This window comes from Vibrio ulleungensis (assembly GCF_016900875.1).
Classification (GTDB): Bacteria; Pseudomonadota; Gammaproteobacteria; order Enterobacterales; family Vibrionaceae; genus Vibrio; species Vibrio ulleungensis.
In genome coordinates this window covers 967,958-1,082,719 of the sequence record NZ_JAFEUM010000001.1, presented here as the reverse complement: position 1 = coordinate 1,082,719, position 114,762 = coordinate 967,958, and the positions used below count along the sequence as shown (strand labels likewise).

The window sequence follows — 114,762 nt, the reverse complement described above, 5'->3', positions numbered from 1 at the left end:
AGCTCTTCAGATGAACCTTCGCCTTGTAGATATTGTTTAGCTATAGAGCATTTTAATGCTCTGCTGTATTTGGACATAAAAAGACCCCCAATAATTGGTGTCCAACTATTGGGGGTCAGTTCAAATTGCTGGTTTTTTTTAATTCTCAAATGCACTTAAAATTAAAGTACTTTGATCGCTTCTGCTTGAGGACCTTTTTGGCCTTGCGCGATTTGGAATTCAACTTTTTGACCTTCGATAAGGGTCTTGAAGCCGTCTCCAGTGATTGCACTAAAGTGAGCAAAAACGTCTGGACCGTTTTCTTGCTGAATAAAACCAAAACCTTTTGTTTCGTTGAACCACTTAACGGTACCAGTCACAGTGTTTGACATTGTGTATTCCTGTATTACTTGTAAAATTCGATGCGTGTTCTTAATGAACTACTTTTAGCCTAAACAAAACATATTGCGATTTAATGACAAACGAAAGTGTATAACCAACGCACAACGTTAAACGGTAATAGTTTTTTTGAGCCGATAAACATCATAACGTAAAGTTGTGGCTTTTAAATCAAAATCTTGCACTTTTTCGCGAAAAATCAGTATTAACCATACAATTTGTAGTCATGTCTCATTTGTGGTTGCAACTTTTGTCGTATGTTTCATTAATAGTTGACTTATATCGACTTTATTCCATTTCACTGGCTGAATAATGTGCAAAAAAATAGTGCATCTAGTGCACTATTTTTGGTCATCTGCCGAATTATGACTCCGCCTGTTGTTCATCTAGATGGCGTTGATAGTAATCTTGTAATTCGTATCGTTCATCTTCCGAAAATTCACAGTAGCCAACTCGGCTTTCGCCTTCACTGATGCGAATGAATTTGCCTTCTTGCTCAACACAGTACATCGCCGCTGGGTCGGTAAGTGGCTCCCAGCTCTCTACAGTGTATTCCGTTTCCGTGGTGGTACATCCAACAGCAAGCACCGCCGCAAATACGGCAGTCATGTATGCTTTATTCATTACAATCTCCTAGAGCAAGTTGAATTTAACGTTACCAGTGTAATGAATGGTTGTACGCAAGTGCAATCACTTTGTTAGCGTGATAGTGTTGCCCGGTTAAAATTACCAGAGAAAACATCGTGAGACATCTACGTACAGCCACCCATCCTGATATTGAACATTTAGATCAATGTGTTATTAAACAGCGCACGGCGACGCGCGCCATCTGCATTGATGGTGAGTCTATTTTGCTGATGCACACGGAGCGATACGATGATTACACCTTGCCAGGGGGCGGCGTCGATGAAGGTGAAGATTTACTGAATGCTTTAGTCCGCGAGTTAGAAGAGGAGACAGGGGCGAACAATATTCGCAGAATCAAGCCATTTGGGCTCTACGAAGAATTTCGACCTTGGTATAAAGACGATGCGGATGTGATGCATATGATCTCTTACTGTTACTCCTGTCATGTTGACAAGGAACTGGGAGAGAATCGTTTAGAGGGCTATGAAAAAACAAATGGGATGGTGCCGAGATGGGTCAATATTCATGATGCCATCGCTCACAATCAAAATACGATCGCAAACAGCGCTAAAAAAGGTTTGAGCATAGAAAGAGAAACCTATTTATTAGAGCTAATTGCCAAAGAGTTGCTGTAAGGTTACCTAATTAGTGAAATAGAGACTGAATGTAATCGCTCTCTTCATCGGTGACCAACTCTTGCCGCTGTGATTGTGTTTTACGTTGGATTTCATTTTGAATTTGATTCATTTGCTCCAACGACAACATTGAAATCATTGATTTCAGTTCGTCAAACTGTTGTGTATTCATAATATTGACCGTTCTTATTGGTGACTAAGTGTACTATAGACACCCTAAATAAGACCTCTGTCACATAAATGTCATGGTTATGTCAATTAGCTGGCTAGAACGATTTTTTGACTTATTGCGCGTTAATCGCATCTTTAAACCGCTGTTGAGTCTCTGGGTCAGCCTTTTGATACCAAAAATGGAGCATTTCTTCTGCGGTTGTTGGTGTGCTTTGACTATGCTCTGAGGTTGTAGTTGTGATAACACCGGTCCATAAGGCAACCCCTTCACCTTGATTGTAAGTCTGTATTTCGGAGATAAAGTCACGACCAATTTGCATACCATGGTGGACCAACTTATCTTGTTTGGCCTCAATCACCTCTCCTTCGCTCGTCACCAATTGCCATTGTGGCTGGTCATTAAACGCTTCTGCTTGTCTGCTTGTGGTAAAACTAGGTACCTCAATACTGAGCTCAGTCTGAGCGCTACTAAATGTACCTATAACCGGTTGACTGGTAAATAGCTCTTTATCATTACCACGTGTAAAACTCTGCTTTACACGAAATACGAGTTGGTGCTGGCCATCAGCGAGTGTGGTGGCCGATGTTGAAGAAAAGAAGCCCCCATCAATGATTGGTTTTTCTTCATTGACCACAAGTAACTCCACATTAGATGGGATATTTATAACCACGTCTGCCATCGTCATGCTGCTCACAATCGAGAGGGCGAAGAGTGGAATGAGGGGTGATAGGCGCATGTGCATTTCCTAGGCTTCTGGTTCAGAGGGCGTTATGGGCGCCGTATTAATGGCAGAGGTCAAACTATACATTTCAGGGAGCATACGATAGATCAAGTGCATCTGCTGCAATATTAACGATACAGACAGGTTAGCTGGAAGCTCATCGTCAATGGGCAGAGTCGCTGGATACGTCCCACTAAAGCTCGTCAGAGGCAACTGATCGTTAATGTGCTGTGCGATCCTGTCTAAATGCATACGAATTGTCGCGTGTGCATCCAAAATGGCTTTGTGCAAAGATTCGTCATCGAGCCGCTGTCTGTGTGAACCCAATGTAGAAATATAGCTTAATAAAGCATGGTTCAAGGTCAATAAGCGAAAATAGTGCTCTTTAGACTGCTGGTACTTTTCAGGTTCCATCATCATGTTACTTATGGCGGTACTCAATTGAGCATCAGCAAAATGGGCTTCACGACGTGCGATTCGATAGGCTAACCCGTCTTCTTTTCCTAATCGATACTGTGCAATCGTTTGATCTAAATAGGCTTTATTAGACAAGAAAGCTTTAGCGGTGGTATTAGGTAAGCGCTTTGCTTGCCAGTCAGGAAGTATGAATATCACCGCTAATGTCGCTAAACTGCCGCCAATAAGGGTGTCGATCAGTCTGGGAAGGATAACCCCGTAGCCTTCTCCTAGTTGGGCAAAGCAAAACAGCACTAAAACCGTAATGAATGCTGTGGCGTATCCATAATTATTAAGCCTAAAGCTAAAAAACAGTACCGCACTGATGGTGATGACCATCATTTGACCTAGCTGGGTAGGAAGCAGTGTAAGCAACAGCCCACCCACCAATAGACCTGCTAATGTGCCAATTAAACGAGAGCGCAGTTTTTGTTTTGTCGCACTGAAGTTTGGTTGACACACAAACAACGTGGTGAGCAAAATCCAGTAACCATGAGAAATGGAGAATAGTTGAATGATGCCGTATCCGAGGGTCAACGCCAAACTCAAGCGAATGGCGTGCCGACACAGTGGCGAGCTTAGTGACAAGCTCTTCCAGACTCGCAGCATCATCGCTTTAATTGACGTGGGCTGATCGTCATCGAGCTGTTTGCTGCCCTCAAATTCGATCGCGTCAGGGTTGGATATGTTGCGCAGCTGCTGCTCTACAGAGCAGAGGTTTTTAAATAGAAAGTGCAACTGTGGCAATAATGAACGCTGGTCGTCAGTCGCGTGAGTATCGAGGTGCTCCAGTGAGTGCGTTAATTCGATCAGTGAATGAGATGGTTGGTATTGAAACGGCTTATTTTCGCTGACAGAGAGTGCTGCATGTTGGCACGCTGACGCTTGTTCTTCTAGCAGGTGTTGAAAACGAAACAATATGTCAGAACGGCCAAAGGCTTGTGCTAACTCTTGGTATCGATAATGCGTGGAGCTGACGCGCTCATGAATGTCTTGAGCAAGAAAATAAAGCCGTAAGAAACGGTCACTAGGGCCATCAACAACGCCCTTCTTAGAGCGGTGGATAAACAGTGCTTTGCACGTTTCTAAGTGGGCTACGGTTACTGCGTTTAGCTCGGCTTCTCTGAGTCGAAAAGGCTGAGGTACTAAAGTCTCTGACGCTTTAAATAGCTGGCTCTTGCTGTGTAAATAGGCCCCTAAACTGTCAAATACATCACTCACAGCTTGCTGGACAGGTTGCATTGGAAAAACACTGTTCCAGATCATCGAGAGTAAGTAGTACCAAAAAGCACCCGCCAGCAGCAAAAAAGTTTGGTCAGGGCCAACGCCAGTCGTGTCCATACCCAGCATGGTATAAATGGCAATAAGCAGCGAGCCAAAGGCGATACTGCTGTATCGAGGGCCAATCGCTCCTAGCATGACAAACCCAAAGGTACTGGTGAGCAAACCTATTGAGAAAAGGAGTGGGTAGGGGAATAAAATAGCTGTGGACCAGGACGCAAAAGCAAAACAGAGGAAGGTTAATAGGATCGCCCTAATACGCCCCCAAAAACTATCATCCGATTCCGCAAGTGCCGCAGCAATAATGCCTAGCGACAAAGGTGTAATAAGAGTGCTGTCTTGCAGGTAATATGAGACGCTCAGCGCGCCCAACATCGCCGCGGCGATGAGCAACGCATAATTAAGGGTATTCTTAGCCCACATAGGCTTTACTTTTGACTGAGAGTTCACGTAGTACAACAATTCGTTTTACAGAGGCTAAGAGTATGATATGTCGTCTCAATTTGTCCACTAGAGTCTGGTGTTTTGATTGATGTTAGGTGTACACTTTGGAAAGAATGACCATAATTAGGGCCTCGACAGGCAATGCAGATCCAAGCCACTCCTCTTGCGCAGTTTTTTATTCATAGTGAATTCGCCAGCGTTGCAGTAAAAGCCGATCAGTTTGAACTCGCGAGCAATACGCAGAGCGTGATACTGCCGTTTACCCATTTGTGCGGAAAAATTACCGTTAAACGGGGAGTTCGTTGGGCGCAATTGTCAATTCTTGGACTCGAAAGTGACGGTCGCCAAGAGGTGTGGACGATCTGTGGTTTAGATTGGAATGAAGCGCAGAAGTTTGCAGAAAAATCGACTCTTTGCTACGAAAAGTGGCACCGAATTCAATGTCGGAAATTAGGCTTGTACTTGCCTAAGTGGCATGACTCTCTTAATCAAATCATTAAGTTACCGGCTTACGTTAAGCAGAGCCGGCTAAATCACTGGCGAGAAATGATTGGTGAGGATCTCACCGAAATTGGTTATGGGATGAAAGAGGCGACTCAACGTATGCCAACAGGCGTATCGCCGCTGTTACCTTGGCAACAATCGGACGAATTACTTAATAAAAGAAACCAAAATTGGTTAGACATTGAGCTCGAAAATTGGCATGTGTTTTTCTCACAGATAGAACGTGCTCCGCTTAATCATTCACAACAGGTCGCGGTACTGATCGATGAAGACAATACTTTGGTATTGGCAGGCGCTGGGACAGGAAAAACCAGTGTAATCACCGCCAAAATCGCTTATTTACTGCAAAGCCATCAGTTACAAGCGGAAAATATGGTGGTGTTAGCCTTTGGCAATGAAGCGTCAAAAGAGATGCGCCGGCGTTTGGATTCCCGTATTGGCAGCTCGGCGATTAACGTAAGGGTTAATACCTTTCATAAATTGGCAATGCATATTGTCCATACCGTTGAAAACCAGGCCCCAAGCTTTTCGAGTATCGCTACTAATCTGAAACAAAAACAGGCTTGGTGCTCTCAATGGTTGAGAGAACATTGGGGTAATCCCGCTCACTTTCGACGTTGGCAAAAACACCTTTCTCAATGGCCCATTGCTTATTTGAGTGGTGACGAAGCGTTAATTGAACAAGTTGAAAACCCAAGACTTATTGCATGGTTAGAGCAACAAGTGAGTGGCTTAAGTGGTGAAAATCTAGATAAGAAAAGCATTCAGCAGCAGCTTATAGATCATACAGACTATTCGCGGCTTAACAGCGAGTTGCAGCTGTGCTGGCCTGCCTATGTAGCTTGGAAAAAATATCTGAACGCACAAGGCGAGTACGATTTTGATTCGATGATCATTAAGGCAACACAGTATCTTAATAAAGGTAAATTTAAAGGGGACTGGCAGTTTTTGGCTGTTGATGAGTTCCAAGATATCTCGCCAATGAGATTGGCGTTTTTGGAGTCTTTAAAACTTAATAATCCAGATATGTCATTGTTTGCGGTAGGAGATGATTGGCAATCGATCTATCGTTTTTCTGGCAGTGATATAGCGCTAACTACTCAGTTTTCAAATCGTTTCTATCCTGCGAAAATCCATCACTTGGATCGCAGTTATCGTTGCAACAGTCAAATTGCCGCTGTAGCAGAGCGCTTTATTGGCCAAAACCCATCTCAGTTGGCCAAATCGATTGTGGCTCAACGCTCTGCGGATGAGGCGTCAGTGACGGTGTTTTCTCAATCACACCTGTTTGCTCGACTTAAGAAGCTTGACGATAGCTTGACTCACACACATAGCGTGCTGGTATTAGGTCGAAACCACCGGCATCAACCCGCAGATGTTAAAGAATGGAGTTCTACCTTTCAGCATCTAGAGTTTCAGTTCATGACTTGTCATGCCAGTAAAGGGCAGGAGAGCGATTACGTTGTGGTTGTAGGGGTGAATAACAACGAGTTCCCGGCAAAGGAACGAACCTCTCACCTTGTCGAAGCGCTACGCGACCGAGATGAAGGGATAGAACACGCAGAAGAGCGTCGACTAATGTACACAGCAATGACCCGTGCAAAAGAGCATGTCTTTATCTGCTATGACGCCGCTGCGTCCACGTTTATTGATGAGTTAAGCGATTATGAAGGTGTGAATCTCGCCTAGGAACTAAAAAAGCAAATAAAAAACGGTACCCCAATTGGGTACCGTTTTTTATTGTCGGCTTTTGACCTGTAGAGTTAAATTCTGGCGTCTAAATAAGCTTGATAATCTGGGATCTCGATGTCGACTTCTTGCTCTATTAATGCAGACTCGAACAGAAATTTAGCGGTTGCTCGATTTGTTGCAACTGGAATGTTCCAAACACTGGCTATGCGCAATAGTGCTTTCACATCTGGGTCGTGAGGCACGGCATTGAGTGGATCCCAAAAAAACACCATCATGTCGATTTTGCCTTCCGAAATCAGCGCACCAAGCTGTTGATCGCCTCCCATAGGACCACTGATTAGGCTTTTAATCGCGAGACCGGTTTCCTTACTCAGAATGTGGCCAGTTGTACCGGTGGCATACAGAAAATGACTTTGCAGCTTGTGTTGGTTTTCTTTAACCCATCTGACGAGATCTTGTTTGCGGTTGTCGTGTGCTACAAGTGCGATGTGTTTGTGAGCGGGCATGGTGCGCACCGTCGTTTCCATGGATAGTTCCTCGTATTTAGATAATCTAGCCATGTTGCCACAGTGCAGGCAGTAAAAAAAAGCGAATCTGAACAAAGTTTTGAGCTATACACTGCAATTATTGGTCAGACTCGCGTTTTCAGTAAAGCTAGTACGATTCTGTATCCCATTTGCTTTCTGTTGCGTAAGGATCATCGAGAAGGGAGGTACCTAGATTGGCTTTGAGCTGCTCTATTTGTTGCTCAATGAGGTTCATTGAATGGTAGTCACCATCTGAACATGCTACATACATTTGCTGTTCTAAGTCGTCTATTCGGTCTTGAGTATCCATGTGAGTCCTCCTGCCAAGTTCGTTGACGGCTACAATGAATAGTCTTGTTAATTGTAGTCGATACCGCTTAAGAAGGATCACTGCGCCTAAACGAAAAAAGCCTGTGCGATAGCACAGGCTTGAAATCTAAGACTATTCTCTTTTAAGCAGTAATTGCTTCGGTATTACTTTGCTCTTGTTTCACCGGTTTTGTGACAAAAGTAAGTGCAACACACACGGCCATCATTGCCGCAGAAATGGTATAGGCTAGCGTATATCCAGTGCCTTGCGCCATAGAAATACCGACGACCATTGCACCGATTGCTCCACCGATACCCCAAGCTGTGTACAGCACACCATAGTTGGTACCGTAGTTTTTAAGGCCGTAGTATTCTGCTGTGATAGATGGGAATACAGCCAGAAGCGTGCCATAACCAAGTGCAGCAGCAGCTGTACCAATAATCATGCCCATTTCAGATGTGTAGGTTGCAAACATAATCATGTTGGCGCCTTGCAATGCAAACGCTAGGAAAAGTGTACGAACGCCACCTATTTTGTCTGAAAGAATGCCCGCAGCTACGCGGCCACCAGAGTTGAATATGGCAAGAATCGATGCCAAGTATACAGCGTCCGGGATATTGGCTTGCACACTCGCAATCGTTGTGATGTTACCGATAACCATTAGGCCAACAGCCGATGCAAGTGCATACATAATCCACAAGCTGTAAAACTGTGGCGTTTTAAGCATGGTTTTCCACTCGATGTCAGCCGCTGCAGCACCACTTTTTGCCGCTTTCAGGGCATTTTTAGGGGCTTCAGGCTTATAACCTTCTGGCGGGTTAGTGATGGTTGCTGCTAAAGGAACCGAGATCACCAGGATTCCCACACCTAAAATTAGGAAGCTTTGATTAATACCATACTGAGCGATCAACGCTGCAGTAAGAGGCGCTAAATAAACAGCAGCGAGACCAAAACCCGCAGCAATTAGACCGTTAACCAATCCTTTCTTGCTAGAGTGGAACCACTTCATTGCTGCAGGTGAAAGACAAGCATAACCGAATCCAATGCCTGCGCCAGCAATCACACCGAATGTGATGCTTAGACCCATTGGCGTTGTAGCGAAGCTAGACAAAATCATGCCTAGACCAGTTAGAACAGTACCAAGAATTAAGATTTTGCGAGGACCCATACGGTCTTGCAAGATACCGGCAACCAAAAGAGCGATAGAGAAAGTGATGGTTGCCACTGCGTATGGCTGAGACGCGTCGGCAGCGTTCCAACCATTAATGGTGACTAATGACTTATTGAATACACTCCATGCGTATAAGATCCCTAAACAGAGGTTTATACAAAAACCGGCGACGAGGATTTTTGTTGCTTTTTTAAAGTTGGTCATAGGTTGCTCTAATGGTGTGAATACTAAAAAAGTTGAACTTATCAACTCATTTTGAGCGCGCATTATAGCCAATAAAAATGAGAAGTGAATCACTATTTGTGTAGAAAAATTCATCAAATAGGATAAATTACTCAGCGGCTACCTTCGCTTAACATAATCACTACAAATGGGCGCTAGGTTAGCCAGTAAAACGTGTTTTATTGCTCTAAAAAGGGGCGTCAATTACAAAGCACTCATTTAATTGCAACAACATGTATACATTTAAACTAATCAACTATTTAACTCTTTGGTTGGTGAATTATTGTTGTCAAAATCTAGTAGAAGTTGATTAGTTTATCTACGATAATGCCGCCGAAGGGTGAATAATTCTTCAACTACCTTAATTCGTTGTAACTACTCAAAAGGCACACCATGAAATACGCAATCGTTGCGCTGTTGTCATCTTTGGGATTTTATCTGTCAATGGATCATATGACATCGTTTATTGCCGCATTGCTTATTGCTAGCATGTCGGTTTTAGCTTATTACGGCATTGCCGCTCGTGTGACTAAAATACCGCAGTTAGCGCTGTTTTTGCTCATTTGTGGCGCATTAGCCAAACTGACCGTTACGGTCGTAGGTGTTCTCATCGGCGTAAAAAGTGCCGTGATCTCATCGCCCCTTATCTTCTCTTACGCTTACTTGTTTTACTTGATTTCGATTACTTACTTATTATTTAGTCGAAAAGATCGTCAAGTTAACCAAATGATGTCTAACGCTGCGTAACCCTTCTTTCGTTTCTTTTTAAGCGGCGCTCTGTATGAGTCACTTTGAATAAAGTGGCTCATTTTTAATACTTCACAATCACATTGGAAAGTGTCTTAGTTCTGACGCATATTCACTCAGCATTGGCCTGTATGGTCTAAACAAGTCTTCAAAATAGGCAGGGATGAAAGTGAAGTATTTGGTGACAGGTGTTGCGGGGTTTATTGGCTCAGCAGTATGCCAAAAATTGTGTCAGTTGGGTCATGATGTTGTTGGCGTTGATAACCTCAACGACTATTACTCGCCTCAGTTAAAACTTGCGCGACTAGCGCACATAAAACACCCTAATTTTAGTTTTATCAAAGCGGACATTATGCGTCGCGATCTTATGGATAAACTCTTTGCAGAGCATACCTTTGATGTTGTGATTCACCTAGCGGCGCAGGCAGGGGTACGATATTCGATTGATAACCCTAAAGCCTATATCGACAGTAATTTAGTGGGCTACTTTAATATTGTCGATTGTTGTGCCATCCATGGGATTGGCCATTTGGTGTATGCGTCGAGTAGTTCTGTCTATGGATTGAATGACAAGATGCCGTTTACCACTAACGACAAAGTCGACAATCCAATATCTCTATACGCAGCAACCAAAAAATCAAACGAAATGATCGCGCACAGTTACTCTCACATACATCAACTGCCCGTCACGGGACTGCGCTTTTTTACTGTGTACGGTCCATGGGGAAGACCTGATATGGCCTTGTATAAGTTTACGACCGCGCTTTTCGATAATCAGCCTATTGATGTATACAACCATGGTGCACTTAGCCGTGACTTTACTTACATTGACGACATTGTCGAGGGTGTGATTCGAGTGTGTGATAAACCGCCTCAATCTGTACACGGCGAAGCGCCGTATAAACTGTTGAATATTGGCGCTGGTAAGCCAACTTCTTTAGAGGCCTTTATTGCCGCTATAGAACTCGCCACGGGTACCAAAGCCATTAGAAATAATCTTCCAATGCAACCTGGCGATGTAGAGGCAACGTGGGCAGATACCAAAGAACTCGAAGCCTACATCAACTACCAACCACAAGTTGGCGTTGAAGAGGGAGTAGGGAACTTTGTTCGATGGTTTAAGCAGTATCACCGCTAGCGGGTTTTTTCCCACGTACACGCAATAAAAATAGACACGCAATAAAAAAGGGCCTAATGGCCCTTTTTTGGGTTTAGTAAACGCTATTTATCTTTGGTCATCGAGAGTAACCATATCGATAGAGCCGCGACACCGGCAAAACCGCCTAGAATGATTACTGGCATTGCGCTGTAACCGAGTACGTGCCAAACAATGGATTCAAATTGACTCATGTTACCACCCCTCTACGCCATGCATATCTGGAAGTTTGTGTGCGATACCTTTATGACAGTCCACACAGGTCTTTTCGCCAGACGCGAGCGCAGTAGAGTGCTGCTTAGCACTGCGTGGCCCTTGTTCAGAAAAGTCCATAAACTCAAACTCGTGACAGTTACGACATTCCAACGAGTCGTTGTTTTTCAGTCTTGCCCATTCACGCTCCGCTAAGTGGCCGCGACGAGCTTTAAACTTCTCTTCGGTATCGATGGTACCCATGAAATGGAAGAACAGCTCTTTCGAGGCTTGAACTTTACGAACAATTTTATCTGACCACTCATGGGGTACGTGGCAATCGGAACAAATTGCGCGCACACCTGAGCGGTTTGAATAGTGAATGGTCTCTTGGATTTCAGCCACGATAGGTGCGTGACATCCAGAACAAAACTCTTCTGTATTGGTCGCTTCCATGCCGGTATTAAACGCGCCCCAGAAAAGCAAACCACCAGCAAAGCCCATAAATAGGACAATACCAACCGCTGCTTTACTTGGACTGATGAGGCGTTGCCAGAACGCCTTTAATAGTTTCATAACTAACCTCGGCGATTACTTAAGTGAGTCAACACGCTCAAAATCGTTCTCAATTAGCGGGTTAGCGCTTGCTTGAGGAACATGGCACTGCAAACAGAAGTAGCGACGAGGCGATACATCAGCCAGTACAGCATCTTGGCGATTTACATAGTGAGTCACACTCACTTTGGTTGCGCCCATCTCAGGAGCGTTCTTCCAGCTATGGCATGCTAGACATTTATTTGCATTAAGCGACACTTCATATCCACGAATATTGTGCGGAATAAGAGGCGGCTGGTAAACAAAATCGGCTTCTAGAACCTGATCTCTAGGGTACTTCTTAAAGTCGTCGGCAGGGCGTGTGTCTTCCAGTTCGCTTGCACCACGAAGCGAATTCACACCACCAATACCACCGGGGTTGTTCAGTTCTGCGTTTACAATACCTGCAACCAGCATAGTAAGCGAAATAACTGTTAATAAACGTTTTTTCATAATAACTCTCCGCCTATAGGCTCAAATAGTGGCCATGAACGTGGTTTGATAACCCACAACTAATCATGGCCTTACTGCTGTTGGCCTAAGCGACCTTAGTGATTTTAACCGGACACTTTTTAAAGTCTGTCTGTTTTGACAACGGGTCGGTTGCATCAAGAATCAGCTTGTTTATTAAAATGCGTGCGTCAAAGAAAGGAACAAAGACCAATCCCTGAGGTGGTCGATTTCGACCGCGAGTCTCTACACGCACTCTTACTTCACCGCGCTTGTTCGAAATCAGCACTTCGTCTCCGCGACGTAAGCCTTTCTCTTTTGCATCTGCTGGGTGGATATAACAGAGTGCATCAGGAACCGCTTTATAAAGCTCAGGTACACGACGCGTCATTGTGCCGGTATGCCAATGTTCAAGGACTCGGCCGGTACATAACCACATATCGTACTCGCTATCTGGCACTTCAGGTGGTGCTTCATACGGTGCTGAAATGATCAATGCCTTACCGTCTGGTTTACCATAGAAGTCCCAACCTGAGCCTGGCTTCGCGTATGGATCCGAGCCTTCTTTGAAACGCCATTTAGTTTCTTTACCGTCAACCACTGGCCAACGTAAACCGCGTACTTGGTGGTATACGTCGTAAGGCGCCAAGTCATGGCCATGGTCACGGCCAAAGCGGGCGTACTCTTCGAAGATACCCTTTTGAACGTAGTAGCCAAAGTGGTGAGCATCGTCATTAAGCTCTTTTGCTTCTTCAACTGGGAACTGGTTAATTTGGCCATTTTCAAACAGCATTTCGTACATGGTTTTACCACGATATTGTGGTGCCATAGCGAGCTGCTCTTCTGTCCAAACTTCTTCCATTTTGAAGCGCTTGGAAAACTCCATTACTTGCCACAAGTCTGATTTGGCTTCGCCAATGGTATCGACTTGTTGGTACCAAGCTTGGGTACGGCGCTCAGCATTACCGTAAGCGCCTTCTTTTTCAATCCACATTGCTGTTGGAAGAATCAAGTCAGCAGCTTGGGCTGTTGCAGTAGGATAAGGGTCTGAGCAGACAATGAAGTTGTCAGGGTTACGGTAACCAGGAAGACGTTCATTGTTGATGTTTGGACCCGCTTGCAGGTTGTTATTACACATTACCCAATACGCATTAAGTTTGCCGTCGTTTAGCATGCGATCTTGAAGAACTGCGTGATAGCCTGGTTTCGGTGGGATTACGCCGTCAGGGATCTGCCAAATGTCTTCAGCGATTTTTCGGTGTTTCGGGTTAGCAACTACCATATCAGCAGGCAGACGGTGAGCAAACGTACCTACTTCGCGAGCCGTACCACAGGCAGATGGCTGACCGGTCAAAGAGAACGGGCTATTGCCTGGGGTGGCGATCTTACCAGTCAATAGGTGAATGTTGTAAACTAGGCTATTCATCCATACACCGCGTGTATGTTGGTTCATACCCATGGTCCACAAAGACATGACTTTGGTGTTTGGATCGGCATATTGCTTCGCAAGCTCAATCAGCTTCTCGGTCGAGACACCTGAGATTTCAGAGGCTTTTTCTACCGTGTACGGCGCAACGGACTTTTTATACTCTTCAAAGTTGATTGGCGTCATGTTGCCCGAGTTCGGCTTCTCAGCTTCAACTTGCAATGGATCATCATCGCGCAAGCCGTAACCGATGTCTGTGTCTGCTTGAGTAAAGTTGGTATGCTTATTAACAAAGTCCCAGTTCACTGCATCATTTTCGATGATGTAGTTGGCGATAAAGTTAGCAATGGCCAAGTCAGACTGTGGTTCAAAAATGTATCCTTGGTCTGCCAATTCGAACGAACGATGATAATAGGTCGAAAGTACGTTTACTTTTACATGTGGGTGACTTAATCGGCGGTCAGTGATGCGCGTCCACAAAACGGGATGCATTTCTGCCATGTTCGAACCCCAAAGTACAAACGAATCAGCACTTTCGAAGTCGTCGTAACACCCCATTGGCTCATCAATACCAAAGCTTCGCATAAAGCCAACAACCGCAGATGCCATACAGTGACGTGCGTTAGGATCGATGTTATTTGAACGGAAACCCGCTTTCATCATTTTAGCGGCAGCGTAGCCTTCCATAACAGTCCATTGGCCAGAGCCAAACATACCGACACCAGAAGGTCCTTGCTTTTGAAGCGCGCCTTTCCATTTGTCGGCCATCACATCGAAGGCTTTGTCCCAAGAAACTGGTTGGAAATCACCATCTTTGTGGAATTCGCCATCTTTCATACGCAAAAGAGGTTGGGTTAAACGGTCTTCGCCATACATGATTTTTGACAGGAAGTAACCTTTAATACAGTTAAGACCTTTGTTTACTGGAGACTCTGGATCACCCTGAGTCGCGACTACTTTACCGTTTTGTGTCCCTACCAGAACGGAACAACCTGTACCACAAAAACGACAAGGCGCCTTATCCCATGTGATAGCAGTTTGATCTGAACTCGCAATAAGGTTTGTTGCCTGAGCGGGCAGGGCTATACCTGCTACCGCTGCTGCAGAAGCCGCAGCATTGGCTTTCACAAATTCACGTCGTGTTAATTTCATACGTCACCTTTTGCTTCAACTGAGAGGTCATTGATAGGCTTATCAAAGGTCTCGGTCTCTTTTTCGATATGATGGTAAACCAAGGCAACGTTTAACACGTGCTCAAGGTTAGAGATTTTGTCTATTGTTGTGGTTATGAACCCTTGGTTTTCTGTCGTCATCACCACGACTATCTTTCCATGTGGGTCATCGCCGTAAATTTCGCTGCCGGGCAGTGCTAAAATGGCCGCTTTCACGTCCTCTAGATGGGTGGGCTCAGCATGAACCACCAAGCTGGATATGTGGACTTCTTCCATGTACTACTACACCTGCTTTTGAAGAGTGCTCTTCGGGTTAAATATTTTGAATGTCGATGGTGTTTACGGTAATTGCCTTTGTTGGGCAACTTGCAACGCATCCGCCACAACCATTGCAAGCATCGAGCTCTATAGTGGGTTGCGCGACACTGCCCAATTGTGGTTTAAACTGAATGGCAAAGGGCTCACAAGACTCTTCACACACTCTGCAATCGACGCCTTGCTTTGCAAGGCATTGATTACTGATCGTAGCTATTTGCTCCCAAGGCTTAGTCGATTGAGGGCTAAATAGTTTTTCGGGACAGCTTTTTGCGCATTTATAGCAAAAGGTGCATTCTCCTTGGGCGAAATCGACAGCTGGAAAGCCACCATCACCTTTGGTAATTATGTTTGTTTCACACACTGACGCACATTCACCACAGCGAGTGCACTGTTGTGAGAACGCCTGTGGCTCTGAAAGCCAAGGTAAGTTCCCTGGTTTGACGTATTTGCGACGAAACAAACGACGTTTGTCAGTATCTACCAATTGAATACCGTGCTTATTGCCCAAAAAGGTGACGTAACGCTATGGTTTTTAAAAAAAACCGTAAAACACTTCTTATACTCATAGTTTAGTTATCGTACGGATGACTAAAATAGCTCAAAAGGGGTAAACTGGAATGTAACTTGATTCAGATCATGAATATGGGATGCGCTTAATCACATATTATTTGAATATTCAGTCTTTTAGTTAGAAAACCGCTGTTTTTTGATGCCCTAAGGAGGGCGTGTGCGACAACCTAAATCTTTGATTCGGTCATTTGTTCTGTGCTTATTAGCCATTGGGCTTTTGTCACTGTTTACAACAGTCTACTCATTATTGAGCTTAAACATGAGTATGCGAGACGGTGAGGCTATTAATGTCTCGGGCTCAATGCGTATGCAAAGTTATCGGTTGGCCTACGATATTCAATCCCAGGACGATCTTTTTGATCTTCATGTTAAGCAATTTGAATCGTCACTGTACTCTCCGTCAATGTCTGCACTGGATCACTGGGCTGCTCCGGAAGATATTCGCAATGATTATTTGAAGCTCATAGACCGATGGTTGATGTTAAAACGGGTGCTGCTCAGTGACCGTAATGATCAGTACTTGCATTCGGTTCAAGAGTTTGTCACACAAATCGATCAGTTGGTGAGTAAACTGCAAGTCTACTCGGAGAAAAAGCTGCAAAACTTAGCCCTTATTGGTGGATTTGGATTGGGGGGCATACTGGTTGTATCTCTGTACATATTGCTTATCGTTCGAAAACGAGTACTGGAACCGGTCAATGGTTTAATAGAGGCGAGTCAGTCTATCCAACGCCGCGAGTTTGATATACACCTCAAACCCAGTGGCAGCAAAGAGATGGACTATGTTGGACGTAGCTTTACGTTGATGTCCAAAGAGCTTGGACAGTTATACGATGATCTAGAATCCGCGGTAGCGCAAAAGACCAGCGAACTGCAACAAGCCAATGGGTCGTTAAATACACTCTACCGCACGACAAGTCTGTTGGCAGACCCGAGTCTCAATTACAGTCTTTTTCAAACGATGCTCGACGAGTTGGTTGCCCATTCATCGGTAGCGGGCGTAAAGGCGATTGTTATCGATGAGTCGGACGTAGATGTTTTGTTCGTGTCGGGGGCATCGACGGGAGCTATCACTACTCAGCGCAAACTCCAGTACAGCGATATAGAGCAAGGTCAGATTACGCTCTTTCTAAATGAAGAAGTCGATGAAAGTTTTATCGAAAGCTTTACTCAAATATATTCGCGAGCGATCTACTACAAAGCCACCAAGAAACAGCAGCAGCAGCTCCTTATTCACACCGAAAGGGCAACCATAGCCCGTGAACTGCATGACTCTTTAGCCCAAAATTTGTCCTATTTGAAGATTCAAACCGTATTACTAAAACGAGAGCTCAGCAGTCACCCTGTGGTGCTCGATTTGGACGAAGGTTTGCGCTCGTGTTATCAGCAGCTCCGTGAACTGCTGAAAACGTTTAGGTTGCCTGTCGGTGAGCTGAATTTTGCAGAAGCTTTAAAAACTACCGTTGAAGATCTACAAGGTCGAACGGATGCGAAAATAGAGTATAATAACCAACTGAATTCACTAAGATTAACCGCTGAACAGCATGTTCACGTTTTACAAATTGTGCGCGAAGCAACATTGAATGCTGCCAAACATGCTCGGGCTAACCACATCAGTATTGCTTGTATCGATCGTGGCAATGAAGTGTGTATCGAAGTGAACGACGATGGAAAAGGATTTGAAGTGGGGAAATCGCAAGATGGTCATTACGGATTGGCGATTTTACATGAGCGTACCGAGCAATTAGGCGGTACAATAAGCATTGAGTCGACTATAGGTCAGGGCAGCAGGATTCACATGTGCTTTGAACCACAGGCATAAGCAAAGAAAGGAACCAACGTTGGACGAGAATAACAAGACTGAAACCGAATCAACTTCCATTCGTGTGATGCTAGTAGATGATCACCCTCTCATGCGACGGGGCATTAGGCAACTGCTGGAAAGCGAAGATGATTTTGATGTCGTTTGCGAAGCAAGTAATGGCACCGATGCAATTGCCATAGCAAGTCAAAACGACATTGATTTGATTGTACTGGATCTCAACATGAAAGGTATGTCGGGGCTCGACACACTTAATGGGTTGAGGCAAGACGGTGTGGAAAGTTACATTGTTATTCTTACTGTTTCAGATAGCCCTGCAGATATTTCGGCTCTAATAAGGGCGGGCGCTGATGGCTACTTACTTAAAGACACCGAACCTGATGATTTGGTCAATAAACTAAGAAATGTAGGCAAGAATAACCCAGTCTATAGCAAAGAAATCCAAACCTTTATTGACAGCAATGGTCAGAAAAGCAATCCGTTTGATCATCTTACGCAGCGAGAAACTCAGATCCTCGAAAATGTTGCACTAGGTAAACGAAACCGTGAAATTGCTGACCAGCTATTCATTTCGGAGTCGACAGTGAAGGTTCATATGAAAAGCTTGTTGAAGAAACTCGATGTTCCTTCAAGAACGGCTGCAACAGTATTGTATTTCGACTATTACGGTCGTTCATAACGGTTCCTGATGGAGTGTTCACAGTGCGCTATTTGTAGGGGGCACATTGCGGATAATAAAATGGGAGGCTAGGCCTCCCATTTTAGTGCAAGCTGGATTTACAGCATTGCTTCAATCTTTGTTTCTAGTTTGCCTTGGTCTACGGCAAAGTTACGGATGCCTTCGGCAAGCTTCTCCACAGCCATTGGGTCAAGGTTATGCTCCCAAAGAAACTCTGCATGAGTAAGTTCAGCTGGCGCTTTCTCTGTGGCCCCAGTATCGACTAACTTAGTTGGTACATCACCGTTGGCATTTTCTAGCTCTTCTAAAAGTTGTGGGCTGATGGTGAGACGATCACAACCCGCTAGCTCTAAAATTTCGCCAGTATTACGGAATGATGCTCCCATTACAACGGTGTTATAGCCGTGTTGTTTGTAGTAATTGTAGATCTTGGTCACTGATAGTACGCCTGGATCTTCTGCAGCTTCAAAATCAACGCCTTGCTTCGCTTTGTACCAATCCATAATACGACCTACAAACGGCGAAATAAGGTAAACGCCCGCTTCAGCGCATGCTTTGGCCTGTGCAAAGGAGAATAGTAACGTTAGATTACAATTAATGCCTTCCGCTTCAAGCACTTTTGCCGCTTGGATGCCTTCCCAGGTCGATGCTAGCTTGATCAAGATGCGCTCTTTACCAATACCTTGTTCAGCGTACATTGCGATGATTTGACGCGCCTTTTTCACGCTGTTTTCGGTATCGTAAGACAGGCGTGCGTCGACTTCTGTAGAGATTCTACCAGGGACAATATTTAGGATTTCTTGGCCAATAATAACCGCTAGACGATCGCACGCTAGCTCAATTTGCTCTGCCTTGCCGCTGACATTTGCTTTTGCGTATTCTACAGCGCTGCTAACGAGTGAAGCGTACTCAGGCATTTCCGCGGCTTTTAAAATTAATGATGGATTAGTGGTCGCGTCTTGAGGTTGGTATTTTTTGATCGCTTCGATATCACCGGTATCTGCTACAACGGTAGTGACGTTTTTAAGTTGGTTCAATTTATTGCTCATTGCGCAATCCTTTTCCATTAAGGTAGTGCCCTGCGGTTTGACCCTGCAAGGGTTTAGCGTTTCAGTACGCCTGTGAATATACACACAAGATAGCGTTATTCGCTAAACGAAATCAATGACTTTTCAGCAATTCTCGTGATGTTGATCAACATAAAAAAAGTCAATTTATGGTTAATCGATTGCGCAAAGATTTGCGTAAGATTTTGCTACAAAAGTCAAAATATTTGATATCGCACAAAAGGTGACTTATGCGTCAGAAAGTTGTACTTCTTTGGCTTGAGAAGGCGTTTGGTGACGAATAGAAAACTCGTTGATTTCAGGCAACGCGAGTGGTTTGGCGACGAAATTTCCCTGGAATAGGTCACAACCACATTGGGTAAGGAGTCGCCAGTGACTGGCATTTTCAATGCCTTCGGCAACGATTAACTTATCTAAGTTCTTGCCAATCGCAACGATGTTTTTCACCATTTTATAGGCGTTATGATCGGATTCTACGTTTTGAATGAAGCTTCGGTCGATTTTAATTTCATCCATTGGCAAATCTTTGAGCATGCTGAGTGACGAGTAACCCGTACCAAAGTCATCCAATGATATTTTAACTCCCAGACTTTTTAGCTCGACAACGCGTTGTTTGGCTTGAACGATATCGTTAATGAGCAATGTTTCGGTGATCTCTAAAACCAGTTCGACATCGCTTTCTTTACACTTATTGATTAGCGGCACCACATCGGATACAAAGCAATCCATCATAAAATGACTTACTGAAATATTGACCGATAAACTGGCTTGTTTTAAGCAAGGGTTAAATTGCGATATTTCTGTGATCAACTGATTGAACAAGTAACGGCTAACCTCTGGCATCATGCCCGCTTTCTCTGCAATGGTGATGAAGAGCGATGGCGACACCACTCCGAGTTCATGGTCATGCCATCTAAGCAGTGCCTCAACGCCAGACAAACAGAGCTCGGCATTCACTTGCGGCTGATACTTAATTTTGAGGTCGTTATGCTCAAGGGCCTGGCGAAGTTTTTGCTCCACTCGAAACTTAAACTGAGACTCTCCACGTAAAGACTCGTTAAAAAATCGGTAGCTATTACGGGTTTTCTTAGCGAGATACATCGCTCTGTCAGCCGACTTCAACAGTTCAATGAGGTTGTTACCGTGGTCCGGATAAACAGAAACACCAATGCTGCAACCTAATACCACGTCTGAGCCAAAAATATTGAACGGTTTGCTTAACTCACTGTTGATTTTTTTCGCGAGCTCTTCCAAATAAGGTTGATTGGTTTGTGGTGATACAACAATAAACTCATCACCAGCTTCCCTTATTAAAATGTCGAATAAGCTGAGCACGCTTCGCACTCGTTCGCTTAACTCAGTAAGTACAATGTCTCCAGCTTCATGACCGTAACTATCGTTAATTTTCTTAAAATGATCGAGATCGACAAACAAAAGGCTAAACCGTTTGTGATGTTGGGTCCAAGCATCAAAGTTGTCTCGCAAATATTTACGATTAGGTAAGCCTGTTAGAGAGTCTTGATTGGCCAACTTGATGAGGGAGGCTTCATTTTCTTGTTGCGTTCGCGAGGTATAGCGAAACAGTATGAACAACACAGTATGAAGAGAGACAAATACCACGAAGTAGGGGAACAGTGTTGTGGTTAACTGATACTGTAATTGTGGCCAATCAACATAAGACACATACCAGTGATCGAAGCGAGGATCATAAGAAAGTGCAACCTGCAGGTGCTCTTTATTACCTTCATGTTCGAACATGTACTTTTGGGTGTTTTGCTTAACGGTACTGGGATCGACGTTGTAGACGTCGTATAAATTATCAACAACAGTTTTAAAATAGGAGCTTGGGATAGGCCTTTGGAAAAACTCATCAGCCAATGTTTTGTCATTTAGACTGTTGTATTCTGAGTTGTACTGCCAATAACCATCCGAGCGAGCAATTCCGATTAGCTGAGAACTATTAGAAAAGTCATGTTGAAACAGCTGTGAATCCTTGGCTCGAATTCCTGCTGACATAACACCTATTATGTTGCCACTATCATCTTTGATGGCTTTTCTTACAGGGATCACCAAATCGTCGAGTTCGGCGATAAAATAGGTTCTGCCTAAAATGACTTTGTCGCTGTTTAGCGTGCGCTCAAATGTTTCTTTTGTTACTGGATTTTCCAAAAAGTTGAAGGTGTCCTCACTGCTCAAATCACCGTCATACATGTTAGACGTTGCCATAGCAACGGTACCGTCTGGCTTGATAAATGCAAACGCATAAACAGCTGGGTTGGAATCAAGCAATGAATCCAACTTTTTAGTGGTTTTTAGGATGCTTTCGTCTGTTACTGGTAGATGTTCGCTCAATTGGTTGCCCAATAGAGTTAACACTATGTCTTGAGACTCCAATAGGCCTTGCACACCGCTAGAAAAAAGTTCGATAGCAGCAGCTTGCTCAATCTTCTTTTTATCGACGATAGTGTCCCACGTGCTCATACTGATAAAGTAAAGCACGCACAAACTTATAGCCCATATCAAAGAGTAGAGAGCCCAAAGGCGCTTAACAATGGCGTTCATACCTAAACCAGTCAGTATCCTATATCAACACTACTACGACGAATTAACTAGCACTGTAGTGGATTACACGGTAAAAATCTACCGAGCCTACTACAATAAAGTTGCTCCAAATGGTTGAATTGTTACAGTTTCTTCCTTTGTCACACTTCCACGATCTTGTTCAAGGATGACATAGCAGTTCGCGATGCTCATCGACATAAAAGCACCGGAACTTTGGTTGGCGCAGCTCTCAACCACCACTTCGCCATTGTCGACCCGATAAATGCCGCGTTGATAGTCGGTACGACCAGGACGCTTCTTGAAAGCGCTTAAGCTTTTAGCATTAAGCGTGACATCGGGTTTCCACTCGCTATGGCCAGACATTTTTGCCAAAAAGGGTTCGACAAGGACATGAGCGGTAATGGCTGCGGAAACAGGGTTTCCGGGCAATCCACAGAAAAACGCATTTGGCAGTTGGCCAAAAGCAAAAGGTTTACCTGGTTTTATTGCGATCTTCCAAAATCCGATTTCACCCATTTCCTCTAATATATCTTTAGTGTAGTCAGCTTCGCCAACGCTTACACCTCCGGAAGTAATGACGATATCGGCGCACTGCTGGGCTTTGTCGAAGGTCTCTTTAATGGCGGTTTTGTCGTCTACAATAATGCCTAGATCGATGACTTCAGCACCAAACTTCTCAAACATTGGGATTAAGCCGTATCGATTGCTGTCGTATATTTCGCCAGCTTTGAGGGGCTCATCAAGTGATTTTATTTCATCGCCCGTCGAGAAAATCGCCACTTTCACTTTTTGGAACACAGATACAGTTGCGATCCCTAACGATGCAAGAATAGGTAGATCGCGCAGGGTAAGCTTATGGCCTGAGTTAAACACCGTGCTGCCAATAGCAATATCATTACCTTTTAGGCGAATATTTTGACCACGCTTGATGGCTTTGCTATCAAATGAAACAAGGCCTTGTTCTGTGGTGGTGACATCTTCTTGCATGACGACCGCGTCACAACCAGCTGGGATTTGTGCTCCCGTCATGATTCGAATGCAGGTCCCTGTTTCCCAGTGACCAGTAAAAGGGTGGCCGGCAAATGACTGACCTGCCAATGGCAGGTTAGATTGAGAGTCAAAGTCACTGGTTCTTACCGCGTACCCATCCATTGCAGAGTTATCAAATGGAGGGACATTAAGAGGTGACTGCACTGGAGTGGATAATATACGTCCTACAGCGTTTGAAATATCAAGTGACTCGACATCTGGTAATGTTTTCGTCGTTAATAACATTTGATCAATCGCGTCTGAAATTGGCATTAAACCAGGAGCATCACAACAACCCACAGTGCATTCCTTTTTGTGTACATATTAGTGCCACGACTTTAACACAATGCAGCCGTTTTGAAGGTGTATTTATTGCGATTTTGTCGGTATCCTTTGAGCATGCAATTTATGGAAAGAAAGTATGCTGGATAAAAACGTTCAAACATTGTCCGATTCCGCGCTGATGGTCAAAAACGCATTGGAAACAAGAGGTTTAGAAACCCCAATGGTGCCTAATGAGTTTTCTCGAGACGTTAAGAAAGAGAAAATTGAGTATCACATGCGCGAAATTCTTACTCTGCTAGAGTTGGATCTTACTGATGACAGCCTTGTCGAAACGCCAAAGCGCATCGCTAAAATGTATGTGGAAGAGATTTTTTCGGGGTTGGATTATCAACAGTTCCCTAAGATCACGGTCATTGAGAATAAAATGCAAGTCAGTGAGATGGTGAAAGTAAAAGATATCACCGTTACCAGTACTTGCGAGCATCACCTAGTGACGATCGATGGGAAATGCACAGTGGCGTACATTCCTCGAAGCAAAATTATTGGCTTATCGAAAATTAATCGAATTGTTCGATTTTTTGCACAGAGACCTCAAGTGCAAGAGCGTATGACACAGCAAATATTGGTCGCGTTACAAACGTTGCTCGAATCGGATGACGTGGCCGTGACTATGTCGGCCACGCACTATTGCGTGAAGTCTCGCGGGGTGATGGATGCTACCAGTGAAACAACCACCACCGCGTTAGGCGGACTGTTTAAATCGAATGCTTCAACACGAGCGGAATTTCTGCACGGTATAAGCTAACGGTCTAATGCCCATTAGGAGGAGTAGACGACTTTTGTACTGCTTTTGCTCCTCCATAAGCAAACCACTGTGGCCAATACAAACCTAGATACCCCACCGATACCCAAATAACTAATGCAGTAGCGACAAGAATTTCAAAGAACCCAAAATAGTGTAGCCAATGCCAATGAGGATGCTCAACGGCAAACCAGCTCGTTAGACGTTGCATTGCGATGGCACTGATCACGGACGGAAAAGTGATGGTGGCGATAGAGGGTTGAAATTTGAGTCTAACCAACTTGAGGTAACACAAATAAATCAGCAACGTCATTGTAATGGCGATGCCAGCCAACGCACCTGCAAGGATAGGATCCGGGTTATCGAATGTAACCAAATAGGCTGCTAGCGATAAATTTACTGGGGCAGCCATAATGGCCAGTGTTGGACGAGCACGTCTAGGAAGCATGCCAAAGAAGACCAATCGATATAGCACCAAAGGCAGCATCAAAAAATAGATTGCGATGCAGACCATGGCCATGCTTTGCGAAAAAGCCTCATGGCCTAACCTCGAGCCCGCTAAGGTACTGGAAATCACACCAACAGGGTAAAGGAACCAACTTGGTACAATGTTGGACATTTTGAAGTTCGATAACTGAAAACCAAAAAAAAGCGTCAACATGGTCAGATGTAGCGTCAGTGCGCAGAGCCATAGAACATGGGCAAATTGTGGTAATACTTCGGATAGATAATCACACAACACCAGTAACGTCATGCTCATTGGCGCCATCAAACTTCCTGAAAGAGGATGTTGAATGTCGGTTAGGAACAATGAAGGGTTTAATAGGTATTTTAGTAGTACCGGTATGACTAAAAGCGTACCGCATAATATTAGGTAGGGTTGGATAACCAGCCCAAATTCAGGCGCGTACAGCGCCCAAGCTTGTGCAAGTCCTACCATACCTAAAGACAAAGATGCCTGAGAGGGTGGAATGTGATGAAAGCGATGAAATCGTTTGCTGGACACCAATAACCTTTATTTATAGCGAATAGAGTAAGAATGAGTGTTGAAAAGCTTGTTTTTAACAATCTTTTAGGCGTCTAGTCTATCAGAACGACAGGCAAAATACTTATCGAAATTCGATGCTGTAAATTTTAGTCTAAAAACTTGCAATATTACGATTTTGTACCAGACTGAATATGTAAGGTGAAGACAACAAGGAGGACGACACCTTACCTACAATTAGGACTGTTTAATTAATTACAGAAAAACAATCTACCCCTTGTCACACAGGTTGCGTCCAAGGTATTTCATACAGACATCGAGCCTTTATTTCTTCGATGCATTACCTTAAGAGAGCAACTTCGCAAACTCACGATTGAGCGACGAGGTGTTAAGGCGCAATGAAAATTGCGCCTTTTTGCATTTTGCCATTCAGGCAACTCATTTGAAGCAGAATTTAGAGAAAGAACTCGCTTTTATCAAGCCGCTATGTCGCGTTATCGTTTGTTGCGTAAATAGCGTTTACGGCGCTCTTCTTTCTTTTTGGCTTTCGCTTCTATTTTTCGAGCGGCTTCTTCTTCCACTTCGATGAGCTCTTGAGTAATCATCTCGGGCCGCTCTAAAGTGATTTGGCCAATCGTACCTTGGCGAAGCTCATGCAATAAAATCTCAGACGCTTTATGAAGATCAATGCGTCCTCCCGCGCGCAAACAGCCACGTTTAGCACCCAAAGCTTCCATTAATTCGACCTCTGTATCAGGCAGCTCTTCGAGTTGGTAGCGCTCTTTGAGAAGGTGCGGGTAGTGCTTTGCCAAATACTCTACCGTGTAAAAGGCAACTTCGTCGTATTCCATCGCCGTATCTTTGATCGCTCCGGTCGCAGCCAATCGAAATCCACTGTGTGGGTTTTCAACCTTTGGCCATAAAATCCCAGGTGTATCGGATAACACCACACCATTTTGCAAATTGATGCGCTGCTGGTGGCGAGTGACCGCGGGTTGGTTACCTGTCTGAGCAACAGTTCGCCCAGCGAGCGTATTGATTATGGTTGATTTGCCAACGTTTGGGATCCCCATGATCATGGTGCGAATGTTTTTGCCCATTTGTTCGCGGTGAGGTGCCATTTTTCGGCACAGTTCGACTATCTGTGTGATCTCTTGGATCTGTTCTGTGGTGACCGCAATCGCTTTTACGCCTTGTTCTTTTTCTAAGTGCTTAATCCATAGCTGAGTGACTTCTGGATCGCACAAATCGCGCTTGTTCAATACTTTTATGACAGGCTTGTCTTTGCGCAAGCTAGATATTAATGGGTTTTCACTGCTGTAAGGGATCCGTGCATCGAGAACTTCAATAATGACATCGATTTGTGGGATCACTTCTTCTATCTCTTTGCGAGCTTTATGCATGTGACCAGGAAACCACTGGATATTGTTATTAATCATTTGAGTTGAAGCCTTATTAAATAGGTGTTTGTGCAAACGAAACAATAAAGGCCCCGTTTGGGCCCTTATTGATGGTTTGCTATCGAATTCACACTTGCTTCATTGAGCTTTATGCGTGATTCGACGTGTCGAATTTTCCCATTATATCACTAACTCGGCACATAATTGGATTGCATTTTTCATCTCAGTTTTAGCATTCCATAAGAATGAATGCTTCTCTTGGTATCAAAGGTCGTTTTCCATCATACGTAACGTGAATGCCATTCGCGTTGCGCGAATACACGCAGAGGCGTAAGCAATCTGGCAGTCAAAAAATAAATGCTCAACATCAATGAATCTTGCTAAATATACGTGAGCTAAATTGATAAACCTAGTACTTAAAGTTGATCGCAGACAGTTAACTGTGAATTTGCAATACACTTGTATTGTAAATCGCCTTCACATACAATACAGCTGTATTGCAAGTTAGTGCTTTGCACAATGCTCGTGTGTCGTATAAATAATGCTAGGAGAAAGAAGATGACAACAAAATGGGTGAGTTTGATAGGGGTAGTCCTATTATTTGTCGCTGTATTTGGTATTAACCCTTGGGCTACATCAAATCGAGGAAAGGATGTTCTATCTTATGCACATACTGAATTAGAGACTGGTGTATATCGAGCGGGCAATGGCATCATGGTGGTGAAGGCACTCACACGAATGCCGGATGTCGAACCAGAAATGGTACGCTGGTGGTTCGCTGACTATATGCAGACAACAGAGCATTATCAGCGTTGGTATCCTACGCAGCATCTTTGGATGGATTGGGAGAATAAGCTTCCTGGAGAGCACATTGGAGCTAGCCATCTTGTTGACGAGTACATAGGTGACACAATAAACAAGCTGCGCATTCAGTTTGTAGAACCATCAGAAATTCTTACTGGTTATGAGGAAACTGATGATCGTTTCGTTATTTGTGCACGCGGAGGTTCGCGCGAAGCGCTGATTAACGCAAATAAGATGTGTCATATCGTCACAAAGACAGAGTACGGTTCGGAAATGCGTTCGGTATTTTGGATGGGATACATTGAGACAAGAGATCCGGATAATCAAAACGATACCTTATGGTCAATCCAAAGCTTGCTTGGTAATACTGCTTTAGTTAGAGCCTTAACCTTTGATAAGCATTCTGCACTTGCACTGATGGATCATGCGATTGGAGAGATGAACATTCTAGCCGGTTTTCTACCTGAGCTTTACGAAACAGAAACTAACCTTTAATCTTTGTTAACTCGCTGAGTGGCCGTCAATAAAGGCTGCTCAGATTATATTCGATTTATAGGTGGCAACGACGTGAGCGACAAAACAATTCGGGTCGGGCGACAAACTGCTGAAGACGCCCACAAGACGAAAACCGATATCCTTAACGGGGCGTTTGAGCTTTTTTCTACTAAAGGCTTTGATTCCACCTCCATTCGACAAATAGGCAATCATGCGGGTGTCTCACACAGTACGATCCAGCATCATTTTGGGTCCAAGCTAGATATCTGGTTCGCGATTGTAGATAGATATAATGCCGCTTACATCACCGATTTAAATCAAGCTTTAGAGCATACAACAAATTGTGACCAGGACAGTCTAATCCTATTTAAGAACGCAGTACTTGTATTGATCAAAACATTGTTTGACCATCCAAAGATGCTTCGAATTATTTGTATGGAGTATGATCCTGATAGTGAGCGTGCTCAGTACCTAACAAAATCAATGGTGCCTACCCATCAACACATTAGTACATTGTTTACAGCCGCAAAGAAAGAGTCCAAGAGGCTAGAAATCTACAATGAGGAAACGTTTCTAATCGCGTTACTCGGTTTAATATCGTCACCTATTTTGCTGACAATCCTGGATAATCTATTACCTGAGACAGAGCTAAATAGTGCCGATTTCCAAGCCAAATACCAGCGTTTGATCATGAATGTGCTTTTTGGAGAACCTTGAAGGTTTAAAAACTGGGGTCAGAGTCAATTTACTCTGACCCCGCAATAGAGCGACACGAGTCTCTATGCACCAAGGTGCTTTGCACAATATGTCTTTGCTGTTCTAGCTTGGGGTTTGCGATCGCGGCCAAGGCGAGCTTTGCGGTTTCAACCCCAATCTGATAGGCATTCTGTTTGATGACAGTCACCGGAACCTTAAACAATTCAACCATCGGGATCTCATCAAAGCCAAGTACTGAAACCTGTTCTGGGATAGAGATATCTTGGCTATTAAGTAAGTTGAGTAAATCTGTGGTAATGGCTAAATGTTGGCTAAATAGCGCAGTGGGTGGATTATCACGATTTATCATCTCAATGGGGCAGGTGCTAAACCCTGCTTGTCGATCCCAGAAGTTTATAAGAGTAGGGTCTTGCTCAATACCGTGGTGCTGAAGCGCGTTGAGATAGCCTTGATAGCGAGCATTTCGCGATACGCTTTGGCCAAATTCTTGAGCTAGGAATCCGATACGTGAGTGGCCTAGCTTAATTAGGTGCTCAGTTGCATCAAATGACGCTTTCTCATAGTCGGACAATACGATGTGCGTTTGGCAATCGGGGTATTCTAACTGAAATTGAACAATGGGTAGCTTTTCACTAACTAACTGGTTTATGAGCGCGCTATTTAGACCAGAAGAGGTGATGACAATGGCATCAACACACATTTGTTGCAGGGTTAACAGTGCGTTTTTTTCAGACTCAGCATCAAAATCACTGTTATATATCAATACTTTATAGCTGTTTTCTTTACAGAAATCGTCAATACCGCGAAGTACACGACTTGTGTTGAAGCCAGAAATGTCTCTTACCACAACACCTATGGTGAAGGTCTTATCCTGTTTTAAACTCCTCGCAATAGGGTTGGGGACGTAGTTCAGTTCTTTGATCGTCTGTTTGATCTTTTGTTTTGTGTGCTCGGACATATGCCCAAAACGACCATTTAAATATTGAGAAACCGTACTTTTTGATACGCCTGCATGAGTTGCAACGTCCACTATTCTAACTTTTTTCATATAGGCTTTTAATTTTTGTTAACTGGCTCAAATTAGCGAGTTGACATTCTATTGAGTGAACTTGATGATATCAAGTAAATCGTTTTACCAAACCGATTTACTTATTCGGTTTTTGTGAGATGGAAATGAATAAAGCGCCTCTTACAGATGCAGCCTACTGGAGAAAGAGAATGAAAATCAGTGATATCAAAGTGTTTGTCACCAACCCTGGACGTAACTTTGTCACCGTAAAAGTCGAAACCGACGAAGGGGTTTATGGCGTAGGGGATGCAACTGTCAATGGACGAGAACTCGCCGTTGCAACCTATCTGGAAGAACATGTGAAACCGTGCCTTATCGGGAGAGATGCCCACGCCATTGAAGATATTTGGCAATACCTTTACATGGGGGTGTATTGGCGCAGAGGGCCAATAACTATGGCCGCAATTGCGGCGATCGATATGGCGCTTTGGGACATCAAAGGAAAAGTCTCTGGTTTACCAGTCTATCAACTTCTTGGCGGTAAATGCAGAAAAGGCGTTAGACTTTACGCTCACGCCAATGGTGAAACAATTGAAGATACTTTGGATAAAGCGCAGCAGTGTATAGAGCAGGGCTTTAAAGCTGTGCGTCTTCAATCGGCTATTCCAGGGCTTAAAGAAACCTACGGCGTATTGGGTGATCGAAGAGATTATTTTGAACTGCAAGGGAATCGCCCGTTGCCACCAGAGCAAGAGTGGTCATCGAGTAAATATTTTAAGCTCGTCCCAGAGTTGTTTGAGCAGGCAAAAGAGAGATTTGGGGACAGTGCTGAGTTTCTTCATGATACCCATAGTCGTTTGACACCTATCGAATCCGCTAAATTAGGCAAGATGCTAGAGCCGTACAACCTATTATTTTTGGAAGACCCGTCAATCGCAGAGAATCAAGAAAACTACAAGCTGATACGACACCATACCACCACGCCTCTTGCGTTAGGCGAAACCTACAACACCATCTGGGACTGTAAAGACCTGATTCAAAATCAATTGATCGACTACATTCGTACTGCGGCTACACACGCTGGCGGGATCACGGGGATGAAGAAAATTGCGGACTTTGCCGCGGTGTATAATGTTCGTACTGCACCTCATGGAGCGCCAGATCTATCGCCTATCTGTTTTGCTGCGCACATGCACCTAAATATCTCAACTCATAACTTTGGTATTCAAGAGTTTGTCGGCTTTGGTAACGAGACATGTCAGAAGATATTCAAACACAACATGAAGCTAGATAACGGAATGATCCTTGTCGATGACGCTCCTGGTCTTGGTATCGAATTTGATGAAGCAGAGGCAGAAAAGCATCTTTATAAACGTTCTTATCTTCCAGTTAGTCGGTTAGAAGATGGCACGTTGTGGCACTGGTAAACAATCACCCTACATATACAAAATTACATATTTAATGGTTAAATTATGACAAAAAAAGTATTGGTATTTGGAACAGGATTTGCGGGAATTGGGCACACAAAGGCGTTTAGAGCTGCAGGTGCAGAGGTCGTTGGTATCGTTGGCCGAACTGAGCATGTGGTTACTCAAGTTGCTCAGGAGAATAACATTCCATACAGTGGAACTGATTGGATTAAGGCACTTGAACAGTGCCAACCAGACATCGTGTCGATTGCAACACCAGGAGGCGCTCATGTTGAGGCCATTAAACAGGCGATAGAATTTGGGTGCCACGTGTTTTGTGACAAACCACTTACTGAAAGTGGTGAAACAGCGAAAGAAGTTTATTCATTAGCTAATCGCAAAGGTGTGAAAACTGCTTTTGCGTCAAGTTTTCGATATCTGCCAGAAATCATTCACGCCAAAGAGCTTGTTGCGGCAGGCGCTATCGGTGAACCAACAGAAGTAGAATGTATATCGCATTTTAATTTGGATAAAAATATCCCGTTTGGATGGTCACATCGCCAGTCAGCGGGTGGCGGTAGATTGAATAACAACTTTACCCATCTGCTTTCGATTGTGACAGACGTTATTGGTGAGGACATTGTGTCAATTTGCGGAGAGGTACGCAACGACATGCCAAAAGCCCCCGTGGTAGCGGGCGTTCATAACTTTACTCAGCGTAGGAACTTTATTCCTAAAGACATTAATGATCCGAGCTTGGAATGGAAAGAGTGCGACGTTGAATGGTCGTACACCATCATGGCACAAATCAATAGTCGGATCCCAGCATCGAATCCAGTGTCTGTACTGTTTAAGCATGGTGGACTGACACCGAGGTTTAACGACGATCATATTGTGTTTTATGGCAGTGAAGGCGCGATTTACATCAAAGGCCATTATGGCGCTGGACCGTTGTATCTGCATAGTAACGGTGAATGGCAAGAGAAAGAGCTACCAACTCGGATCGCCGAATCGTTACCGAAAATTGACTGTGAAACTCAGCGAAGCTGGACCCATTTAGCTACATTATTTGTTAAAGACCTCATGGGTGAAAGCAGCGAAACATACCAAACATTTGAGGATGGCTGTAAGTACCAGTGCATTATCGACTTGGTCAGAAAAAATGACCGTGGTGTTAATGTACAAAACTTGCTCTAAAAAATTGGGGTCAGAGTCAAATGACTCTGACCCCAATTAATACGTACAATACTGATACAATTTTCCAGGCAAAAAATGTCAAGTTACTCCTAAAACCGCCGATACAGAATGACGTGCTATTACAATCATTTTACTTTATTGGATTGTAGGCATCTATTTCACTATTCGCGATAGGCAAGGACTGGCTGAATGACAATTAAACAAAGACTATATCTACTGGGCACAATTTCTTTAAGTGGGGTCATTCTACTGGTATTGATAGCGACGCATTTCGCGCAAAAAGATCAACAACTGTCGCTCGCGAGAAACCAGATCACCGAACTTAATGTTGAACTGCTTATGTTACGCCGTAACGAAAAAGACTTTTTGTTGCGTTTGGATGACAAGTATCTCGACAGTTTTAACGGAAATGTGCAAGATTTTGTCGCTATTAACCAGTCGCTAAATCAAACTATTGAGTCTTTCGACTTTACCATCACCACTCAGCTTGGCCGTGACCTGAAAGCGTATCAACAAGGATTCACCTCACTGGTTAATCAGTTAACGTTGCTTGGGCTAGATGATAGCTCTGGATTGAAAGGTAAATTTAATCAAGTATTAGATGAATCCTTGCCATCATTGGATGCAGAACAAAAGATTGCGACTTTTGACTACGTTGAACAGATTCAACAAGGAAAGGTATCCTCGGCAACGACTAATTTACCTGAGTCGCTAACGAGTGCCGGTCGAGCCGTAGTCGACCAAGCGCAGATTATCGGCGTGTCATACAATGAAGGGCTAAAAGGTGAAGTACGATCACTTTCTCACACCATAGAACAACAGTTCGATGAATACGCCCAGCAAATAGAAGCTCAAATTGCGCAATATCGCGCTAGTGTGAGCGTCATTAAGTGGAGCATCTCATCAGCTGTAGTGCTACTTGTCGCCTTAGTGATTATGCTAACTATGCGTTCGATCAACCGCAATATGCATGCGCTTATTTCTACGATTGGTCAGATTACCAGTACAAACAATGTGTCTTTGCGCGTTAACACCGAAGGTAAAGACGAACTTAGCACTATTGGCAATGATTTTAATCAGTTGTTGGAAAAGCTAGAAGCAATCGTTTCTGGTTCGCAACAAAAATCTGTATTGCTCACGGGCAATACAGAAAGCATGCATGGTCAGTTAGTAGGTGTAATAGATCAGTTTAAGCAGCAATCAGAACACACTACCACAATGGCAACGTCTGTTTCTCAAATGGTCTCTACAATTAATGAAATATCGGAAAGTACTACGGTGGCTGCTACCGGCGTTCAACACGCCGCTGAAAACGCTCGTACTGGGCGTAATGTAGTAGAATCAACAATCTTTAAGATTGAAGAGCTTTCATCAACCCTCAACCATAGCCAGCAATCAATCGCATCACTCAATTCCAATGTGGATCAGATTGGAGGTGCTGTCGTTATTATCCAAGAAATTGCAGAGCAGACGAACTTATTGGCGCTTAACGCGGCGATAGAAGCTGCCCGCGCGGGTGAGCAAGGCCGTGGGTTTGCCGTTGTGGCGGACGAAGTCAGAGCGCTAGCAAGCCGCACTCATCAATCTACGGAGGAGATTACCAATGTCGTTTCCTCGATTCAAAAGCAGATGTCTGCGGTCGTCCAAGATATTGACGAATGCACCACGCAAGGAAAAGAAACCAAAAACTCGTCTCAAGAACTGGATGAGTCATTAAGCAAAATTATTGGTGATATGGGGTCAATACAAGCCAACTCTGAAAGTATTGCATCGGCAATTGAAGAGCAGGGTATTGTAATGAACCAGGTCAGTGAGTCTATTATGCAGCTCAATGACATATCGACTAACAATATGCGAGCAGCAGAAAACTGTCTAGAAGAGGTTGACTCAGTATCAGCACAAGCAATAGAAATGAATAAGACGGTCTCTGCATTTAAAACCTCTTGATCTGTTAAAACATCTATTTTTTACCCTTTAAACAGAGCCAATGCGTATCGCATTGGCTCTGTTGTCACGAAAAGTACTCTTGCACTTCGCTCATAGCATTCGTACATTAGTAACCGAATTATAATGAACGAGGTCAACGTGAATTTAGATAAGTACCAAGGGCTGATTTTCGATATGGATGGCACCTTAATCGATACTATGCCATCACACCTAGATGCCTGGCATCAAACTGCGCAACATTTTCATTTCCCTTACGACAGAAAATGGATGAATTCATTAGGTGGTATGCCAAGCCCTAAAATCACTTTAGAAGTAAACAAAAAATACGGTCTTGAGCTCGATGCTCTGGAAGTGTCCTCTTTCAAAATGGCGCGATTCGCAGAGATTACTGATAAAGGACAACCAATCAAGCTCACTGTAGACCTAGTAAAACAATGGTCTGGTAAAAAGCCAATGTCTGTGGGTACAGGCTCTCAGAGAGCTTCAGCGTTATCTTTATTAGAAGATAATCAGCTGCTAGATTACTTTGAAACTGTGGTTTCAGCGACGGAAGTTAAAAACCATAAACCTAATCCAGATACCTTTTTGCTTGCAGCGCAAGCGATGGGGTTAGTCGCAACTCACTGCGTCGTGTTTGAAGATACTGAGTTGGGTAAGCAAGCAGCGCATGCCGCTGGAATGGATTGCATAATGGTCGAAGAGTCTGGACTAAGACTGTACCCAGTATAAAAAAAAGCCATCACTGATGTGATGGCGTTTTTTATCTCGGCTTTTTAAAGCTGGCTACTTGATTTCAAGAAGCTCGACGTCAAAGATAAGTGTAGAGCCTGGTCCAATCGGGCCGGCTCCTTTCTTACCGTACGCTAGAGTACTAGGCACAAATAATCTTATTTTCTCGCCTTCAACCATCAACTGAAGACCTTCTTTCCAGCCTGCGATAACTTGATTCAGTTTGAATTCGATAGGTTGACCGCGGTCTACAGAGCTATCAAACACAGTGCCGTCGATCAGTGTACCGTGGTAATGTACTTTTACCGTGCTTGCCGCGGTAGGGTTTGCCGTTCCAGTGCCTGGTTGTAAAACCAAATACTGCAGTCCACTTTCTGTGGTTTGAACCCCTTCTTTGGTGCCGTTTTCAATTAAAAACGCTTGGCCGATAGCAAAGTTTTCGTCAGAGGCTTTATGTCCCATCCAGGTGCGATAAATGAAGAAACCAAATAGGACAAAAATAATAATTGGAAAAAGAAACTTAGACATAGAGAACCTTTCTATTTTTCGAGTAAATATTTGATGGTATTAGCGATATCTTCGCTGCTTTGGTGCGAAGACAGATCAACGAGATATTTTCCTTTGACGATAAAGGTCGGTACGGCTTGGATCTTTCCTCTACTGGTGACGATCTCTGCAACTTTAGACGCTTCAAGCACGTCGGCAATTTGAGCTTCGGTGAGTTCATAAGGGGAGATAATCCCAGCATCAGTAAAGGTTTTATTGAGTGCGGCGATTTTTTCTTCAGAGCTGTTAAAGCTGCCATGATAAAGATTGAAGAGTCCAGCCATGAATTCTGCATTAGGTGTTTCGCCTAGCTGGGTAACACCGGCATAGAAAAACATCGCAGCGCTGCGCGACGCATCGTTAAAGGTGACGTGAACCTTACCTATTTCACCACCAAAACCCTGCTTAATAGCCGGAAGCTGTGGTTCTAAGTTCATACAGTGACCACAGGTCAGAGAAAAAACTTCAACCACGGGATCAGCAATGACGTCACTGAGATCGCTCGGTAAGTCGTGATAGTGTTTGCCAAATTCTGGCTGATTGTTATCGCTACAACCGGCCAAAACGAGCAGTGCGGCGGAAAAAGTCATCAGTAATAGTTTTTTTAGCATTACGGGTTCCATGTAAAAATGATGACTCATACTACTGTTATCTTCGAATAAACGAAACTTAAAGCTAAAGAATTTTTACAGCTCGCCGCTATTATCTACAGAACTCTCATGTGTTATTGAATTAAGGCATCTAAACCATGTTTTTTAAGGCTAAACTAGGCTTTCTTACCTTTATCGCGCTGGCATATTTAAGTGGCTGTGCCGAACTTCAGAAATCTCAAGATTATGGAGTCACTCAACTTCCAAAAACCTCCAGCGGTTTACCTAATGCCTATTTGGAGTGGGAGGCGGTGGCCAAAACGTTGCCAGTTCAAAAAGAGATCCCAGACAGCAGCTCTCTTGAAGATCTATTGCGACAATCGAACATTAGTTATCAAGTAGAGAAAGGCGACTTCTTGCTGCTCAAACTGGACAAACCGGTACAATTTGAGACTGATTCGTTTGCACTTGGACGTGAGCAAATGCGACAGCTGATGCAACTTAGCCAAGTGTTAATGAGCCAACGTGGTGTGGAGATAATCGTTGAAGGGCATGCAGATGATGAAGGTAATGCTCTGTATAATGAAGCATTGTCACTCAATAGGGCAACAGCGGTAGCGGACTACTTTTATGATCGTGGGATCGCCAAGAAAAACTTATTTGCCCGTGGATTTGGTGACGCGATGCCAATGTGTAATAACAGCACTAGCAGCGGTAAAGCGTGTAATCGTCGTGCAGAGATCTCTATCGTAGTTCATAACCCTTAGGTGACGATAAAGAATAATAGAAAGGGGCAGTAGGTGTATAACCTGCTGCCCCTTTTTTGATGGCTTACCTTTCCCAGTACGCTTCTTCTAAACTGTCTTCTCGCTCAGGTAATGAGCGAGACAGGCGAGGCGAGTGCTGGATGAGCATTTCATAGCTCACGCGATTGGCGTATTTGCATACCTGCGACAACGATGAATAGGTCAAAAAATCCGTTTGATGCTTGTCCGAGTTGGGCACATTTTGCTTGTGATATTGGTTAGCAGCGATATCGTGTAATAGTGCCGACAACGCGCCATCACCCGCGCCGTTGGTATTTTTGATTTCTAACGGGCCGCCTAAGTATGGCGAAATATGTGAGTAAATACGGGCAGGGACAACACACTCTTTATAGCGCATTGCTCGGCTAAATTCGTATTGATTAAATTCAGATATGTTACCCGGTAACAAGCTGTACTTGGTTTCTCGTAGATATTTGGTGTCGCAGTATCCCGCCATATACAGTCCAACAGGACCTGAGGTGCATAACACCAAGTCGGCCCATTCTAACGCGCGATCAGCGGCTAAAAGCGGGTCTTTTTCACCGGTTAGGGCTTCGCCTTCTTCTTCGTTCATTGCTAAAATGGTGACATTGGCTTTGATGAAGTTTTGCCACCAGTCCGCATGCCCTTCAATCACATACTTGGTGCCCAAGGTAAGTACTACTGGAACGTTATGGTCTTTAGCGTATGCGACTGCGCGCAATACGGCTTGAGGCATAGGGTCGCCTTCTTTGCCACGCATTAAGTAGCTCGAGATGATCAGTGCAGCAGCGTTCTCAAATACCTTTTCGGGAATCGATTCAGGAAGAAGCTGATTCATTTCTCCTTCGTTAATCGCGAACGTTCGCTCACCATCGTCAGTGATTAGGGTATAGCAGCGCCCAATGGAGCCTTCCACGGTTTGTAGATGGTTTAGATTCACTCGACTGGAAGTGCGGCACAAATAGCGATAAGCGTAGCTACCGACTTCAATGTTTTTCGACATGACACCCAATTGCACCGACTTACTGTCTGCCAATACCGAAAAGTTGTGCAGCGTATTACCAATGGTATCGCCGGGAAACTGATGGGTGATTAAGTCTTGCTCGACTAGTTCTTGATACAACGCGTCGGCAACGTCTTGAGTGACAACCAATGAGTGTCCTTTGCTCAACTGGTAGCGTTCTAAAAACTCGTCGTTAACACGTGCTTCTATGTCTACGATAGTTTGCCCCACGCCAACGATGGTAGATCGTTTTAACGTTGGAGTTTGACGTATTTGGTTAACAAGAGGATCTTTAGAATGGGTCGGAAAATAGTGCTTGGATTTGCGCTGACCAGGAAACTTCATGCAAAAGCCTTTATTAGGACGAGGCTAATAGTATAGCCAAAAAGAAAGTGCGCGATCATACCACAATTTTCGTGTTTCGGTAGGGCTGTGTAGCGAGGAAAAAAGAGGCAACATTGCATTGCCTCTAAGGGTTTGTTTTTATTGTGAAACTGAGTCTTCTTCTACGAATACCTCAGGGCTGTTATACGCCGCTGTACCCCAAAGTGGCACTGTAGACATGCTGTGTTTGTAGCTGCCCTCTAGCTCTTTGGTCGAGTACGATACGTACATTAATGTTTGCGAGCCTGCATCTAAGATACGACGGATCTTAAGCGACTTTAAAAAAATACTTTTCGATTTTTTAAACACAATTTCACCGGATTTAGAGTGATCGATTTCCGCAATCATTTCTGACGTGATTTCACCTGTTTGACGGCAAGAAATGCCCATGTCTGATGGGTCAGAAAAATCGAGATCAGCAACCACATTTGAAATATGGCAGGTTACACCAGTGACAATTGGGTCGGTCAAAACTTCAATTTTGATGTCTTTAGTGGTGAATAGCCCTAGAGAAACATCGCCAACTTCATCGCCACTGCATGCGGTTAATGTTAGGGCTACGACGGCACTGGCAAGGAGAGTGCGAGATTTCATAATTTAAGCTCCGTGTTTTTTGAAAAGTGTACCAGAAGCGCAGGTTTAGATGTACTTCGAAACTAAGACTTTATCTTCATTGTGGTTGTTGGATGCAGTAGTTTTGCGTATCCTGACCCCACTTTGACACGATGGAATGATAGTGTGCCTTCTGCAGATAAGCTACAAGCTCTTAAAAACGAATGGCTGTTTAGTCATATAGACGTTCCTTTCCCTACTTTAGAGAGCAAAGAAGGTTGGGCTATTTACCAAAAGCTGTGTCCTAAAAGTTATCCCAATCATTCACAGCCCATAGGCCTTTTAGACTGGCACTGGGTGAGCTTCCATAAAATGACGGTTTGGTTTGCGCAGTACTACGCCAAACAGCTCACAACCAATGAACAAGAGCAGTATCACCTCGTCGAATTTCTTACCCAAATCAGTGTGTCATCAGATGACCAACTGAAACTATTTTTTGTTACAGAGCCAAGCAGTAGCGACATTATAGCCGCTGGATTCTGCGCTTTTGTTGATCAACAAATGGTGGTTATCGAACAGGTTGGTCGATTATCACACGAAAGTACAACCGAGTTACTCGCAAAACAAAGCGATTAGCGACTCAATCACTAAATTCACGTAGCCATAACTGTGTATAAATACAAGTGCAACCAGTTTGAAATGTGCGACTAAGTGATCTCGCTTACAGTCCCCGTAATTAGTTTTGATCCAAGCTAACACAATCCTACATTTGAGCTTTCCTATAAGACTTCAGTAGCGTTATGTTCATTGGAGAATCTTACGAAAGGGCTATGCGAATGAGTGATGTACAATGTGTGATCTTCGATTGCGAAGGCACATTGATCGACAGCGAACCTCTTACTTGTGAGGCGCTAGTGAGCGTGTTTGCCCAGTATGGAGCAACATTAACCATGGATGAGTGTTTTGCGCATTTTTATGGTGGAAAGCTCACCGACATTTTAGCGTCAACTCGAAACCGTTTAGGGTTGAGCGTGTCCACCGATGAGTTAGAGCCCAAGTACAGGGAAACTCTCAATGCCCTGTATGAAGAAAAGCTAAAGCCAATGGATGGAGTGATCGAAATACTTGAGCAATTGAAGGCTAGAGATATTCCAGTGGCGGTTGCCAGCAATGGCCCTCTCGAAAAAATAGAGCACTCATTGACCAAAGCAGGTTTGTATCAATACTTTGAAGGGGCGATGTTTTCTGGCTTTGAAGCAAATAGCTGGAAGCCAGAGCCCGATCTTATTCAATTGGCAGCGATGCACATGGGGTTTTCAGCGAACCAGTGCCTATACGTTGATGATACTCCTAAGGGTGTCGAAGCTGGATTGTCAGCTGGGGCGACAACGGTGCACTTTAGAAGTAACCCGATGACACCCAAAAGCGGCTTTATAGATGTGACAGAAATGCAATCAATGAAGCAACTCAATGAGCTGCTGACGGACGCTACTGTTTAAGCGCTTCATAATTGCTGATTAAGCCACTGAGTAAATTGGCTTTTCGGCAATGCACCATTAATTGTGGCGACAACTTTACCGCCTTTAAACACCATAATGGTGGGGATGCTGCGAATTTGGTATTGGGCGGCGATTTGGGATTGTGCTTCGGTATCGAGCTTAATAAATCTTGCTTTACCGCTGTATTGTTTTGCTGTGTCCTCAAAAACGGGTGCAAACCCAACGCAGGGGTTACACCAAGACGCCCAGAAATCGACCACAGTCGGTGTTTGGCCCTGAATTAATGCGTTGAAGTTTTGCACTGTTCCCTCAATAGGACACCCATCAAGCAGGGGTTTTGCACATTTTCCGCAGTTAGGCTGCTCTTTTAAGCGTTCAATAGGTAGTCGATTGTTGGTTTTACAGTGCGTACAGCGTGATATTAAACTTTCCATGTAAATCCTTACTCTTAATTTGTGTCTCAATCATTTATACTGTGCAGTGTTTTATATTACAGCAATGATGGAAACAATATGCAGCAGTTTTATGCAGAAATTACTGGTTGGGGTAAATGTCTACCACCAGCAATTTTAACCAATGACGATCTTAGTACCTTTATGGAAACATCGGATGAATGGATCCGTTCACGTACTGGTATCGAAGCACGACGTATCAGCCATGTGGATACCTCAGAAATGGCGACGGTCGCTGCGCAAAGAGCAATTGCTTGTGCAGGTTTAGAGCCTCAAGATATTGATCTGATCATTGTCGCTACCTGTTCCGCCGATACGTTTATTCCGAATATTGCCTCAAAGGTTCAAGCCAATCTTGGTATCAAATCCGCCGCCGCCTTTGATCTTAATGCCGCATGTACTGGCTTTTTGTATTCGCTAGAAACTGCCACTCGTCTTATTCAAGCGGGTAATTACCGCAATGTGGTGGTCATTGGTGCAGAACGTTTGTCATTCTTTATGGACTGGACACAACGTGATACCGCAGTGTTGTTTGGTGATGGCGCTGGTGCAGCAGTACTAACGCGCACTGAAGAAAAAGTAGGATTGCAAATCGCTCAAATTGGCTGTGATCCAAAAGGTCGCGATATTCTGGCGATCCCAGGTTTTGGTACTGCGATGGATCGTTTTGCTGCCGATAACGGATACTTTGACTTTAACTTTGTCGGCCGCGATATATTTAAGCGTGCGGTGAAAGGTATGGGGCTTGCCAGTAAGACCGTGCTTACCCAATCGGGGCTTACTGCAGATGATCTGGACCTTGTGATCCCACACCAAGCTAACATCCGCATTATTCAAACTTTGTGTGAAATTAACGGTATCTCAGAAGACAAAGCCTTCGTAAATATTCAGAAGTATGGCAATACGTCAGCGGCAACTGTGGCTATTGCAATGTGTGAAGCGGCTGAAGCCGGCCGAATTAAACCTGGTGCTGATATTCTTATTGCGGCCTTTGGTGCTGGCTTAACTTGGGGTGCTGGTCATCTTAAATGGGGTCAACGTGTTACGCCAATCGCACAAAGTGACGCAGAGTTGCCTGCTTGTGAGAAGAGCGGTTTAGAGCTATTAGAACAAGCGATTGAGCATTGTAAAAACAACCCATCGCTAACTCGCGAACAATAATCTTGGCTTAAACACGAAGCGCAAATAAAAATGGGAAGCTTAAGCTTCCCATTTTTTTATTCTAAGTTAAGAGTACCACCAGACAGTGGCTTCCGATTACGCTTGAGCGAACTTATAAGTTCGGTATCCACCGAGTAAGTTGCGAGCTTTGAAACCGTTATTGACCAACTGGCGATACGCGACGTTGCCGCGAAGACCAACTTGACAATAGATCACGATCTCTTTGTCTTTTGGCAACTCGTGCATACGTTGTCTCAACTGATCGACAGGAATGTTCATTGCGCCTTCAATGAAGCCGACATTTTCAAGCTCCGCTGGATTTCGCACGTCCAAAAGAAGTTGATTGTCATTAAGGTTATCTATCTGATCATAGTGAATCGATGTAGAGTCGCCACTGATGATGTTGGTGGCAACAAACGCAGCTTGATTGATCACATCCTTTGCACTGCCATAAGGAGGCGCGTAAGTCAGTTCTAAGTGTTGAAGCTGCTCAACCGTCATTCCTGCGCGCTGTGCAACCGCCATAACATCAATTCGTTTGTCTACTCCATCTTTACCTACAGCCTGCGCGCCGAATATTTTGCCAGACTCTGGATCAAACAACATTTTAAATGAAACGATTTCTGCGCCAGGGTAGTAGCTCGCGTGGCTTGCTGTGTGCACATAGACTTTTTCGTAGTCGACACCGTCACGTTGTAATTGTTTTTCATTTCGCCCTGTAGAGGCTACGGCTAGATCAAAGATTTTGCATATCGCGGTGCCTTGTGTCCCTTGATACTCTTGGGCTCTGCCAAGCATATTATCTGCCGCCATTCGTCCTTGACGGTTTGCCGGTCCTGCTAAAGGAACGAGTGTTGGTTCGCCAGTAACGAAATCTTGTTCTTCGACTGCGTCACCAACGGCAAAAATGTAGGGATCGCTGGTACGCATCTGTGCATCAGTCCATATACCACCAAGATCGCCAATTTTTAAGTCTGCCTGGCGGGCAAGGCTGGTTTCTGGTTTCACTCCGACAGCCATGATCAATAGTTCAGTAGTCAGTGTTTCACCATTACTAAGCGACAGATCAAGATGACCGATTAGATGTTGCTTATCGGTATGCTCACCAGCTTCTTCATTTGCAATAGACTGGTTAGGAGCAAATTCTACCGCTTTAAGAGCAACGCCCAGTTTTAGATCAATGCCTTTATCGCGGATCTCTTGATGCGCAAATCCAGCCATTTCGCGATCGACAGGTGTCATGACTTGATCAGCGAGTTCAAGCAAGGTGGTTTCTACTCCAAGTTGGTGGAGGGCTTCCATCATTTCAAGTCCAATGAAGCCACCCCCGACAACTGTCGCGTGTGTGGGTTTATTAAGGCCGATCGCATGGATGATCTTGTCCATGTCTGGGATATTTCGAAGAGAAAATGTGAGCGGGTTGTCAATCCCACTAATAGGTGGAACTATCGGCGCTGCACCTGGGCTGAGTAGTAGGAAGTCGTACTCTTCTTCATACGAAGTCCCTTCGAGCAGATTGGTGACGGTAACGGTTTTGGCCTGTTTGTTTATGCTGATGACTTCACTCATTACGCGTACATCAACGTTAAAACGGGCTAAAAAGCTATCGGGTGTTTGCAGTAATAGCTTACTGCGTTCAGTGATGTCGCCACCAATGTGGTATGGAAGACCACAATTTGCAAAGGACACGAAAGGGCCACGTTCAAACATAATGATCTGTGCATCTTCGCTCAGACGTCGAGCACGTGCGGCTGCAGAAGCGCCTCCAGCAACTCCACCTACGATAACAATTTTAGTCATAGTCGACTTCCTCTATTTTTCAAATTAAAACTGATTAAGGCAGACAATACTCTTTAATATTAGTTTTGTCTAATTAAGTTTTATCTACATTAGTCTTGACTAATTACAAACGGTCGTTAAGATACAGCTATATGAGTTATTACTAATTTAGCCAAGGGTGAAATATGAGTGTTGTAGCAGAAGATATGCAATCACAAGCTCAAGAAGTTTCAGAGCTTCTTAAAACCATGGCACATCCAGTGCGGTTGTTGGTGCTGTGTCAATTGGTTAATCAAGAACTGAGTGCAGGGGAGTTGGTCCAGCGATCGAGTCTCAGCCAAAGTGCTTTTTCACAACATCTAACCGTTCTAAAGAAACACGGCATTGTAAAGGTGCGCAAAGAGGCTCAACAGGTCTTTTACTCGTTAGCCGACGAGCGTGTAGAAAAACTATTAGACAGCCTTTACGGGCTTTTTTGTAAGTCTTAATTGGAGAAAACTATGTCGTTTACTATCCCTTGGGAATCACTCTTTGGCGGAATGCTATTGGGGGTTTCGGCCACGATTCTATTACTGATTAACGGTAAAATTGCCGGGATCAGTGGCATTCTTGCTGGTCTATTGGCGAAAAAACCTAATGACTTTTCCTGGCGACTAATCTTTGTCGCAGGGTTGATTGGCGGAGGTGCGTTAGCAAGCACATTCTTTGGTGCTGATATTCCGACGTCGTATTCATCGAGCACGCCGTTATTGATCGTCGCGGGATTATTGGTTGGGGTTGGCACCAAGTTGGGTAACGGCTGCACCAGTGGCCATGGTATTTGTGGTATGGGGCGCTTTTCAAAACGTTCAATCGTCGCCACCATGGTGTTTATGTTGGCTGCTGCCATGACTGTGTTTTTTAGACTGCACTTAATCTAGGGGAATCGAACAATGTTGCTTAAATTTTCAGCCTTGGTGTCAGGGCTACTGTTTGGAATGGGAATGGCGATTTCCGGTATGGTCGACCCTGTTAATGTTATTGGCTTTTTAGATGTAGCAGGTAACTGGGACCCGAGCCTTGCGTTTGTTATGGGTGGGGCATTATTGGTATTTACGCCAGCCTATCACTTTTTAATCAAACCAAAGCACGTTCCTGTCGTGGCCAACGAATTTTGTGTGTCTAGTGTTCGTAAGATTGATAATAAACTTCTCGCAGGTGCGGCGACATTTGGTGTGGGGTGGGGACTGGCAGGAGTTTGTCCAGGTCCTGTTGTTTCATCGCTATCCGTTGGAAACCCAGACACACTGATCTTCTTCGTGGCGATGATGCTAGGCTTTTCCGTTGTGAATGTGTGGCAGCAAAAACAAGCGCCGCAAGCAGCAACACAAACCTTGTAATAGCCTGATTTGACGACTTAGCCCATCATTTAGTCGACTAAGTAGTCAGTCACTATAGGGCAGTGATCGCTCAATTGATAATTGATGACGTCTTGTAAAGCATAGTCCTGCTGTTGAGTGGAGCTATGCTTTTTTAGTTTATGGCTGAGCATGTGATCGATGAGATACGAATAGCGATGTGTTTGGTTTGGATCTCTATTTGACTTTACCGCGCACGTTGCTTCACTTTGACGGCTGTCTAGCGAAATCGTTTGACTGGTATCGGCGATGATTCGCTGCATGAGCCAGTCGTTTGGGTAAGAAAGTTGATGGTTAAAATCACCGGCTAATATAAAGGCTTGATTTTGTTGAATACGTTGCTGAACCCATAGGTTAAGTTGATCCGCTTGCTCAGCAAGAATGGTACAGGATCGACTGTTCGTGCGCGCCTTTTGGCAACCGGCTTTTAGATGGACAGACAGTAAATGGACGTTTTGTTGGTTGTGGCGAACGATAATGTAGTTGCCAAAACGGAGTTTCTGACTTGGTGTCGATGCCAACGTTAAATCTGGTGGGTTAGCGACCAACTGAACAGAATGATGTAACGCAAAACCGGTGTATTGGTTGATGCCACTAAATTGCAGTGCGCTGTGTTTGGCTTGCGAACGACTCGAAAGCACAATTTGATAGTCACTGCCGAATACTTGCATTGCTGCCTGAATGTCGTTGACTTCCTGTAATGCAATGATGGGCGCATCTAATGCGGTGGCGTAATCACTTAAGCGATTAAAATCTGCAGCCTGCCGTTGGCTTTGTGGAAACTTATCCACACCGTGGCTGGTTAGCCACTCCAAATTCCACGATCCAACGCGGATCGTTTCAGCGATAACGGGTCGCGCAAGGATCAATAGACAAAATGAAGAAATTATCATAAATGTGAATTTCATAATTGAGATTTCGCACCTGTGGATAATTGTGAATTGCCGTAGGTTCGATTGTAGCAGGGCTTTGAAAATTTCAACCCGTTTGTTCAAATTTTTGAAGGCTCGATCCTTAATTTTCACTCTGCGATGTCAAGCAATTTTCATGTCATTGCTAACATTATCTTTCGTGATTAATTGATTTAGATCAAAACCCACACTTGGTACTTTTCGTTAAATACGCCCACAATATCTAGTGTCTAATTTAAAAATGTATACCCTATATAGTGTGCCTGTGGGTAGCTTGTGGGTAAGGAGTGTATGTGAAACCAGTTGTGATCAAGCGAGATGGAGCTCGTGTCCCTTATAGTCGGGATCGCATTGTTGCGGCAATTGAAAGTGCTGCAGATAACAGTGAACAGGGAATCGCGGAATACGCGCAAAAAGTAGCAAATGCCGTTGAAGCGAAACTGATGGATCACGCTGACGTTCAGATACAAGAGATTCAGACACTTGTAGAAAATGAATTGATGCAAGGCTCGCAAAAAGCACTTGCACGATCGTATATTGAATATCGACACGATCGTGATATTGCTCGCGAGAAACAAAGCGTACTTAGCCAGGAAATCCAGGGCCTAATTGAACAATCTAATGCGGATTTGCTTAACGAAAACGCGAACAAAGACGGTAAAGTGATCCCAACGCAGCGCGATCTGCTTGCAGGTATCGTAGCTAAGCACTACGCCAAGACGCATATTTTGCCGCGTGATATTGTCCAAGCTCATGATTGTGGAGATATTCACTACCATGATCTCGATTACGCACCGTTCTTCCCAATGTTCAACTGTATGTTGATCGATCTTAAAGGCATGCTAACCCACGGCTTTAAGATGGGTAATGCTGAAATTGATACGCCAAAGTCGATTGCTACAGCCACTGCTGTGACCGCGCAAATTATCGCGCAGGTGGCATCACACATCTATGGTGGTACAACGATCAACCGCATTGATGAGGTATTAGAGCCCTACGTCACCAGCAGTTTCGACAAAAATCTAGAAATTGCCAAAGAGTGGGACATTCATGATCCGAAAGGGTTTGCCATGTCACGTACTGAAAAAGAGTGTTATGACGCATTTCAGTCTCTTGAGTACGAAGTCAACACGCTGCACACCGCCAATGGGCAAACGCCGTTTGTTACCTTCGGGTTTGGATTGGGTACATCGTGGCAAGCTAAGCTCATTCAAAAATCGATTCTAAAGAATCGTATTGCGGGTTTAGGTAAAAACAAAAAAACAGCGGTATTTCCTAAGCTAGTCTTTGCAATCAAAGACGGTTTAAATCATCGCGCAGAAGATCCAAACTACGAGATCAAGCAACTGGCGTTAGAATGTGCCTCTAAGCGTATGTACCCAGACATTTTAAACTACGACAAAGTCGTGGAAATTACTGGTTCATTTAAAACTCCTATGGGTTGCCGAAGCTTCTTAAACGTGTATGAAGAAAACGGTGAGATGATCCATGAAGGACGTAACAACCTCGGAGTTGTAAGCCTGAATTTGCCTCGCATCGCGATCCAATCTAAAGGGGATGAGGCTCGCTTCTACGAACTTCTTGACGAGAAACTATTAGTCGCGCGCCGTGCATTAGAAACGCGTATTACTCGTTTAGAGACCGTGAAAGCGCGCGTTGCGCCAATTCTTTACATGGAAGGGGCTTGTGGGGTTCGTTTGAAGCCTGATGACTCTGTGGCAGACATTTTCAAAAATGGCCGTGCTTCTATTTCGTTAGGTTACATCGGAATTCACGAAACCATTAATGCCATTTATGGCACTGAGACTCACGTTTACGATAATCAAGAGCTGCGAGAAAAAGCGCTCGCTGTTATTGCTTACATGAAAGAGAAAGTCGAAAAGTGGGCAGCAGAAACAGGTTATGCGTTTAGCTTGTATGGCACACCGAGTGAAAACTTGTGCAGTCGCTTCTGCCGTGTGGATGCGAAAGAGTTTGGCGTGATTGAAGGTGTTACTGACAAAGGGTACTACACTAACAGTTTCCACTTAGACGTAGAGAAAAAGGTTAACCCATACGACAAAATCGATTTTGAATTGCCGTATCCGAAGATCTCTAGTGGTGGGTTTATCTGCTACGGTGAGTTTCCAAATATGCAGCGTAACGTCGAAGCCCTAGAGGACGTGTGGGATTACAGTTATACAAGGGTCCCTTATTACGGAACCAATACGCCTATCGATGAGTGCTACGAATGTGGATTCAGTGGTGAATTTGAGTGTACGAGTAAAGGATTTACTTGCCCTAGCTGTGGCAACCACGACTCGACCAAAGTATCGGTAACACGCCGCGTATGTGGCTATTTGGGTAGCCCAGACGCGAGACCTTTTAACTTTGGTAAGCAAGAAGAAGTTAAACGTCGCGTTAAGCATCTATAAATAGCCGTGCAATATGAATAAAAAGGCGAGCTGAAGTTCGCCTTTTTTGGTTTGTGGAGTGGACATGAATTTTAGCCAATATTACTCAGTCGATGTCGTTAATGGTCCGGGCACACGAGCAACTCTGTTTGTGTCTGGGTGCATCCATCAGTGCCGTGGTTGCTACAATCAGTCAACTTGGTCTCCCGACTCGGGCGAGCTGTTTACGCGAGAGCACCAGGATCAAATTATTGCTGACCTAAACGATCCTCGGATAAAACGTCGTGGCTTGTCTTTGACGGGAGGTGATCCACTCTATCCTGGTAATTTAGAGGCTGTTTTACAGCTAGTGACCCGTGTTAAGGCGGAGTGCCCAGGGAAAGACATTTGGATGTGGAGTGGCTATTTATTATCCGAACTCAGCGAACGTCAACAGGAAGTCGTCGATTATGTTGATGTGTTGGTGGACGGCAAATTCGAGCAATCAAACGCCGATCCACGCCTAGAATGGCGGGGCAGTTCAAATCAGATCATTCACTACTTTAAGTTTGTGTGAGCGAATTGCGGATAAAACACTCAAAATAGCGCTCTAATTGTAGACATAGCAAGGCTTAGCTTGAGGTCACATAAGCTTAGTGATACGGTACTTTTATTGATATGGAATTCAAAGAGTTGTGACCGATGTTTTCTCACCTTCCAAAACCCCAGCAAGATCCAATTTTGTCGTTGTCGATCGAGTATCGACAAGACCAACGCACCGATAAAGTAGACCTAGGCATTGGTGTATACCGTAATGATGACGGTGATACGCCAATAATGGGTGCAATATCGTCGGCTCAGAAGCTGATTGCAGACACGCAAACCACCAAGTCTTACGTGGGATTAGCCGGCAGTGAACCTTTTAACCAAGCGATGTTAAGCCTTGTGTTGGGAGATAGCGACGCTATTTCTCGAAGTGCTGTGATCCAAACCCCTGGCGCCAGTGGCGCGCTGCGAATGTTAGCGGACTTGATTAAGCAGGCAGAGCCTTCTGCTCGTGTGTGGATAAGCGATCCTAGTTATGTGAATCATCAGCCTGTGATGGAAGCTGCTGGGTTAGAAGTGAAATTCTACCGCTACTTCAATACTGAGACTAAGCTTGTAGATACATCTGCGATGTTAGAAGATCTGAAGCAAGCGAACTCAAACGACGTCGTGTTGCTGCATGGATGCTGTCATAACCCTTCCGGTGCAGACATGGATATGAATGCGTGGAAAGCGGTGACCGAGCTTGCCAAGTTGCAGGGCTTTACGCCGTTTATTGATGTTGCTTACCAAGGCTTTGGAGATGGACTTGAGGAAGATGCGCAAGGTTTGCGCTACATGGTGAATGAAGTCCCAGAAGCGATGATTTCTGCTTCGTGCTCCAAAAACTTTGGTTTATATCGTGAAAGAACCGGTGTTGCCATAGTGGTGGGTAAAGAAACCCAACACGCTCAATACGCAAAGGGTAAATTACTGACGTTGGCAAGGGCTACCTATACCATGCCACCGGATCACGGTGCAGCACTGGTAGAGAAAGTGTTGAGCGATGACGTGCTTAAAAAGCAGTGGCTCGATGAATTGAACATGATGCGCGAAAGACTCACCACCTTGCGAGTCAGTTTGGTTAACGCACTCATTGCAGAAACCGGTAGTCATCGCTTCGATTTTATTGCCCAGCATAAAGGTATGTTTACATTGCTTGGGTTAACCCCAGAACAAATGACGCAACTTAAAACAGAGTGCGGTGTTTACGCGGTAGCTGATGGTCGAGTGAATATTGCAGCGTTATCTGAAAAAGACATTCCTTTTGTGGCAAAAGCGATTGCTGCAATTGCAGGACAAGAGTGATAGGAGTATTGAATGAATAAACATACATTGGTTGCCCTTACGGTTGCTTCAGTGCTCGCAGGCTGTGCTACTGCACCAAAAGAGTCCGATGAGGCGTCAATCGAAACCAACCCGCCTGTCGTCGAACAGCCAGAATACAACGATAGCGTCGTGTATGAAGAAGAAAACGATTTTCCTGAGTTTGAAATTGAACCGGTCGACGAAACCGAACCTGTTCTAGAGACTGAAGAAACAGTGAAAAAAGTGTTGCCTATCGAAGATGAAACGGGCGCGTTGATCTTAGGCAACAAAGAGTACATTTATTTACCAACTGTAGAGCGCAGCTTTACTGCCGGAGTCGACGAAGATCTCGACGTTTCGGTGATGTCTGTGTCTAATGTGACGCCTTTTGAGCGCAATGGCAAAAAATGGGTAAGCTTTACCGTTGAGCATGACGACATCAAAAGTAAGGAATTTAGCTTACCGGTTAAAAGCTGGCGTAAAGTGACCAGTGACAAGGCTGAAGATCAAGCTAAAAACAGCGAAGAAGCAGCAGATGTAGCAAAACAAGCAGTTGTAACGGCTTGGATTCAAGTAGGTAAACTGAAAGAAAATACAGACTTCTTGCTCTCAGAAGAGTCTAAACTGCCATACCCATTTATGCTAGGTAAAAGCTTTTACCGAGACTTAGCGGTTATCGATACTAGTCGCGAGTTTGTGCAGCCAAAAGCCAGCAAATAGAGTGAACACCAGTGCATTAATGAACGCAGTTGTTTTTGTGGCGTTACTGTTTAGTAGCGTCACATATGCAACCAGCGATGAACAACCCATCACCCTATTTGCTGCCTCATCATTAACGGTATTGTTACCCGAGGTGATTGACCAGTTTGAGCAGGAACATCAGGCAAAGGTTAGGGTAGTTTACGCAGGATCAGGACAGCTTGCTCGTCAGATCCAATATGGCGCACGAGCGGATCTGTTTATCTCGGCAAATAAAGAGTGGAGCGACGCTGTCTTATCTGATTCGCGATTAGTTAGTGAACTAGCGGGCAATTTTGTCAGTAATCATATGGTTGTCGTTCGGTCGAACAAGGTTCCCCCTAGTGAGCGTGATTTTGCACCAAGGGAATTGAGTTGGTGGCAACAAGAACTGTCGGGCCAGCGACTGGCCATTGGTGAACCATCATCTGTACCTGTTGGCATGTACGCGAAACAATCGTTGGCGTGGTATGGACTGTGGGATTCAATCAGTAGCCAATTGGCACCAACTAACAGCACAAGAAATGCTTTAGCCCTTGTCGAGCGGGGGCAAACCCCAATTGGGATAGTGTATGCTAGCGATGCGACTAATAGTGACGCTGTCACTATTTTAGGCCGTTTGGATGCAAAATCTCACTCTACGATCACCTATCCGATGATTCTATTAGGGAGTCATGACGACAATAGTTCTATAACTAAACTGGTTGAGTACTTTCTTTCAGCTACTGTGCAACAGCAATTTAAGCAGCAAGGGTTTGAATCATGAGCTTATCTCAGTTCGAACTTGACGCAATACTACTTAGTTTGAAAGTTGCCTTTGTGGCGCTTTGTTGGTTACTGCCACTTGGGCTAGCGTTAGGGTGGTTATTGGCACGAAAACAGTTTTTGGGTAAGAGCCTTGTTGATGCGTTGATCCACTTGCCGCTTATCCTACCACCCGTTGTCGTGGGTTATTTACTGTTGATCACATTTGGGCGCTATGGCTGGCTAGGCGATCCACTGTATCGGTATTTTGGTGTTGAGTTCGGATTCAGCTGGAAAGGAGCGGTGATCGCGTCAGTCATAGTCTCTTTACCTTTAATTGTAAGAGCAATTCGTCAAGCCATTGAGCAAGTTGATACTAAACTAGAGAAAGCCGCGCATACTTTAGGCCATTCACCTTGGCAGGTCTTTTGGAGAGTCACTTTGCCGCTAGCGTGGCCCGGCGTCATATCGGGGGCAGTACTGGCCTTTGCGAGAAGCCTAGGCGAGTTTGGTGCGACTATAACATTTGTATCCAGTATTCCCGGAGAGACTCAAACTATACCACTTGCAATGTATAACTTTGTAGAGATCCCAGGCATGGAGTATCAGGCTGCACGGCTTTGTGTTATCGCCATCGCTATAGCGCTAGGCTCAATGATTTTGTCGAATCGATTGAGTAAAAGTGTAAGGTAGTCCAATGATTTCAATTAGATTTAATCATAGATTTTCGCAAAAAACACTCTCAGTGGATTTCAGCTTTCCACAGCAAGGAATAACCGCGCTGTTTGGCCGATCTGGCAGTGGTAAAACAACCATTGCTAATATCTTAAGTGGACTCATGCTTCCTGAGCAGGGTCGGGTAATACTTGGAGAACAAGTATTGTTAGACACTGACAAAGGCATTTGTATACCGTCGTGGGCGAGATCATTTGGTGTGGTATTTCAAGAGCATCGGCTATTCCCACACCTTTCCGTTAGGCGAAACCTTTTATTCTCTAAGCACGCAATGAGCGATAAGTTGAATGAGATTTCGAGTCTATTAGGGATAGAGGAGTTGCTCGACCTTACACCGTCTGAACTGTCCGGTGGTGAACAGCAACGTGTTGCGATAGGGCGCTGTCTACTGAGCGACCCATCATTGATCATTATGGACGAACCCCTCTCATCGTTGGATCTGCCGAGACGTAGAGAGTTGATCGAATACCTCAGGAAACTTCATCAATCAATAAAAATACCGATTCTATACATTACCCATAGCATGAGTGAAATTGTTCAGTTAGCCGACTACATGGTGGTGGTGGATGATGGCGCTATTTTAACGCAAGGTGCACCTAGTGAAGTGATTGCATCGAACGCGCTTTCTGCATGGAATGATCACAACAGTCAAAGTAGCTTATTGGTTGGAAAAGTGAGCCGCGATGCCAACGAGTTTGGCTTTGTACCCGTAACCTTGCCAAATGGCCAAGCTATTTGGATCAACGACAGTCATTTAACCTTCGGTGAGAATGCTCGCGTAAAAGTCGATGCAAATAACGTGTCGTTATCGTTGGAGAAGCCCGTTGCAACCTCGATTCGCAACAGTTTACACGGTCAAGTCATCGATATAGTCATTAACGACAATGGCGCGCTGGTTAAAATCTCTTTCGGACAAGATAGCGTACTTTGGGCAAATGTCAGTATTTGGGCGTTGGACGAACTGGCCATTATTAAAGGGCAATGGATCTTTGCACAAATAAAAGCCGTTAGTGTTGAGCGCTACGATGTTGCAGCGCTCGGAGAGTAGTTCAATATTACTACTTTATTGGCGGGTTTTAGCGCTTAAACACTTCAACAAATTCGGATTTTAGAATAGGGTCGCGGCGAGCCTTTTTGACCTGCTTTACCATGTCTTTAACGCAGCGCTCTAAGACGTCGTTAAGCATTGATGCTCTAGACGCTTCTTTTTGTTCATCAGACAAGTTCTGAGTTTGAGGCATGCTGTCGAACTCTTCTAATAGTTGTACGCCAGCAAACCCTTGTCCTACTGTGACGAGTGCATGGAACTGCTCAAAATTATCGACCACGTTTTGTGCACTTTTTGGTAATTGATCCCACGCTTGTTGTACCGAGGCCATCGACGCATGATGTATTGACACGAGCATATCGTGCATACCTTCAGGCACTTCATCAAACTCAATAACTTGTTTTAGCTCTGGTGATGCATCATCAATGGTTAACGTAATCTGGTTATCGCTCATAATCATTACTCTTATGGTTTTTTGGTAAGCCTAACACACCCTAATGGGAAATAGTTAGGTCTTCATTATGGGGGCTAAAATGAGACGCGGTTACGACCTTTGTCTTTAGCTCTATAAAGCGCTTTATCCGCTGCCTTGGTTACCGCAGTGGGATCACGTTCTTCTTTGCTGTCAGCAACGCCAATACTAATGGTGACTTGAACCGTCTTCACCTTATTGGATTGATTTCGTTTGCTTGTACCTACTTTATCGTCTTGGGGGCGACCATTTTTGTCTCGCAGTGATATGCGATAGTCTTCAATACTTTGGCGAAGCTCTTCCAATATCGGTTTTGCTTGTTGTTTGGTCTTGCCTTTAAACAACACTGTAAATTCTTCGCCACCGTATCGATACACTTTTGCTTGGCCCCGAGTTTGGGTCATTTTGCTCGCAACAAGTCGCAGCACCTGATCGCCAGTATCGTGACCATAGGTATCGTTAAACGATTTAAAGTGATCAATATCGAGCATTGCAATGGTGTACTTACGCCCAAGATGCTTCATCTCTGACTCTAATGCTCGGCGACCTGGTATCTCGGTTAATTGATCCACGAAGGCCAGTTCATGACTGGTTGAAATCACGTTGGCAATAGTCAGTAGTCCCGCAAGAGAGAACAACAAACTAGAAATATACGGCGTGTTAAGCGCAAAAAAAGTGCAAAAAGCGCATAGCAGCGACAAATAGATAGTAAAGTCCAACGCGCGACTGTAATAGGCGAGCAGCATGGCAGAGGTGAGTATCAATAACACTGAATAGCACACAATGATCAGTGGCAGCGTCGATACTTGAGGAACAATCAGTAAGATCCCGTCCCATAACTCTTGCTGTCCAACATCGGTATAGTGGCGAATCGTTATGGCTGCCCAACCGAGCATAAACAGCAATAACAGTGAGTACAACGCGCCGGATTGAGAAAACAATCTCTTTTCGGGGAACAGGTACACCATCATGGCAGCAACGGGCAGGATGAACGCTAGTAGCGTGTACTCTAAACGGGTGGTCCCCGTCGCAAGGGGCGTTTGCAAGCGCGTTTGAATAACCCAGTAACATACGGTCATTAGCAGGGCAATCATACCCATTCTGCCTTGGTTAAAGGTTTGGCAAATAAGAATGGCGATGGCAAATAAGATGTAAGGGAGATTTCCTACAATAGTGAAGTTGTCGCCTGCTAACGATACCAACGCATCTTTACCCAAGAATACGCCCAGTATCAACACCAAAGGTGATAACAACCTCACGAGGTTGGTTCGATTAGCAGGGAATGCAGTCATCAATTTGAGGAGAGTTACAATCTATCAATTTTGAGACATAGCATACGGTTATTCTACTGATTGCCAAGTGAAATTATGCGAAACTCCTTTATACATCACTGAAAAGAGAGTGATTCGGTTATCAAATGTACGGCAAAGGAGTGTAGTCATGCACATTGGCAATGAAGTTCACAATTATATGGAAAAAATCGTTGGGCAATTACTGGTCGAAAATCAACTCGATCAACGATATAGCGCCGATAAGTTGCAAGACATCGCCTGTATCGCATTGTCTCAACTTAGACCTATCTATATACGATTTGACGTCGACTTCATTGCGGCGTTGCCCATTCAGAAACGAGAGCACTACTTCAATCAGGCACAAATTGCGTTAGATGCTGCCGAGCGTTTAATACGCGATGATCGCCGTAAGCATCGAGAGGATGATTTTCCTGTGATCCAGAGCGAGCAGAATCGCTTGTATGACGAAGACGCTGAGTTAGAATGGTATGAGACCCCAATTGTTAAATAATCACAATAATTCAGAGGCTGTTACGTGGGATTACTTTCTAAATTTTTCGGTGGCGGTTCGACCGCACCAAAATCAACTCAAGCAGAACCTATAGAGCACAAAGGCTTTTCGATCATCGCAGAGCCCATCGCGGAGGGCGGTCAATATCGAATCGCTGGCTACATTAATAAAGGGGAAGGTGAAGAGCAAAAAACCCATCGCTTTATTCGTAGTGATGTTGTGGCCTCTAAACAAGATGCGATCGACCTAATGCAGAATAAGTCTAAGACGTTCATCGATCAGATGGGTGATTCAATATTTAATTAATCTGCATGTTTATGCTTCTTGGCCGATGTGTTTTAATGGTGGTGTGACCTCCTACTCGAGCCCAGAATTGATAAATATCATCTTTCAAAAAGCCGATAGGGGTTACTCTATCGGCTTTCTTTTTGGAATAAGATCAACTTATTGCCTAAAGTTAGCTTTGTTGCGCAGCAAAGTTGTGCTTCTAAAAATGTTAAAGCACTGGTTTGACCTCTGTGTTGTTTTTTATATGTTGTTTTTTTACATACATAACGACAGAATCAACCCTTAGTTGACGCAACATTTCACTGATTAAGTACTTTATTTACAGTGAAGACAGACAGAAACGGATAAAAATTAAAAATAGCCAATCAAATAGGATGTGATACATGCAAATTGGTGTACCAAGAGAAGTCTTAGACGGAGAAACGCGAGTCGCAGCCTCGCCAAAATCCGTTGAGCAACTCTTAAAATTAGGGTTCGACGTCGTCGTTGAATCGGGGGCTGGTGCTTTAGCCAGTTTTGACGATGCAGCTTATGTAGCCGCTGGCGCGACATCTGGAAACCATAGCGATATTTGGTCAAGTGATGTCATTCTAAAGGTAAATGCTCCTACGGATGCTGAAATTGAAGCAATTAAAGAAGGTGCAACCTTAATCAGTTTCGTGTGGCCTGCTCAAAACCCAGAGTTAATGGAGAAGCTGTCTAGCAAAAACATTAACGTAATGGCAATGGACTCTGTACCGCGTATTTCTCGCGCACAAGCCCTCGATGCATTGAGCTCAATGGCGAATATCGCCGGTTACCGTGCTGTAGTTGAAGCCGCGCATGAGTTTGGCCGATTCTTTACTGGTCAAATTACTGCGGCGGGTAAAGTACCACCCGCTAAAGTGCTTGTGGCGGGTGCGGGCGTAGCTGGTCTTGCTGCTATCGGTGCAGCTGGCAGCCTAGGTGCGATTGTTCGCTCTTTTGACGTTCGCCCTGAAGTAAAAGAGCAAGTTGAATCTATGGGTGCAGAGTTTTTGGAAGTCGATTTCCAAGAACAAGCGGGCTCTGGTGACGGCTATGCAAAAGAGATGTCTGACGATTTCAATAAAAAAGCCGCTGAGCTATACGCTGAGCAAGCGAAAGACGTCGACATTATTATCACCACAGCGCTTATCCCTGGCCGTCCTGCACCTAAGCTAATCACCAAAGAGATGGTTGATAGCATGAAGGCGGGCAGTGTCATTGTCGATCTTGCTGCTGCTAACGGCGGCAACTGTGAATATACCGTTGCGGATCAGGTTATAACGACGAGTAATGGCGTTAAGGTGGTCGGATATACGGACATGGTTGGACGCCTTCCAACTCAGTCTTCACAATTGTACGCGACAAACCTCGTTAACCTTCTAAAGCTATTGTGCAAAGAAAAAGACGGCACAGTGACGATCGATTTTGAGGACGTCGTAGTACGTGGTGTCACAGTTGTAAAAGACGGCGAAGTCACATGGCCTGCGCCGCCGATTCAGGTATCAGCACAGCCAAAAGTTGAACAAAAACCAGCCGCAGCCCCTAAAGAGGCAGTGGAAGAAGCACCAACGTCACCGATTAAAAAGGTTGTTGGTTTGGTTGCCGCAGTGGGTGCGTTTGGTTGGATCGCGTCGGTTGCACCAGCAGCGTTCCTATCGCACTTTACCGTATTCATCTTAGCCTGTGTCGTTGGTTACTATGTGGTTTGGAACGTAACACACGCACTTCACACACCATTGATGTCGGTTACTAACGCGATTTCGGGGATCATCATTGTGGGTGCATTGTTACAAATAGGTCAAGGCAACGGCGTCGTGACTTTCTTGGCATTCATTGCCGTGTTGATTGCCAGTATTAACATCTTTGGTGGCTTTACCGTTACCAAACGTATGTTAGAAATGTTCCGCAAAGATTAGGAGTAACGAATGTCTGCAGGATTAGTACAAGCAGCTTACATCGTTGCTGCTGTTTTCTTTATTATGAGCCTTGCTGGATTGTCTAAGCAAGAATCTGCGCGAGCGGGTAACTACTACGGCATCGTGGGTATGGCGATCGCGCTTATTGCGACCATCTTTAGCCCAGATGCTGGTGGTTTGACATGGGTGATCATTGCAATGGTCATTGGTGGAGCAATCGGTATTCACTTTGCACGTAAAGTTGAAATGACCGAAATGCCAGAGTTAGTCGCGATACTTCACAGCTTTGTGGGTATGGCTGCTGTGTTAGTGGGCTATAACAGCTTGCTTGACGCGCCAGAAGCGGCAACTCACGCTGAGCACGTTATCCACCTTGTGGAAGTTTACTTAGGTGTATTCATCGGTGCGGTTACTTTTACAGGCTCTATCGTGGCCTTTGGTAAGTTGAGAGGGATCATTTCCTCATCACCACTCAATCTTCCGCACAAACATAAGCTCAACTTAGCGGCGATCGTCGTTTCAGCGTTCTTGTTGAACTGGTACCTAAGCAGTGATGGTGGACTTTTCCCACTTATCATCATGACGCTAATCGCGTTTGCGTTTGGTTATCACCTAGTGGCCTCAATTGGTGGCGCGGACATGCCGGTTGTGGTGTCTATGCTTAACTCATACTCTGGTTGGGCAGCCGCGGCAGCAGGTTTCATGTTAGCCAACGATCTGTTGATCGTAACCGGTGCACTGGTGGGTTCTTCAGGTGCGATCCTGTCTTACATTATGTGTAAGGCAATGAATCGCTCGTTCATCAGTGTTATTGCTGGTGGGTTTGGCCAAGAAGTGGTTATTAGTGAAGATGTAGAGCAGGGTGAACACCGTGAATCAACGGCTGAAGAAGTCGCTGACATGCTGAAAAACTCTAAATCAGTCATCATCACACCAGGATACGGTATGGCAGTTGCTCAAGCACAATACCCAGTTCATGAAATCACTGAGAAACTGCGTTCAATGGGGATTACTGTTCGCTTTGGTATCCATCCTGTTGCTGGCCGTCTTCCAGGACATATGAATGTATTGTTGGCGGAGGCGAAAGTGCCGTATGACATCGTTCTTGAAATGGACGAAATCAACGACGACTTTCCTGAAACGGACACTGTGCTCGTTATTGGCGCAAATGATACGGTTAACCCAGCGGCACTTGAGGATCCAAACAGTCCTATCGCGGGAATGCCTGTATTGGAAGTGTGGAATGCTCAAAACGTTGTCGTGTTTAAACGTTCGATGAATACCGGTTATGCTGGGGTTCAGAACCCACTGTTCTTTAAAGAAAATACCAGTATGCTATTTGGTGATGCTAAAGACTCTTGTCTACAAATAAGCGCTCACCTGTAAACAGTAGGCCGCTCAAGTACGAGCGGCCTTTTTTATCATAGCTTTATGTGACGCTGTCACGTGAATGGTTGATTTGGTGATTTCACCATTATCTTGTATATTGTGCGTCTAGGTTTAGGAGCCATTGTCTTGATACAGCGTTTACTGATAATTCTTTGTTGCTTGCCATCAGTGGCGTTGGCTTCGATGCCGCAAAAACTCGAAACACTTATGGATCTGTTCAACTACGAACAGGCCATAGAGACCTATGATATTCACGTTATCCAGTCGCAATTTCCGACGCACCTAATCTCCCCAGAATCGCTATTGCCACAAACGTCTAATTATCCGCTTAAAGATCTTCAAAAATTATACAGTCTTGCGCAAAAGTGTACGGGGCGATTGCCAATGAGCCCTTTAACAACAGAAGCCTTGGTGTTCACAAGAGCTCTATGTAGTGGGACTGATTTGCCGGAGCGTTGGTTTGCACGTTCAGGGTTGATCCATCCGGGAGGGGGAAGTTATGCCGCGAGGTATGTGGTGTCCCATCCTGAATTAGCTGAAGATTTACAAGATTACATGCACGTTTCAGAACGAGCGCTTGCGGACTCGGGTCTACTTGGCCGCTTACAATTGATGACCGAAGAGGGCATTCGGGCATTGCTGGCCGGATCGAGAATGATCATGCAGGGCGAGCACATTTGGATACGAAAAGGCGAACGCTATTTCATTTTTCCTCAAGCAAGTTTGGACAGTCACGCAAAAACCGTCGGCCTTAATTATAATCTGTTGGCCAAGGACAATAATTGTTTAATTTCGCGCGGTAACTTGTGTTGGTTTACGGTTGATGACTCAAACTACTTTAAGCGTATCGTTATTATACTGGTGGTGATTAACATCATCTCGTTTGTAGGTTGGGGTGTATATCGTTGGAACTCCAAACGAGACGAAATGCGTTCTCGGATGTTAGTCCTGCAGATATTAACGCACGAACTGCGTACCCCGATTGCCAGTTTATCCATGACGGTAGAAGGTTTTAGGAGAGAGTTCGAGGAATTACCGGAGTCTGTTTACGACGAGTTTCGACGCCTTTGTGAAGATTCGAGACGTCTGCGGCAACTCGCTGAAGCCAGTAAAGACTATTTACAGTCAGATAATCAACCTTTAGCTGTTGAATGGTTGCCTTCACTCAAAGAGTGGATGGATTATAAAGTTGAAGAATATGAGGTTCCAGTTACGCTGTCACTAAATGAAGACCGGTCAGTTAGAATTAATATCTATTGGCTTGGTACCTGTATTGATAACTTGATCAGCAACGCCATAAAATATGGTGAGGCGCCAGTCGAAATAAGAATGACGGCAGATAACAATCGCCTTAGGGTTGAAGTTATCGATGGCGGGAATCTTAGTAAGAAAGATTGGAAAAAATTGAAACAACCCTTTGTAAGTAAATCTGGCTTAGGGTTGGGCTTAACTATAGTAAATGCTATGGTGAACAGAATGGGAGGGACAATGAAACTGATTGGTCCTCCGACAAATTTTATAGTGGAGATCCCGTGTGAAACAGACGTTGCTTCTTGTTGAAGATGATAAGAATTTAGCTGATGGACTGCTTGTTAGCCTAGAGCAGGCTGGATATGAGTGTTTGCACGCAGAGTGCATTGCCGATGTTGCGGCGCTATGGGCAAAAGCCGACATCGTCATTTTGGATAGACAATTGCCAGATGGCGACTCAGTTGAACATCTACCGAGTTGGAAACAGCTTAAATCGATTCCTGTTATTTTGCTGACTGCTCTGGTCACTGTAAAAGATAAAGTGACTGGCTTGGATGCAGGTGCGGATGATTACCTAACGAAACCTTTTGCTGAAGCCGAGTTGTTTGCCCGAATTAGAGCTGCTTTGCGACTTAGCTATGACGATTATCAACAAGAAGATAGTCGTGTTCTGGTTCACGACCTAGTGATCGATAAACAAACGCGTGAAGTTGAGTTTAAAGGCGATCAAGTTTCGTTAACTCGCACAGAATTTGATCTTTTGCTGTTCTTGGCAACCAATCTTGGACGTGTGTTTACCCGAGACGAGTTGTTGGATCATGTCTGGGGATATAATCATTTCCCAACCACAAGAACGGTCGATACACACGTTTTGCAGCTTCGACAAAAACTACCAGGAATAGAAATTGAAACACTGCGCGGTGTTGGTTACAAGATGAAGAGCTAATGAAACGTTGGACTGTTCTTGCTGCAACTTTGTTAGCCACTCTTCCTGTTGCTAGTCAGGCAAATTGGTTTAGTAATAGCAGTGCGTTAACATTGGCGCACCAAGCGTTGTTGGAAGATGACTTGGGTGCAATGTTTGATGCGTTGATCACTAGCTGGCAGCAAGAGCCTCTTGATGCTAACTATCGCCAACACGTCAATGATCTTTTAGAAACGTCATTGCAGGTTGATTGCGGGAAATCCATTTCTTCTCGTTCTTATCCAGAATGGATCCGCACTGTGAAAGTCACTCAAAGCTCGCTCGAAAGGCCGGGCAGGGTGAGTTACTCTCTCGATCTTGATATTGAAAGCGACGTTACCATTACCGACGCTCAGATTATTGATTGGCCAGAAAATGCTATTTCAAAAGAAACCAAACAGAATCTTATTCTCGACAGTGAAAGCGGTGCGTACCGATTTAATAAAAACTTTATCCTCAACCAACGCCTAAAGCCCGGACTCTATCGTTTAAACTTAACCACCGAAAGTGAGCAAAAGTGGTCAGATTGGTTGATCATTTATGATGAACTTCGTGATCATGAAGTACGGTGGAGCTCTAAAGAAACGTGGAAGGTCGTTAAAAATGAGTTGCTTAACACACACTGTCCAATTCCTATTCAACAAGTCAAATTGCTCGACTATGTAGATGGAGAATATGAGACCGTGTATGACAAGTCATACGAAGGTAATTACTCCGAAAATATTAAGTCTCTACAAACGTCTGCAGACCGTTACGTGTTACAAGTGTCAATCTCTCATTTTCGTTATCAGGGTTTGATTCGATACGTCGATCAACAAATATTGAGTAAAACCGTAGATTTCGCCGACGAATAGTAAAAAGAGCTAAAGAATCCTGTCCATAGGCCGTAATAACAGATATCGATAGAAAGGATATCCAAATTACCATGCAGTGGAATAGTAACACGACTTTTAAACTCTCCTTGGTGACACTGTCACTTGCCACCACATCTGTATTTGCGAACAATTATGCCGTTGACGGAAGAGGAAACGGTATGGGTGGGACAGGTGTGGTGACTGCGTCCTATTTAACCGCTCCCTTTTACAATCCAGCTCTCGGGACTATTTATCGTCAAAATGACGATGTTGGTATGATATTACCAGGTGTCGGTATCGGTTATGTTAATCAGGATGGTTTGATGGACGACATCGAAAACTTGATGGACGTAATGGATCAACCGATTGTCGATCCCGATGAGGTTAATAGTGCGCTCAATGCGCTGTCTGGTGATCAAGTTCGTACTGAAATTGGTGCAATCGCCGCCTTTGCCATTCCTAATCCTATTGTATCGACCAATGTATTCACTAAAATCTACAACGATACGTATGCGACCCCTCTCGTGCCAGATGGTAGCGATCCAATAGATAGAGCAGAGAGCTCTGCTGTACATGCAGTGTCTGTTGGTATATTTGAGTTTGGGGTTAACTTTGCCAAATACGCCAATGTATTGGGTCATCATATGTCATTTGGTATCGCGCCGAAATTTCAACAGATTTACACCTATGTAGACAGCTCTTCACTTGAATCGTTTGAGATCTTAGAAATGGGTGGCGAGATGACCAGCGAATCTGGGCTTAACTTAGATGCTGGTGCATTATGGTTTTATGGGCCGCTAAGATTAGGCATTGCGGGTAAAAATCTGTTAAGTAAAAGCGTCGATACGGCAAGTTACACAGAAACCATTGGGAGCGAAACCTACAATGTAGGATATCGCTATGATTTGACACCGGTGTATACCGTTGGTGCGGGTTATGTTGATGACTACATGAGTTTTAGCGTGGATTACGACATTAACAGTGATAAACGTTTTAACGCCTTTGACGACGACGTAAAAATGTTGAGGGTAGGGGCTGAGTTCGATCTTGCGCGTCAGGCCCAAATAAGGGTTGGCTATAAAACTAATCGTCTTAGTGACGAGGAAGTTTATACAGCAGGTTTAGGCATTTCCCCGTTTGGTCTTTTTCATTTAGACGCGGCGATAAATTATAAGTCGATGGATAACCTAGGGCTCTATGCCAACTTTTTAGTCTATTATTAGACTTAAGAACTATGTTTTGTTGAAGCCGCTCACTAGAGCGGTTTTTTTTGGTCTCTAGAACACTATAACTCGTGGACTTTGCACAAATTCAGTGAGCTTTTACTGTAAGTTTGCGTGAGCTATAAATGAAATTATCTAGTTAAGTATTTGATATATAGTGTTTTAATTATAGTGAAAACGCCTTAATGGACACGAGTTTGTAAGTGCTTACTAATTACTGTGTAGCAAACTTACAAATCCGAAATATTCGCAGCATATTATGCTGTTAGATCTAAAAAAAGTGACAAAGCAACAATGCAAGCAATTCTCAGATATAAGACGTTGCTGAATTAGCAATCTCGTGACTAACGCTTTTGACTTAACTGCACAACAATTAGAAGGCGCGGATGCATTAGCTATCGCTCATTTACAAAGGGTAGAAGTTAGATATTTATAGAAACGTTAGGAGCACAACACGATGTATAGAAACGCACTAATGGTCCTCATTACATCGCTGCTTATTGCTTGTGGCGGAGGAAGTGATGGATCGCCAAAAGGGTCAACTAGCTCCAATGTTTCGACCGCTGACGAACTAAGGCAACTGTATTATGATCCTAGTAATGGGTTATTGGTTATTGTGGACAGTGCAAGTACCAGTAAGTTTTTTTTAGCCTCTTTAGCGTTACTAGAAGAGGATAGAGCGGAGTATGTTGTGGGGATGAATGGTGTCTATGACGACAATCAATTAGACCTGTACCAATATTACTATAGAGAACAGACCGCCACAGACCTCATTATTTCAACCGTTGAAGAAGCAAATCAGATATCAGCAACAGCGACTGAATCAACAATTGACTTGAATGACGTTAATGGAGAACGTGTGTATTCACTTGACGCACTTGTTGAGACACTCAATATAGGCACACTGACAGACCTCTTAGCGGGATTGCCCATAGTTGATTGTCAATCCGGCGTATGCAGAACACTGAATATGAGTGTCGATCCAGACACTTTAGTGTTTCATTACCAAGAAGTTGAAGCACCTGAAAGTGACCTAAGCGACACTGTTACAGTGTGTGAAATCTCTGGGCAAATGCTTAAGGTCACCGAACAATACTATAAATCTCCAAATAATGGGTACGTTAATCAGTGTGGTTCAGGTAATGAATATACTAACGTTGAAATCCAGATGGCATTTGTACCTGCAGGAACTGATAGAGTTGCAATTGTACTGACGTACGTAGATTTGAGTGACCCTAGCAATCGACTTCATTACGCTCGCTGGTTTTATTAGAACCCACAGCGCGTATTTCGACAGTATTAAGCGAACATAGTAACACAACTAAGGCGCGCATAATCTATCTTATGTTAAATTCAATTGATTAATAGAGAGGCAGCCCTTGCTGCCTCTTTGTCGCTTATAAGGATTATCCGCCCGCTAACTTTACGGTCATCCCTTTCTTTTCCAGATGCGTTTTAATCTGTTCACGCTTGTCACCTTGAATCTCGATTACGCCATCTTTTACCGAACCACCACAACCGCACACTTTCTTAAGCTCGGCAGCGATTAATTTAAGCTGTACGTCGTCCAAGTCTATCCCTGTCACTAAACAGACACCTTTGCCTTTACGTCCTTTGGTTTGACGTTGAATACGTACGATACCGTCACCCTGAGGTCGAGACGGCTTTTCTTTTTCTGGTGTAATTCGACCAGACTCTGTTGAATATACTAAAGACACACAATTCTCCTAACGAGCAAACTTCGCATGATTTGCATCGATAAACTGTTGGATTTTAACCTTACCACCTTTTAGCAGTTTACCGTGGAACATACAATACCATTCGCCTGGAGCACCAGTGTCGTTGTTGAGTAAGTAACCGTTGTACTGCTCTTTGGTGCCCGCTTTTGTCTCTGAAGTTTTGGCTAGTGAAGCAAAATTCTTAGGATCTACCAATTGCGCAGTTTGCTGCCACCAATCAATGCTTTTACACAGAGCTTGTAGAGGCCCTTTAATGGTTTGCTTCTTAATGCTGACTTCCCATATCTCTGGCGAAGATTGCGCCAACTTTAGGGTAAGTCCCTTATAGACTCGTTTTGTCATAACTGTATAGTTTGTCGTATAGTATGCTTGTATTTTAAATGCTATGTTGATTTAATCAACATGCCATTCCATTACATACCGCTAAATGGACGCTCAATGCGCAAAAAGATTGTACCGATCACGGATTTAGACCTGAAAAACCAACTTATCCTAAAGTTTTCGACTGCAATTGAGTTGAGTGACTTTCATCAGATTACTACAAATCAGTATTCTCATAACTCTGCGTTATCAATGGTCAACGATTGGAATGACTTTATTGCATTTTGTATAAGCAAACGAGTCGCTGCTCTTCCCACTTCATCCACTGCGTTGCGTCTGTATATTGAGCGACAAACGCAAAGTAAACGTTATTCCACGATCAAACGAAATGTTATCAGCATTTCAGTTGTGCACCGTTTTTTGGGGTTTTCGGATCCTAGTCGACATCAACAAGTGCAGTTGCTCATGAGGAGTTTGCGCTTGTCAAAAGAGTCTAGGCCTCACTCTGCAACTGCGCTTACGCACGATCACATTAATCAGCTGGAAGCGACTTGGAATATTGAACAACCAAAAGCGTTAAGAGACGTAGCCATTATTAGAACGATGTTTGAATGTGCGCTAAAACGTGGCCAGTTGTGCGCTTTAACCGTTGGTGACGTGAAGAATAACGGGCAAGATACTATGAGTTACAGTGTCACTATAGGCAATGAGGTTTATTTGCTTAGCGAATCTACCAGCACCATTATCCATCGTTGGTTTGAGTTATCTGGTGTTGTTGACGGACCGGTATTTAGGAGTGTTGATCGCCATGGAAATATTGGTATCGAGCCTCTTGATGTGTCTTCAGTTTACCGTGTATTTAGATTGGCATCTCAAGCGCTTGGTTTGCAAATCCATTTAAGCGGCCAATCTCCTCGTGCTGGAGCAGCTAAAGAGCTGTCGGCACAAGGTAAGAGTTTAAAAGAAATACAGCAGTTTGGTCGGTGGCTAAGTCCCGCGATGCCTGCACATTATATTGGAAATCAACATATTGCAGACAATGCGAGACTGACTTTTAAGTCAATGAAGCCTTGGTTGACGTAACTCTTATACTATATAAAGGCTATTTGGTCGTACTTTTTACCGCAGAGACGATAGCGCTATTCAAAAACTCCGGAAAAGAGTCGCCATTGGCTTCTAGCATTTTAGGGAACATCGATATTGGGGTCATCCCCGGGAAGGTATTTACTTCGTTTAGGTAGACGTCGCCTTCTTCAGTCAGAAAAAAGTCCACTCTCGAAAGATCTTTCAATTTCATTTGCTTAAACACAGTACGAGTGTAGCTTTGCATGAGCTGAACTTGTTGTTCCGTTATGTCTTGGGCGCGGATATCGGTGGTGGAATGGCTATCTGCACTGTACTTCTCATCATAGCTATAAAAGGTGTCCGAAGGCGCTTTTACTTCTCCAGGAAAAGAGACTTTTAGTTCCCCATCAAGTTCGTAAGCAGCAAGCTCTATTTCTCTAGGCTTAATCATCTTCTCGATAAGCACTTGATCTGAATAGCCAAAAGCTTGCTCTATAGCGTGTTCGATGTCACTTCCTTTGGTGACAGGGTAACAACCTACAGATGATCCTTGGCACGCCGCTTTAACAAATAGTCCGCCCCACTTAGAAAAGGCTTCATGTGCTTTAGCGACATTGTCTTGGTTTAGTTCACTAATGAATAAATACGGTGTATTAGCAACGCCCAACGCGTCATACCAAAGCTTGGACGAAATCTTGTTAAAGCTTAATGTACTTGCTTGTGGTCCGCATCCAAGGTAAGGGATCTTTGCCAACTCAAGCAGTGATTGAATATCACCGGTTTCCCCAGGATAGCCATGAATACATGGAATAACATAGTCTACGTGTTTACGTAGTGTATCGGTAACTAACTCTTGGCTGTGAATATCAAGGTAACATTCACTGTTCCCATTGATAATCCAACCCGATTGCGTGATCTCTACCATCGATACATGGACGTTGGGCAGTGTATCCAAGTTACTTTTGATAAAGTTGGCAGAAATTTGTGAAATTTCATGCTCAGATGAACCACCACCGAAAATAAGTAGCGTGTGAATCGAGTCTAGTTGTTGCGTTGATTGCTGTTGCATCGCTTAGTTAGCCTAACTTGCTGCATTCCATTGTAATTCGCCCATTGTGCCAAAACGATCTGTTAGGATAAAGGCTCTATCGTTCAAGCGCCTGTCAATTGACCAATTTTAGCGGGTTGATTACTTAATTTGAACGATGTCAGGCGAATCTGAGTTGATGATTCGTTTCACGTTACGTATGTAAGGCGCACTAATGCCCATTTGTGCCGAAACTTCTGCAGCGCCTTTTTGTGCTAACAAGAAGGTATCATATTGACCAACGAGAACGGCATACATACGCTTACCATTAACGTTCTTAGTGTGTTTCCAAACGGGCTTAATGGTTGGAATGGTCTCTACATAATTGTTGAAGCGTTTTTGGCTGTCAAAGGCGGCGACTTGAATGGTGTAACCGACGAACTTGGCATTCAACTCAGAATCTTGAGCCTCTTTTGTCGCAACTTGCTCGGCAACAACAGGCTCTGGCTCGACAGCTGCAACTTGTTCAGGTTCCGGTTCAGTATTTATTGCTTCAGTGACCTCTGGCTCTTTGGGCGCTTCTGCTAGGGTAACCTCTTCAACATCTGACATGACTGGCGAAGTAACAACTTCCCTATCATACTCTTCTTGGTAAGAGTCCACTTTTACATCAGTTACGATCTGCCCAGTTGAACAGGCGGTCAACGTCAATAAAGCGGCTGTAGAAAAAATCTGTTTCATATTCAGTACACGTCAAAAATGAGATTTTCAAATGATGCCGCTCTGGCGTCATATTATCAAGAACTTACCGCAACATTTTTAACACTAAACGTGAACTTTTACGCAAAGTTGTGCGCTAATATTGTTTAGCATGGATAAATACCCCTGATTTGGTTAAGGAAGATCTTTTTATGTCCGATTTGAACGCCCTGTTTTCCCCCTCTTCTATCGCTGTGGTTGGAGCAACTGAACGACGTCAATCCGCGGGCAATATTGTTTTTCGCAACTTGATCAACTCCGGTTACAGCGGGATCATTCTTCCTATTAATACCAAAAGGCGATCCGTGTGCGGCGTACTAGCCTATTCCTCGATTGATAAAGCCCCTATCGTTCCAGAATTGGCGATTTTATGTACACAATCGAAACACAACCCTGCTCTCATTGAAGAGTTGGGCTCCGCGGGTGTTAAAGCCGTTATCATTGTCGATAGCCAAACTTCGCAAGAGTCTCTAGAAATAGAGTCAGAATTGCTCGAAAGTGCCAAACGTTACGGCATGCGAATTTTAGGGCCTAACAGTTTGGGTTTAATCTTACCTTGGAAGAATCTCAACTTATCTCTATCTCCTATTAGTGCACAGCAAGGTAGCCTAGCCTTTGTATCGCAATCAGCAGCGATATGTTCAACAGTATTAGATTGGGCTAAAGATAAGCAAATTGGCTTCTCTGCGTTCGTCTCCGTGGGTCGAGGTATTGATATCGATTTTGCTGATTTGCTCGATACGCTTGCACTCGATAGCAAAACCAGAGCGATCTTGGTGTATGTAGATTCTATTGTGGATGCAAGAAAGTTTATGTCTGCAGCGCGCGCAGCGTCGCGAAATCGACGAGTGCTGGTTGTGAAAGGTGGTCGAAGTCCAGAAGGAGCGCTTGCTGCAAGTCGTCACAGTGGTCTTCCAAATACTACCATGGATGTGGTGTTTGACTCTGCAATAAAGCGCTCTGGTATGCTGCGTGTTCATAATACTCACGAACTATTTGCAGCGGTAGAAACATTGACTCACTCGGTTCCTCTTCGGGGCGAACGTTTGACCATTGTTACCAACGGTGGTGGACCGGCCATAATGGCGGTTGACTCTCTCTCGGACCGAGGGGGAAAGTTAGCTGATCTATCTGTCGAACTTCAACAGCGGCTATTGTCGCTTAATGTGACAGAAGCGAGTAATCCAATTGATTTAGGGGGCGATGCGACTGCTAAGCGCTATGTAGATACACTCACCGCGCTAATGGACAGTGAAGAAACCGATGCCATTTTGGTGATGCACTCCCCAACTGCGGTCGTCGATCCTTTAGATATGGCGACGCAAGTACTCGATGTGGTCAAGGCTCACCCGAAACGAAAAAGGTATAACATACTGACCAATTGGACCGGAGAGTCTTCGACGGTTGGCGCGCGTAAAAAGATCAATGCGGAAGGTATACCAACGTATCGTACACCAGAGAGCGCAGCTGTCGCGTTCATGCACCTTGTAGAGTATCGCCGCAACCAGCGTCAACTCATGCAAACCCCCAGTTCTTTAGAAGGTATCTCTGTTGAAGAGAAAGTTAAGGCTGAACAGTGGTTAAATCAGCAAATATCAAAAGGTGATACCCACCTAGGGCCGCATACCGCAGCAGAATTATTTACCCATTATGGTTTCGATGTATTGCCTACCTGGCATGTCAAAGACGCTTTACAAGCTTCGGAAAAAGCTAGTGAAGTCGGCTTTCCCATCGCGCTAAAAATCCAGTCTAAACAATTGTCTAGAAAGTCGGATGTGCATGGTGTTCAGCTTAACCTGCGCAGCCAACAAGAGGTGTACGAAGCGGCGACAACCATGTTACAGCGCATATCGATTGAGCATCCCGACGCACTTGTGGACGGATTAATCGTGCAGGCGATGGCGCCGCGCGCTGGTGCAATTGAACTAAGAGTAAGAGTATTTACGGATCCGGTGTTTGGTCCAGTGATATGCGTTGGACAAGGTGGTCGCCAATGGGATGTTGCCAGAGACGCCAGCATCGGTTTACCTCCGCTGAATCAGGCATTGGCGCGGTACTTAGTAATTGGTGCAATTCAAAATCGTCATCTTCCACAGCCCCAATTCCCTAACGCGTACGACATCGATACTCTCGCTGAGTTTTTGTCAAAACTGTCGCAGATGGTCATCGATTGCCGTGCTATCGAGCAGCTGGATATTCATCCAGTAATACTGTCAGGTAAGCAACTCACTATTGTCGACGCTGATATTCAACTGACTTTACCAGGCGATCGACCTAGAGCAAGGTTGGCAATACGCCCCTATCCCGTCGAACTTGAGCAGTCCGTTGAACTTAAAGATGGCCGCCAAATATTGTTGCGACCGATTCGCCCTGAAGATGAACCTTATCATGGCGAATTTATTGGACGAGTCTCTAAAGAAGACCTGTATAAACGATTTTTTACCGAGGTTGGCGAACTCAATCACGAAGCGTTAGCGAATTTGACTCAGATTGACTACGACCGTGAGATGGCATTTATCGCTGTCACAGCCGATGAGCATAACCCGTCTATTATCGGTGTTTCTCGGTTGCTGGCTGAGCCCGACAAAAGGAGCTCAGAGTTTGCAGTGCTGGTACAGTCAGACCTTAAAGGCGTTGGACTTGGACGTCTGCTAATGGAGAAAATCATCGATTATGGGCGTGAAAACGGCATCCAAGAAATTACAGGTATGACAATGCCGACCAATAGAGGCATGATCGGCTTATCGCAGAAACTTGGCTTTGAAGTGTCAGTCGATTTTGAAGATGGAACTGCGGATATGCGTTTAACGCTGTAACACGATTACAGCGTTTTTGGCCACATTTTAGGCATTTGTTGGGTAAGCCAGGTTTTGGCCTTGCCCATTTGATCTCTTTTCCAGAATAGACCCAATGCGACTGTTTGAGGTGGAGTATCGGAAATTGCCTGCAATACTCCACGCTCAATTAAAGGCGCAGCGACAGAGTTAGGTAAAGTGCCTATTCCAAGTCCATTACTTAACGCGTCGACTTTGGCACTGAAGTTACTAACGGTTAACCGATCCTGTTTATCGAGAATATTAATGCTTTTTGTCGGTTTAGAACGCGCGGTATCGGCAATAGCAATGATGCGGTACTTGCGCTGCGCTTCTAAGTCAAATATTCCGCTTCGCTTATGAACATAGTGATCGGCCGCTGCCACCCACACCATTTCAATCGCTCCGATAGGCAACATTTTATATTGAGGGTTATCGACGTTAATGACAGGCGTGACTAATAGATCGGCTCTGCCCTCAGAAAGGGACTCCCAACTTCCCGCAAGGATCTCTTCTTGAAACTTTAACTGAGTCGCCGATTTTTTTGCCAGTGCATCCACAAGAGGAAAAAACGTTTTCACTGGAACAATACCATCGTAAGCGATGGTTAAATCGAGCTCCCACCCATTGGCAATGGCACATGCCTCATCAACCAATTGATTGGCTGCACTGAGCAATAAACGTCCTTTTTGAAGCAAAAGAGTGCCCGCTTTGGTTAATTTGGCGCGGTGCCCTGATCGGTCATAAATGACAATATCTAACTCTTGTTCCAGTTTTTGTATTTGATAACTTAATGATGACGGGACGCGGTCGAGTTCTTCTGCTGCAGCGGTAAAGCTACCTCGTCTGTCTATCGCATCAATGATATGCAATGCTTCAAGAGTGAGTGGTGTGTTCATCCTTGCTCGCTTTAATGATCCTAATAAGTGCCTAGTGTATCTCTAAAAAAACAAAAACGCCCAGTAAATACTGGGCGTTTAGCAATTGGACTTAAAAATGTGTAAATAAAAGTTATTTGTCCGCTTTTTTTTCTTCTAATAGCATTACTACAGATGCAGTAATAAACGCTAAAATTAACGCGAGTTCCATTGGTTTCCCCTAAAATAGTGCTTTATCCAACATGTATAAAGCTAACTCGCGATTATTATACGACACAAATTAAGTGATAAACATTGATACAGGTTCAAAATTGCCAATTATTTCAATTTATTTAAGATTGTTACGCGTCACTGTAACCATTTGGGTTTTGAGACTGCCATCGCCACGTATCTTCGGTCATATCCTGCAAAGTTCGAGTTGCAGTCCACTCTAACTCTTTGGTGGCTTTTTTGGGGTCTGCCCAACATTCAGCAATATCCCCTGCCCGACGCTCAACAATGGTGTATGGCACGCTTTTACCACTTGCTTGTTCGAACGCTTTGACCATGTCCAATACACTGCTGCCGTTGCCTGTGCCGAGGTTGTAGACATGTAGTCCTGGTGTCGAGCCAACTTTATCGAGGGCACTTAAGTGACCATCAGCGAGATCCAGTACATGGATATAGTCTCGTACGCCTGTGCCGTCAGGCGTGTTGTAGTCATTACCAAATACCGATAGAGCCTCTCGCCGCCCGACTGCAACCTGTGAGATAAACGGCATTAAGTTATTTGGGATCCCATTAGGATCCTCTCCTAATAACCCGCTCTGATGACTACCCACTGGGTTAAAGTAGCGAAGCAACGTAATACTCCAATCCGGGTTTGCTTTTTGAAAATCCGTTAAACACTCTTCGACCATCAATTTACTTCGGCCGTATGGGTTGGTGGCAGAGGTTGGGAAATCTTCGGTAATCGGCACAGAAGCGGGATCGCCATAGACGGTTGCTGAAGAACTGAACACCAGTGAATGCACGTCACTTGCGCGCATGGCGTCTACCAGCACAAGGGTTCCGTTGACGTTGTTGTCGTAATACTCTAATGGCTTTTCAACGGATTCTCCGACGGCTTTAAGACCCGCAAAATGAATGACAGAATCCACCTTATGTTCCGTCATTGCCTTCACCAAAGCGTCTTTATCGCGAATGTCGCCTTTAACAAATTGTGGCGCAGTTCCCGTCACTTGTTGAATACGATCAAGAACTTTCGCATTACTGTTATAAAGATTGTCAAAAATGATTGGGGTGTGGCCAGCTTCTATCAGCTGTATGCATGTGTGGCTACCAATGTAGCCCATTCCGCCAGTAACGAGTATATTCATTGTGTCCCTATCCGTTGTAAAAGTGTCGGCAATGTCTCATCAAACCCTACACACTGGCACTCGCCAATGCTAGTGTAAATATGACTCAAAATTGATTAATTGTGCCAATTGACTAGAAAGGAATCACAATGCGATTAAATTGCGACTTAGGGGAAGGTTTTGGACAGTGGCAAACTCAGACTGATGCGTTAGCCATGCCGCATATCGACATGGCAAATATTGCCTGTGGTTTTCATGCCTCTGACCCGCTCACTATGTCGCAAACCGTTCAATTGGCAAAGACTCATTCGGTAAGTATAGGAGCACACCCGGGATACCCTGACTTAGTCGGATTTGGTCGACGCAGTATGGCGATGAAGCATGACGAACTGGTTAGCACCGTTGTGTATCAAGTTGGCGCACTTCAGGCGATAGCGCAGATCCACGGCGTGAGTGTCGACTACATAAAACCCCACGGCGCTATGTACAACGACATGATGGCCAACAGCGAGGTGTTTAATGCCGCTATACAAGCGTGTGAATTACTGTCGTTACCGCTAATGGTTTTGGCAGGACAAGCGTGCGAACGCTATATCAATACAGGTGCTAACCAGAGCGTTTCGTTGCTCAAAGAAGGTTTCTGCGATCGCCGGTACTCAAACAGTGGTGCTTTAGTGCCACGCAGTCATTCACAAGGTGTGTTAACCGACTCTAGCGACATACTCCAACAGGCTATTGAGATGTCAAAGGGGTATGTGACAACAGTCGAAGGCGATCGCCTGGCGCTGTCCATTGATTCTCTGTGTGTACATGGCGACAACTCTACGTCTGTGGCGTTAATCGCTGAAATTCGCAATCAGATCAAGGGTGAATAGCCGATGCGCCAACCTACATACCAGCAAGTGTCGGAGCACACTTGGCTGATTGAGCTTTTTGACGACATTAGTCAACAAGCCCCAATGATTATTGCTCAATTAGTTGACTATTTAGAGCGGCGCTTTAGTGGCAATATAGTCAGTCTAACGCCTTCTTATACGACGTTGCTGGTTGAATTTTATCCAGCAGCTAATCTTAGTAGCTCGCAATTGCTGACGGCCTTAGAGTCTTGGTCTGCAAATGGTGTTGGTTCATTATCGTCAATTGAAAACATCAATGCTCAAAATGTCCATAGGATACCGACATTTTACGATGCACAGGTAGCGCCAGACCTACAGTTAGTAGCAAAACAGTGTGGGTTACCCGTGGATCGTGTCATAGAACTGCATACATCGACAGACTATCTGGTGCACGCTATCGGTTTTGCCCCAGGGTTTGCCTTCGCCGCTGAGCTTAATAGCGCAATTCAGTTACCTAGACTTAGCGTACCGCGTACCGTTGTTCCCGCAGGCAGCGTAGCCATTGCGGAAAAACAGACCGCTGTGTACCCATTTTCATCCCCTGGTGGGTGGAACATTATTGGTCGAACACCCAAAAGTTTGGTCGACTACCAATGCGACCCTATTACACCTTTTAAAGTGGGCGATACGCTTCGATTTGAATCAATCACGCAACACCAATTCGAAGAGCTAGGAGGAACGCTATGAGTTGTTTAGAAGTGCTTTCTCCCGGGGTTCGTTCGCTAATTCAGGACTGTGGCAGGCCTATGCACAAATCACTCGGTATCCCTCTTGGTGGTGCATTTGATGGTTATTCGTATCGCTGGGCGAACCACTTACTGGGTAACGCTGCAAATAGACCGACGATTGAGATAGATATTGGACTGGCAAAGTTTAAAATTTTAAAGCCGGTTCGGGTAGCGATTACCGGGGCTCAGTCTCGGGTATTAGTCGACGGTGAAGTTGCTGCCAGTTGGAGTGTGTTGAGGTTATCACCTGGTCAAACGTTGTCCTTACAACCGGCAAGGCGTGGGTTGCGCAGTTATTTAGCCATAGAAAATGGATTTGATGTCACCTGTCAACTCGACAGCGCTAGTACTGATCCTTTGCTGGGTATTGGTGGCACAAGCGCTAACGGCCATCCTTTAATAAAAGGCGAAAGGTTGAGCCAACAAAATGGGCGCGCAAGTAGTCGAACTGCTGAGCAAAGCTCTACTAAGGACAAAACACCACAAAGGGTGTCGAGTCGTTTTGCCCTCAACTACTTGTTGCAAACTCACTCCGCTAGCGAGAGTGATTGTGTCAGGCTAGAGATAGTCCCCTGTTACCAAGTGGACAAGTTTAGTGAGGCCACGCTCAAGGCATTTACCGAGCAGGAATTTGAAGTATCTAAAGACAGTAATCGCATGGGCATTCGTCTATTGGGTACTTGCCTCTATGACAATTACTCAACGGCGACGCAAATCGTTTCGGAAGGTGTTGTCCCAGGAGCGGTTCAAATAATGCCAAATGGGTTGCCAACGATATTGGGTGTAGATGCACAAACCATTGGTGGGTACCCTAAAATAGGTGTGTTACCCATGGTATCTCGCTGGACACTTGGCCAACTGGCTTCAGGGACTAAAGTGAGATTTGAATGGACAAGTTGGCAGCAATCTAAACGCCACAGTGATCAGTGGCGACGGTTTTTTCGCTATTAGTGTCATGTTGTACGCAATAAATACAAGAATGCCTGTTGAACCTAAAGGAACAACAGGCATTTTTAGTTGGCGGCCAAACGCGCTTCCTATTGGCCGTAGTACAGAGCTAATGCCTCAGGGTACCCACGACGTCTAGCCAGTCTTACTGCGTACTGTTCAATATCACTTTCTGTTAACGCTTTATTTGAGGACTCTTCTGCTGCGCTACTTCTATGGCTCGGCTCTAGTCCAGTTAGCTTTAATTGTTGCGCTATTTTAATGGCTGCAGGCAGGCAGGATGACGCTTTGACAGTCTCGATGCACGCGTAGTTTTGCTCGCCAAACCACACCGAAGTTGCCCGCAAACTCACGTCATCGCCAGGAATTTGCTGCGCACCATAGAGTGGTTTTCCGCCTAGCGAAGCCGAGTTAAACGATGGGATGTATTGCGCTATGTGGCTTATAGCGCTTTGAGTTCGTTGCGCTACGACTTCTTCACTCCACCCTATATCAATCTTATTTAACAGCGGCGTTGGTAACTTTGGTTGAGAGTCATTGTCCGAAATCACTAGCCCATTTTTAAAAAGCGTAATGTCTTCGGTCATGCCGTGGAGTTGATACACATGTTTTCCGTAAGGGGTTAATTGAGCCATCCCTTGTGGCGTGCCACGTTGGCCATGAAAAATGACTTCTGGCCACAGCAATTGATTGTCGTCCCAGTTAGCCACATAGGCTGCCTTAAACTCGACTAATCGGGTGCGTTTAATGTTAGCAAGATTATCGAGAGAGCCAGAGCGGAAACCACAAGCATTGATCAAATAGTCAACCTGTAACTGCTGTGTTTGGCCTTGCGAATGTATCGACACAGCCCAAGGTTTTGCTTGGTGTGGATTAAATTCGATGTTGGTGACTTTACTGGACAGCTGGAGCTGACATTTAGACTCTAGGCTCAAGGAAAGCTCTGCTTGTGCAGAGAGGCGGAAAACACTCCATCCATATTCTTGTACGGTAACGACTGGGTAGCGTAATGTGTCTAGATCAACTTGTTGAGCGAATGGGATCAGCCACTGTTCTATTGTTGTTGGATGAGCTGGTTGTTGCTGCTCTTTCAACGCCAGTAACTGTTGCTTGGTAAACACCTTGAAGTAGTCGTCGGGCTCACCTAGCACTTTGTTAGACGGATCAAGGTCGATTAACTGCTTATAGTGCTGTTGCACTTGTAGCAATCTCGGGAACAACGATTGAGGATCATGCTGATCGTGATTCGGTGTTGCGATGACCGTTGGTCGGCGATTAATGGTGTGTGGATACAATTTGACTGACTCTATGGAGTCTTTTAGCAACTCAATACACTGTTCATCGCTTATCTCTCGGTAAAGATTACCTCCAGCATGAAGGTGGCAAATGGGGGGCCCACTTACCAAGCTATCGTTCTTTTCAACTAACACCACGTTATATCCCTGTTCAGACAGGTGTAATGCCGTGGTCGCTCCAGCAACACCGCCACCAATAATCCCAACTATTGGTGTTGGGTTTGACTGTGCTGACAGCGAATTAATTTGAGTTTGGTTAGCGTTCATTATCTAGTAACTGGCTTCGCATTATTATGACTAAAAAAGTGTGTCATCGGGCTATAACAAAAACGTAATTAACGTGAAATTTTTCTAAGAAAAAACTTGACCGCATTTTTCCAAATTGGCCATTGCATTGCAATGTGAATAAGCATTTTGCAGCAGGCCAGAGTATAACAGTCTTTGCGAGCCATATCTCACTACTGAGAGAAAGGTTATCCAAAGTTTTATCCACTGATTCTGTGGATAAAGAGAGCAGTTATACAAACCGCCCTCTTTCACCTGTTTATAAGTTTTTGTCTGTAAAAGTAAAAAAGTTGTACGTAGTGTGTGGACTAAATCGATCCATTTTTCACTGGCAATAACAATTGTTTTATCAGCGTGTTAACGACGGTTGCCAGTATAACAAAGGTTAATATTGGCAGCACTACCCATAACCCAACATGCAATGTCGGTGTTAGGTCGAAGCCAAACTTCATAAGGCTTCCTACCGCTATTTCAGCACCGAAACTTGCCACTACACCAGCTATGAGAGCCATAAGCCCATATTCACACCAGATGGTATTGGCAATACGTTTTCGGCTAGCTCCCAGTGTTCTATAGAGACGAATTTCTAGCTGACGCTGAGACAAACTTAACCTTAATAAAGTGAATATCAGCAGCAATCCGGCAATCACGCCAAGGGCCGCGAGAACGGTGATCGACCAAACGATCTGCCCGAGTAACTCTTGAATTTTTTCACCCATTTTACGAACGTCCAATAGACTGACCGTTGGGTGGTTACTTGATAAATCTTTAACAAAGTCTTGATCGCTATCATCGACTCTAAAACTGACCATGTACGATGAAGATATGTCGGTCATTAGATCGGGTGTAAAAATAAAGTAGAAATTGGGCTTCATTTCTCGCCAGTCAACGATCCTAATCGAGTTGACGGTCGCTTCAATAGGTTCCGCATTGATCACAAATCGTAAGCTGTCACCAATCTTTAATCCAAGATTATCGGCTACCTCAGATTCTACAGAGACTCCGTTAGTCATCGTCCACGCACCGTCTCGCACGACATTGTAATCTGGTATACCATCGGACCATGTTAGATTAAGCTCACGTCTCACAGCGTCAGTATCGCCTTTTTCGTCGGCTACTTGTTTCGCGTCTAGGCCATTAATTTCGGCCAGACGTCCGCGAATTATTGGGAACGCTTTTGAACGATCAATACCTTGCTGATCTAGCTGGCCAATATATTGGTCGACTTCGTAGTCGGCAATGTTAATGGCAAACGCATTCGGCGCATTTGCTGGTAAGGTGCGCTGCCAATCACCAAGCAGATCGCTGCGTACCAACCAAATGATTGACAGTAGCATTAACGACAAAGCTAGCGCGCCAAATTGAAGTCCGCTTGCCCGTGACGAGCGATTTAGGCGACTGATCGCCAGCGCCATTGCAGGTCCCCATTTGGCTTTGCCAATGGCTTTAGACAATAAGACACTTATTGCTGCTAGAAGAACGAATAGTACGCCAATGGCGACTAATACAATCCATACTAAAGTGTTGCTCGCGTATACAAACAGCAGGGGTAGAATTGGAACCAAAACCAAACCCCAATGTGCTTTGTTGCCTTGTTGAGCAGCAGGTTGCAGCACATTTACAGCCGATGTGTTTACCAGGATTGTCAAAGGGATTCCCAACGCAGGTACACCAATTAACACACAGGTGATGATCGCCACAGCAACGGGAGCGATACCATAGCTAGGTAGCGGATCGGGGAGCAAATCGACCAGTGGAATACGCAGTAAAACTTCCAAGCCAAAACCAAATATCAGACCACCGACTGTACCAAGGGCGAGAAGCAGCGCAACTTGAATGGCGAGCCAACGAGTTATCCAAGCTTTGCTGGCACCAATACTTTTAAGCATTGCGATGGTTTTACGACGTCCATTTACGTAGTGCTGACACGTAAGCACTAATGTGGTGGCTGCCATTAAAATCACAATGGCAACAGTGAGAGACAGATATTGGGTTGTTCTATCAAATATTTCGTTAGTCCGGCTAGCGCTGCCTTGGTCACGCCAGCGATCGCTAGGGGTGATTTCAATGCTCTGTTTTAACGAAGAGAGTTGTTGTTCATCACCTTCATAGAAGTTGACATAACGTACGCGGCTACCAAGTTGGATCGCACCAGTTCTTTCAACATCAGAGTAGTGAATTAACACCGTTGGCATTTGTTGGAAGGGGTTGAAATTGAGTCCAGGCTCGTCAGCTATCTCGCCGCTTACTTGGAAATCTGCATCACCAATAGTGACGGTGTCACCTATAGACACATTGAGCATCGACATAATACGAGGTTCAAGCCAAAGCTGATTTGGCTGAACGCTATGGGTAGTACCTTGGCCCTGCAAAGTGAGATCGCCACGCAGTGGGTAGTTGCTTTCTACAGCTTTCACCGACACCAGCTGCATGTCGCTATCACTGAATGCCATTGTTGCGTAGTTTACTTGTTGAGACTGAATAAGACCCAACTCAACGGCACTTGCTTGTAGCGCCTCAGGGATAGGGTTAGACGAGCGGAAAGTCAGATCGGCGGTTAACGCATCTTTACCCTGCTTGACGATGACTTGCTCCATGCGCTCTGCTAACGCTGACAATGCGAACACACAGGCAATGATTAGCGCGATTGCCGCAGAGATTGGCCACAATTGCCCAGAAACAATTTCCTTCCAGCTCCACTGTGCAAGTCGCTTGTTCAATGACTGCTGTGGGGTCGAGGCGGTAGGTGAAACAGCGTGTTCCATATTAAGCCACCTCTTGTTCTGACGTGTACAAGTGCCCTGCTTGCATTCGGTAAACGGTGTCACATTGGTTGGCGAGTGTTGTGTCGTGAGTCACCATGACCAATGTCGTGCCATGTTTACGATTGAGTTCAAACAGTAAATTCACCACAGTCTCGGCAGTATGCTGGTCGAGGTTACCAGTCGGTTCATCGGCAAAGAGAACTTTTGGTTGAAGCATAAAGGCTCTAGCGAGTGCTACGCGTTGTTGCTCGCCACCGGATAACTGGCTTGGTAAATGATCAACACGATGATCCAAACCCACGCTTTTTAACAGTTGCAACGCACGTTCAGTGTCCTCTTCTTGGCCGGCTAATAAGCAAGGCAGAGTCACATTTTCAAGCGCGGTTAAGCTAGGAATGAGCAAAAAGCTTTGGAAGACAAAACCCACTGATTCGCCACGAATTTTGGCACGTTGTTCGTCATCAAGTTCTGAGATTGGGTATTCAAGTAATGAAATCTGCCCCTCACTTGGGGTGTCGAGGCCCGCCAGAAGTGTCATCAGTGTCGATTTTCCCGCACCAGATGTTCCGACGATCGCTACACTCTCTCCGCTTTTTATCTCTAAATTTACCTTTTCTAATATTGTTAATTGCTCGCTATTAGTAGAGACTGTTTTAACGATATTTTTTGCAGTTATAACGGATGTACTCATGAGTCGACTTCTTTCCTTGATGTTGTTGTTTTTTATGTCATTTGGCCTTAAGGCTCAGACGCTTTTGGTCCTAGGTGACAGCCTCAGCGCTGGGTATCAAATGTCTATCGAACAAAGTTGGCCCAGTTTACTCCCTTCTGAGCTTGCAAACCATAATCTAGAGGTAAATGTTGTTAACGGCAGTATCTCTGGAGACACAACAGGCAACGGCCTGTCTCGCCTACCTTCGTTACTAGAACAACATCAGCCTGATTATGTTCTTGTTGAACTAGGTGCTAATGATGGTTTACGTGGTTTCCCACCTAATGTGATCACAAATAATCTTAAAAATATCATAGCAATGAGTGAAGACAGTGGTGCTGAAGTCGCACTGATGCAGATTCAGGTGCCACCAAACTATGGCAAAAAGTACACGCAAGTGTTTGCCGACATCTACCCTGCACTCGCGACTGAGTACCAAGTACCACTATTACCTTTCTTTTTAGAGCAAGTGATCGTTAAGCCCGAATGGATGATGCAAGATGGACTTCACCCGAAGCCAGAAGCACAACCCTGGATTGCTCAATTTGTTGCTGAAAAACTTGCACCATACTTAACGAAATAATGGTCTAGCGCAAAACAATTTACTTTTCTTTTCACTAGCATGGACTTTTCATTGATACATATATCAATGTTTTCAGCGAATTTGATGTCTAAATGTGTAAGGAGATTTCATGGATCTTGAACCGATCATTAAGGGCGTTGTGGCAAAAAATGCCAATCCAGAAGGATGTCGAAAGGCGCTCAAGGAACAAATAGCTTACGTCAAAAAGAGTAATCAAATTAAACAAGGGCCAAAGCGCGTTCTCATTTTAGGCGCATCTTCAGGGTTTGGCCTTGCCGCAAGAACTGCATTAACCTTTGGTGGCTCGCAAGCAGACACTATTGGGGTATCGTTTGAACGAGCGCCGTCAAAAGACAAACCGGGTAGCGCTGGTTGGTACAATAACGAACATTTTACCGATTTAGCCCGCAGTGAAGGTCGAATTGCAATCAATATTGTTGGCGACGCGTTTTCTGATGAGACTCGCCAACAAGTTATAGAAGCCATCGAAACCTACTTTGAAGGCGAAGTTGATCTTATTGTGTATAGCCTTGCAACTGGACTTAGACCAAAGGGGTCTGGGGAGTATTGGCGTAGCGCGATTAAAACCATTGGAGAGCCGGTTACTGGTGCCACAATCATGCTCGAAAATGATGAGTGGGTTGAGACAACAGTGAATGCAGCAACCGACGATGAAATCGAATCGACCATCAAAGTCATGGGTGGCGAGGACTGGGAAAGTTGGGTTGACTTACTGATCAATCAAGAACAGATCGCACAGGGCTGTCAAAGCATTGCCTTTTCTTACATTGGTTCTAAACTCACCCACCCCATATACCACACAGGTACATTAGGTCGCGCAAAAGTCGATTTGCATCAGTCTAGCCATTTTATCCATCGTAAGTTGGCCAACTTTGGCGGCGGTGGATACGCGGTAGTCTGTAAAGCGCTGGTCACCAAGGCCTCAGTGTTCATTCCTGCCTTCACGCCGTATATGTTAGCGCTGTATAAAGTCATGAAGAAAAAAGGGACTCATGAAGGGTGTATCGAACAGATGCAAAGATTGTTTACCGAGAATCTTTCGTTTGAAAGCGCGCCGTTGGTGGATGGTGAGCGACTGATACGTATCGACAACCTAGAGCTTGAACCAAGCACACAAAAACTGGTTGAAAGTTTGGTTGAGCAGATGGATGCGAGCAATTTTACAGAACTAGGCGATTATACAGGATACAAACAAGAGTTTTTGAAACTCAACGGCTTCGACATGTCACCGACAGTGTAATTGCTAACGTCGATAGTGTTTCTAAAATGAGAACCGCTTATATAGGCGCCATTTTCACTTAAAATGGCGCCTTTTTTGTGTGAACTTAATAGATAACAACTACGTTTAAAAGACTCACTACAAAAGTCTATGGATAGACTAAATGTTAAATTCACTGCTCAATACACTGGAAGTGCCTGAACCCATCTTTGCAAGCTGGCAAAATGTGGTTGATCTGTTGGCAGAAGTTGCCAATGTGCCAGCTGCGTTGATTATGCGGGTCAACGATCATTCCATTACGGTGTTCCGTCGCTCAACCAGTAACAAAAACCCTTATAAAGAAGCCGATAGCGAACCTTTGGGCCAAGGGCTCTATTGTGAAACAGTCATTTCTAGTCAAAAAATGCTGACCATTCCTGATGCGACAAAAGATGATGCTTGGGACGACAACCCTGATTTGGCGTTAGGCATGCTTGCGTATTGCGGAGTCCCGCTAAATTGGCCAAACGGAACTCCGTTTGGCACCATTTGTATTCTAGATAACACGAGCAATGAGTTTGGAGCAACCGCGATTAAACTGTTGCAGTCTTTTCGCATGACGTTAGAAGCCCAGCTAGAAACAATCTACCAACAGCGTAAATTGCAGCAATTAAATAAAGAGCTGCATAACCGAGTACGAAAACGAACTCATGATCTTGCACAACTAAACTTTGCGTTAACCCAAGAAATAGACCGACGTAAAGCCGCCGAGCAAGAGATCACCTATCAGCAGCAACACGATTCAGGTACTGGATTTTTAAATCGGTCGTCATTTTTGGCCGAAACTGATCGCTTGATAGAGAGCTGTCGTGAGAGTGGTACAAAAATATTGGTGATATTCATCGGTATTACTAATGGCCGTCAAATACAAAAAAAACACGGCCACGAGACTTTCGACCAGCTTTTAACCCTATTTCGTCAGCACTTCACCCGATTCTTACCATCGTTATGCATTACGGGAAGACCTTCCAGCATAGATTTGGCTATCGCCGTGCGTAAAACCAGCAAGGCTGATATAGAAACGCTTGTCACCCATATACTTGACGCAGGGAGCCAAGGATTTCAAGTCGAAGAGGCACCAACAATACATTTGAGTATCAATATTGGGGTGGCTTGCCAGCACTCTGCGGATTCAGAAGAGTTGGATCTTATTTCCAAAGCGCAGGAAGCGATGTTGAGTTGCCGTGATACTGGAAATCGCTACGCGTTTCACAATCAAAGGATTGAATTAAAGCACGCAACACATAACCGTTTGGAAAGCTATTTATTACAAGCAGTAAGAAATGACGATATTACCCTATTCTTCCAACCTAAAGTGTCACCAATTAATGGTGAGTGGACGGGAGCGGAGGCGTTGTTGCGATGGGATCACCCAGAGCTGGGTCAAGTGTCGAGCGAACTTCTGATAAAAATGTTAGAAGATAATGGACTAATCTTTGAAGTCGGAAATTACGTTTTACGCAGTGCTATAGAGCAAGCAAGTGAGTGGCATAAACATTTGCCACACTTCAAAATGGCAGTCAATGTGTCGTCGGTCCAGCTAAAAAACCCTCAATTTGCCGAGCAGGTTCAACAGTTATTGAGTGTTTATAGCCTCCCATCTATTGCACTCGAGCTTGAGCTAACAGAATCGACGATTATTGCGGACGAATATTTAGCGTCAAAAACGCTAAATACACTACATGACATGGGCGTCGGATTGGCGCTCGATGATTTTGGAACCGGGTATGCCTCGTTCAACTATCTCAAAAAATACCCTTTCGATACGATTAAGATTGATAAGAGCTTTTTGTCGCAATGGAACGATCCCGGTGAAGGCTTGGCGATCATACGTTCAATCATTGGTATTGCGAAAAAGCTTAGATTAGCGGTGGTGATGGAAGGCATCGAAAATGAAGCCCAACAGAAACTGATCCTCGAGGAAGGTGCAGATTTAGGTCAAGGATTCTATTACGGTAAACCTATGCCAAAAACTGAATTTGAACAACACCTTATTGAGCAAACTCAATTACCAACAATCATCCGACATTAAGTTTTGCTCTACTGTTATTGCTTCTATATAATCGCGCCCCTGCCCCGACCTAAGAGAATGTTATGGACGCTTTGATCGCCAAACTAAAAAAGTTAGAAAAACAGAATTACCGTGCTTATCAAACGATTAAAGGTCAGTACGACTTCACCGATTTCGACTTGTTGATAGATAGCGTCCAAGCCGATCCATACGCTGGAGATTCTCGTTTTCGCGCGGTTCGCCCTTGGTCGTTGACTGGCCTTGCGTGGTTGCAAGAAAAAAGCGCTGCGTATCAAATAGCTGCTCGTGACTATCTCGCAAGACAATTTGCGCTTTTGGCCAAACAAGACAACCTGATATCGATCGCAACTACTGGACCTGTGGTGTTAGATAACAGCGCGGTATTGTTTACAGAGCAAGGTATTGAGCTGAGATTTAGAATAAAGCTGCCCGCCGACGGACGTCTGATACTGGGTAAGAAAGCCGCTAACCTTATCACTTTCCACTTACCTAAAATTATCCGTAAAGTGACTCTTGAAAGAGAGCTCGATATGGTTGAGTTTAAAAAGCACTGCCAAATCATTGATGAACAAGAATGGTTACGCGAACAGCTAGACTCAAAGGGCCTGGTGTCATTTGTTGCGAACGGCTCAACGTTACCGAGAGAATCTGGTGACAGCTATCTGCCAATGAAAAACGCGGTGACGTTTGTGTCTCCGGCAGAATTGGAACACACATTCGAGTTGCCAAGTGGTGAAATCCTTACCGGTATGGGCATACCAACAGGCGTGACGCTGATTGTCGGTGGGGGTTTCCACGGGAAATCCACGCTGTTGAATGCCGTAGAGCAATCGGTATATAACCATGTCCCTGGGGATGGTCGTGAGCGAATCGTCACGGTGGATTCAGCAACAAAAATTAAGGCCGAAGATGGTCGTTGTATTCACAGCTTAAATTTGTCCAATTTTATTAATCACTTACCTTTTAATCAGTCGACGCAAGATTTTTCGACCAAAGACGCATCAGGATCAACGTCGCAAGCGGCTTGGCTTCAAGAGTCTCTGGATGCAGGAAGTCGTGCATTGTTGATCGATGAAGATACCTCAGCGACAAACTTTATGATCCGCGACCAAAGAATGCAGGCGCTGGTCGATAAGTCAGCGGAGCCGATTACGCCTTTGGTTGATCGTGTGGTTGAACTATCCACGTCAGGAGTATCAACCATTATCGTGATGGGTGGTTCTGGCGATTATCTAGAGTGTGCGGATACCGTGATTCAGATGCATGACTACTCGCCAATGGATGTTACAGCGAAAGCGAAAGCGGTTGTTGAGACATTTCCTGGCGATAGGCAATCTGAAAACGAGCAGCCCTTTACTCTGTTTAAGCCTCGCGCGCTTAACACCCAATCACTAATGACGCAGCTGCAAAACGGCAAAATGCGAGTTGGCAGTAAAAAGGGCCAACAGCTTCGTTTTGGCGCTGATCATATTGATCTCTCGGCTCTAGAGCAATTGCAATCAAGCAGTGAGATTAATGCTATTGGCTGGGTAATGTTTAGTTTGGCGATGCGAATGGATTGGGTGAGCGCGAGTGGAGAAGAAATCGACGCCCTACTCGCCGGTGATTGGCGTGCGAATATCTTGCCTCACGGCGATATCGCTACCCCACGAACGGTTGACGTACTAAGTGCGCTAAACCGTTACCGTGAAGCCACATTCAAACCTGCTCGATAAATCTATGACTGGCGTGCTCTAACTCACTCATTAGTGACCGTGTCACGCCAGTCATTGAATCTGCTCTCCAATAGACACCTACAATGCCTGTTTTAGGGTGCGTTGGTACCACCGCACGCAAACCTCTTTGCTCTAGCCACTGTGCCATTTTATCTGTATAGGGCATGACCGCATCGCTATGCAAGACAATGTCTAAACTGGCGTAGAGTGAATCAATTTCATATTGGACTTGATGAGACAGAATTCTTTTTTGCTTTACCCCCCTCAACGAGTGCTTCGACATATAGGGCGTTACGGCTAACAGAGGAAAACTCGATACGGTTTGGTCATTGACTAAGGCATGCTCCTGATTGACATACAGCCATTCGCTATCTGTAAATAGCGGTGTAAATTTCACATCGTTAGAGAGATCATCGATGTCTATTTCATGACCAATAAACAGGTCGATTTCCCCTTCTAAAAGTAACTCAAACAGACGCTGGTTATTGCCAAATTGAAAATGAAACAGTGCATCGGGGTATTGCTCTCTAAAGCTGTAAATCGTCTGTTTCACAAAACACTCCCACCACGCTTCACCAACGCCCAATTTAATTTGACCTAATTCACGAAGTTGCAGTCTTTGGATATGGTTACGAAACAGCGCCGATTCAGCGTGTACAGTTGTAGCGTGCTCTACTAGCGCTTCGCCATACTCAGTTAGCTCTACGCCCTTAGAACGTCGATGAAATAGCTTAACCCCCATTTCTTTCTCTAAGTTACTAATACTTAATGATAAAGTGGGCTGTGAAATTCCCAATTGTGTGGCCGCTTGCTTTAATGAAAGATAGCGTGCAACGGCGAGAAAGTAGGTGTATTTTTTGAACATAGTAATATCACATTTGGTGGGATGCGTTCAGTATGCCATGAATTAGGAATTTCCTATATCACTATAGCGATTAGTGATCTTCTTTTTGTCAGAGATTTTGCTATTGTTTTAGTGTTCTCAATTAACTAAGGCGACAACTCAATGCAAAAGCAATGGTGGCACGACTCAGTGGTATATCAGATTTACCCTCGCAGCTTTTATGACTCAAACAGTGATGGTATTGGTGATTTAAAAGGGGTTATTTCTAAACTCGACTACCTAAAGTTACTCGGAATTGATGTTATTTGGTTGTCACCAGTGTATCAGTCCCCGATGGATGATAACGGCTATGATATCTCTGACTATTGCGCGATTGCACAAGAGTTTGGCACCATGGAGGATATGCAAGAATTGCTCGATCAAGCCAACGATCGAAACATTAAAGTCGTGATGGATTTAGTGGTTAATCACACCTCTGATGAACATCCATGGTTTTTAGAGGCTCAAAAATCCAAAGACAATCCATACAGAGATTACTATATCTGGAAAGATGAACCGCCGAAAAAGGGCGACATCAATTACTTTGAATCTGTGTTTGGCGGCCCTGCTTGGGAGTTTGATGCAAACACCGGCCAGTATTTCTTCCATCTATTTTCGAAAAGGCAACCTGATCTCAACTGGGAAAACCCAAAAGTGGCCGAAGAAGTTCATAAAATGATGAACTGGTGGATCGACAAAGGCATTGGCGGGTTTAGATTAGATGTAATCGACCTGATTGGTAAGCAAATTGATAAAGGTATTAGTGGTAACGGGCCACGATTACACCCTCTTTTACAACAGATGAACAAACAGACATTTGGTGATAAAGCGCTGCTGACTGTTGGTGAAACTTGGGATGCGACACCTGAAATAGCAAAATTGTACTCTGACCCCAAACGCGATGAGCTTTCTATGGTGTTCCAATTTGAGCACATCACCCTCACCTGGGAACATGGTGACAAGTGGAATCCAAAAGCCCTCGATCTGAGTGCCCTAAAACGAGTGTTAACTAAGTGGCAGGTCGAACTGGGTAATGAAGGCTGGAATTCGTTATTCTGGAACAACCATGATCTACCGCGTATTGTTTCTAAGTTTGGTGACGACAAAAACTATCGTGTTGAGTCGGCTAAGATGTTGGCGACCTCGCTGCATATGTTAAAAGGCACACCTTACATCTATCAAGGTGAGGAGATTGGTATGACCAACGTCGCTTTTGACACTCTAGATAAGTATCGCGATATAGAAACATTAAACTTCTATAAAGTGAAAACTGAGTCCGGTGTATCTCATGAACATATGTTAGCAGCAATCCACGAAAACAGTCGCGACAATGCGCGTACCCCTATGCAATGGACCTGTGAAGATAACGCAGGATTTACTCAGGGTACGCCATGGATCGATTTGAACCCAAACTATAATCAAATCAATGTTGCAGACGCACTTAATGACACCGACTCTGTGTTCTACCACTATCAAGCACTCATTAAGCTGCGTAAACAGTACCCAGTTATCGTTTATGGCGATTTTGTACCACTGTTTGAAGACCATCCAAGCTTGTTTGCCTATGTGCGTCAAGACAGTGATCATCAACTGCTGATCGTGAGCAATTTTGGCGGTGAGGAGTGTGTGGTGGAGTTGCCGAAGCAATATTGCGAAAAAGCAGTGACAACACTATTAAGTAACTATACGCCTAGGTCTACTATTGGTGGCTCGTTAATGTTACTCCCTTACGAATCCTTTGTCGTCGAACTTAGTTAATCGTAGAAAGAAGACAGGCACTCAAATGAGTGCCTGTTTTATTCTAGCTTTACTTTTTTGTTATCCATTACTTGCGAAATTTCATCAGTTTTTCCATCATTGTCGGGTGGTAATGCCATGTTTTGTTGTACATTCCCAACAGTTCTGGGTTACTGAATTTTGATAGCGTTAACGCGTGGAAACGGTTGTGATCACTGGAAAGGCTATTCATTTTTTGTACCAGTCCTTCAGATAGCTTTGGTGAGATGAAGTCGGAAATCACCAACATGTCGGCATTTCTAAACTGACTTTTCTCCATTTCATTCACCGCATCTTCCATAACCGGTTCAAACGCTGTACCACCATGAAATTTGTAGCTTAAAAAATTTGCCGCTTCTTTAAGGCCATCTGCTTCAGTCATCTGATAACTGATATGTTGGGTAGAAAACAGATAGACTAAACACTCGCGCTTGTCCGTTAATGCTATTTGCAATAATGCGTAAGCCATGGCCTTCGCACATCGCTCAGGAAACCCAGACATAGAGCCAGACGCATCAACACAAATGATGATTGGGCCCTTTTCTATTACGGCGTCTTTGTGCGCTGGCGTATGAGCCTCGAGCTTGCGTAGAGTGCGAGCTTTGCCTAGCGTCCGATACGTCATCAGCCTTTTGTCAGCCATGTGCTTGTAAAATATGGTTTCTAGCTCTGGATAGGCCAAAAACATGGTTTCGTTTGGCAACAGCTTGTTCAGATCATCGCTTTCATGAATACCGACGATGTCGTCCGTTGCTTCATCGGAGGTTTCTTCGACAAATACCAACTCTTCGGCAGGTGCAACGTTAAGGTCTGGATCATCTATCTCGCCTGCCATTCGGCCTAATTCTTGGGCGATTTGATGAAGCTGTGGGTGTTTACTTAAAAACGCGGCGGTTTCCTTAATAGCGCTAAAATCGCCACGACTTAATTTTGCTCCTGCCATATCCCAAAGTTGGCCCAATTGCCCTTCTTCACCGCTTTTGGTGACTTCATCCATTTGGCTTAACGTCTCAAGCTTTCGGTAAATGTCCGCGAGCAGTCGTTCTTTATCTAATTCTATTTGTTTCGATTGCGCGACTTTAATACTGTCTTCTATTGCGGCGTACCAGTGGCTGCAAAAATGGTGGGGAAACATTGGATTGTCATGGCGTTGAGTCCCCTGTTTAAACCGATTAGCTTGCTCGTAAAAAGCGGAGCTAGGTAAAATGGCGTCAACAATATCGTCAAATTGCAGCATAAACTGCTCTTCAGTCAACTGGATCACTGACTGGTAATGATGGATTTCATCAGCAAATTGTTCAGTCCCACAGACATGGCTAGCACGATTTTTAGTCTTTGCTTTCCATACTTTAATTTGAGATTTTACAGAGCGTCTAACGCCACGCTTTTGTGCGACAGGTATTAACGCTGTTTTTGTGACAAGATCGCTGACTGCAGCCTCCAGCATCCCAGATTCGACGGCGGACAGTGCTAAGTGGAGTGCATCAATACCGAGCATCGTTACTCCCCAAATATTTCTGGTAGGCTGCGGATCCTAAAGGCTTGTTTTTCCATTTTTTGTTCCGCGTTTTCTAACGCTTTCGTCAATGAAATTAGCCCACTTTCCATAGCAGCGGGTAATTCTGGCTCGATGAAGTTGTGTGGTAGCGCTGAATGAAAATTACTTTTTGCTTTCAACAATTGATGTTTGAGTGCTTCAAACTCAGCTAACGCTTTTTGCGATGATTCACTCCATGAGGCGAGTTGCTCTAAGTCAACTTCTCGAGCGACAGGAGCAACCAAAACCGCGCGATTAGCGATGTCTTTAATGACTAGCCTATCATCGGCATCAAGTGAGAAAGTAAGTTGGCACAGGTTCGGATTTTCATTTACGTAGCCATACACTTCTTTGCCACCTGCAGTGATCACTTCTTTCAGATCTTTCTCTGCCACATAGACCCAACGGCTGTCACCTTTGTCTTGCTCGTGCACCGAAAGATTAGGTTGTAGTATGGCTAATTTAACCAATCCATCGATACGCCCCACTTTAAATCGCTTAAGATCCGGTACGTCGCAATAAAAACTGTCTTTTGCTAAAAGGCCTGTGCCTGATTCGAATTTCAACTCAAGCGAAAATGCGGATTCAACGTCGATTTGAATATCGGAAACGGTCTGCTGAAGCTCCTCGAGTTTTTCACGGATAATTTGTTGTTCAAAGGCAACGTTAATGGCGAAATTTTCGATAACTTCGCGGACAATCTTGCGTGACTCTGGACTGTTCCATAAGCAGTCTTGGATAAGCACTAAATCTAACGGATTAATGGTTTTGCGGCCACAGAAGAAGGCGCTTGCTTTTAGCAAGCGTACCGATTTTTTCCATCGTCGGTCAGACACATAGAGATCTTGCGCTACGGTTTTATCCTGTACGCTGTCCATGCGAGCTTCTAACAACAATTTAAGCTGATACAATTTCTCAAAAATGGCTTCACTGAGTTCAATGGTGTCGAGCTCACTTTGCCATTGGTGATATTCTCTATTTGTGATCGCTAAACCCGCTGGCATGACCGCCTCTTGAGGTGTGCCGACGGTCAACATGGAACGAAAGTTTTGCTTATTCTGAATGCGATTTACAAAGACCCTAACCAGCATCCGGTCATAGAGCGCTTCTAATCCGCTATCTTGTTCTGGCAATTCGTTTGACGCTGAGATCAAAAGTCGCATGGGCACTTGTTCAATATCAGCGCCGTTCTTGAAGGTTTTTTCGTTTACTACCGTTAACAGAGTATTGAGTATTGCTGGGCCCGCTTTCCAGATCTCATCTAAAAACACCACCTTCGCTGTAGGAAGGTATCCTTCAGTTAATCGCACGTATCGGCCGTTATCTTTAAGCTCTTGGATACTCAGGGGACCAAAAACTTCTTCTGGCGTCGAAAAACGGGTCATTAGGTATTCAAAATAGCTGCTGTCTTCAAAGGCTTGGATAAGACGTTTTGCGATGAGACTTTTTGCGATTCCTGGAGGGCCGAGTAAGAATACACTTTCTCCACTTAGGGCTGCTAGTAAACACAACTTTATGGTGTGCTCTCGTTCGTACACACCTTCTGATAGAGCCGCGACTAATTGATTAATTCGCTCTGAGCGCAATGCGAGTTGTGCATGGGTCTGACGCTCAACGGGCATGGTTACAACTTGTTGCATTTTGTATTCTCCAGACATCCATTTTCTGCAACCTACATGGTAAGTTATACATTTGTTAACAGGGAGTTACAACCATTACTTTGGTCTAATCCATCCCGTTGTTGGTTAACTACTTTTTTATCTTATGCACGGTCATTAATAAGAGATTGCATGATTTAGGTCACACTAATGTGTTACCTCGATAGTAATTAACTAACAGAAACGGTTTATTGACCTAGATACAGTTATCGGTCAATGCTGAAATAATTTCTTACAAGTACGTGGTGATATGAGCATAACAAGGCATAGATGGAAAGGTATAGCGTTAGTTGAACAAACATTGACCTTGCCCAACCAAAAAGAGATTGTGCATACTTGCGTTCAACATCCTGGCGCTGCTGCTATTCTTCCTGTCACATCTACCGGTGAGATAGTTCTGGTAAAACAGTTTCGTCCAAGCATTCAATCTTGGATCTTAGAATTGCCTGCGGGAACGTTAGAGCTAAATGAACAGCCACTCGCGGCAGCTAAACGTGAGCTTCAAGAAGAAACTGGGTACACAGCAGCGGATTGGCAAGCGTTAGGGGTCATGCTACCTCTGGTAGGCTTTTGTGATGAGAAACAGCACCTGTTTGTTGCCAGTGATGCGTCGCTCTCCCACCCACTTAACCTAGACGACGATGAACTCATTGAAGTTGTGACTATGACTTTAGCCGATATTGAGCAGGCAATTGCAACAGGCGCGATAGTGGACTCAAAGACCATCGGACTCATCTACAAAGCCAAGTTAAACAGACTTATCAGTTAAATGGAGACAATATGGACTTTCGTTCAGACACAGTAACTCAGCCCAGTGAAGCAATGCGCCAATGTATGGCCCAAGCTAAAGTTGGTGACGACGTTTATGGTGACGATCCTACAGTGAATGATCTTGAACACTGGGCCGCCGCAAGGCATGTGTTTGAATCAGCGTTGTTTGTTACATCAGGAACGCAGGCCAACTTACTCGCACTTATGGCACATTGTGACAGAGGTGATGAATATTTGTGTGGACAGCAAGCTCATAACTATCGCTACGAGGCGGGCGGTGCTGCGGTATTGGGCTCGATTCAACCGCAGCCGATAGAAAACAATCCAGACGGGTCGTTAGACTTTGATAAGCTAGCAGCAGCCGTTAAACCCGCTGACTTTCATTTTGCTCGTACCCGTTTACTGAGTCTTGAAAACACCATCAATGGAAAAGTACTTTCGCTCGAGTATTTACAGCAAGCTCGTCAGTTTGCCGATCGTCATCAGTTAAGACTGCACTTAGATGGTGCTCGTATCTATAATGCAGCAACTGCTTTAGACATTGACATTGCCGAACTTGTCGCGCCTTTTGACTCCATTACCATCTGCTTGTCAAAAGGCTTAGGAGCGCCGGTTGGGTCACTGCTGCTTGGCGATCGCGAGTATATTGAAAAAGCACGCCGCATTCGAAAAATGCTGGGTGGTGGAATGCGTCAGGCCGGTATTCTTGCCGCTGCCGGAAAAATGGCGTTGCAGGATCCTATTCCTCAACTTCGAATCGACCACAAAAACGCGCAATATCTAGCGAGTGAGCTTAACCAGATACACGGTTGGTCGGTCAATACTCAATTTGTGCAAACCAACATTGTATTTGCTAAGTGTCCCGATGAATTAGATGGTGAAGCGTTGTGCGCGTATTTGATGGATAGGGGGATTTTGGTAACACCAGGTAACCCAATGAGGTTCGTCACTCATAATGGGATTACTGAGACCGCCATAGACCAGATGATTGCTGGAATAAAGCAGTACCAGGCAATGTAATTAAAGGGGGACGTATAATCCCCCGCAATCAGTCTAATAACCAAGTCTCTTTTTGAGTTTGGCTTTTTCTTTACTTTTGGAGCGCCTTCTAGGGCTACGCGCTTCGTCCGAAACCTCTGGTTGGTTAAAATTGGGCTCAAACCCTTCCAACCATTGCGTTGCCAATCGGCGATCGATGAGTTGTTCAATGCTTTCTAACATCGCTTCATCCCGACGAGTGACAAAACTAACGGCTAACCCTTCGCGACCTGCACGGCCTGTTCGCCCTACTCTGTGGACATAATCTTCGGCTTTAAATGGCATATCAAAATTGATCACTTGATCAAGCGCCTGAACATCGATACCTCTTGCCGCAACGTCGGTTGCAACTAAAGCTCTAATCTTTTGTTGTTTAAATTGTTCTAACGCTTTCGAACGCGCACCTTGGCTCTTATCGCCATGGAAACTCTCAGCTTGGATTCCGTCGAGCTTGAGTTGTTTGATCAACTGCTCAGCACCTTGTTTGGTTTTGACAAACACCAGCACTTGTTGCCAATTTTTAGACCCAATTAAATACGCCAACGCTGCAGGTTTTTTGTGCTTGTCGATTTGGTACACACGCTCTTCTAGAGTGACCGATACCGAGTTTTCTTGTGACGCTGTCACCTCAGTGGGTGTGTTCAGTAACCGATGCGCTAGATCTCTTACGTTCTTCTTGTAAGTAGCAGAAAAATATAGAGTTTGAATAGCATTAGGTAGCTTTTTTGTGATGCGCTGAATATCTGGTTTAAACCCAAGGTCGAGCATTCGATCTGCTTCATCCAGCACCCACAAGTTTAATTCACTCAAAGACACAGTGCGTTTAAATAAGTGATCAAGAAGCCGCCCTGGCGTTGCCACTAAGATGTCGCAACCCGCTTTTAGATGATTCACTTGAACACCAAAACTGACGCCGCCGTAAACGACAACACATTTAATCCCCGTATCTAGAGTAATGCTCTGTAGATTCTCAAATACCTGCGCCGCAAGCTCACGTGTTGGTGTGAGAACCAACATTTTTGGGTGAGTGCCAAGTGTTAACTCAGAATTAATTAACATATCGGCCATTGGTATGCCGAATGCGGCGGTTTTTCCTGTACCCGTTTGAGCGGTGGCTAGGATATCGTCCCCGTTCAAAATGGGTTCAATCGCCTGTTGCTGTATTGGGGTAAGATCTGTATAGCCCAATTGTTGGAGGTTACGAATGATTTGAGCGTTTACCGGCAGCTCTGCGATAGTGGTTATGGTCACTGAATAATCTCTTTGGCGATAGTGTTTGCGTGCAATTTGGTGGCGTCGAGCACTTGTGGATAGAGCTCGAAAAAAGCATCTTCGAATGTTTCATAATGTTCGTTTAGATCGGTGAAACAATCGGCAAGTGGTCCCATTCGTGGTGAACGTAGGGACATTCGATGTAAAGCGTGGCCTATGTTATCAAACTTTCTGTAGGAAAGAAGCCAATTCCCTGCCCACATGGCCGAGATTACGTTTTGATATCGCTCTGGTGTAGTTAGATTGCGCATTTTTTCCTGGGTTTCTCGCGCGCAATTTTCACAAAACACGTCAATATCAAGATTATGAAATTGCGACCAATGCTTGCTTAGGCAATGGTCCCAAAAAATATCGAGCGCAATAGGGGCAAAGCGTTGACGCTGTTTAACAAAAAGGCGCTTTTGGGTTAGTGCAACTTGGTGTGTGTCGGTGTATTTGTCGACAAAGCGATGCATCTTAATTCCCTGCACGACGTCCAATGGAAATTTTCCGTTTGGATTTCCTTTTACAAAGTCACCCAGTAAATTGCCGCTAAGATCGCTGTCGCAATGATCGGCTATGTGCAAGTGGGCCAAGAAATTCATTGGTTACTCCTCGCTGTATCGTTCGGAACTGCCTTGGCTCTGAAGATAATGCTGCCTAAATTGTCGAGGCGATACACCATGATGTTTTTTAAACCTGTGGGTGAAGTTATAGGGATCTTTATAACCTACTTGTGGGGCAATCATTGCGATGCTCCACGCTTCATGCGTTAGCATTTTCACCGCTTTATCCATTCGCAGTTCGATCAATCTTTTTTGCGGTGATTTTCCATAAAGGCTTTTACAGATTCGATTGAGTTGTTCTTCGCTGATAAAACAGCGCTCAGCGATATAGGCAATGGTCCACGGCAAATGGAGTTGAGATTCGATTTCATTAAACAGTGTTTGTACACGAATGACGGAATTGAGCGGTTGTGTCTCCATGCCGGTTAGCAACTTTTTGGCCTCGCTAACCAGCAAACGTCGATAGCCTGGACGCCCGTCTATTTCTAGATGAAGTAGGTTTAACAAAGACCACATTTGTTCGCAGGCATAATACGGCACCACACACTGCCCTTTGTCTGCAAACCCTTGCCATATTTTATTGGGCTCAAGCAGCATCCAGATCATCTTCCAGTGTTTAATTTGTGGGTCGATTTCAAACCGAAATGGTTGGTGCGCAGGCAATATGGTTAGGGTGTTTGGCGGTATATCAAACACTTGATCTTTTGTGATTAAGACCCCTGCACCTTCTAAAGTAAAAAGCAGTGTATGCGCAGAAACATTCTCACGTTCAACTTGATAGCCTTGGGACAGTTCGGCAAGCCCAGCCATGTGGAAATGCGCCTTCTGCATTTCCGGTAAATCGGAGTTAGAAAGAAAGCGTTCTTTACACTCTTCTGCTAGGTAGACAAAGTCTTGCCATTCATTTTTTGGTCGAAATTGAATCATGACGGATTTGAACAGGTTTTCCCTTTTTTTTAACATGGTTACATAGATCACGTTTTCTTACACTACACGCTAATAATAAGGAGGTGTTTATGAACTATGACAATCGTATAACAACATTTAAAAATACGCTTCCACCTAAGATGTTTTCTCAGGTCATGAAGCTCGCCCTACCCGTTGCCGTACAAAGTGCGCTGGTTGCTATTTTGCAATTAGCGGATGTATTGATGGTAAGCGATTTTGGCCAAGAAGCAACGGCTTCTGTGGGAATTGCCACAAAATGGCACTTCGTGATCATTATGATTTCAGCGGGTATTGCGTCCGCTAACGGTATCCTAGTCTCTCAGTATTGGGGTAAAGGTGACAAAAATTCTGCCAGAAGTGTGCATCAGCTCGGCCTAAAATATGGCACGCTGTTTATGTTGCCTCTGACGCTACTGGTCACCGGGCTATCAAGTTACATCATGATGCTTCAAACGTCTGATGCGTCGGTAATCGAATTGGGCTCTACCTATCTTTGGTACAGCTTGCCAGTTTTGGTCGTGACACACTGGATTATCATTGGTGAGTCTAGCTTGCGTTCGAGCGGAAACGCGATGTTGCCACTCATTTTGGGCGCATTTACCGTATTTCTAAACATAGGTTTAAACTTCTGGCTAATTAAAGGCGGAATGGGTGTAGAACCCATGGGCGTTGCAGGTGCAGCATTGGCGACTACGATCGCGCGCAGTATTCAAGCGATATTGCTCTATACAGTGCTTTATAAAACGCGCAGCTGGATTGTCACCGCAAAGCTGATTGAAGATACTCGCCGCTTGGCGCAGTCATTTCAAAAAATTGCACTGCCTACTGTCTCTAGCTCTCTCGTGTGGGCATTTGGAACGTTAACCTATCAAATCATCTACGGGCATATGGGGACAACAGAACTTGCTGTGTTTAGTATGATAGGTCCGTTTGAAGGCCTGTGTTACTCAGCGTTTTTTGGTATCGCGGTCGCATGTTCGGTACTTATTGGCCAATCGTTGGGTCGTGATGAGTTCGATACAGCGCGCAACATGACCAAGCTGTTTATCGGCAGTGTCATTGCAATCGCCTCAATGATGGGTGTGGGCATCTTCTTTGGTGTCGACGCGATTGTAAGTTGGCTTAGTCTTGATGAGCCGCACCTTTACGCAATGGCTGCTCCTGCGATGACGGTATTGAGTGTATTGTTAGGCATTCGTATGGTGAACATGATCATCATCCTTGGCGCATTACGTGCCGGAGGCGAGAACAGTTTTGTGTTACGAATGGACTTCATCTCTATGTGGATGGTTGGTATTCCATTAACCGCTTATGGCGCGTTTATTGGGAACTGGGAGTTCCAGTACGTATACGCATTAATGCTGTGCGAAGAGATAGTGAAGTTTATTTTGTGCTCGCGACGCTACTTAAAAGGTACTTGGTTAAACAACTTAACCTTGTCCCCTGCTTAACAGCCTAGATAGATCCTGCGTTGATGAAAGCCCAATCAGTAATGATTGGGCTTTTTTACATTTTGCGCTTTTTTCGATTCGGTATCATCTGCTTGTTAAGCTCCGGCACTGCTTGTTTTTCTAACCATAAATGGCGAAAAGCCAGTAACGGGTGTTGCAGCAGCATGCGAGGGCCTGAGTACCGCATTACTTGCCTCATTTGATCTTTGGGCTCTGGTTTATAGCAATGTATTGGACAAGTGTTGCAGGCTGGTTTTTGCTCTCCATAGGGACAGCGGTCTAGTCGGGTTTCTGCATAAGCGAGTAGCTCAGAACACTCAGCACACAAATTCAACGCACTTTGCCACTGGGGCTCAGCCTGTGTGTTTTTATCGGCGCCTTTGGCCAGATGGTGATCCTTACAATAGCGTTCTACCATATAAGCTACTGTAACAAATTCTGTATTTAGGCTTCCAAGTAGGACTGTACTGTTCGGTTTCATGGGCTTGAGTGCGATTATATAGTAACGAGATCAGTGTACACAAATAGAGCCTTTGAGCGCTATCTATCTTAACTATTTTCGTAAGCCGTGTTACAACATCTATCTGTTATCTATAATAAATATTAAAAGCGTACAAAAACCAATCACACAACATTCAATGCTTTAGGGATCAGGAGAACCAAATGGAAATGAAACGGCTCACTAAAAGCACGCTTGCTGCAACCATTACCCTCGTGCTTTCCTCAATGGCCAACGCAGCTGTTGTCGAAACGACTCGCCTTTACACGTTTGGCGAGCCTAAGTATGCCGAAGGGTTCAAACATTTCGACTATGTAAACCCTAATGCCCCAAAAGGCGGCAATGTCATTTATGGAGCTACCGGTACGTACGATAACTTCAATCGTTACTCGCAAAGAGGCAATTTCGGTGCTGGCATTATCGAGTTGTACGATGGGCTGATGTACTCACCTTCTGATGAAATAGACGTTACCTACGGATTGATCGCACAAAAAATACGTTACTCCGACGATTTTATGTGGATGGAAGTCGATGTTCACCCGGATGCAAAGTTTCACGATGGGGTTAAGATCACCGCCAACGATATAGCCTTTACTTATCAAAAATTTTGGGACCAAGGTGTACCGTTTTATAAAGAGCTCTACAAAAAAGTAAAATCGGTTGTTGCGCTTGATGACAAAACGGCGCGTATTGAGATGAATGAAGCTGATAAAGAGGTGTTGTTTAGCCTAGTGCAAGGTATGCAGGTTTTACCTGAGCATTATTGGAAGGACAAAAATTTATCTGAGCCGTTGAGTGAGCCACCTCTAGGCAGCGGTGCCTACAAAATTGGCAGTTATAAATCTGGGCAAAGTATCACGTACACATTAGTTGATGACTATTGGGCAACTGATCACCCTGTGAATATTGGTCGAAATAACTTTGGCTCGTATACCTATGATTACTACCGAGACGCTACCGTTCAGCTAGAAGCGTTTAAAGCTGGCGAAATTGATCTTCGGTCAGAAAATATTTCAAAAAACTGGGCAACGGCTTATACCGGAAGTAACTTTGATAAAGGCTACATCATCAAAGAAGAGCTGGTCGATGATACTCCACAACGCATGCAAGGTTACGTGTTTAACACAGAAAAACCTTACCTTAGCGACATACGCGTTAGGGAGGCGATCACCTTGCTGCTTGATTTTGAGTGGATGAATAAGAATCTATTCTACGATCAGTACAAACGTACACGCAGTTATTTCCAAAATACCGAGTACGAAGCTAAAGGATTGCCGTCAGAAGAAGAAATCGCGGTACTCACGCCCATTAAAGACAAGATCCCTGAACGAGTCTTTACCGATGAATATGTTATGCCCGTTACTGACGGGAGTGGACGCATACGAACTCAGTTACGCGAGGCGCTACAACTGTTTAAGGCGGCAGGCTTTGAAGTGAAAGATGGTGTCATGGTGAATGTGGCAACGAATGAACCACTCAAGTTAGAATTGATAGCTTACAGCCCCTCCACTGAACGTATTTCAGGATCATTTCAGAAGAACCTTAAGGCTGCTGGCATCGATTTATCAATTCGTATGATTGATACCACTCAATACTTAAAACGTTGGCATGAGCGTGATTACGACCTCGTATTCAGCTCTTATTCAGCCAACCCTTACCCAAGCTCTGGTCTGCTGCAGCGCTGGCACAGTGATTATCTAGACAGTACTTATAATCAAGCCGGTGTGACCGACGAAGCTATTGATTACCTAGTTGACCAGATCGTTGATGCACAGGAAGAGCCAGAGAAACTTAAGGTGCTTGGCCCAGCGCTAGACCGCGTTCTGCAGTGGAACTACTTTGCTATTCCTACCTGGTATTCTGGTATTTACCGAATTGCCACGTGGGATAAGTTCTCGAGACCAGAAGTGATGCCTAAGTATGATGTAGGTATTGATACTTGGTGGATTGATGCTGAGAAAGCCAGCAAGCTACCTGAAAAGCGCCGCTAGCATCCACACTTATTGCTGCTCCAACCCGGAGCAGCTTGACTTGATGGCATGAGTATTGAGTTGTATTGGTTTTTATTAGGGATCTCTATTTAGGTTATGTCTTCTTACATCATTCGTCGCTTGTTGCTGGTCATACCCACTTTGTGGGCCATAATAACCATCAATTTCTTTGTTATTCAGATAGCTCCAGGTGGCCCAGTAGAACAAGCGCTTGCGCAGATGCAAGGGCTTGAGTCTGGGATTATGGAACGTTTTTCTGGTGGTGGCTCTGAGCTTGGCTCAGATATCAGTACCGATGCCAGTGCAGCTGAAAACAGCAGTACCTACCGTGGTTCGCGAGGAATGGACCCAGAAGTTGTTGAAGCCATAAAAGTTCAATTTGGCTTCGATAAACCCATTCATGAGCGCTATTTTGACATGCTTAAGCGGTACATCGTTTTCGACTTTGGCGAAAGCTTGTTTCGTGATGGTACGGTTATAGATCTCATTGTCGATCGACTCCCTGTTTCGATATCTCTAGGGTTATGGAGTACGCTGATCATCTACCTTATATCGATTCCGCTTGGGATAATGAAGGCCATTCATCATGGCTCAAGGTTCGATATTTGGACCAGTGCGATGGTCATCGTTGGTTACGCCATACCAGGCTTTCTATTTGCGATTATGTTGATAATTGTCTTTGCCAGTGGCAACTATTTTGATTGGTTCCCTTTACGAGGTTTAGTGTCGAGTAACTGGGATGAGTTAAATGCCTTTCAAAAAGTCGTCGATTACTTTTGGCATCTTGCTCTACCTACGCTTGCAATGGTGATCGGCGGCTTTGCAACCTTAACAATGTTGACGAAAAATTCGTTCTTAGACGAGATTAACAAGCAATATGTGGTTACAGCTCGTGCGAAAGGACTTGATGATAAAACCATTTTGTACAAACACGTATTTCGTAACGCAATGCTGATCATTATTGCGGGCTTCCCAAGTGCATTTATCAGCATATTTTTTACAGGCTCGATGCTTATAGAAGTGATGTTCTCATTAGAGGGCATTGGGTTGTTAGGCTTTGAGTCGACGATCCAGCGCGACTACCCCGTCGTGTTTAGCTCACTCTATATCATGACCCTATTAGGACTTATTTTGAGTATTATCTCTGATCTTACCTACTCATGGGTGGATCCTCGTATAGATTTTGAGGCGCGTTAGATGAAGAAAATATTATCTAACCCGTTAATGAAAGTACGTATTCAGCGATTCAAAGCCAATCGCCGCGGTTATTGGTCAACCTGGCTGTTTTGCCTCTTATTTGGATTAAGCTTGTTTGCTGAGATCATTGCAAACGATAAGCCGCTGCTGGTGAGTTACGACAATCAATGGTATTTCCCGGTTGTTACCGCTTACCCAGAAACAGCGTTTGGCGGAGAGTTTGACGCTGAAGCAGACTACACCGACCCTTATGTAACCGAACTTATCGAAGAAAAGGGCTACTTAATTTGGCCATTGATCCCGTTTAGTTACGACACCATTAATTATGATTTGCCCTCGCCTGCGCCCTCTCCACCGGACAATGTAAACTGGTTAGGCACTGATGACCGTGGCCGTGACGTACTTGCGCGGGTGATTTATGGTTTCCGAATCTCGGTGTTGTTTGGATTAGTCTTAACATTTATCTCGAGCATCATTGGTGTCATTGTTGGTGCTACTCAGGGCTATTACGGCGGTAAAATAGATTTACTCGGACAGCGGTTTATCGAGGTATGGTCGGGAATGCCTACCCTGTTTTTATTGATCATATTATCCAGCTTTGTTGAGCCGAACTTTTGGTGGCTGTTAGGAATCATGGTGCTGTTTAGCTGGATGGGACTTGTCGGTGTGGTGCGGGCTGAGTTTTTACGCTGCAGAAACTTCGATTACGTTAAAGCTGCCCACGCACTGGGCGTGAATGATTCACGCATAATGTTAAGACACATGTTGCCTAATGCCATGGTCGCATCGCTAACCATGATGCCTTTTATTCTTTCTGGTTCGGTGACGACGTTGACCTCATTAGATTTTCTTGGGTTTGGCTTGCCATCAGGCTCACCCTCCTTAGGTGAGTTATTGGCGCAAGGTAAAGCGAACCTACAAGCACCTTGGCTTGGTTTTTCCGCTTTTGCCATATTATCCATAATGCTCAGCTTACTGGTCTTCATTGGTGAAGCCGTTCGCGATGCATTCGATCCCCACCAGCAGATGTAAGGCAGCCATATGACAAATTCAACGTTGCCTAACGCAACCTCTACGCACCCAGTACTTAAGGTCGACTCATTGGCCGCAGACGTAATGAATGGTGACGGCTATTCCTCGATTATTCGCGACATTCAATTTGAGATCGCCGGCGGTGAAACGCTCGCGTTGGTGGGTGAAAGCGGCTCTGGAAAGTCGGTTACCGCTAACGCAATCATGCGTCTATTTGGCCGCGGTGCAAACTGGAATACCAAAGGCAGTATCGAGTTTGACGGCGAAGATTTGCTGCAGTTAAGCGAGCGTCGAATGCGAGGTATTCGAGGTGGCCGTATCGGTATGATTTTCCAAGAACCGATGGTGTCTCTCAATCCTCTGCATAAAATTGGTAAGCAGCTCGTCGAAGTGGTTGAGATTCACCGTGGTTTACGTGCCAGTCAGGCTAAACCGTTGGCGATCGAGTGGTTAAAAAAGGTCGGTATTCGTCATCCAGAGCAAAAGATTAACGCGTACCCACATGAACTCTCAGGCGGCGAGCGCCAACGAGTAATGATAGCGATCGCGTTAATTAATGAGCCTGAGTTGCTAATTGCCGACGAACCCACCACAGCGTTAGATGTGTCTGTTCAGGCGCAAATCTTAGATCTCATCAAAGAGCTACAGCAAGAGCTGGGGATGGCGATCTTATTTATTACTCATGATCTTAGTATTGTAAAACGTATCGCCGATAACGTTGCGGTCATGAAGTCAGGTGAGATTGTTGAATACGCAAATTGTCAGCAGCTTATGTCCAACCCGCAACACCCTTACAGTAAATTGTTAATCGACGCTGATCCTTCAGGTTTGCCTATCGCAACAGATCCCTCGTCGCCTGAGCTGTTGTCAGCCGAAGAGCTAAAAGTGTGGTTCCCTATTACTGGCGGCATTTTTAAGCGTGTGGTCGACCATGTTAAAGCCGTTACCGATATTAACCTGCACATCATTAAGGGCCAAACAGTTGGTTTAGTTGGAGAAAGTGGTTCAGGTAAATCAACGACCGGCATGGCGCTGCTGCGTTTAGTAGACAGTGAAGGGACAATCGTATTTGACGGCAACAATGTGGATGTATTGGATCGTAAAGGCATGCTGCCTTTACGAAAGCGCATGCAGGTTGTGTTTCAAGACCCATTCTCGGCACTGAATCCTCGAATGTCGGTAGCGCAAATTATTGGAGAAGGCTTGTTTGTTCACGAAGCGTTTACAGCCGAACAGATCGATGAGCAAATTCAAGAAGTGATGCTGGAAGTTGGCTTAGACCCCACTACCCGTTTCCGTTATCCAAACGAGTTTTCCGGTGGTCAACGCCAGCGTATTGCCATTGCCAGAGCGCTTATCTTAAAACCAGAGTTTATCTTACTCGACGAACCCACCTCGTCATTAGACAGAACAGTTCAAAAACAAGTGTTGGATCTACTTAAATCGTTGCAACAAAAATACGGACTCACTTACTTGTTTATCAGCCATGATTTAAGTGTCGTTCGTTCGCTATGTCACCACACTATTGTAATGCAGGCCGGTGAAGTAGTAGAAGAAGGCCCGACAGAGCAACTTTTTACTACTCCAAAGCATCCTTACACGCAACAATTGGTGACGTTGTCACATTAGTTACTTAACGTATTGTTTTTAAATTACAAAAGCGGCCACATCTTGTGGCCGCTTTATATTTATTCGCTACTTAGTTACAGTTCAACCAACAATTTACCTTTGTTTTCGCCGGTAAAGAATAGGTTAAGACCTGTCATTGCGCTTTCAATACCATGCAGGCTGTGGGCGCGATATTTCACTTGCCCTTTCATGACATACGGCGTTAGTTTTTCAAGTAACGCTGGTGCGTTGTGAAGGTGATCAGGCATGGTAAACCCTTGAACTTTAATGCGCTTAGTGATCAATCGCATCCAGTTTGGTCCAGCACTTGGAACCGCGGCAGTGTAATCGGCAATCATGCCACATACTGCGATACGTCCATGAGCGTTCATGCGCTCAAAAATCGCATGTTGTATAGGACCACCTGTGTTTTCAAAAAATACATCGACGCCATTAGGAGCCAATGCATCTAGTTGTCCAGCCAAATCATCGCTTTTGTAGTTAATTGCACCATCAAAACCTAGCTCATTAACTATCCAATCCGCTTTTTCGTCGCTGCCTACGACACCAATAACGTTCAGGCCATCGGCTTTTGCAAGTTGTCCAACAATAGAGCCTACAGAGCCCGCAGCACCGGTAACGACAATGGTTTCGCCAGACTTAGGCTCGCCAATTGAATACAAGCCTTGCACGGCTGTTAGCCCTGGAAGGCCAAACACACATAACGCCATTTCTGGCGTGATTTGAGCATCAATTTTGTTCACGTCGGTGCCGTTACTCACATGGTATTCAGTCCAACCCATCATACCCATGACCTGGTCACCTTTGACAAAGTTTGGATTGTTAGATTCAACGACGACGCCAACACCACTAGAGCGCATGCGGCTATTTAGTGCGACAGGTGGAATGTAGCTATCTTCACTTGGCATCATCCAACCCAGCATCGCAGGATCCAATGACATATGTGATTGCTTTATCAATAATTCACCGTCAGCAAGTGTTGGAATGCTTTGTTCAACAACATCGAACATATGAGGGCCAATTGGGCCACCATCAGGGCGTTGTACTAGGTTAATTTGCTTAAATTGTTCAGTCATTGTGAGTTCCTATGTGTTTGTTGCTCTAGCCGCGCTAGTTTCCTTAGATGAAGCTAGTATTACTTATTAAGTTGGTGAGATATAGGGCGTAAAATGCTATTCTGTGTTGTCTTTAAAGCAACAATTGACGGTTATGGATCAGTTACGAGCACTACGCTACTTTGTTGAGGTTGCCGAGCAGAAAAGTTTTGCTAAAGCCGCGAAACGTTTTGATGTCCCAGCGTCCTCTATTAGTCGTCGAATCAGCGATCTCGAATCACATTTAAGCACCCAACTTCTGATTAGAAATACCCGCAGCGTAAAACTGACAGAGCTTGGTCAACATTACTACCAACAGACGAGTCGCTTGATACTTGATTTAGACAAACAAGATCGTCTATTAAAAGAAACACAAACCAACCCTTCGGGTCGCCTGACTATTAGCAGTATGGTTGGTTTTGGTGAGCGATACCTTATTCCGATGCTTGAGACCTTTCAACAGCGGTATCCAGACATAGAACTTAATGTTCATCTCAGCGACACATTGACTAAATTTGGCAAGGACGAAGTTGATATAGCCATTCGTGGTGGATACGCGCCAGACGAGCGTGTTGTTGCGATCCCATTAATGAGTAACCACTTTGTCGCCGCCGCGTCTAAAGAGTACTTAGATAAGTATGGGCCACCGAGTACCACGCTAGACTTAGTCAAACATAAAGGATTGTTCTATACCACTCCGCAAGGCAATACGCCTTGGCTTACTCAGGTTGCAGGGGAATGGCATAACGTCAGTGGCAAAACCATCACTAGTAGCAACCACGGTAAATGGTTAATTAACCAAGCAATCGCTGGAAAAGGCATATTGATGCTACCCAAGTGGGTATTGCAAGAGCACTTTGACCGCAATGAATTAGTGGAGCTTCACTTTGACCACCCAGTGGATGTCACGCAAAATTCTAACTTTGCAGTCTATATGATCTATCAAAAGTTGGATTATGCGATCCCCAAAATAAAAGTGGCTGTTGATTTTGTCCGCGAACAGATGCGTGACAAGGCATCACAGGTGTAAATAAGTTGACCAAACAGTGGCTTAGTCCTAGTCTATCGACCAATACGTTATTTATTTTGGATATTGTTATGAGTACCATGAACCCATTTGATGAAGCAAAGTGGACACCTGTAGAAGGTTTCGAGTTTGAAGACATTACTTATCACCGTAGTGTCGATCAAGGTACGGTTAGAGTGGCGTTTAATCGACCTGATTGTCTTAACGCGTTCCGTCCAAAAACGGTCGATGAACTCTACACTGCGCTTGACCATGCACGTCAATGGTCAGACGTTGGTTGTGTGCTTATAACAGGTAACGGTCCGTCTAAAAAAGGCCAGTGGTCGTTCTCTTCAGGTGGTGATCAGCGCATTCGTGGTAAAGATGGTTATAAATACGAAGGTGAGGAAGCCAATCAAGCAGACGTTGCTAAAATGGGGCGTTTGCATATTTTGGAAGTTCAAAGACTGATCCGCTTTATGCCAAAAGTAGTGATTGCCGTAGTACCTGGTTGGGCTGCAGGTGGTGGACATAGCTTGCACGTTGTGTGTGACCTTACGTTAGCGTCAAAAGAACATGCAGTGTTTAAACAAACAGATCCCGATGTCGCGTCGTTTGACTCAGGCTATGGCTCGGCTTACTTAGCGAAAATGATTGGCCAGAAACGAGCCCGTGAGATTTTCTTTTGTGGCTTTGACTATTCTGCTCAGGACGCGTTTGAAATGGGAATGGTCAACAAGGTGGTTGAGCACGCCGATCTGGAAAACGAAGCGTTGCGCTGGGCAAAACAGATCAACAGCAAGTCCCCAACCGCAATGCGCATGTTGAAATACGGCTTCAATCTTCCAGACGATGGCCTGGTTGGGCAGCAGTTATTTGCCGGTGAGGCGACTCGATTAGCCTATGGCACCGACGAAGCGCAAGAAGGCCGCGACGCGTTTTTAGAAAAGCGCGATAAAGACTTTGGTCAATTTCCTTGGCATTACTAAGCACCGTTTAGACGCTTATGTAGAGCGGCCATCACAAAAGTGGTGGCCGTTTTTTATTTTTTGAGGGGCTCATGAGTTTCATACAATAGTCATCAACTAGGCGTAATGTATGAGTGAGCATTTTCTACTTCAATATGACGTGAAACCACTTAAACGCTATCAGTACGAACGCTATGCCGTCTTATGCAATTTGGCCTACCCTCGAGTCTTTAAACAGACTAAATATGGGTTTGATCCCAACGGCCAAAGAATAATAAAAAACCAGTTTGGAAAAACAATGATCAGAGTGCTTTGGAGCAAAGAGAGCTCTGAGGTTGTTGTGGTGATCAAGGGTTCGCACAGCATTAGCGACTGGCTCCTTAACTTTGCAATGTGGACCAGAAGCTGCAAACATCTTGGGCTCAATTACCGAATTCATGCCGGATTTTTTCATTTGCTCCATCAAGAAAGTGTCCCATCAAGAAATGAGCACCAATTAGGACAAAGCGTGTTGCAAGTTCTAGAGCAGACACTTGTTCCTCTTGTTGCTCAAGGTAAGAGAGTTTCCATTACTGGTCACTCATCGGGGGGGGCTATAGGGTGTGTGTTTGCTGACTATTTTGAGAAAAAGTACCCCAAATCCATAAAACGGATTGTCACATTTGGCCAACCAGCCATAGGCACCTTAGGGTTTAAACATCGATACACACTCGGTCACAAGACCTATCGCATCTGCTGTGACCTTGATGTGGTTACTTATATGCCACCAGTACCGCTGCTGTATTGGCATGTGGGGAAACTGCTGTGGCTATACAATGGCCGGATCTACGAAAACACACCGAGTATTGTTCGATTTAGTCGTTCATTCATTAGTTGGATTATCCGGCCTTTTTCTTATCACTTAATGAGCAAATATATTAGAAACAAAGACTTCTTTGACGATCGCTGAGGAGTAACGCGTCGCACCAAGGTACGCCCGCGGTTCACTCTATGAGTTTGTAAACAAAGACACGAGTTAGAGCAACTCTGCGCGGCTATAGAACCATTTCTATCGCACTGACATAGCAACTGGGTTTGCACTGCCCACATCCATTGCACAGCGAATGATTTAGTGTAGGTTTTTGATAGTCGGTGATAGATATTGCATCCGTTGGGCAGTGTTGAGCGCAATCGGCGCAATGCAAGCCAACATAATTATTGCAACTATCACCAAAAATTGGCCGTACATCCAAAACAGACCGTTGAGAAACATGCAATGCCCCCGAATGACATGACTTCCAACACTCACCACACAGTGTACAGTGCTCAAAATCGACATTGACCACCGCAAGCTCATTTTCTAGCGCGATGATCTGCTGCGGACACTTTTCCACACAGACATTGCACCCGTCACAAAGCCGCGTAAATAACGCTTCATCTACGGCCTTTGGAGGTCGTGGTGCTTGTCGTGGCGTTTTTGGCTCAGATGTGTCGGCGTTAATTACGGGATCGGCCATTTTTCTGAACAAACTACGACGGCTATGGTTGACGGAGTTAGGCATGGTGGCGATAGATCGTTTTAGCTGAGACCGTTAAAGACAACTCTTGTCGAATGGTGTCGATCCAAGTCACCAGGTCTTTTGCAAGGCTTGCGTAAAATGGGCTAGAGGTATTAGCCGATAAACGCTCTAAGTAGGTTGGAGCCCACGTAAATAAGTGTTCGGACAACAACTCTTTGGCTTCAGCTTGCTGCCCCTGTTCGGCTAGATAGGCGGTTGCCAGTAACATTAAGCCAAATTGGTCTTCTGGCTCGCGAGTGTCAGTATCATGCTCTATGTGGTTGTTTTTGAGAAATTGACGGTATTCTAATGTTGATTCGCCAAAAAGAACCTGTTCACGGTCGAGATAGACAGAGCCCCAAGGCGGCGCTTGCATGTCACCGCAACCTTCAAACAGGGTTAAGAACTGGGCATGATAATCATCCACGTTTAATTGGTTTGAAAGTGTTACGGTCTGTGTTGACACAGCCTGTTCATGGTACAGCGCGGTAACTTGTTGTTGAAAGGTTGTCTCGTCTTGGCGGTAGTAGCACAGTGCGCCGAAAAGCTTAAACTGCTCTATCGAAGTAAGAATCATTATCTTTTACATAAAATATTGTATATTTGAATTATAGCAGTTGATAAATCTATTGCTAACCCACAATGTGCGGAAACCACCAGAATAATTTATTTATACACTGTGATTGACTAGCATCAAATGTTGTTCAGTTAGACAGTGAATTGTTGTTGAAAGTCATTAAAGTACGCTCTACCCCTAAAGTGGAAGGTCGACAATAATGACAAAACAAAATAAAACACCGGAGCAGTTAAATCTGACTCGCCGGGGATTCATAAAAGCATCAACAGCAGTAGGCGGAACCGCCGCAGTCGCAAGTAGCATATCACTCCCCTTTGCCTCTACCTCAGCTCAGGCTGCTACGCCAAGTGACGACAAGGTCGTTTGGAGCGCCTGCACCGTGAACTGCGGGTCACGTTGCCCATTGCGCATGCACGTACAAGACGGTGAAATTAAATATGTCGAAACCGACAATACTGGCGGAGACGAATACGGGTCTCATCAGGTTCGCGCCTGTTTGCGTGGCCGTTCGATGCGCCGCCGCGTGTATAACCCAGATCGCCTAAAGTACCCAATGAAGCGCGTTGGTAAACGTGGCGAAGGAAAATTTAAACGCATTAGCTGGGAAGAAGCTTACGACGAAGTAGCCAATAACCTTAAACGTATTATTAAAGACTATGGCAACGATGCCATTTATCTAAACTATGGCACTGGCACCTTAGGCGGCACTGTGACCAAGTCGTGGCCACCGGCAGCCACTTTGATTGCTCGCCTAATGAACCTATCTGGCGGGTACCTCAACCATTATGGCGACTACTCCACTGCGCAAATTGCAAAAGGTCTAAGTTACACCTACGGCGGTTGGGCAAATAACAATTCATTCTCGGACCTAGAAAATGCCAAGCTGAATGTACAGTTTGGTAATAACCCAGCGGAAACAAGAATGTCTGGTGGTGGTCTTATTCACTCCTACGTTGAGAGTAAAAATATCTCGAACGTAGAGACAATTGTCATTGACCCACGTTACACCGATACCGCTGGCGGTCGCGAAGATCAATGGATCCCTATCCGACCGTCTACAGACGCGGCTCTGGTTGCCGGCCTCGCCCATGTAATGATCACTGAAGATTTGGTTGATCAACCATTCTTGGATAAATATTGCGTAGGTTACGACGAGACAACGCTTCCGGCGTCTGCACCAGCGAATAGCGATTATAAGTCATACATCTTAGGTAATGGCGAAGATGGTGTAGAAAAAACACCGCAGTGGGCATCAAAGATTACTGGTATCCCTGTTGATACGATCGTAAAACTTGGCCGTAAAATGGGTAATAACAAGCCATGTGCGATCCACCAAGGCTGGGGACTACAACGTACCGCCAACGGCGAACTTGCCTGTCGTGCCATCGCTATGTTGTCTTTGCTTACAGGCTCTGTCGGTGTAGCGGGCGGCTCTACAGGCGCGCGTGAAAGTGATTTTAATATTCCGTTTGTACGATTCCCTCAAGTACCAAACCCAGTTGAAACCTCTATCTCCATGTTCTTATGGACCGACGCCATCCATCGTCATCATGAAATGACCGACAAGTCAGATGGTGTACGTGGTGCAGAACGGTTAGAAAATCCGATCAAGTTCATTTGGAACTATGCTGGTAACTGCTTGGTTAATCAGCACTCTGACATCAATCGCACTCACAATATTTTGCAAGATGATACAGCGTGCGAAATGATTGTTGTGATCGATAATCACATGACCTCATCTGCAAAATATGCCGATATTGTTCTGCCCGATCTCACTACCTCAGAGCAAGATGACTGGTGTATGGACGGCAAAGCAGCCAATCGTCCGTACTTTATCTATGCGCAAAAAGCGATTGAGCCGCAGTTTGAAGCGAAAAGTATCTATGAGATGTGTTCTAACATCGCTAAGCGTATGGGGGTTGAGCAAGAGTTTACAGAAGGCCGTACTCAAGAAGAGTGGATTGAGCACCTTTACGCAGAGACTCGCAAACTAGACCCAAGCTTGCCAACATTTGAAGAAATGAAAGAAATTGGTATTTATAAGCGTAAAGTGGATGGTCATTATATAGCGTACAAAGACTTCCGCCTCGATCCCGAAGCCAATCCTCTCAATACGCCAAGCGGAAAGATAGAGATTTATTCTGAACAACTAGCGGAAATTGCGGCGAGTTGGGAGCTTGATGATGATGAGGTTATTCACCCATTGCCGGTTTATGCCGACTCATTTGAAGGCCATCGCGATCCTCTTACTGCAAAGTACCCATTGCAATTAACGGGTTTCCACTACAAGTCACGTACACACTCCACCTATGGCAACGTAGCAAACCTTAAAGCAGCTGCTCCTCAAGAGCTTTGGATAAACCCTATCGATGCGAAAGAGCGCGGAATCGAGAATGGCGACATGGTAGCCATTTACAATGATCGCGGTGAAATTCACATCCCTGTCAAAGTGACTCCGCGTATTATTCCGCGTGTTGTCGCATTAGGCGAAGGTGCTTGGTACGCCCCTGACGGCCAAAAAGTTGATCGAGCAGGCAGCATTAACGTTTTGACCACGCAACGCCCTAGCCCACTGGCAAAAGGTAATCCACAACATACAAACTTAGTGCAAATTAAAGCACTTAAAGCATAAGGTAGGCAGCAATGAAACAATATGGCTTTTACATAGATACAAGTAAATGCACTGGCTGCAAAACCTGCCAACTTGCTTGTAAAGACACTCGAGATTTGGACGTTAAAACCAATTACCGTCGTGTGTATGAGTACGCTGGTGGTGGGTTCGTACAAGATGGTGACACTTGGATCCAAAAGGACGTCTTCTCGTACTACTTATCCATTGCATGCAACCACTGCACCCAACCAGCTTGCGTTAAAGTATGCCCGTCGGGAGCCATGCACAAGCGCGAAGAAGATGGTTTGGTTGTCGTGAACGAATCTGTGTGTATTGGTTGTCAACATTGTGCAAATGCGTGTCCTTACGGCGCGCCGCAATACAACGCTGAAAAAGGTCACATGACAAAATGCGACGGTTGTTATGAACGCGTAGGACAAGGGCTCAATCCATTTTGTGTTGACTCGTGTCCATTGCGTGCGCTCGAGTTTGGCGAAATCAATGAACTGCGTGAAAAATATGGTTCTACGGCAGATGTCGCACCATTGCCGCCTTCTCACCTTACGCTTCCAAATCTTGTTATCAAACTTAACAAGAACTCGAAGCCAACAGGCGATACCAGCGGTCACCTAGCAAACCCTAAGGAGGTCTAAGATGATCTTTCATGAATATTCACTGATCTTCTTTACTGTACTCGGCCAAACAGCGGTTGGTGCATACATACTGTTTGCACTAAGAAGCTTAGTATCTAACGAAAGTAGTGCCTCACGCTATAAGGTGCCATTGTTCATTTTGTGGGCAATCATGGGTGTTGGGTTCTTATTCTCAACCACTCACCTTGGCTCACCACTGCGCGCGTTTAACGCATTAAATAAAGTGGGTAGTGCGTGGTTATCTAACGAAATATTCTTTGGCGCTGCATTTTTTGCTGTTGGCGGATTACAATGGCTACTCAATGTCCTCGGAAAAGTGTCAGCTATCATCAATAAAGTGATGAGCATTATTACCATCATTCTTGGTGTGTTGTTCATGAACGCAATGGTCACCGTATACTTGATTGACACTGTTCCTACATGGAATAACCTTTATACACCACTAAGCTTTATCATGACCATCGTATTGGGTGGCTTAATACTGTGGCAATTGATGGCCTGCATCGCTAAAGACAGCACTTATAATGCAGAGCGAAATGCATCGATCGTTGGACTACTGATGGTTGCAGTGAGTCTTGCTGTCACGGTTGGTAAGGTGATGCTTTTAGGTGACATTCAAACCTCGCTCGCGCAAGCTCAAGACCTTGTCCCTAACCTCAATCAATACGTGATTGCACAAGTCGTGTTGTTGGTTGCTGCGTTGATCATCTGGATCTTGCCTTTGATTAACAAATCGCGCCTTAACCCAATCAACATGGGGGTTGCACTGGTGCTATTTTGGGCGTCGGAACTACTAGGACGTGCGCTGTTTTATAGCACGCACATGACTTATGGTTTGTTGTAGTAGAGCCGCTTTAATACGCGAAATTCTATGTTTTGTAGATAGTGCGCTATAGAGTTGTACTAACGGTAAGAAGCCTGAGAGTGAAAAGATTCACCATCAGGCTTTTTTATTTAATACTGATCAGCACCAATTGGTGGCCAGGGTCTGTGCTCTTCAGAATCTACCCACTCTTTTACCCATTGAGGCAATTCTGGTGTATCAACCGATTCCCCTAACGCTTCAAGTATCTGTTGCGGCGCGACGAGGCCTTGTTTTGACGTTACGCCGGCTCGAATAAGCACTGAAGAGCATGGTTTTCCCTTAACCCACATAGATTGCTCTAAATATAACCATCTCTCGTCCCACCCCACGCATTGCGTATGCATGGTGACTTTGTTGAACATGTGAACTCGGTTTCTGTAGCGTACAGAACTTCCCGCGACCACTAGTGCCCATCTTTTTTTTGCTAATACTTTCATTAATCCGCAACGAATGCCTAGCTCTGTTCGACCTAAATCATAGAGAGTCAATACACGGCCATTGTTCATCTCATTAAAGATATCGAGATCCCAAGGATGGCAAGAAAAGGTAATGCTACTTTTGTCGGTAAAGTGCAGCGGGTTAGCA

Annotated in this window: 108 protein-coding genes (1 of these 108 running past the window's edge); 59 read left to right on the top strand and 49 right to left on the bottom strand. The window is 44.7% G+C overall.

Going from position 1 to position 114,762, the window contains the following annotated elements; all coding sequences use genetic code 11:
- Positions 1–161 precede the first annotated feature (161 nt).
- A complete protein-coding gene (locus JQC93_RS05000; protein ID WP_084883283.1) occupies positions 162–371 on the bottom strand; it encodes a cold-shock protein in 210 nt (69 codons plus the stop codon).
- 370 nt (positions 372–741) lie between these two features.
- Positions 742–1,002, bottom strand: a complete 261-nt coding sequence (locus tag JQC93_RS04995) for a DUF333 domain-containing protein (RefSeq protein ID WP_205157335.1) — start codon at positions 1,000–1,002, stop codon at positions 742–744.
- 119 nt (positions 1,003–1,121) lie between these two features.
- Between JQC93_RS04995 and JQC93_RS04990 the strand changes: the two genes are divergently transcribed.
- Positions 1,122–1,640 carry an NUDIX hydrolase gene (locus tag JQC93_RS04990; RefSeq protein ID WP_205157334.1) on the top strand — a complete coding sequence of 173 codons (519 nt, stop codon included), beginning with the start codon at positions 1,122–1,124 and terminating at the stop codon, positions 1,638–1,640.
- Positions 1,641–1,650: 10 nt separating this feature from the next.
- Here JQC93_RS04990 and JQC93_RS04985 read toward each other — a convergent pair whose 3' ends face one another.
- From JQC93_RS04985 to yccS, 3 genes are all read right to left on the bottom strand, one after another.
- Positions 1,651–1,812, bottom strand: a complete 162-nt coding sequence (locus JQC93_RS04985; protein WP_205157333.1) for a hypothetical protein — start codon at positions 1,810–1,812, stop codon at positions 1,651–1,653.
- 112 nt (positions 1,813–1,924) lie between these two features.
- Positions 1,925–2,548, bottom strand: a complete 624-nt coding sequence (locus JQC93_RS04980) for a DUF2057 family protein (RefSeq protein WP_205157332.1) — start codon at positions 2,546–2,548, stop codon at positions 1,925–1,927.
- A gap of 9 nt (positions 2,549–2,557) precedes the next feature.
- Complete coding sequence (gene yccS, locus JQC93_RS04975; RefSeq protein WP_205157331.1) at positions 2,558–4,720, bottom strand: YccS family putative transporter; 2,163 nt, start codon at positions 4,718–4,720, stop codon at positions 2,558–2,560.
- Positions 4,721–4,855: 135 nt separating this feature from the next.
- On the opposite strand from yccS, the gene helD reads away from it, so the two are divergent.
- Positions 4,856–6,907 (top strand): DNA helicase IV, encoded by a 2,052-nt coding sequence (helD, locus tag JQC93_RS04970; RefSeq protein ID WP_205157330.1) that lies wholly within the window; start codon positions 4,856–4,858, stop codon positions 6,905–6,907.
- Positions 6,908–6,981: 74 nt separating this feature from the next.
- Here the strand turns inward: helD and JQC93_RS04965 are convergent, their stop codons facing one another.
- The 3 genes from JQC93_RS04965 to JQC93_RS04955 all read right to left on the bottom strand — a co-directional run bounded on the left by JQC93_RS04965 (position 6,982) and on the right by JQC93_RS04955 (position 9,122).
- A complete protein-coding gene (locus JQC93_RS04965; RefSeq protein WP_205157329.1) occupies positions 6,982–7,437 on the bottom strand; it encodes a methylglyoxal synthase in 456 nt (151 codons plus the stop codon).
- Between the two features lie 127 nt (positions 7,438–7,564).
- Positions 7,565–7,747 (bottom strand): hypothetical protein, encoded by a 183-nt coding sequence (locus JQC93_RS04960; RefSeq protein ID WP_205157328.1) that lies wholly within the window; start codon positions 7,745–7,747, stop codon positions 7,565–7,567.
- A gap of 142 nt (positions 7,748–7,889) precedes the next feature.
- A complete protein-coding gene (locus tag JQC93_RS04955; RefSeq protein WP_205157327.1) occupies positions 7,890–9,122 on the bottom strand; it encodes an L-lactate MFS transporter in 1,233 nt (410 codons plus the stop codon).
- Positions 9,123–9,533: 411 nt separating this feature from the next.
- Here JQC93_RS04955 and JQC93_RS04950 point away from each other — a divergent pair, with 411 nt between their 5' ends.
- Complete coding sequence (locus tag JQC93_RS04950) at positions 9,534–9,887, top strand: NADH:ubiquinone oxidoreductase (protein ID WP_205157326.1); 354 nt, start codon at positions 9,534–9,536, stop codon at positions 9,885–9,887.
- A 169-nt stretch (positions 9,888–10,056) separates the two neighbouring features.
- Positions 10,057–11,025 (top strand): NAD-dependent epimerase/dehydratase family protein, encoded by a 969-nt coding sequence (locus JQC93_RS04945; protein WP_328833250.1) that lies wholly within the window; start codon positions 10,057–10,059, stop codon positions 11,023–11,025.
- Between the two features lie 83 nt (positions 11,026–11,108).
- On the opposite strand, the gene JQC93_RS04940 is transcribed toward JQC93_RS04945, so the two are convergent.
- The 6 genes from JQC93_RS04940 to napF all read right to left on the bottom strand — a co-directional run bounded on the left by JQC93_RS04940 (position 11,109) and on the right by napF (position 15,679).
- A complete protein-coding gene (locus JQC93_RS04940) occupies positions 11,109–11,237 on the bottom strand; it encodes a TIGR02808 family protein (RefSeq protein ID WP_205157324.1) in 129 nt (42 codons plus the stop codon).
- Position 11,238: 1 nt separating this feature from the next.
- Positions 11,239–11,811 carry a NapC/NirT family cytochrome c gene (locus tag JQC93_RS04935; RefSeq protein ID WP_205157323.1) on the bottom strand — a complete coding sequence of 191 codons (573 nt, stop codon included), beginning with the start codon at positions 11,809–11,811 and terminating at the stop codon, positions 11,239–11,241.
- 15 nt (positions 11,812–11,826) lie between these two features.
- Entirely contained in the window at positions 11,827–12,282 is a 456-nt protein-coding gene (locus JQC93_RS04930) for a nitrate reductase cytochrome c-type subunit (protein WP_205157322.1), read from the bottom strand.
- A gap of 85 nt (positions 12,283–12,367) precedes the next feature.
- On the bottom strand, positions 12,368–14,857 hold the full coding sequence (napA, locus tag JQC93_RS04925) for a periplasmic nitrate reductase subunit alpha (protein ID WP_205157321.1): 2,490 nt from the start codon (positions 14,855–14,857) through the stop codon (positions 12,368–12,370).
- On the bottom strand, positions 14,854–15,153 hold the full coding sequence (locus JQC93_RS04920; protein ID WP_205157320.1) for a chaperone NapD: 300 nt from the start codon (positions 15,151–15,153) through the stop codon (positions 14,854–14,856). Before JQC93_RS04920 ends, napA begins: the two co-directional genes overlap by 4 nt.
- A gap of 37 nt (positions 15,154–15,190) precedes the next feature.
- Positions 15,191–15,679, bottom strand: coding sequence for a ferredoxin-type protein NapF (gene napF / locus JQC93_RS04915; RefSeq protein ID WP_205157397.1), 489 nt, complete (start codon positions 15,677–15,679; stop codon positions 15,191–15,193).
- A gap of 243 nt (positions 15,680–15,922) precedes the next feature.
- Here napF and narQ point away from each other — a divergent pair, with 243 nt between their 5' ends.
- Positions 15,923–17,587 (top strand): nitrate/nitrite two-component system sensor histidine kinase NarQ, encoded by a 1,665-nt coding sequence (narQ, locus tag JQC93_RS04910; RefSeq protein WP_205157319.1) that lies wholly within the window; start codon positions 15,923–15,925, stop codon positions 17,585–17,587.
- Positions 17,588–17,654: 67 nt separating this feature from the next.
- A complete protein-coding gene (locus JQC93_RS04905) occupies positions 17,655–18,266 on the top strand; it encodes a response regulator (protein WP_205157396.1) in 612 nt (203 codons plus the stop codon).
- A 98-nt stretch (positions 18,267–18,364) separates the two neighbouring features.
- Here JQC93_RS04905 and tal read toward each other — a convergent pair whose 3' ends face one another.
- From tal to moeA, 3 genes are all read right to left on the bottom strand, one after another.
- Positions 18,365–19,315, bottom strand: coding sequence for a transaldolase (gene tal, locus JQC93_RS04900; RefSeq protein ID WP_205157318.1), 951 nt, complete (start codon positions 19,313–19,315; stop codon positions 18,365–18,367).
- 246 nt (positions 19,316–19,561) lie between these two features.
- Positions 19,562–21,814: a bifunctional diguanylate cyclase/phosphodiesterase gene (locus JQC93_RS04895; protein WP_205157317.1), complete on the bottom strand. Its 2,253-nt coding sequence runs from the start codon at positions 21,812–21,814 to the stop codon at positions 19,562–19,564.
- Between the two features lie 171 nt (positions 21,815–21,985).
- Positions 21,986–23,224 (bottom strand): molybdopterin molybdotransferase MoeA, encoded by a 1,239-nt coding sequence (moeA, locus tag JQC93_RS04890; RefSeq protein WP_205157316.1) that lies wholly within the window; start codon positions 23,222–23,224, stop codon positions 21,986–21,988.
- A 121-nt stretch (positions 23,225–23,345) separates the two neighbouring features.
- Here moeA and folE point away from each other — a divergent pair, with 121 nt between their 5' ends.
- Positions 23,346–24,014: a GTP cyclohydrolase I FolE gene (gene folE, locus JQC93_RS04885; RefSeq protein ID WP_205157315.1), complete on the top strand. Its 669-nt coding sequence runs from the start codon at positions 23,346–23,348 to the stop codon at positions 24,012–24,014.
- A gap of 4 nt (positions 24,015–24,018) precedes the next feature.
- Here the strand turns inward: folE and JQC93_RS04880 are convergent, their stop codons facing one another.
- The gene (locus JQC93_RS04880) at positions 24,019–25,017 is read right to left on the bottom strand and encodes a TDT family transporter (protein WP_205157314.1); all 999 of its coding nucleotides are present in this window, start codon (positions 25,015–25,017) and stop codon (positions 24,019–24,021) included.
- Between the two features lie 473 nt (positions 25,018–25,490).
- Positions 25,491–26,435: a ribosome biogenesis GTPase YlqF gene (gene ylqF / locus JQC93_RS04875; RefSeq protein WP_205157313.1), complete on the bottom strand. Its 945-nt coding sequence runs from the start codon at positions 26,433–26,435 to the stop codon at positions 25,491–25,493.
- 519 nt (positions 26,436–26,954) lie between these two features.
- Between ylqF and JQC93_RS04870 the strand changes: the two genes are divergently transcribed.
- The gene (locus tag JQC93_RS04870; RefSeq protein WP_205157312.1) at positions 26,955–27,695 is read left to right on the top strand and encodes a DAPG hydrolase family protein; all 741 of its coding nucleotides are present in this window, start codon (positions 26,955–26,957) and stop codon (positions 27,693–27,695) included.
- A gap of 72 nt (positions 27,696–27,767) precedes the next feature.
- A complete protein-coding gene (locus tag JQC93_RS04865) occupies positions 27,768–28,412 on the top strand; it encodes a TetR/AcrR family transcriptional regulator (protein WP_205157311.1) in 645 nt (214 codons plus the stop codon).
- A gap of 28 nt (positions 28,413–28,440) precedes the next feature.
- Here JQC93_RS04865 and JQC93_RS04860 read toward each other — a convergent pair whose 3' ends face one another.
- On the bottom strand, positions 28,441–29,460 hold the full coding sequence (locus JQC93_RS04860; protein WP_205157310.1) for a LacI family DNA-binding transcriptional regulator: 1,020 nt from the start codon (positions 29,458–29,460) through the stop codon (positions 28,441–28,443).
- Positions 29,461–29,630: 170 nt separating this feature from the next.
- Between JQC93_RS04860 and manD the strand changes: the two genes are divergently transcribed.
- The 4 genes from manD to JQC93_RS04840 all read left to right on the top strand — a co-directional run bounded on the left by manD (position 29,631) and on the right by JQC93_RS04840 (position 34,703).
- The gene (gene manD / locus JQC93_RS04855) at positions 29,631–30,848 is read left to right on the top strand and encodes a D-mannonate dehydratase ManD (protein WP_205157309.1); all 1,218 of its coding nucleotides are present in this window, start codon (positions 29,631–29,633) and stop codon (positions 30,846–30,848) included.
- Positions 30,849–30,893: 45 nt separating this feature from the next.
- Entirely contained in the window at positions 30,894–32,027 is a 1,134-nt protein-coding gene (locus JQC93_RS04850; protein ID WP_205157308.1) for a Gfo/Idh/MocA family protein, read from the top strand.
- A 189-nt stretch (positions 32,028–32,216) separates the two neighbouring features.
- Positions 32,217–33,974: a methyl-accepting chemotaxis protein gene (locus tag JQC93_RS04845; protein ID WP_205157307.1), complete on the top strand. Its 1,758-nt coding sequence runs from the start codon at positions 32,217–32,219 to the stop codon at positions 33,972–33,974.
- 123 nt (positions 33,975–34,097) lie between these two features.
- Positions 34,098–34,703 carry a beta-phosphoglucomutase family hydrolase gene (locus JQC93_RS04840; protein WP_205157306.1) on the top strand — a complete coding sequence of 202 codons (606 nt, stop codon included), beginning with the start codon at positions 34,098–34,100 and terminating at the stop codon, positions 34,701–34,703.
- A gap of 54 nt (positions 34,704–34,757) precedes the next feature.
- On the opposite strand, the gene JQC93_RS04835 is transcribed toward JQC93_RS04840, so the two are convergent.
- Both JQC93_RS04835 and JQC93_RS04830 read right to left on the bottom strand, forming a co-directional pair.
- Positions 34,758–35,231, bottom strand: a complete 474-nt coding sequence (locus JQC93_RS04835) for an FKBP-type peptidyl-prolyl cis-trans isomerase (RefSeq protein WP_084883214.1) — start codon at positions 35,229–35,231, stop codon at positions 34,758–34,760.
- An 11-nt stretch (positions 35,232–35,242) separates the two neighbouring features.
- A complete protein-coding gene (locus JQC93_RS04830) occupies positions 35,243–35,860 on the bottom strand; it encodes a thioredoxin domain-containing protein (protein WP_205157305.1) in 618 nt (205 codons plus the stop codon).
- 137 nt (positions 35,861–35,997) lie between these two features.
- Between JQC93_RS04830 and JQC93_RS04825 the strand changes: the two genes are divergently transcribed.
- Positions 35,998–36,606, top strand: coding sequence for an OmpA family protein (locus JQC93_RS04825; protein ID WP_205157304.1), 609 nt, complete (start codon positions 35,998–36,000; stop codon positions 36,604–36,606).
- Between the two features lie 64 nt (positions 36,607–36,670).
- Here the strand turns inward: JQC93_RS04825 and JQC93_RS04820 are convergent, their stop codons facing one another.
- Together JQC93_RS04820 and JQC93_RS04815 are read right to left on the bottom strand one after the other, a co-directional pair.
- Positions 36,671–37,975 carry an inosine/guanosine kinase gene (locus JQC93_RS04820; RefSeq protein WP_205157303.1) on the bottom strand — a complete coding sequence of 435 codons (1,305 nt, stop codon included), beginning with the start codon at positions 37,973–37,975 and terminating at the stop codon, positions 36,671–36,673.
- 138 nt (positions 37,976–38,113) lie between these two features.
- Positions 38,114–38,608 carry a CreA family protein gene (locus tag JQC93_RS04815; RefSeq protein ID WP_205157302.1) on the bottom strand — a complete coding sequence of 165 codons (495 nt, stop codon included), beginning with the start codon at positions 38,606–38,608 and terminating at the stop codon, positions 38,114–38,116.
- Positions 38,609–38,752: 144 nt separating this feature from the next.
- On the opposite strand from JQC93_RS04815, the gene JQC93_RS04810 reads away from it, so the two are divergent.
- On the top strand, positions 38,753–39,202 hold the full coding sequence (locus JQC93_RS04810; RefSeq protein WP_205157301.1) for a hypothetical protein: 450 nt from the start codon (positions 38,753–38,755) through the stop codon (positions 39,200–39,202).
- A 194-nt stretch (positions 39,203–39,396) separates the two neighbouring features.
- Positions 39,397–40,065, top strand: coding sequence for an HAD-IA family hydrolase (locus tag JQC93_RS04805; protein ID WP_205157300.1), 669 nt, complete (start codon positions 39,397–39,399; stop codon positions 40,063–40,065).
- A 5-nt stretch (positions 40,066–40,070) separates the two neighbouring features.
- Here the strand turns inward: JQC93_RS04805 and trxC are convergent, their stop codons facing one another.
- A complete protein-coding gene (trxC, locus tag JQC93_RS04800; protein WP_205157299.1) occupies positions 40,071–40,499 on the bottom strand; it encodes a thioredoxin TrxC in 429 nt (142 codons plus the stop codon).
- 78 nt (positions 40,500–40,577) lie between these two features.
- On the opposite strand from trxC, the gene JQC93_RS04795 reads away from it, so the two are divergent.
- Positions 40,578–41,678 carry a ketoacyl-ACP synthase III gene (locus tag JQC93_RS04795; protein ID WP_205157298.1) on the top strand — a complete coding sequence of 367 codons (1,101 nt, stop codon included), beginning with the start codon at positions 40,578–40,580 and terminating at the stop codon, positions 41,676–41,678.
- Positions 41,679–41,774: 96 nt separating this feature from the next.
- Here JQC93_RS04795 and JQC93_RS04790 read toward each other — a convergent pair whose 3' ends face one another.
- Positions 41,775–43,478 (bottom strand): FAD-dependent oxidoreductase, encoded by a 1,704-nt coding sequence (locus JQC93_RS04790; protein WP_205157297.1) that lies wholly within the window; start codon positions 43,476–43,478, stop codon positions 41,775–41,777.
- A 164-nt stretch (positions 43,479–43,642) separates the two neighbouring features.
- On the opposite strand from JQC93_RS04790, the gene JQC93_RS04785 reads away from it, so the two are divergent.
- The 3 genes from JQC93_RS04785 to JQC93_RS04775 are packed head-to-tail and all read left to right on the top strand — an operon-like array spanning position 43,643 to position 44,836.
- Positions 43,643–43,945 (top strand): ArsR/SmtB family transcription factor, encoded by a 303-nt coding sequence (locus tag JQC93_RS04785; protein WP_084883184.1) that lies wholly within the window; start codon positions 43,643–43,645, stop codon positions 43,943–43,945.
- A 12-nt stretch (positions 43,946–43,957) separates the two neighbouring features.
- Positions 43,958–44,377: a YeeE/YedE family protein gene (locus JQC93_RS04780; protein ID WP_205157296.1), complete on the top strand. Its 420-nt coding sequence runs from the start codon at positions 43,958–43,960 to the stop codon at positions 44,375–44,377.
- A 12-nt stretch (positions 44,378–44,389) separates the two neighbouring features.
- Positions 44,390–44,836, top strand: coding sequence for a YeeE/YedE family protein (locus JQC93_RS04775; RefSeq protein WP_205157295.1), 447 nt, complete (start codon positions 44,390–44,392; stop codon positions 44,834–44,836).
- 29 nt (positions 44,837–44,865) lie between these two features.
- On the opposite strand, the gene JQC93_RS04770 is transcribed toward JQC93_RS04775, so the two are convergent.
- Entirely contained in the window at positions 44,866–45,747 is an 882-nt protein-coding gene (locus tag JQC93_RS04770) for an endonuclease/exonuclease/phosphatase family protein (protein ID WP_205157294.1), read from the bottom strand.
- A gap of 311 nt (positions 45,748–46,058) precedes the next feature.
- On the opposite strand from JQC93_RS04770, the gene nrdD reads away from it, so the two are divergent.
- The 7 genes from nrdD to modC all read left to right on the top strand — a co-directional run bounded on the left by nrdD (position 46,059) and on the right by modC (position 53,295).
- Positions 46,059–48,179, top strand: coding sequence for an anaerobic ribonucleoside-triphosphate reductase (gene nrdD / locus JQC93_RS04765; RefSeq protein WP_205157293.1), 2,121 nt, complete (start codon positions 46,059–46,061; stop codon positions 48,177–48,179).
- 64 nt (positions 48,180–48,243) lie between these two features.
- A complete protein-coding gene (gene nrdG, locus JQC93_RS04760; protein WP_205157292.1) occupies positions 48,244–48,714 on the top strand; it encodes an anaerobic ribonucleoside-triphosphate reductase-activating protein in 471 nt (156 codons plus the stop codon).
- Positions 48,715–48,839: 125 nt separating this feature from the next.
- Positions 48,840–50,030, top strand: a complete 1,191-nt coding sequence (locus JQC93_RS04755) for an amino acid aminotransferase (RefSeq protein ID WP_205157291.1) — start codon at positions 48,840–48,842, stop codon at positions 50,028–50,030.
- A 12-nt stretch (positions 50,031–50,042) separates the two neighbouring features.
- Positions 50,043–50,750, top strand: a complete 708-nt coding sequence (locus JQC93_RS04750) for a putative ATP-dependent zinc protease (RefSeq protein ID WP_205157290.1) — start codon at positions 50,043–50,045, stop codon at positions 50,748–50,750.
- A gap of 19 nt (positions 50,751–50,769) precedes the next feature.
- Complete coding sequence (gene modA / locus JQC93_RS04745; RefSeq protein WP_205157289.1) at positions 50,770–51,534, top strand: molybdate ABC transporter substrate-binding protein; 765 nt, start codon at positions 50,770–50,772, stop codon at positions 51,532–51,534.
- A complete protein-coding gene (gene modB / locus JQC93_RS04740) occupies positions 51,531–52,205 on the top strand; it encodes a molybdate ABC transporter permease subunit (RefSeq protein WP_205157288.1) in 675 nt (224 codons plus the stop codon). The genes modA and modB overlap by 4 nt, the downstream gene beginning before the upstream one ends.
- 4 nt (positions 52,206–52,209) lie before the next feature.
- On the top strand, positions 52,210–53,295 hold the full coding sequence (gene modC / locus JQC93_RS04735) for a molybdenum ABC transporter ATP-binding protein (protein ID WP_205157287.1): 1,086 nt from the start codon (positions 52,210–52,212) through the stop codon (positions 53,293–53,295).
- Positions 53,296–53,323: 28 nt separating this feature from the next.
- Here the strand turns inward: modC and JQC93_RS04730 are convergent, their stop codons facing one another.
- Positions 53,324–53,749 carry a DUF3069 domain-containing protein gene (locus tag JQC93_RS04730; RefSeq protein ID WP_205157286.1) on the bottom strand — a complete coding sequence of 142 codons (426 nt, stop codon included), beginning with the start codon at positions 53,747–53,749 and terminating at the stop codon, positions 53,324–53,326.
- A gap of 74 nt (positions 53,750–53,823) precedes the next feature.
- Positions 53,824–55,026 carry a GGDEF domain-containing protein gene (locus tag JQC93_RS04725; RefSeq protein WP_328833207.1) on the bottom strand — a complete coding sequence of 401 codons (1,203 nt, stop codon included), beginning with the start codon at positions 55,024–55,026 and terminating at the stop codon, positions 53,824–53,826.
- Positions 55,027–55,207: 181 nt separating this feature from the next.
- Here JQC93_RS04725 and JQC93_RS04720 point away from each other — a divergent pair, with 181 nt between their 5' ends.
- From JQC93_RS04720 to JQC93_RS04680, 9 genes are all read left to right on the top strand, one after another.
- Positions 55,208–55,570, top strand: coding sequence for a late competence development ComFB family protein (locus tag JQC93_RS04720; protein ID WP_205157284.1), 363 nt, complete (start codon positions 55,208–55,210; stop codon positions 55,568–55,570).
- A 24-nt stretch (positions 55,571–55,594) separates the two neighbouring features.
- The gene (locus tag JQC93_RS04715; protein ID WP_205157283.1) at positions 55,595–55,876 is read left to right on the top strand and encodes an HlyU family transcriptional regulator; all 282 of its coding nucleotides are present in this window, start codon (positions 55,595–55,597) and stop codon (positions 55,874–55,876) included.
- Between the two features lie 365 nt (positions 55,877–56,241).
- Positions 56,242–57,780 carry a Re/Si-specific NAD(P)(+) transhydrogenase subunit alpha gene (pntA, locus tag JQC93_RS04710; protein ID WP_205157282.1) on the top strand — a complete coding sequence of 513 codons (1,539 nt, stop codon included), beginning with the start codon at positions 56,242–56,244 and terminating at the stop codon, positions 57,778–57,780.
- 9 nt (positions 57,781–57,789) lie between these two features.
- The gene (gene pntB, locus JQC93_RS04705) at positions 57,790–59,166 is read left to right on the top strand and encodes a Re/Si-specific NAD(P)(+) transhydrogenase subunit beta (RefSeq protein ID WP_205157281.1); all 1,377 of its coding nucleotides are present in this window, start codon (positions 57,790–57,792) and stop codon (positions 59,164–59,166) included.
- A gap of 186 nt (positions 59,167–59,352) precedes the next feature.
- Positions 59,353–60,729, top strand: a complete 1,377-nt coding sequence (vxrA, locus tag JQC93_RS04700) for a sensor histidine kinase VxrA (RefSeq protein ID WP_205157280.1) — start codon at positions 59,353–59,355, stop codon at positions 60,727–60,729.
- On the top strand, positions 60,704–61,366 hold the full coding sequence (gene vxrB, locus JQC93_RS04695) for a response regulator transcription factor VxrB (RefSeq protein WP_205157279.1): 663 nt from the start codon (positions 60,704–60,706) through the stop codon (positions 61,364–61,366). Before vxrA ends, vxrB begins: the two co-directional genes overlap by 26 nt.
- Positions 61,366–62,238 (top strand): DUF2861 family protein, encoded by an 873-nt coding sequence (locus JQC93_RS04690; RefSeq protein WP_205157278.1) that lies wholly within the window; start codon positions 61,366–61,368, stop codon positions 62,236–62,238. Before vxrB ends, JQC93_RS04690 begins: the two co-directional genes overlap by 1 nt.
- A 71-nt stretch (positions 62,239–62,309) precedes the next feature.
- Entirely contained in the window at positions 62,310–63,461 is a 1,152-nt protein-coding gene (gene traF, locus JQC93_RS04685) for a conjugal transfer protein TraF (protein ID WP_205157277.1), read from the top strand.
- A 457-nt stretch (positions 63,462–63,918) separates the two neighbouring features.
- Complete coding sequence (locus JQC93_RS04680; protein ID WP_205157276.1) at positions 63,919–64,734, top strand: hypothetical protein; 816 nt, start codon at positions 63,919–63,921, stop codon at positions 64,732–64,734.
- Between the two features lie 133 nt (positions 64,735–64,867).
- Here the strand turns inward: JQC93_RS04680 and yciH are convergent, their stop codons facing one another.
- Positions 64,868–65,179, bottom strand: coding sequence for a stress response translation initiation inhibitor YciH (yciH, locus tag JQC93_RS04675; protein ID WP_205157275.1), 312 nt, complete (start codon positions 65,177–65,179; stop codon positions 64,868–64,870).
- Positions 65,180–65,188: 9 nt separating this feature from the next.
- Complete coding sequence (locus JQC93_RS04670) at positions 65,189–65,542, bottom strand: DUF3319 domain-containing protein (protein WP_205157274.1); 354 nt, start codon at positions 65,540–65,542, stop codon at positions 65,189–65,191.
- Between the two features lie 96 nt (positions 65,543–65,638).
- On the opposite strand from JQC93_RS04670, the gene JQC93_RS04665 reads away from it, so the two are divergent.
- The gene (locus JQC93_RS04665; protein ID WP_205157273.1) at positions 65,639–66,604 is read left to right on the top strand and encodes a tyrosine-type recombinase/integrase; all 966 of its coding nucleotides are present in this window, start codon (positions 65,639–65,641) and stop codon (positions 66,602–66,604) included.
- Positions 66,605–66,623: 19 nt separating this feature from the next.
- Here JQC93_RS04665 and JQC93_RS04660 read toward each other — a convergent pair whose 3' ends face one another.
- Together JQC93_RS04660 and JQC93_RS04655 are read right to left on the bottom strand one after the other, a co-directional pair.
- Entirely contained in the window at positions 66,624–67,655 is a 1,032-nt protein-coding gene (locus JQC93_RS04660) for a D-alanine--D-alanine ligase (protein ID WP_205157272.1), read from the bottom strand.
- A gap of 120 nt (positions 67,656–67,775) precedes the next feature.
- Positions 67,776–68,354, bottom strand: coding sequence for an SPOR domain-containing protein (locus tag JQC93_RS04655; RefSeq protein WP_205157271.1), 579 nt, complete (start codon positions 68,352–68,354; stop codon positions 67,776–67,778).
- Between the two features lie 170 nt (positions 68,355–68,524).
- Here JQC93_RS04655 and JQC93_RS04650 point away from each other — a divergent pair, with 170 nt between their 5' ends.
- The gene (locus tag JQC93_RS04650; protein WP_205157270.1) at positions 68,525–71,188 is read left to right on the top strand and encodes a bifunctional acetate--CoA ligase family protein/GNAT family N-acetyltransferase; all 2,664 of its coding nucleotides are present in this window, start codon (positions 68,525–68,527) and stop codon (positions 71,186–71,188) included.
- Positions 71,189–71,193: 5 nt separating this feature from the next.
- Here the strand turns inward: JQC93_RS04650 and JQC93_RS04645 are convergent, their stop codons facing one another.
- Together JQC93_RS04645 and galE are read right to left on the bottom strand one after the other, a co-directional pair.
- The gene (locus JQC93_RS04645) at positions 71,194–72,084 is read right to left on the bottom strand and encodes a LysR family transcriptional regulator (RefSeq protein WP_205157269.1); all 891 of its coding nucleotides are present in this window, start codon (positions 72,082–72,084) and stop codon (positions 71,194–71,196) included.
- A gap of 320 nt (positions 72,085–72,404) precedes the next feature.
- On the bottom strand, positions 72,405–73,421 hold the full coding sequence (galE, locus tag JQC93_RS04640; protein ID WP_205157268.1) for a UDP-glucose 4-epimerase GalE: 1,017 nt from the start codon (positions 73,419–73,421) through the stop codon (positions 72,405–72,407).
- Positions 73,422–73,549: 128 nt separating this feature from the next.
- Between galE and JQC93_RS04635 the strand changes: the two genes are divergently transcribed.
- From JQC93_RS04635 to JQC93_RS04625, 3 genes are read left to right on the top strand one after another with little or no spacing between them, the layout of a single operon-like run.
- On the top strand, positions 73,550–74,275 hold the full coding sequence (locus JQC93_RS04635; protein ID WP_236009293.1) for a 5-oxoprolinase subunit PxpA: 726 nt from the start codon (positions 73,550–73,552) through the stop codon (positions 74,273–74,275).
- Between the two features lie 3 nt (positions 74,276–74,278).
- Positions 74,279–74,983 carry a 5-oxoprolinase subunit PxpB gene (gene pxpB / locus JQC93_RS04630; protein WP_205157267.1) on the top strand — a complete coding sequence of 235 codons (705 nt, stop codon included), beginning with the start codon at positions 74,279–74,281 and terminating at the stop codon, positions 74,981–74,983.
- Positions 74,980–75,975: a 5-oxoprolinase subunit C family protein gene (locus tag JQC93_RS04625; protein WP_205157266.1), complete on the top strand. Its 996-nt coding sequence runs from the start codon at positions 74,980–74,982 to the stop codon at positions 75,973–75,975. The genes pxpB and JQC93_RS04625 overlap by 4 nt, the downstream gene beginning before the upstream one ends.
- Positions 75,976–76,061: 86 nt before the next feature.
- Here the strand turns inward: JQC93_RS04625 and JQC93_RS04620 are convergent, their stop codons facing one another.
- From JQC93_RS04620 to JQC93_RS04610, 3 genes are all read right to left on the bottom strand, one after another.
- Positions 76,062–77,534, bottom strand: coding sequence for an FAD-dependent oxidoreductase (locus tag JQC93_RS04620; protein WP_205157265.1), 1,473 nt, complete (start codon positions 77,532–77,534; stop codon positions 76,062–76,064).
- 326 nt (positions 77,535–77,860) lie between these two features.
- Positions 77,861–80,317 carry an ABC transporter permease gene (locus tag JQC93_RS04615; protein WP_205157264.1) on the bottom strand — a complete coding sequence of 819 codons (2,457 nt, stop codon included), beginning with the start codon at positions 80,315–80,317 and terminating at the stop codon, positions 77,861–77,863.
- Position 80,318: 1 nt separating this feature from the next.
- The gene (locus JQC93_RS04610) at positions 80,319–81,008 is read right to left on the bottom strand and encodes an ABC transporter ATP-binding protein (RefSeq protein ID WP_205157263.1); all 690 of its coding nucleotides are present in this window, start codon (positions 81,006–81,008) and stop codon (positions 80,319–80,321) included.
- On the opposite strand from JQC93_RS04610, the gene tesA reads away from it, so the two are divergent.
- From tesA to JQC93_RS04590, 4 genes are all read left to right on the top strand, one after another.
- Positions 81,007–81,612, top strand: a complete 606-nt coding sequence (tesA, locus tag JQC93_RS04605; RefSeq protein ID WP_205157262.1) for a multifunctional acyl-CoA thioesterase I/protease I/lysophospholipase L1 — start codon at positions 81,007–81,009, stop codon at positions 81,610–81,612. The two genes, JQC93_RS04610 and tesA, sit on opposite strands and share 2 nt — an antisense overlap.
- 109 nt (positions 81,613–81,721) lie before the next feature.
- Positions 81,722–82,873 (top strand): enoyl-ACP reductase FabV, encoded by a 1,152-nt coding sequence (fabV, locus tag JQC93_RS04600; RefSeq protein ID WP_205157261.1) that lies wholly within the window; start codon positions 81,722–81,724, stop codon positions 82,871–82,873.
- Positions 82,874–83,015: 142 nt separating this feature from the next.
- Positions 83,016–84,923, top strand: a complete 1,908-nt coding sequence (locus JQC93_RS04595) for a bifunctional diguanylate cyclase/phosphodiesterase (RefSeq protein ID WP_205157260.1) — start codon at positions 83,016–83,018, stop codon at positions 84,921–84,923.
- A 62-nt stretch (positions 84,924–84,985) separates the two neighbouring features.
- Positions 84,986–86,638 (top strand): ABC-ATPase domain-containing protein, encoded by a 1,653-nt coding sequence (locus JQC93_RS04590; protein WP_205157259.1) that lies wholly within the window; start codon positions 84,986–84,988, stop codon positions 86,636–86,638.
- Here the strand turns inward: JQC93_RS04590 and JQC93_RS04585 are convergent.
- On the bottom strand, positions 86,622–87,503 hold the full coding sequence (locus JQC93_RS04585; RefSeq protein WP_205157258.1) for a LysR family transcriptional regulator: 882 nt from the start codon (positions 87,501–87,503) through the stop codon (positions 86,622–86,624). The genes JQC93_RS04590 and JQC93_RS04585 overlap by 17 nt on opposite strands.
- 141 nt (positions 87,504–87,644) lie before the next feature.
- On the opposite strand from JQC93_RS04585, the gene JQC93_RS04580 reads away from it, so the two are divergent.
- Positions 87,645–89,279, top strand: coding sequence for a glycoside hydrolase family 13 protein (locus tag JQC93_RS04580; RefSeq protein ID WP_205157257.1), 1,635 nt, complete (start codon positions 87,645–87,647; stop codon positions 89,277–89,279).
- A 67-nt stretch (positions 89,280–89,346) separates the two neighbouring features.
- Here the strand turns inward: JQC93_RS04580 and viaA are convergent, their stop codons facing one another.
- Together viaA and JQC93_RS04570 are read right to left on the bottom strand one after the other, a co-directional pair.
- On the bottom strand, positions 89,347–90,795 hold the full coding sequence (gene viaA, locus JQC93_RS04575; protein WP_205157256.1) for an ATPase RavA stimulator ViaA: 1,449 nt from the start codon (positions 90,793–90,795) through the stop codon (positions 89,347–89,349).
- Between the two features lie 2 nt (positions 90,796–90,797).
- Positions 90,798–92,474, bottom strand: coding sequence for an ATPase RavA domain-containing protein (locus tag JQC93_RS04570; protein ID WP_236009286.1), 1,677 nt, complete (start codon positions 92,472–92,474; stop codon positions 90,798–90,800).
- Positions 92,475–92,742: 268 nt separating this feature from the next.
- Here JQC93_RS04570 and JQC93_RS04565 point away from each other — a divergent pair, with 268 nt between their 5' ends.
- Together JQC93_RS04565 and ltaE are read left to right on the top strand one after the other, a co-directional pair.
- Complete coding sequence (locus JQC93_RS04565; protein WP_205157255.1) at positions 92,743–93,261, top strand: NUDIX hydrolase; 519 nt, start codon at positions 92,743–92,745, stop codon at positions 93,259–93,261.
- 11 nt (positions 93,262–93,272) lie between these two features.
- Complete coding sequence (ltaE, locus tag JQC93_RS04560; protein ID WP_205157254.1) at positions 93,273–94,283, top strand: low-specificity L-threonine aldolase; 1,011 nt, start codon at positions 93,273–93,275, stop codon at positions 94,281–94,283.
- A gap of 33 nt (positions 94,284–94,316) precedes the next feature.
- Here the strand turns inward: ltaE and JQC93_RS04555 are convergent, their stop codons facing one another.
- Genes JQC93_RS04555 through JQC93_RS04545 form a run of 3 tightly spaced genes read right to left on the bottom strand, consistent with a single transcriptional unit; the run spans position 94,317 to position 97,081 of the window.
- Positions 94,317–95,546, bottom strand: coding sequence for a DEAD/DEAH box helicase (locus tag JQC93_RS04555; protein WP_408068587.1), 1,230 nt, complete (start codon positions 95,544–95,546; stop codon positions 94,317–94,319).
- A 2-nt stretch (positions 95,547–95,548) separates the two neighbouring features.
- Entirely contained in the window at positions 95,549–96,157 is a 609-nt protein-coding gene (locus tag JQC93_RS04550) for an acyl carrier protein phosphodiesterase (protein ID WP_205157253.1), read from the bottom strand.
- 3 nt (positions 96,158–96,160) lie between these two features.
- A complete protein-coding gene (locus JQC93_RS04545; protein ID WP_205157252.1) occupies positions 96,161–97,081 on the bottom strand; it encodes an AraC family transcriptional regulator in 921 nt (306 codons plus the stop codon).
- Positions 97,082–97,134: 53 nt separating this feature from the next.
- Here JQC93_RS04545 and JQC93_RS04540 point away from each other — a divergent pair, with 53 nt between their 5' ends.
- Positions 97,135–98,517 carry an MATE family efflux transporter gene (locus JQC93_RS04540; protein WP_205157251.1) on the top strand — a complete coding sequence of 461 codons (1,383 nt, stop codon included), beginning with the start codon at positions 97,135–97,137 and terminating at the stop codon, positions 98,515–98,517.
- A 55-nt stretch (positions 98,518–98,572) separates the two neighbouring features.
- On the opposite strand, the gene JQC93_RS04535 is transcribed toward JQC93_RS04540, so the two are convergent.
- On the bottom strand, positions 98,573–98,998 hold the full coding sequence (locus JQC93_RS04535; protein ID WP_205157250.1) for a nitrous oxide-stimulated promoter family protein: 426 nt from the start codon (positions 98,996–98,998) through the stop codon (positions 98,573–98,575).
- Positions 98,999–99,180: 182 nt separating this feature from the next.
- Between JQC93_RS04535 and JQC93_RS04530 the strand changes: the two genes are divergently transcribed.
- The 4 genes from JQC93_RS04530 (at position 99,181) to JQC93_RS04515 (ending at position 104,865) form a co-directional block, all read left to right on the top strand.
- Positions 99,181–101,007: an extracellular solute-binding protein gene (locus JQC93_RS04530; protein WP_205157249.1), complete on the top strand. Its 1,827-nt coding sequence runs from the start codon at positions 99,181–99,183 to the stop codon at positions 101,005–101,007.
- 96 nt (positions 101,008–101,103) lie between these two features.
- The gene (locus tag JQC93_RS04525; RefSeq protein WP_205157248.1) at positions 101,104–102,204 is read left to right on the top strand and encodes a microcin C ABC transporter permease YejB; all 1,101 of its coding nucleotides are present in this window, start codon (positions 101,104–101,106) and stop codon (positions 102,202–102,204) included.
- On the top strand, positions 102,205–103,236 hold the full coding sequence (locus JQC93_RS04520) for an ABC transporter permease (protein ID WP_205157247.1): 1,032 nt from the start codon (positions 102,205–102,207) through the stop codon (positions 103,234–103,236).
- A 9-nt stretch (positions 103,237–103,245) separates the two neighbouring features.
- Positions 103,246–104,865: an ABC transporter ATP-binding protein gene (locus JQC93_RS04515; RefSeq protein WP_205157246.1), complete on the top strand. Its 1,620-nt coding sequence runs from the start codon at positions 103,246–103,248 to the stop codon at positions 104,863–104,865.
- A gap of 74 nt (positions 104,866–104,939) precedes the next feature.
- On the opposite strand, the gene JQC93_RS04510 is transcribed toward JQC93_RS04515, so the two are convergent.
- Positions 104,940–105,941, bottom strand: coding sequence for an NADP-dependent oxidoreductase (locus JQC93_RS04510; protein WP_205157245.1), 1,002 nt, complete (start codon positions 105,939–105,941; stop codon positions 104,940–104,942).
- A 133-nt stretch (positions 105,942–106,074) separates the two neighbouring features.
- Here JQC93_RS04510 and JQC93_RS04505 point away from each other — a divergent pair, with 133 nt between their 5' ends.
- The 3 genes from JQC93_RS04505 to JQC93_RS04495 all read left to right on the top strand — a co-directional run bounded on the left by JQC93_RS04505 (position 106,075) and on the right by JQC93_RS04495 (position 108,882).
- The gene (locus tag JQC93_RS04505; protein ID WP_205157244.1) at positions 106,075–106,989 is read left to right on the top strand and encodes a LysR family transcriptional regulator; all 915 of its coding nucleotides are present in this window, start codon (positions 106,075–106,077) and stop codon (positions 106,987–106,989) included.
- Positions 106,990–107,057: 68 nt separating this feature from the next.
- Positions 107,058–107,954: a 1,4-dihydroxy-2-naphthoyl-CoA synthase gene (locus JQC93_RS04500; protein WP_205157243.1), complete on the top strand. Its 897-nt coding sequence runs from the start codon at positions 107,058–107,060 to the stop codon at positions 107,952–107,954.
- 139 nt (positions 107,955–108,093) lie between these two features.
- Positions 108,094–108,882: a lipase family protein gene (locus JQC93_RS04495; protein ID WP_205157392.1), complete on the top strand. Its 789-nt coding sequence runs from the start codon at positions 108,094–108,096 to the stop codon at positions 108,880–108,882.
- A gap of 85 nt (positions 108,883–108,967) precedes the next feature.
- Here JQC93_RS04495 and JQC93_RS04490 read toward each other — a convergent pair whose 3' ends face one another.
- Both JQC93_RS04490 and JQC93_RS04485 read right to left on the bottom strand, forming a co-directional pair.
- Entirely contained in the window at positions 108,968–109,474 is a 507-nt protein-coding gene (locus JQC93_RS04490) for a 4Fe-4S binding protein (RefSeq protein ID WP_205157391.1), read from the bottom strand.
- Complete coding sequence (locus JQC93_RS04485) at positions 109,467–110,048, bottom strand: molecular chaperone TorD family protein (protein WP_205157242.1); 582 nt, start codon at positions 110,046–110,048, stop codon at positions 109,467–109,469. Before JQC93_RS04485 ends, JQC93_RS04490 begins: the two co-directional genes overlap by 8 nt.
- 199 nt (positions 110,049–110,247) lie before the next feature.
- On the opposite strand from JQC93_RS04485, the gene JQC93_RS04480 reads away from it, so the two are divergent.
- From JQC93_RS04480 to JQC93_RS04470, 3 genes are read left to right on the top strand one after another with little or no spacing between them, the layout of a single operon-like run.
- Positions 110,248–112,680 carry a DmsA/YnfE/YnfF family dimethyl sulfoxide reductase gene (locus JQC93_RS04480; RefSeq protein WP_205157241.1) on the top strand — a complete coding sequence of 811 codons (2,433 nt, stop codon included), beginning with the start codon at positions 110,248–110,250 and terminating at the stop codon, positions 112,678–112,680.
- Positions 112,681–112,691: 11 nt separating this feature from the next.
- Entirely contained in the window at positions 112,692–113,312 is a 621-nt protein-coding gene (locus JQC93_RS04475; RefSeq protein ID WP_205157240.1) for a DMSO/selenate family reductase complex B subunit, read from the top strand.
- A 1-nt stretch (position 113,313) separates the two neighbouring features.
- The gene (locus JQC93_RS04470) at positions 113,314–114,156 is read left to right on the top strand and encodes a DmsC/YnfH family molybdoenzyme membrane anchor subunit (protein WP_205157239.1); all 843 of its coding nucleotides are present in this window, start codon (positions 113,314–113,316) and stop codon (positions 114,154–114,156) included.
- A 110-nt stretch (positions 114,157–114,266) separates the two neighbouring features.
- Here the strand turns inward: JQC93_RS04470 and JQC93_RS04465 are convergent, their stop codons facing one another.
- On the bottom strand, positions 114,267–114,762 hold the 3' portion of the coding sequence (locus JQC93_RS04465) for a thioesterase family protein (protein WP_205157238.1). Its footprint extends 47 nt past the window's final position; only the last 496 of its 543 coding nucleotides appear in the window; the start codon falls outside the window, past its right edge; it ends in the stop codon at positions 114,267–114,269.

Excerpts from the sequence above, each read along its gene's own strand:
- JQC93_RS04510 (WP_205157245.1), bottom strand. The coding sequence starts at position 105,941 with ATGACTGAACAATTTAAGCAAATTAACCTAGTACAACGCCCTGATGGT.
- JQC93_RS04965 (WP_205157329.1), bottom strand. The coding sequence starts at position 7,437 with ATGGAAACGACGGTGCGCACCATGCCCGCTCACAAACACATCGCACTT.
- JQC93_RS04805 (WP_205157300.1), top strand. The coding sequence starts at position 39,397 with ATGCGAATGAGTGATGTACAATGTGTGATCTTCGATTGCGAAGGCACA.
- JQC93_RS04490 (WP_205157391.1), bottom strand. The coding sequence starts at position 109,474 with ATGCCTAACTCCGTCAACCATAGCCGTCGTAGTTTGTTCAGAAAAATG.
- JQC93_RS04850 (WP_205157308.1), top strand. The coding sequence starts at position 30,894 with ATGACAAAAAAAGTATTGGTATTTGGAACAGGATTTGCGGGAATTGGG.
- JQC93_RS04645 (WP_205157269.1), bottom strand. The coding sequence starts at position 72,084 with ATGAACACACCACTCACTCTTGAAGCATTGCATATCATTGATGCGATA.
- napA (WP_205157321.1), bottom strand. The coding sequence starts at position 14,857 with ATGAAATTAACACGACGTGAATTTGTGAAAGCCAATGCTGCGGCTTCT.
- JQC93_RS04475 (WP_205157240.1), top strand. The coding sequence starts at position 112,692 with ATGAAACAATATGGCTTTTACATAGATACAAGTAAATGCACTGGCTGC.
- JQC93_RS04860 (WP_205157310.1), bottom strand. The coding sequence starts at position 29,460 with ATGAAAAAAGTTAGAATAGTGGACGTTGCAACTCATGCAGGCGTATCA.
- JQC93_RS04550 (WP_205157253.1), bottom strand. The coding sequence starts at position 96,157 with ATGAATTTCTTGGCCCACTTGCACATAGCCGATCATTGCGACAGCGAT.
- JQC93_RS04670 (WP_205157274.1), bottom strand. The coding sequence starts at position 65,542 with ATGACAAAACGAGTCTATAAGGGACTTACCCTAAAGTTGGCGCAATCT.
- trxC (WP_205157299.1), bottom strand. The coding sequence starts at position 40,499 with ATGGAAAGTTTAATATCACGCTGTACGCACTGTAAAACCAACAATCGA.
- JQC93_RS04480 (WP_205157241.1), top strand. The coding sequence starts at position 110,248 with ATGACAAAACAAAATAAAACACCGGAGCAGTTAAATCTGACTCGCCGG.
- JQC93_RS04985 (WP_205157333.1), bottom strand. The coding sequence starts at position 1,812 with ATGAATACACAACAGTTTGACGAACTGAAATCAATGATTTCAATGTTG.
- JQC93_RS04825 (WP_205157304.1), top strand. The coding sequence starts at position 35,998 with ATGTTTTTTAAGGCTAAACTAGGCTTTCTTACCTTTATCGCGCTGGCA.
- JQC93_RS04870 (WP_205157312.1), top strand. The coding sequence starts at position 26,955 with ATGACAACAAAATGGGTGAGTTTGATAGGGGTAGTCCTATTATTTGTC.
- JQC93_RS04565 (WP_205157255.1), top strand. The coding sequence starts at position 92,743 with ATGAGCATAACAAGGCATAGATGGAAAGGTATAGCGTTAGTTGAACAA.
- JQC93_RS04655 (WP_205157271.1), bottom strand. The coding sequence starts at position 68,354 with ATGAAACAGATTTTTTCTACAGCCGCTTTATTGACGTTGACCGCCTGT.
- tal (WP_205157318.1), bottom strand. The coding sequence starts at position 19,315 with ATGAGCAATAAATTGAACCAACTTAAAAACGTCACTACCGTTGTAGCA.
- JQC93_RS04960 (WP_205157328.1), bottom strand. The coding sequence starts at position 7,747 with ATGGATACTCAAGACCGAATAGACGACTTAGAACAGCAAATGTATGTA.
- JQC93_RS04755 (WP_205157291.1), top strand. The coding sequence starts at position 48,840 with ATGTTTTCTCACCTTCCAAAACCCCAGCAAGATCCAATTTTGTCGTTG.
- JQC93_RS04730 (WP_205157286.1), bottom strand. The coding sequence starts at position 53,749 with ATGAGCGATAACCAGATTACGTTAACCATTGATGATGCATCACCAGAG.
- JQC93_RS04935 (WP_205157323.1), bottom strand. The coding sequence starts at position 11,811 with ATGAAACTATTAAAGGCGTTCTGGCAACGCCTCATCAGTCCAAGTAAA.
- JQC93_RS04545 (WP_205157252.1), bottom strand. The coding sequence starts at position 97,081 with ATGTTAAAAAAAAGGGAAAACCTGTTCAAATCCGTCATGATTCAATTT.
- JQC93_RS04815 (WP_205157302.1), bottom strand. The coding sequence starts at position 38,608 with ATGAAATCTCGCACTCTCCTTGCCAGTGCCGTCGTAGCCCTAACATTA.
- JQC93_RS04625 (WP_205157266.1), top strand. The coding sequence starts at position 74,980 with ATGAGTTGTTTAGAAGTGCTTTCTCCCGGGGTTCGTTCGCTAATTCAG.
- JQC93_RS04485 (WP_205157242.1), bottom strand. The coding sequence starts at position 110,048 with ATGATTCTTACTTCGATAGAGCAGTTTAAGCTTTTCGGCGCACTGTGC.
- JQC93_RS04795 (WP_205157298.1), top strand. The coding sequence starts at position 40,578 with ATGCAGCAGTTTTATGCAGAAATTACTGGTTGGGGTAAATGTCTACCA.
- nrdG (WP_205157292.1), top strand. The coding sequence starts at position 48,244 with ATGAATTTTAGCCAATATTACTCAGTCGATGTCGTTAATGGTCCGGGC.
- JQC93_RS04830 (WP_205157305.1), bottom strand. The coding sequence starts at position 35,860 with ATGCTAAAAAAACTATTACTGATGACTTTTTCCGCCGCACTGCTCGTT.
- JQC93_RS04610 (WP_205157263.1), bottom strand. The coding sequence starts at position 81,008 with ATGAGTACATCCGTTATAACTGCAAAAAATATCGTTAAAACAGTCTCT.
- tesA (WP_205157262.1), top strand. The coding sequence starts at position 81,007 with ATGAGTCGACTTCTTTCCTTGATGTTGTTGTTTTTTATGTCATTTGGC.
- JQC93_RS04980 (WP_205157332.1), bottom strand. The coding sequence starts at position 2,548 with ATGCGCCTATCACCCCTCATTCCACTCTTCGCCCTCTCGATTGTGAGC.
- JQC93_RS04540 (WP_205157251.1), top strand. The coding sequence starts at position 97,135 with ATGAACTATGACAATCGTATAACAACATTTAAAAATACGCTTCCACCT.
- JQC93_RS04650 (WP_205157270.1), top strand. The coding sequence starts at position 68,525 with ATGTCCGATTTGAACGCCCTGTTTTCCCCCTCTTCTATCGCTGTGGTT.
- viaA (WP_205157256.1), bottom strand. The coding sequence starts at position 90,795 with ATGCTCGGTATTGATGCACTCCACTTAGCACTGTCCGCCGTCGAATCT.
- vxrA (WP_205157280.1), top strand. The coding sequence starts at position 59,353 with ATGCCGCAAAAACTCGAAACACTTATGGATCTGTTCAACTACGAACAG.
- JQC93_RS04580 (WP_205157257.1), top strand. The coding sequence starts at position 87,645 with ATGCAAAAGCAATGGTGGCACGACTCAGTGGTATATCAGATTTACCCT.
- JQC93_RS04660 (WP_205157272.1), bottom strand. The coding sequence starts at position 67,655 with ATGCAACAGCAATCAACGCAACAACTAGACTCGATTCACACGCTACTT.
- JQC93_RS04525 (WP_205157248.1), top strand. The coding sequence starts at position 101,104 with ATGTCTTCTTACATCATTCGTCGCTTGTTGCTGGTCATACCCACTTTG.
- JQC93_RS04750 (WP_205157290.1), top strand. The coding sequence starts at position 50,043 with ATGAATAAACATACATTGGTTGCCCTTACGGTTGCTTCAGTGCTCGCA.
- JQC93_RS05000 (WP_084883283.1), bottom strand. The coding sequence starts at position 371 with ATGTCAAACACTGTGACTGGTACCGTTAAGTGGTTCAACGAAACAAAA.
- ylqF (WP_205157313.1), bottom strand. The coding sequence starts at position 26,435 with ATGATTAATAACAATATCCAGTGGTTTCCTGGTCACATGCATAAAGCT.
- JQC93_RS04620 (WP_205157265.1), bottom strand. The coding sequence starts at position 77,534 with ATGAACGCTAACCAAACTCAAATTAATTCGCTGTCAGCACAGTCAAAC.
- JQC93_RS04680 (WP_205157276.1), top strand. The coding sequence starts at position 63,919 with ATGTATAGAAACGCACTAATGGTCCTCATTACATCGCTGCTTATTGCT.
- JQC93_RS04500 (WP_205157243.1), top strand. The coding sequence starts at position 107,058 with ATGAGTACCATGAACCCATTTGATGAAGCAAAGTGGACACCTGTAGAA.
- JQC93_RS04940 (WP_205157324.1), bottom strand. The coding sequence starts at position 11,237 with ATGAGTCAATTTGAATCCATTGTTTGGCACGTACTCGGTTACAGCGCA.
- JQC93_RS04595 (WP_205157260.1), top strand. The coding sequence starts at position 83,016 with ATGTTAAATTCACTGCTCAATACACTGGAAGTGCCTGAACCCATCTTT.
- ltaE (WP_205157254.1), top strand. The coding sequence starts at position 93,273 with ATGGACTTTCGTTCAGACACAGTAACTCAGCCCAGTGAAGCAATGCGC.
- JQC93_RS04720 (WP_205157284.1), top strand. The coding sequence starts at position 55,208 with ATGCACATTGGCAATGAAGTTCACAATTATATGGAAAAAATCGTTGGG.
- JQC93_RS04505 (WP_205157244.1), top strand. The coding sequence starts at position 106,075 with ATGGATCAGTTACGAGCACTACGCTACTTTGTTGAGGTTGCCGAGCAG.
- pxpB (WP_205157267.1), top strand. The coding sequence starts at position 74,279 with ATGCGCCAACCTACATACCAGCAAGTGTCGGAGCACACTTGGCTGATT.
- pntA (WP_205157282.1), top strand. The coding sequence starts at position 56,242 with ATGCAAATTGGTGTACCAAGAGAAGTCTTAGACGGAGAAACGCGAGTC.
- folE (WP_205157315.1), top strand. The coding sequence starts at position 23,346 with ATGCTGGATAAAAACGTTCAAACATTGTCCGATTCCGCGCTGATGGTC.
- helD (WP_205157330.1), top strand. The coding sequence starts at position 4,856 with ATGCAGATCCAAGCCACTCCTCTTGCGCAGTTTTTTATTCATAGTGAA.
- JQC93_RS04585 (WP_205157258.1), bottom strand. The coding sequence starts at position 87,503 with ATGTTCAAAAAATACACCTACTTTCTCGCCGTTGCACGCTATCTTTCA.
- JQC93_RS04665 (WP_205157273.1), top strand. The coding sequence starts at position 65,639 with ATGCGCAAAAAGATTGTACCGATCACGGATTTAGACCTGAAAAACCAA.
- JQC93_RS04520 (WP_205157247.1), top strand. The coding sequence starts at position 102,205 with ATGAAGAAAATATTATCTAACCCGTTAATGAAAGTACGTATTCAGCGA.
- JQC93_RS04570 (WP_236009286.1), bottom strand. The coding sequence starts at position 92,474 with ATGCAACAAGTTGTAACCATGCCCGTTGAGCGTCAGACCCATGCACAA.
- JQC93_RS04820 (WP_205157303.1), bottom strand. The coding sequence starts at position 37,975 with ATGAAGTTTCCTGGTCAGCGCAAATCCAAGCACTATTTTCCGACCCAT.
- modA (WP_205157289.1), top strand. The coding sequence starts at position 50,770 with ATGAACGCAGTTGTTTTTGTGGCGTTACTGTTTAGTAGCGTCACATAT.
- JQC93_RS04930 (WP_205157322.1), bottom strand. The coding sequence starts at position 12,282 with ATGAAAAAACGTTTATTAACAGTTATTTCGCTTACTATGCTGGTTGCA.
- traF (WP_205157277.1), top strand. The coding sequence starts at position 62,310 with ATGCAGTGGAATAGTAACACGACTTTTAAACTCTCCTTGGTGACACTG.
- JQC93_RS04920 (WP_205157320.1), bottom strand. The coding sequence starts at position 15,153 with ATGGAAGAAGTCCACATATCCAGCTTGGTGGTTCATGCTGAGCCCACC.
- JQC93_RS04535 (WP_205157250.1), bottom strand. The coding sequence starts at position 98,998 with ATGAAACCGAACAGTACAGTCCTACTTGGAAGCCTAAATACAGAATTT.
- JQC93_RS04470 (WP_205157239.1), top strand. The coding sequence starts at position 113,314 with ATGATCTTTCATGAATATTCACTGATCTTCTTTACTGTACTCGGCCAA.
- JQC93_RS04775 (WP_205157295.1), top strand. The coding sequence starts at position 44,390 with ATGTTGCTTAAATTTTCAGCCTTGGTGTCAGGGCTACTGTTTGGAATG.
- manD (WP_205157309.1), top strand. The coding sequence starts at position 29,631 with ATGAAAATCAGTGATATCAAAGTGTTTGTCACCAACCCTGGACGTAAC.
- JQC93_RS04790 (WP_205157297.1), bottom strand. The coding sequence starts at position 43,478 with ATGACTAAAATTGTTATCGTAGGTGGAGTTGCTGGAGGCGCTTCTGCA.
- JQC93_RS04635 (WP_236009293.1), top strand. The coding sequence starts at position 73,550 with ATGCGATTAAATTGCGACTTAGGGGAAGGTTTTGGACAGTGGCAAACT.
- JQC93_RS04955 (WP_205157327.1), bottom strand. The coding sequence starts at position 9,122 with ATGACCAACTTTAAAAAAGCAACAAAAATCCTCGTCGCCGGTTTTTGT.
- JQC93_RS04995 (WP_205157335.1), bottom strand. The coding sequence starts at position 1,002 with ATGAATAAAGCATACATGACTGCCGTATTTGCGGCGGTGCTTGCTGTT.
- JQC93_RS04615 (WP_205157264.1), bottom strand. The coding sequence starts at position 80,317 with ATGGAACACGCTGTTTCACCTACCGCCTCGACCCCACAGCAGTCATTG.
- JQC93_RS04905 (WP_205157396.1), top strand. The coding sequence starts at position 17,655 with ATGCTAGTAGATGATCACCCTCTCATGCGACGGGGCATTAGGCAACTG.
- JQC93_RS04845 (WP_205157307.1), top strand. The coding sequence starts at position 32,217 with ATGACAATTAAACAAAGACTATATCTACTGGGCACAATTTCTTTAAGT.
- modC (WP_205157287.1), top strand. The coding sequence starts at position 52,210 with ATGATTTCAATTAGATTTAATCATAGATTTTCGCAAAAAACACTCTCA.
- modB (WP_205157288.1), top strand. The coding sequence starts at position 51,531 with ATGAGCTTATCTCAGTTCGAACTTGACGCAATACTACTTAGTTTGAAA.
- JQC93_RS04530 (WP_205157249.1), top strand. The coding sequence starts at position 99,181 with ATGGAAATGAAACGGCTCACTAAAAGCACGCTTGCTGCAACCATTACC.
- JQC93_RS04835 (WP_084883214.1), bottom strand. The coding sequence starts at position 35,231 with ATGTCTAAGTTTCTTTTTCCAATTATTATTTTTGTCCTATTTGGTTTC.
- JQC93_RS04590 (WP_205157259.1), top strand. The coding sequence starts at position 84,986 with ATGGACGCTTTGATCGCCAAACTAAAAAAGTTAGAAAAACAGAATTAC.
- JQC93_RS04780 (WP_205157296.1), top strand. The coding sequence starts at position 43,958 with ATGTCGTTTACTATCCCTTGGGAATCACTCTTTGGCGGAATGCTATTG.
- JQC93_RS04770 (WP_205157294.1), bottom strand. The coding sequence starts at position 45,747 with ATGATAATTTCTTCATTTTGTCTATTGATCCTTGCGCGACCCGTTATC.
- JQC93_RS04785 (WP_084883184.1), top strand. The coding sequence starts at position 43,643 with ATGAGTGTTGTAGCAGAAGATATGCAATCACAAGCTCAAGAAGTTTCA.
- pntB (WP_205157281.1), top strand. The coding sequence starts at position 57,790 with ATGTCTGCAGGATTAGTACAAGCAGCTTACATCGTTGCTGCTGTTTTC.
- JQC93_RS04690 (WP_205157278.1), top strand. The coding sequence starts at position 61,366 with ATGAAACGTTGGACTGTTCTTGCTGCAACTTTGTTAGCCACTCTTCCT.
- JQC93_RS04895 (WP_205157317.1), bottom strand. The coding sequence starts at position 21,814 with ATGAGCACGTGGGACACTATCGTCGATAAAAAGAAGATTGAGCAAGCT.
- fabV (WP_205157261.1), top strand. The coding sequence starts at position 81,722 with ATGGATCTTGAACCGATCATTAAGGGCGTTGTGGCAAAAAATGCCAAT.
- JQC93_RS04950 (WP_205157326.1), top strand. The coding sequence starts at position 9,534 with ATGAAATACGCAATCGTTGCGCTGTTGTCATCTTTGGGATTTTATCTG.
- JQC93_RS04840 (WP_205157306.1), top strand. The coding sequence starts at position 34,098 with ATGAACGAGGTCAACGTGAATTTAGATAAGTACCAAGGGCTGATTTTC.
- galE (WP_205157268.1), bottom strand. The coding sequence starts at position 73,421 with ATGAATATACTCGTTACTGGCGGAATGGGCTACATTGGTAGCCACACA.
- JQC93_RS04515 (WP_205157246.1), top strand. The coding sequence starts at position 103,246 with ATGACAAATTCAACGTTGCCTAACGCAACCTCTACGCACCCAGTACTT.